The organism is Lacrimispora struthionigena (assembly GCF_048627165.1).
Lineage (GTDB): Bacteria > Bacillota > Clostridia > Lachnospirales > Lachnospiraceae > Lacrimispora.
Window position 1 is genome coordinate 57,672 of the sequence record NZ_JBMBWP010000002.1, and the last position, 115,343, is coordinate 173,014.

Genomic DNA, 115,343 nt, shown 5'->3' on the forward strand with positions numbered 1-115,343 from the left:
TGTGACTCCTCAAAGCAGTCCAGACGGCAGTCTTCATCATTCTTGATTCCGGATAAATCTATGGTGATGTGTTCATGCATCAGTGTATATCCTTTTTTCATAAACTCCTCCTCTCTTTACTGCTGAAAATACATATCGAAATTCATGAAATACCGTTGAATTAATGGGGAAGGCTGATTCTGATATGCCCTTGCCAGCTGGAACATGTAAGCGATATCCTCCGGCCTGCTTTCACAGATAAGAACTGTGCAGCGCCCAAGTCCTTTTGCCGGAACGGTCAGTGCTGATTTCCCGCTCATATTAACAACCCGCATCAGCCCTTTGCCAGACCGGCTCTGATGTTTCGCCGTTTCTTCATCAAAATGTCCATATATGCTGTCACCAGGAGCATTCACATCTACCGGACCTTCGGTGGATATAACAACGGTACGGGACTTCACCTCACTTTTTAAATATTCAATCAATGGTTCCCGGCTTCCATAAATGTCTGGCTGGTTATGGCTTTTTTCCGTCTCAATTATTGTGTAAGCATTTTCCTGCGGCTGAAATTTGGTTATGTCATATCCAGACAAAGGGTTTAACAGCTTCTCCATGGTATCAAGATCTCTGGTAATGGCGCCTATGGCAGGCTGAAACCCGATTCCATCTGTCGAAATCCTATGATAACGGATCATTTTCTCCTGCTCGATCATGGGAGAGATAAAACCGTAAAGATTGAGAGCGGCGGCTGGAGCAAGCACGCTGCCCCCGCCATCCGTTCCAATACCTGCATCATTGATTCCATAAAATACATTTAAGGCCGTACCGCTGCTGGATCCGGTCATCCAGTTCCCTGTGATGGGATTAATAAGCTGTAAGTCAATTGCTCTTCCTCCTAAAGCCATCTGATCCGTTGTATGAATCAGAAATCCCCTTTTCTCCAGCCGTTCTTTTAGTTCTGCCGGTATGGCGGCTGTATGTTTAAACCCCGTGTACCAGACCTCACCCTGGTTCTCCAAAAAAGAAGCCGCTTTGTCAATAATGCCTGGTTTTACAGTAATAACCGTATGATAGGGATCTTTCAGAGCAAGAAATGTCTTCTTTGCATAATGTACAATCTTTTCCATAAAATGACCTTATTTCGCAACAGGAACTGCGATAAGTCCAATCAGTAAAAGCAGATTCATCAGTATACCAAATACGATACACGCCACCGGGCCAACAGCAAGATCTACGATTGGTTTTTTTGCTTTCTTATTTAACAGAAATGCCCCTATTACAAACAGTGCTCCAATTCCTGTGTAGCCGGAGGCAGCCACAGACATTTTTTCAGCAGCTACGATTCCTCCTGCCAGCAGTGAGACCTCAAGCACCTTGTTCATGGAAGTTCTCACGTATTCACCCATGTCTTTCACGCCGGGGAAACGATCCATTCCCTTTGCGAATATATTAATGAGATAAATTTCAGCGACCATAACTGCAAAACCCAGAATAAATGCAACAATGGGATTGCCATGGAAAAACAATCCAATCACAAAAACAAATGTGCATCCTGCCACGCCATACACTCCAGTAACGATGGCAGTAGTAAATACAAGTGGGATAAAGCCAATGGCTCTTGCCAAAGCGGTTAAACCGGCGTTGCTATACTCTTGTTTTGCTAACAGTGCCAAGGAGGCCGGATCACCTGCTACGATGGAAAGACTGGTCCCAGCCGCAAGAAGTCCGCCCATAATTGCAAGAAGCAGCCATTTCTTACGAATCCGGAGAATATTACCTTCAAAGCCCTGGGTGAGTACCTCATTGGTATTTTCAGTTCCTTTGCGCTGCGCAGCAAAAACGATCATTAGTATCATTCCTGCTAACATTGCCATGCCTTCTGCATTTAAAGTGACCTTACCAGCTCCAAGTGTAAAAACTCCGAATTTTTTAATCAGATAATAAACCAGGATCGTTACCCCTCCGGCTATCATACCTTTCTTAAATCCATGCTGATAAGCAATACCAATTGCAGGGAATATGGCAAATGCTACTGTTATGTAGCCAGATACACTTCCTAAATCACTTGTAAAATTATAAGGAAGGTAGCCGAAAAATTTCACTATAAATTCCAGACCTGCCAGTATGGCAACACCATAAACCGCTCCGATTGCTGCTGAAAGAATCATACCGTTTCTGCTGTTATTGCAGAAGGAACCGATCATATCTGTGGTCAGCAGTAAACAGTGGATGAGAATAATACTTGCTGCTATGGATGTGGGAATACCAAATCCTATTACCAATCCGAAGCTGATGGCAAAGCTCATGGCGGCTAATTCTTTGCGGCTGATTTCTCCATTAAAATACTGACCTGCAATCGGTCGGAAACCATCATTAAATACTGCAATTCCCTGGTTTGAAAGAACAGAAGCCAACGCTCCGATTAATGTAATTACAATATATTTCATATAATTATACCCCCTCTTTTTCGCAGATTGCCTTTAACAGAACCGGAAGAACCTCATCTTTATGCTGGGCTGTAAAACCGAAGGCTTTTTTCCCTTTTTCTACCTCTTCCCGAATAAATGCTTCGCTTTTAATCTGGCCAGGCATGGAAATAGTAGAACAGGATTTAGAGCCTAACAGCGCCAGAGCCATTGCAAGGGCTCCGCCCCCTCCTGTATTGCAAGCTCCCACATAATAATCGTATTTCCCTTCCTTGATTCCCATGGCACCATCAAGGTCACCCTTAATTTCGATCTCAGCTTTTCCATTCATCAGCTGACTCACAATTTTAGCGATCTCTTCCTTGTCAATCTGGCCCCCAACCACAATTTTCATTTTGCTACCTCCTTTTTTCTCCTTTATATAAATGCGATTTCGCATTCACACCTTGTTATGTAAGCAGGTTACAAAGATGAACGGCTAAAAAATCCTTTTCTGATTGTGGAAACGGAATTTCGGTTTCCTGCAATAGTTCATCCCTAAGTTCCTGCGCCTGTTTGAAAACCGGCTCATCCATTACACTTTTTAAAACCTGACTGTCTAGCGGTATCTCATCCTCGCCACTTAAAATTCTCTGTACTGCCATAGCAAGATGGGTAATGAACATCACCGCTTTTGATTCTTCCAAATCCGGTATTTCAGCCAGAATACGCACTACTGCTACTTTTGAATAATTAGCTGCTTCCGTACAAATTACATGATTCTCCTCCAGAATGTTCAGACGTTCCATTAAAAGTTCATTTAGATTCATGATTTCCCCCAAGTCTAATGTACATTATTTTGTATATTGATAGAATAAAAACCCAATTAAAAAAAGGGTTCTCTTTTCTTTTCTCTTACATCACGTATAATAGCGGTAACCTGTGCTGCATGAATATATTTTAACAACATTGCTTTTAAGTACTCCTCTTCTTTTCCAATCACAAGAACCGCCGTGGAAAACAGATTATTGTAATCAGAGTCTGCAAGAAATGCCACTTTAACAGAATCATGCTTATTCTCCAGAATGTCATCATAATTCCAGACACCCGCATCTATGATTCCCTCTTTTAATGCAGTTAAAGTCTGCTGTGTTCTGATGGGAACCAGCGTCACATTCCTGCCATGAATGATATTTTTTGTAATACAGCTTTGATCCAGGGAATTGCTGTCATAAGCCACTCTCATTCCATCCTGAATACTGTCATATCCGGAATCAGCCAAAAGAAGTACATGCCGGGAAAGAAAGCTTCCAGGTCCAAAATTTATTGCGATTTCAATCTGTTTTCCATCTTTTATGGATTGTTCAGCAGCAAACTGGGAACATAGTGCAAAATGGTACGTTCCTGATTCCACCAGTTCTATACGTCCCACCGCTCCTCTTGCATAAGCCATGTTAAAGTTTAAAGAAGAGAATTGTTCATACATGGCAGTAGCCAGCCCCTCGTACGTTACGGAGTAAGGCAGAGGCATGATACCCATAACCCCTCTGGGCATACAATTCTCCTGCAGCTTCTTATGATCCAGTGATGCAATATAAGTTCCCTGATGGCCATGATTTTCTAAAACAACTGCATTGCTATCCTTTAAAAAGGCAAACGCATTCTGTATCGTTCCACGGGAAACTCCGAATTTTTCCTGATACTCTGATATGGGGAGAAGTCTGTCTCCCTCATTTCTGGACATTAAATCAAGAGCCAGCAGGCTTTTTGTTACTCCGGTTTTCTGATATAAACTCCCATACCCCAGGTTCTTTTCTTTCATCCAATCACTCTCTCATCAATTTACATTATTTTGTATATTCAAACATTATCACATTCATGGAAAAATGTCAACGGACATTTCCTCTGTTCAAAGAAATGTCCGCTTTCAAAATTAATTATTTACTGCCGTTAGTTTTTCCCTTACCTTTTACTTCAATATACTTCAGTATCATATCTACTGCGCCATCCACCCCAATGGGACTGCGATTAATACATAAATCGTAGCTTCTTACATCTCCCCACTTTTTATTGGAATAGTAGTTATAATAACTGGAACGCTTTTTGTCTGTCTTAACCATAACTTCTTTTGCCTTTGCATCATCAATCTGGTAAAGCTCTTTTAAGGACTGTATCTTATCTTTGTCATCTGCAGTGATAAATACAGAAACAAGATTTGGATCATCTGCCAAAGCATAGTCCGCACATCTTCCAACAATAACACAGGATTCTTCTTCTGCCAGCTTCTTAATCGTATCAAACTGCGCCAGAAAAATCTTGTGATTAATGGGCATATCCATATAACCGGAACTTGTTAATCCAACATTGTATGTATCCATAACCAGAGAATATAAAAAGCTATTAGTAGGCTTTTCATCATGGCTTTGAAATAATTCCTCACATAATCCACTGTTCTTGGCAGCCAGTGCCAGTAGCTCCTTATCATAGCATTTAATACCAAGGGCTGCCGCCACTTTCTCACCAATAACCTTACCAGAACTTCCGCACTGCCTTCCAATCGCAATCACTAAGTTTTCACTCATATCGATCACTCCTTCCAGTTATCTTATAATACTATTATACAACTAAATTTCTGAAAAATCCATATTTTATCTATATTTAACAGTTATTATCCAAATAAAAAACCACCTGGATCTTATGATCTAGGTGGCACGTAATTTTCTCAATAAATCTTCAAAATAATCTGGTAACGGGGCATGAAACTCCATATATTCCCCTGTGGTGGGGTGTACAATCCCCAATACTCCTGCATGCAGAGTCTGACCTGTTAATTTGTAGGGACTTTTTGAGGGACCATAAACCAAATCCCCTAAAAGCGGATGACCGATACTTGCCATATGAACACGGATCTGGTGGGTGCGCCCCGTTTCCAGCTGGCATTCCACATAGGTATACTGTTTAAAGCGTTCCAGAACACGAAAATGGGTAGTTGCTTCTCTTCCGTTTTTTTCATTCACGCTCATCTTTTTCCGGTCAACAGGATGGCGCCCGATAGGGGCAGAAACAGTGCCTTCCTCTTCCTTTAGCACACCATGTACAATGGCATAATACTTTCTTGTAATGGAGTGGTCTTTTAACTGCTGTGCAATGGAATTGTGAGAGTTGTCATTTTTGCACACAATTAAAACGCCTGTGGTATCCATATCAATGCGGTGAACGATACCCGGACGCATGACTCCATTAATTCCTGACAAATCATCACGGCAATGAGCCATCAGAGCATTTACCAGCGTACCGCTAAAATGTCCTGCAGCCGGATGAACCACCATGCCCTTGGGTTTATTTATAAGAATAATATCTTTATCTTCATAGAGAATGTCCAGATCCATTTCCTCTGCTTCAATCTCCGGCTCAACGGCATCCGGAATGGTTAGCTGAATTTTATCCCCGGCACTTACTTTATAATTACTTTTTACTGGTTTACCATCTACCAGAACTTTTTCGTCCTTTAAAAGCTTTTGTAAATAAGACCGGGATATGTCCTGGTTTCGCTCGCTTAAATACCGGTCAATGCGGAGTGCTGATTCGCCCGCTTCTACAAAATATTCCTGATTCAAGCCTGTTCCTCCTTTTTACGAAAAGACAGGCATTGTAAGTCTTCTTCTTTATAATAAAATAAAAATAAGAGCAGAAAAATGAACATGGAAACCGTAACATAACAGTCAGCCACATTAAAAATAGGAAAATCAATTAATTTAAAATACAAAAAGTCTACCACATAACCTCTGGTGAACCGGTCTATCATATTTCCCACTGCACCTGCTGATAAAAACATGGCGACCAGGTGTAACGGAATGTATTTTTTTGTGGCAGGCATCCGGCTGATGCTATAAACGGCACAGCCCAGCACCAATACTGCAATTAAAAGAAAAAAGAACTGTTTCCCCTGCAGCATGCCAAACGCAGCTCCACGGTTTTCAGAATAGTATAATTCAAACACACCGTTCCAAACAGAATAGGGTTTCTGGCCCATTAAATGTCTCACTGCAAGTAATTTCGTCCATTGATCCAATCCTATGGCGCAAAAAAAGCCAATGAACATTCCAATGATTAAATTTGTTTTTTGTTTCATGAGTTCTCCTTAGATTAAAATTTGGGACAGCCCTTCTGACATTTCCTCATCAGTAACGGTCTTATCAACATAGGCTTTGCCAATCTGCTCCAGTAAAATAAAGCGTATGGTTCCCGAATCCATTTTTTTATCACTCTTAGTAGTCTTTACTATTTCAGCCGGGGATAAACCAGAGACTGTAACCGGCATATGGTACAGTTTCATCACTTTTAACAGTGCTGGAATCTGATCTTCGTGTAGAAATCCTCGTTTTACAGAGACAGCCATAGCGGCGATACAACCAAGACCGACGCAGTGCCCATGCAAAAGGCTGAAATCAGAAAGTTTCTCAATTGCATGTCCCAATGTATGTCCCAGATTTAAAAGTGCCCGATCTCCCTGTTCAGTAGGATCTTTTTCAACCACATCCCGCTTGATCCGATTGCTGACAGTTACCATCTCACTTAAAATATCAAGACTGCGGTTTTGTATCTCATTACCATGTTCTGTCAGCCACTGGTAATAGGAAGCATCCTTGATCAGACCATGTTTAATAACCTCTCCCATTCCGGAAGAAAACTGCTCCTCTGATAATGATTTTAAGGAAGCTACGTTGGTATAAACCAGCTTTGGCATGTGAAATGCACCAACCATGTTTTTATAAGCATCGAAATCAACTCCGGTTTTTCCGCCAATACTGGAATCAACCTGAGAAAGCAGGGTGGTAGGTACCTGTATAAAGGAAATTCCTCTGAGATAAGTGGCAGCTGCAAAGCCACAAAGATCACCCACAACTCCGCCGCCTAATGCCAGCAGATAATCGTGTCTGTCAAACTGCTTCATGATAAGTGTTTCGTATAAATCCCTTACTGTATTGAGATTTTTATGTTCTTCTCCTGCAGGGAAAATAAAATGTTCAGTTTTGTGAAAGCAGCTGGATATAATGTGTTCAACTTCATTCAGATAAAGAGGAGCAACGTTGGTATCAGTAACAATACAAACTTTACGCTCCCCTAAGTTCATTTTACCAAGTTCTTCTTTCAGCCCATCAAACGAAGTTTCCATCACGATATCGTAAATAAAGGTACCATCCATATGTACCGGCATTCTGCTTCCCATGCTGCTTTTCCTCCATTGCATCTTTTCACTATAGGTAATAAGAAATACCCTTCGGGCACCCCTCTATGTCCAAAAATCGTGGACGGTAATAAGGAACACCCTTCGGGCACCCCTTTATGTCCAAAAAGCGTGGACGGTAATAAGGAAGAAAGCAAACAATTTTCCACTGTCAGCGAAAAGATAATGCTGATATGGAAAAATGCCTGCTTGTCCCATTAAGAGAAACCAATATTTCTTTTAAAAATCTGCTATAGGCGTAAATTCATACCGCCCATATCCAGACTTCCGCTGTTTAATAAATCCTGAAAATCACCGGAAAGCTCCACTGATTCCGGAGTTGCTATAAAAATATAATTGGATATTTTCTGTAAATTACCATTCATGGAATAAGTAGCACCGGATGTGAAATCTATGATTCTCTGAGCTACCTCAGTATGAATACCTTCCATATTCAGTACAACTGCCTTACCGGCGAGCATGTGATCACAAATCTCTTTGGCATCCTCAATCGAGGTAGGCTTAACCATGGAAACTTCCATTGTACGAGACTGCTTCATGGGAACTACCTTAGGAGAGCGTGATAAGAAACGTGGCTTTTGTTCATACTCCTCTTCCTCGTAGTACTCATCTTCTGTCTTTTTGGAAAAGAGGGGTTTCTTCGCATGTTTATCGCTATCATCTTCATAGTCGTCATCTAAATAGTAATCATCTTCATCATCTGTATCGTTCAAGCGCATGCTATCCATCAATTTGCCTAAAATGCTCATACTTCATTCTCTCCAATCTTATATCTTGTACCAAAAATTCCGGTACCGACTCTTACCAGAGTAGCTCCTTCCTCTATGGCAATTTCATAGTCTCCGGTCATACCCATTGAGAGCATATTCATATTAACATTATCAATGTTTTTCCTTTGCATGTCAACATAAAATTGATTTAATTCTTTAAAAACAGGACGATTTTGCTCAGAATTTTCTACAAAAGGTGCAATAGTCATGAGTCCTTTTATACTTATATGGGGAAAAACAGAAATATCACGGATTGCCTGTTCTGTCTCTTCCAGACGAAAGCCAAACTTGGATTCTTCGTCTGCAACGTTTACTTCTAAAAGGATGTCCACACAGATCCCTTTCTTTGCTGCTTCTTCCTCGATCTGTTCTGCCAGTCTGACCGAATCAACACTGTGTATCAGTACAGCTTTATCAATTACCTGTTTCACCTTATTGCGCTGCAGGTGACCGATCATATGCCAGCGTATATCTTCGGGAAGCTGTTCATATTTATCACAGATTTCCTGAACCTTATTCTCTCCAAAATCCCGGATTCCCGATTGGTAAGCCTCTCGAATCATTTCAGCAGGTTTTGTCTTGCTGACCGCGATTAAAGTAACCTCACTACGGTCCCGCCCACATCTTTTACAGGCTTCTTCTATCCTGTTTTCCACGATTAAAAGATTTTCTTTCACCAAGTTTATCACCTCTTATTGATAAATTAATTCTCCCTCATTAACAGTCTGTGCATTGAGGACAATATGGTCATATACAGCAAGTCCATAGGTCATATTCTTTTTCACAGTATAGTATTCATCATTGGAAACCAAAACATCAATCTGTTTAAATACGGCATAGCCCTTATTGATGTTATAAACTCCCTGCAGGGAATTGCTGGCTCCAATCTGATACCGCTCTGTAGAATTGGGCTTTACAATGTAATCCCCAGCTTTAAATCCGTCAGCCTGATCCATCTCTATGTAATAATTATTCCCCTCAGAATAGTAAATTTCCGTGGGAACAAATACCACGGAGGTCCCTGAGTCCGAATAAACTTCCTTGTTAAAACCAGTATCGGAGCTGTCACCGCCCTGAGTCATATAGTCCATGGGAACAAGGTAAAAGTCCTTCTTTGTTACAGCTGTCACAGGAATTTTAAGCCCGTCTACCCGGTCGGAAACAATTTCAAAATTCACATAACGATCCGAAACAAACTGTACCATATATTTGTCTAAATCAATCTTGCCAAAGCTTTTTCCATCGGTCCCCGTAATGACAGAAAAGCTTCCGGTTGCCTTTAAATCACGACCTGAAAATCCCACGGTCAGATTCTTTTTATCCCCATATGCCTTTATATCATCCTCTGACATGGGAAATACCACTGACCATTGATCAGAGGTAATGGTTTTATAGACTGGCGCTCCTTTTTCAATCAGCTTTCCTGATTGAGTCTTGTTTTTTACATAGTTGCTGCGGTCAAATGAGGTCTCGGAAATACCCGATGGCTGCAAACCTTCAAACGAATCCACACCATAGGATACAATTCCTGCCTGATCTGCTTTCACCTGTTCAAAACTGATCCCGGCCTCATCCATCATACTGCCCAGATTATCCAGTGCGTTAAGATTCATATATTCCATTACTTCAGATTCCAGAGCATATTTTGTATCATATACTGAGCGAAACTGATTATTGTCATAAGTAAGGCTGAATGCGGTCAGCTGTTTTTTTAGTTCAGTCAGATTTTCTGAAGTCAATGTTACATTGTCCTGTGAATGGTCTGCAAGAAACGAAGTAATGCTTCCGGTTTCATCGATGGAGTAAACCCTTGTCCCAGCCGCTGCCCGCTTTCCTTCCCGCACATAATAATTCACATAGCCGGAACGGTCTGCATTCTTTACTTCTTCCTGTCTCAGTATAATCCCTGTATAGTCCTTGCTGTTAACGATACTGCCTTCCTGTACTTCATAGAACTGCACTTTATCTCTTCTCGCGTAAGTGATTACACTAAAGACCATATAGATGAAAATCAGGGCAAAAATAATCATACCAACATTGATATTCAGAGGCCGCCGATAGCGGATGATCTTTTTGCTTTTTTTAGGATGTACAGCCTTCTTTGATGGCTGTGTTGCCTTTCGTTTAGCCAACCTGACGCCTCCTTTCCCTTTTAGCTATTATAAAAGGAAAATTTAAAAAATTCAAGCATAATATGGAAGCGGTGGTACAGCCTTCCATTTCTTTCTTACAAAATAATAAAGGGGACTGGCACCCAGTCCCCTATTCCTATCTATGATTATAATGAAACAACCACATTAGCCCTGGTGTTCCCCGGTATATTCTCCGCATCTACAGAAACACTGAGAACGAAGGTAATATGATACTTTTCACCAATCTTTTCCAAAGTCGCTATGGTTTCTGATATGTCTTCTCCTTCCAGACATGCCAGCTTTAAAAAGCTGTCAAAGAACATCATCTCCAAATCATGATCCTGAGATATGATACCACAGATAAAACCAATAAATCCTTCGCTTGAAGTAATCGGATACTCATTGACATTAATGAGGCGGATCTTGTTGCTTAACTCATACATGTGCTTCGAACTTTTGTCCAAATATACAATAGAACCTTTTGAGTCTTTTACAGCGGAATTAGCTCTGTCTAACAGATGCTTTGTTTTCCCCTTACCCTTTTTTCCTGCTATTATCTGCACCATAGCACTCTCCTCCTTGCGTTATATGATTTGTATAAAAAGTCTATTCGGATTAATATAATTATAGTACAAATTCATAAGAAAGGCAATCACTATTCTACAATTTTATTCAGGATATTTGACATGTTATCATATAGTCCGGCATGATCCCTGGCTTTTAAAACCACTGAAATATACTCATTTTTTGATGTATCAGAACTTCCCATAATCAGGCAGCTTCCTGCCGAAAGAGTGGTCCCGGTTTTACCTCCTAATACCGTTAGTCCGTCAGGAGTCTTGCGCTCTCCTGTCATATACCAGTTGGTACCTTTCCAGGTTGCGTTTACTGTCTTCCCGTCACCGCCCTGATAAGAGGTTTTATATTCAGCCGTACCGATGATTTTACGAAATTCCGGATACTTCAAAGCTTCATTAAAAATCAGATACAGATCGTAAGCCGTGGTATAGTGATCTTCATCACTGAGACCATGTGGATTTACAAAATGTGTCCCGGTCGCTCCCAGCTTTTTTGCCTCGTCATTCATCATTTGGGCAAACTGATCAACACTTCCCGCCATATTAACCGCAATGGCAACACCTGCATCATTACCAGATGGAATCATAAGACCATACAGAAGCTGTTCCATGGTCAGCTTATCTCCTGGTTTTATACCACATAAGCTGGCACCTGACTCCTTAATTACAGCATCCTTCGTCACTGTTACCTCATCGGTCAGATTTCCGTACTTAACTGCCAAAAGTGCAGTCATCGTCTTGGTAATGCTTGCGGGATATAATTTTTCAAAAGGATTCTTCGCAAAAATCACATTATTGTCAGATAAATCAAATACAGCGGCAGCTTCTGCTGTCACTGAACTATCCGAATCAGCAGTATCTTTCGATACCACGCAAAGATCATGAGCAAAGGTTTCCGATTTACCAGCCACAGAAGCGGACTGGTAAAGGGCGGTCCTCTCAGAAAATTCATAAGGATTGTCAAGTTTATGAAGACCAGCACAGCCCGTCAGGAATATTGCGCTTAAGATGATGCAGCCTGATGTCATAAAAACTTTTCTTTTCACTTATATCTACCTCTGCTATTTATACATTTCACGCCATTCCAGATCACCGCGTTCCAGAGATTTAATTAATAACTCTGCTGTGGCCAGATTGGTTGCAAGAGGGATATTATGCATATCGCAGGTTCTCATAATATTCACAATATCCGGTTCATGTGATTTCTGTGTCAGAGGATCCCGCAGGAAGATCACAAGGTCAATCTCATTGTGCTCGATCTGAGATCCCAACTGCTGTTCTCCTCCCAGATGACCTGCCAGATATTTATGAACATTTAAGTTTGTGACTTCTTCAATCAAACGTCCTGTTGTTCCTGTTGCATATAACATATGCTTACTTAAAATACCTCTGTACGCAATGCAGAAATTCTGCATCAGTTTTTTCTTTGAATCATGGGCAACTAATCCTATATTCATAACGATATACCTCCTTTTAATTACCGATTTTGCGTTGCAGTCCAACATTCAGTACCAGGCCCATTCCCATAAAAATACTGGTCAGAGAGCTCACTCCCGAGCTGACAAAGGGAAGCGGCAGACCTGTATTGGGAAAGATCTGTGTCGCTACCGCGATGTTAGAAAAAGCCTGGAACCCGATCAGGGCTGCCATACCGGTGCAAATCAGTCTGCCGGACATGTCTTTTGCTTTAGATGCAGTATAAAGACATTCAAATACAACCAGTCCAATAAGAGCAATGACAATCACACTGCCTCGAAATCCCATCTCTTCACCGATAATGGCGAAGATAAAATCCGTTTCACCGGCTGATAAAAAGTTTCCGTCTTTCACAGAAGCAATGGTTGTATTAAAAAGTCCCTTTCCCTGAAGCTGTCCGGAACTGATTGCCATAATTGAATTCTTTTGCTGGTATAAGTTTTCCGCATACTGTTCTGCATGAGGATAGATCCACGCAAGAATACGTCGCGCCTGATAATCGTGTATGAACGGAATTAAGCCCTTAGTCAGCAGATAGATAAACAGCATACCTGCCGGTATTGCAATAGCCAGAACGCCACCAATCCACCGGTAACTGATACCAGCTGAAAACACCATACACAGTATGATGACTGTAACGACCAGACTGGTAGATAAATTGGGTTCTGCAAAGATAAGACTTATGGGGAACGCCGCCAGCAAAGCAGCCAGTCCCACCATAACAGGCGTATTCATCTTTTCCTGGTATTTGTTCCAATACCAGGAAAAGAATACGATAAGCCCGATTTTTACAAATTCAGAAGGCTGAATCCGCCCTAACCCAGGGATGTAAATCCATCTGGTGGCTCCTCCTGCTGTATGTCCCATAACAAGAACTGCTCCCAGTAACAGGATGCAAAGTCCATAAACCAGAACATAAAGTTTTACTAATTTACGATAGTCTATGATGGAAAGACCGATTGCCAGTGCAAATCCCACCATTACGCCGATAATCTGTTTTGTTACAATCCCGGAATCCTGGTTGGAGGCACTTGCCACCACTAAAATTCCAATCACTGCCAGAGACAGCATGTACAAAACTAACCGGTAATTATAATATTTAAAATTGTAGTCAGAAAACATAGTCAGTATATCCCCTTATCAGGTACATCGCGAATAGGGATGTTTGCATAAAGCACCGGTGTAAAGCGTTCACAATCCGGTTGCTTTAATTTCTTCATCTGTATCTCTATTCTGTCGGAATCAATATCCATGTAACGTGAAACAACACGGATCATATCGTCTTTTATCATCTGCATGATCTCAGGAGAACAGTCAGCCTTGTCCGCAACCAGCAAAAGTTTCAGACGATTTCTTGCAATTTCTCCTGAATTCTTCTTACGGAATACAGGAAACAAGTTCATATCAGACCCTCCTATGCTCTCTTTAAGAGATGCGAGAGTCGAAAGAAAAGGCCTTCCCGTACTGCCGGATTCTGGATCGGGATATTCTCACCGATAATTCTCCTGCATACGTCCATATAGGCCTGTCCGGCTGGAGTCCCCATGCCTACAAGAGGCTCTCCCTGATTGCTGGAAATGACAATATCCTCGTCATCTGGAACAGCACCGATAATATCAATGGCCAGAATGTCCATGACGTCATCAAGAGACATCATATCTCCTCTTTTTACCATATCAGCCCGGATCCTGTTAACAATCAGTTCTATGCTGCCCATATCGGCAGCTTCCAAAAGACCAATAATCCGGTCTGCGTCCCGGATTGCAGACACCTCCGGAGTTGTTACAACAATGGCTCTGTCAGCACCTGCAATTGCGTTCTGAAAGCCCTGTTCAATTCCTGCCGGACAATCTAACAGAATGTAATCAAAATCATCTCTTAAATCATCCACCAGTTTTACCATCTGCCCGGGTGTAACTGCGGTCTTGTCCCGCGTCTGGGCTGATGGAAGTAAAAATAAGTTCGGGTATCTTTTGTCTTTAATCAGGGCCTGCTTCATACGGCAGTTTCCCTCTACCACGTCTACAAGATTGTAGACAATGCGGTTTTCCAGACCCATAACCACGTCTAAGTTCCGAAGTCCGATATCTGTATCTATCAGGACTACCTTCTTACCCAGAATCGCCAGTCCGGTACCAACATTGGCAGAAGTTGTCGTCTTACCTACCCCGCCTTTTCCAGAAGTGATTACGATGATCTCGCTCATACCATATCCTCCTGTTTTTTATACCTCATTCTATTTTACCTTAATTTTCGGAATATTTCCACACTTTTTTTCATTGGTTTTATAAGGACTTTATTATTCTCCAGATATGCCTTCATTGGCCCCCGCCCAAGACGGCGGCTTCTGCCGTCCAGTCCTGAAGTGCAGTCTGCAATCCGAAGCTGGGAAGGTGCCATTTCCAGGGCTGTAATTAATGCGCCTTTATTCCCTGCCACGCCCGCACATACGGTGCCGGACAATTTGCCAAGAACAATTACATTGCCCTTTGCCAGGACTTTTGCACCCTTTAATACATCTCCGATGATTACAATGCTCGCTTCTGATTCCAAAGTCTCTCCATTTTGTAAATTGCCTTTGAAAAACTGTCCCGTCTGACAGGATAGTTCCATCAGCTTCTCATTCAGTGCTTTTTCACATCGCTTCATGCGGTTTGCATCTGTATCCACCAGACAGATAATTTCCACATTGGAATTTTCCGTAATCTGGTTTATGATAGAGAATTCTTCCGCAGGAGTAACCTCTCTGCCTTCAATTGTCAGAGTCATTTGTGCGGATCCCCAGAATTTGGCATGATCTCCGAATTTCTTCCCAATGTCAGAAAGAAGCTGAGGGAATGGGATGTCCGGATCCAGGATAACAGTCATACCTGCTTTGTTGCTTTTTATTACTACGGTATCATGCATCATATCACCTCTTATCCTCGTTAATCGCGAATGTTGACCTTCGCTGCATCCAGGGCGCCTGCGTTTACAATGGATTCTAAGTCTATGTAGCCATAATAATACTTATAGACATTCTTCGCAATGTTAGCGGCGTTCGATGATGAATAGCCATACGGAATATTCACTGTTACACAGATTTCCGGATTGTCATATGGCGCATAAGAAATGAAGAACGCATGATTCGGCTTATTGCGGGCCTCCTGGGCTGTTCCGGTCTTGCCGGCAATTTCCACTTCCAGATCCGCAAATAATCTCTTAGTCGAACCGTTAGCAATCACTTCTCTCATTCCCTGTTGTACAGTATCCCACGTTGAGCCCGCCGCGTCAATATGAGAAGAAATCTCAGGGGTATAATCTTTAATCAGATTACCTTCAGAATCCGTTGTTTTATCAAGTAAACTGAGTTCAAAAACAGTTCCCCTGTTTGCTATGGCAGCAACATACCTTGACAACTGGACATTGGTATAAGCATGGCTTCCCTGTCCCATGGCGGAACGTTCCGGCGCTTCTTTGGAAATCTGTGGATCCAGCTCACCAATCTCCACACCGGATTTGTGATCCAGTCCAAATTTTGCTGCATAGCTTCGTAAAACCTCAAGTCCTAAATCCGGAGAATAAATTCCGTTTCCATCTGTAGAAAGACGGTGGCCTAAATCTGCAAAGAAATAGTTACAGGAATTTTCAATTCCCCCAACAATATTAAGCGGACCATGCTGGCCGGAGTAAATCCAGCACTTGATGGGAGGTTCCACATCAGTATAAATTCCGGAGCAGTTAATGGTTTCATCGGCGGTAATCGCATGCTCTTCAAGAGCCGCAACTGCTGTAATCGGTTTGAATGTGGACCCCGGTGCTTTTCGCGTCTGTGTTGCATTATTATAAAGGGGGAGGGATAAATCCGCCTGAAGCTGGCTGAAATAAGAGCCATCCCCGATCCTGTTATTATCGTACCCCGGATACGAAACCAGTGCAAGCACTTCTCCGGTTTTATCATTGGTCACTACCACCCCTGCATTACAGGGGGACAGGGCTAACTGAGCAGGAGTAATCTCCAGGGCAGACAGCTTTTTTAAAAGAAAGGTATATGCATCTCCAGTCGCTCTTAATTCGGCAATGTCCTGTTCATTCTCCTTTATTACGCCCTGATCGTATAAAGCCAGACATAATTCCTGTCCGGTTATGGTATCGTTATTGATTAAATACCGGTAGATCTTTTTGGTAAAGTTTCTGTCCTGTTCCAGCTTACCTGATACATAAGTTACCAACGCTTCAAAGGTATCATCTGCGCTGGAATACTTGACGTCTGTTTCCAGTTTCGTGGTATCAATCCAGCCGTTTGCAATTCCATAATAGAGATAATCCCTCAGGCTTATTTCATCTGATTTCCACGCCTGGAATTCTTCACTGTCTGCATCTATGGCCTCTGCTTTTACTATTCCCACAGTAGGTTCGGAGAGATAACTGTAAATATAAAACATATAGGCTTTCATATCTTCCGGAAGATTTTTCATAACTGTTGCATGAGGACTCATCAGTTCGCTGCGTAATTGGTCTAATATCTCTTTCCTTGAAGCTTCATACTTCCGGTATATGTTCTTTTCCGTATCAGACGCCTCCTCTGACTCAATTTCCTTTAGAGACAGGACATTATTATTGATCAGCTGAAAATAAGCATCTTTTACGGGAATCTTCATATTGGATCCGTCTGTCGTGCTGCTCGTCTGGTAATCTCCATTTACAATGGTTTTGATCAAAACCCCAGCGAGAGACTGTTCAATCAAATGGTAGATACCTTTTTGAAGATCTGCATCCAATGTTAAGTAAACGTCATTGCCGGCAAGAGAATCCGTCTCATCCTTGGTTTCCCGGATTCTTCCCACACTGTCTTTATAAATGGTCTTTTTTCCCTTGGTTCCCTGAAGCTCATGCTCCATGGTATACTCAATGCCTGTCCGCCCTACAATATCATTGATATCATAGTCATCTTTCCGGCTCTGTAAATTTTCCAGCTGTTCCTCCGGAACCTTACCCGTATACCCAATAACAGGGGCAAAAGCAATACTGTCGTTATAAGCCCGGATTGTGGTCTCTTCCACGGTAACCCCCTGTAAATCACCGATATGTTCCAGGATATCGGCTACCGTATCGTCCGATACTTCTGTAGCCACTGCAGTCGCTTCATACTTTCGGTACAGCATGAGACGAAGGGCATATTTAATATTAATAATATCCAGTGCCTCCTGGTCGGTCAGGGCAACGGGATTCCCGTCAGAATCTTTTAAACTCTTTAAACCGTTATCTTCACAGATCCGGTCAAACAGTTCTCTGGCACTTAAATTGGAAGGATAAAGACCTTTTGCATCATCTAAGTCCTCTACCTTCTTCAGTCCGTAATAATCCCTTAGAAAGCGTTTTCTTGCAGATTCAGAAGTAGAGGTATATACCATATCACCATTGGAATCAACGGCTATTTCAAATTTACCCTCTACGTTTTCTCCATGCTTTTTAAGAATCTGCACCAGTCTTAAATACATGTGGTTTTTATCATCTGTTTTTTTATAGGCACCGTTATCCTGTACCATAACCGTGTAAGCAAGTTTATTATAAGCCAGCACCTTACCGGTTCTGTCATAGATGTTTCCTCTTGTGCCTGCAGTGGTAATGGTCTGCTCTGTAAGCTGCAGGTAATCGCTTAAGGCTTTTTCACCATTAATAATCTGCATATTAAAAAGTGTGTGAACCAGTCCGGTATACATGGCCAAACAGATGATTCCAAGAATAAAAAGACGGCTTGAAGCAGCCTTCCTGAATACATCTCTTATGATCTCCATTAAATCCCTAAACAATCGTAGAATCACCTCTTTTTTCAATCTCTTCCAAATGGCGGTTCATAATCAGGAATACCCTGTAAAACAGAAGCGTGGTCACAACAGTAAAGATAATCTCAGGTAAAACCAGATTAATAAAGTAAAAACCGATCCGTAATTTTTGACGAATCAAAAAGCGGAACACATAGATATAAAAATTATAGGCCAGTTCATTCAGTACACTCATAATTAATGGCAGCGTTATATAATCTTCATAGTAATATCTGGTACAGATTCCGTTAACATAGCCCATAATAATAAAAATCAGGGTATAAAATCCAAAGGGGCCGCTGTAAAACAAATCCATAAGAAGACCTGCTAACAGACCATAGTACATTCCCGCTTCTTTCCCATGTATAAATCCAAAAGAAAAAGTGAGAATCAACAGCAGGTTGGGTGTAGCCGATAGAAACGGAAGCAGGGGAAATATACAGTTTTGGATGGTAAATGCCAGTATAATAAGCAGTACGTTGAATAAAATCCGTCTCATGTTACTCCTTTTCACTATTGGGAAGCGCTTTCGCTCTCTGCAGCCTGGGTTGACTGGGCTGTGGTTTCTGCAGTGTCTCCTCCTTCTGCAGCCGGAGCAGACTCCCCTTCCTTCATCATATCAGCTTTCAGCTGGGTTATCACAAGCACCTCCTGAAGGCTGCCAAACTCTGCGGCAGGAATTAAATAACCGGATTTAGTAACATTGTTGGTATCGTTGGTGATATCGGAAGCATATCCCACTAAAATTCCAGGTAAATACACAGAACTGATATTGGAGGTTACAATCTTATCTCCGTCTTTTAAATCGCTGTCTTTTAATACGTTGGTAATTCTTAGCCTGCCATCTTTAAACAGGGTTAAGTCGCCGGCAACGATGCAGCTGTCACCAGACTGCATGGCCATACCGCTGACCCGGCTGGAGTCATCGATAATGGACCGTACCGTAGCATAATTGGCACCTACATCGGTAACAATGCCCACAAGACCGCCGCCTGCCACCACATTCATATCTGTGGCAATTCCGTCCTTCGAACCTTTGTCAATTCGAAACACTTTAAACCAGTTGCTTGAATCGTTGGCAATGACTCTGGCGCCCACTTTTGTATACTGTCCATATTGCTGATCCAGACTGTAAAGTTCTCTTAATCGTTTTAACTCAAATTCCTCTGACTGCAGCCTGGTGTTTTCCTCAGTCAGCTGGTTGATAAGATCTTTCATATCTTTATTTTCAATCATTGCATTCCTGAGTTTGGAATAATCCCTGAACTCATCATAAATAGCCGACCCCACCGAATTAACTCCGGACTGTACGGGGATGAGAACATATCCCACGCCTGTACGCAGAGGAGTAAGCCACTCATCATGAACGGATGTCAGTCCGATGAGCAGGACACAAAAAACTGTTAATGCAATCAGAATATATTTACTGCGTTTTGGTTCCATCTATACGATTCCCCGTTCTTTTAAACTGATATAGGAATTATCTCCTATAATAATATGATCTAACAGTCTGATACCAATTAAATCTCCTGCTTCCTTCACCCTGCGGGTAATAGAAAGATCCTCTCTGCTGGGCGCCGGATCTCCGCTTGGATGATTATGAACCATAACCAGGCTGACTGCATGATACCTGACTGCTTCAATGAAAATCTCTCTGGGAGAGACAACGGAAGTGTTCACTGTTCCCTGAGAGATCATAATGTCCTTAATAAGGGCACCTTTTGTATTTAAGAGCATGACAAATACCAGCTCCTGTTCTCTGTGGCGCATATCCTCCACAAAATAATTTACAATATCCTGTGGACGATGGAAATCGGTTCCTTTTAAACTTGCCGTCCGCTTCCAGATACGTTTGGACAATTCTCCAATGCATAATAACTGGGCGCCTTTCACACGGCCGATTCCCTTAACCTGCATCAGTTCCTGCATGGAAAGATGCAAAAGCCCTAAAATACCCTCCCGCGGATAGTTTAAGGCCAGTATCTTTTGTGCCAGCGCAAGAGAGTTATCCTCTCTGGAACCTGTCCGGATAATAATGGACAAAAGTTCTGCATCACTTAAACCTTCCGGTCCTTCTCTCAGACACTTTTCACAGGGTCTTTCATCCTTTGGGATGTCTTTCATCGTTATACGTTCCATATGCCTCCTACGGTTACTCTCCAGGTACGCAACAGACATATGTAGAATCTTAAATCAATCGATATGTTACCAGAGCTGCAGCCATTCCAATAATGCCGCCCATAGTAATTTTAATGTTAATGCCGAAGGTTATGACCAGAACACCAAAATTAACAATTAACGGAGCATCAAACCCAAATGACTGACCAGCATTCAGCCAGGAAAGCCATGGGATTGTCTTAGTCAGATCTCCGACAAAGCCGCCAAGTACAACACCGGCAAGCATAAGAAGAAGCATTACCCAGTAGTTTTTACCTCTCATCTGTTATGATACTCCTTTTTGTTTCCTGGCAGGATTGCCCATACCTGTCAAAATATTTTAGCATAATTTTACAGCTGTGTACACCCCTTTTTACAATACAATCAAACCTGCATCAAGAAGCTTCTGGAGTGACATCAGTATTCCAAGCTTTGCGTGATACCAGGTAAGACCGCCCTGAAAATACACTGCATAAGGAGGTTTAATTGGAGCATCCGCACTTAATTCAATGGAAGATCCCTGTACAAAAGCACCGGCTGCCATGATGACAGGGGCATCGTATCCGGGCATATCCCATGGCTCCGGAGTAACGAAGCTGTCCACCGGTGCAGCTGCCTGGATTCCCTGGCAGAAAGCGATTACGCCTTCCGGATTTCCAAAGGTGACTGCCTGTATAATATCATGACGTGACTGGCTGCCGTCAGGTACAACCGGAAAGCCCAGGCTCTCATACACATTGGCTGCAAAAACAGCTCCCTTTAACGCGCCTGCCACTACAGTAGGAGAAAGGAACAGTCCCTGATAGAATGACTGATTCAGTCCCAGACTGGCTCCAACTTCCTTTCCAAGTCCGGGCGCAGTGAGACGGTAAGACGCACGGTCAATACAGTCGGTTCTTCCTGCAATATAACCACCGATAGGAGCAAGACCGCCTCCGGGATTTTTAATCAGGGATCCAACGATCATATCAGCTCCCACATCAGAAGGTTCTATGCGCTCTACAAACTCACCGTAGCAGTTATCTACCATACAGATGACTTCCGGCTTGATTTTTTTAACAAATGCAATCAGCTCGCCGATCTGTGAAACGGAAAATGTGGGACGGGTATCATATCCCTTGGAACGCTGGATGGTAACCAGACGTGTTTTTTCGTTAATTGCTTTTCCGATGGATTCATAATCAAAGGTTCCGTCGGGAAGAAGGTCTACCTGACGGTATACGACCCCGTATTCTTTCAGAGAACCAGTACTCTCCCTGATTCCAATCACTTCCTCCAGAGTATCATAGGGCTTTCCGGCAGGTGATAACAATTCGTCTCCAGGACGAAGGTTTCCGGATAATGCAATAGAAAGTGCATGAGTTCCGCTGATTAAATTCGGTCTTACCAGCGCACTTTCCGTATGAAAAACACTGGCGTAAACCGCTTCCAGCGTATCCCTGCCCAGATCATTGTAACCGTAACCAGTCGTTGCAGCAAAATGAATGTCACTGACCCGGTTTTCCTGCATGGCTTTAATGACCTTCATCTGATTAAATTCTGCATTTTTATCAATCTCTTCAAATCTGGCTTTTAATTTATCTTCAATTTTTGTTCCAAAATCCAACACATTCCGGCTGATCCCAAGCTCCTCATATATACTGTCAATTTCCATGATCTAATCGTTCTCCAATCCAATGATCTCATTTGTGTCCTGCACAATCTTTTTTAACACCTGTTCTAAGTCATAGTCAAATTCAGGAAGGTATAAATCCCTGACTTCCCGTTCCCGTTTAAACCAGGTGATCTGCCGTTTGGCAAAATGTCTGGTATCCCGTTTCAGAATATAAACTGCCTCCTCAAGGGTACAGTCTCCCTGAAGATAATCCAGTATTTCCTTATATCCCAACCCCTGCATGGACACCATATCTCTGGTACAGCCCATTTTCTTCAGCCTTTTTACTTCTTCGACCAGGCCCTGTTCCATCATTAAATCCACCCGCCGGTCAATTCTCTGATACAACGTCTCCCGGTCCATGTTTACAGTATAATAAAGGAAATCGTAGGGGGAAGCTTTTTCCCTCTCCCTGCGGTTATGTTCTGAAATCTTTTCTCCGGTCTGCCGGAAAAACTCAATAGCACGGATTACCCGCTTCCTGTTGTTGGGGTGAATTTCCCCTGCAGCATCGGGATCCAGCTTTTGAAGCAGTTCATGTAAGTATTCGCCGCCTTTTTCCTTGCCCAACAGTTCCAGTTCCTCCCGAATAGAGGAGTCTTCCCCGTTATCGGTAAAATCAATATCGTAAAGAAGTGCCTGAATATAAAAACCGGTACCGCCTGTCACAATAGGAATATTTCCATGAGAATAAATTGTATTCACTGCATCCTTGGCCATTTTCTGAAAAACTGCAACATTAAATTCCTCATCCGGATTTAAGACGTCAATTAAATAGTGGGGAACTCCTTTTTTCTCTTCTTCTGTGATCTTGGCAGATCCAATGTCCATATGGCGGTAAACCTGCATGGAGTCTGCACTGATAATCTCCCCTCCAATTGTCCGTGCAAGACGAACAGACAAGTCAGTCTTGCCTGCAGCGGTAGGACCGGTAATAATAATTAATGGTTTCATCATCAGACAATCCTCTTAAATTTCTTTTCTAGTTCATATTTGCTCATGGAAATGATGGTGGGTCTTCCATGGGGGCAGGCATAGGGATTTTCCAGTTTCAAAAGCTGGTCAATCAGTTCATTGGCTTCTGCTGCTGATAGAGAATTTCCTCCCTTTACTGCCGCTTTGCAGGACATGGAAGCCACCTTTTCATAAATTATACCCGGATTGTTAAATGACATATCATCGGACAAACCGTCAATCATTTCAATCAGAAGTTCTTTCTTTGCAATGGAAAACAGATTAGCCGGCACTCCTCTTACTGCAAATTCTCTCCCCCCAAAGGGTTCTATTTCAAAGCCCATATCCGTAAAAACGGATAAATGCCGGTTCAGGAGAAGTTCTTCATTCCGGTTTAAGGTCAGGATAATGGGAGGATTGATCACCTGGGAAGTATATTCCCTGGTTTTAAGTGTTGCCATGGTTTTCTCATATAAAACCTTTTCATGAGCTGCATGCTGATCAATAATATAAAGCTGGTCAGAAAATTCCACCAGCCAGTAAGTATCAAACACCTGACCGATTAATTTATGCTTTTTGCGGGACTCTGCTTCCAATAGCTTACCGTCAAATAAATCCAGCTGTTCTGCTTTTTGTTCCTGTTCTGAACTATGTATCATTTCACTTTGCTTTACAGGCTCCGGCTGGTTCACAGAACGGATTTCTTCTGACACGGAAGCCGGTGGCGTAAGCCAGTTTTCTTCCAGCGTATTTGCTTCTTTCACAGCTTCAGGCTGGGGAGGAATCAGTCGTTTTGGAAAAGGGATTCCGTCAGAAAGCTTTTTTTCCTGAGAAACAGCTGTCTGGTTTAATGCCATCAGCCTGTGATTTTCAAAAGGCTCTGGTGTTGGCTGAAACTTCTTTCCAGGCATTGCCTCTTTGGTTTCTTCCCCTTTTTTAGCCAGGCTGACCTCCGGAATCAATTCTTTATGGGCAAGAGCATTGGCCACCGCCTGATAAACCATATGGTAAATCAACTCTCCATCACGGAAACGAAGTTCCATTTTGGTTGGGTGAACATTCACATCAAGCAGTTCCGGTTCTATGGTAAAATGAAGCATGGTAAATGGATACTTGTGCTGCATCATAAACGGCCGGTAAGCTTCTTCAATGGCCCGTGAAATAATACTGCTTTTAATAAATCTTCCATTGATAAAATAGTTCTCATAATTACGGTTACCTCTGGCAATCACCGGTTTTCCGATAAAACCATGGACGGCAACCTCTCCCTTTTTTACGGCAACCTCTAAAAGGTTAGAGGCAATCTCTCTGCCAAATACCGTATATATAATATCCTTCAGATTATGATTGCCGGAGGTGTGAAGCTTGTTCTGATTGTTCTGTATGAAACGTATGGATACCTCCGGATGGGATAATGCCAGCTTTTCTACCAGATCAGCCACATGAGCACCTTCCGTAACCGGAGTCTTTAAAAACTTTTTTCTTGCCGGAGTATTAAAAAACAAGTTTCTGGCAATGAAGGTGGTTCCTTCAGGAGCCCCGATTTCTTCCATGGAGCGTTCAATACCGCCTTCAATCTGATATCTGGTACCGGTTAATCCAACACTGGTTTTCGTAATAATTTCCACCTGGGAAACAGATGCGATACTGGCAAGAGCCTCACCGCGAAAGCCTAAGGAGGATACAGTAAACAGATCCTCAACGGATTTAATCTTACTGGTGGAATGGCGCAGGAAAGCAAGGGAAACCTCTTCCTTTGGGATACCGCAGCCATTATCTGTCACACGGATAAATGTGGTTCCCCCTTCTTTGATTTCCACCGTAACAGCTGTTGCCTTTGCATCAATTGCATTTTCCAAAAGCTCCTTAACCACAGAAGCAGGGCGCTCAACCACTTCTCCTGCTGCTATTTTATTAATCGTATTTTGATCCAGTACGGTTATATTTGCCATGGCACCTGCTCCTTTTTTTCCTATTGCCAGCGATTTTTTAATTTGGTCTGCAGTCGATATAACGTATTCAGGGCATCTATGGGTGTCATATTCCCCAGCTCAAGCTCCCCTAATTCCCGGATAATATCGTCATCCTTTACCGTATCAAACAGTGACATCTGCTGTAAATCCACTTCATCCGGCTTTGGAACAGCCTTTCGCTGGGTTATGCCGCCATTTGCTTCCGCAATTTCTTTCGCTTTTGCTGTAATATCCGCATCGCTTAACTCTGCAAGCAGTTCCTTTGCTCTGATTATGACAGTATCGGGAACGCCAGCCAGCTTCGCAACCTGGATACCATAGCTTTTGTCGGCTCCGCCTTTAATAATTTTTCTTAGGAAAACAATGTCATCGCCCTGTTCTTTCACAGCGATGCAATAGTTATTGACCCCGCTCATGGTTCCTTCCAGTTCGGTAAGTTCATGATAGTGAGTGGCAAACAGTGTCTTTGCACCAAGAAGCTTTTGGTTACTGATATGCTCCACTACTGCCCATGCAATACTCAGACCGTCGAAGGTACTGGTTCCCCTTCCAATTTCATCAAGGACAATCAGACTGTTTTTAGTCGCATTCCTAAGAATATTGGCAACCTCTGTCATCTCCACCATAAAGGTACTCTGACCGGAGGCCAGATCATCAGACGCTCCCACCCTGGTAAAAATCCGGTCACAGATTCCTACGTTGGCTTCATCTGCAGGGACAAAACAGCCAATCTGAGCCATCAGCACAATCAAAGCCGTCTGCCTCATGTAAGTGGATTTTCCTGCCATGTTAGGTCCGGTTATAATGGACAGGCGGTTTTTGCCATTGTCCAGAAAAACATCATTGGAAACAAACATATCATCACGAAGCATCTTTTCCACAACTGGATGACGTCCGTTTTTAATGTCAATAATGCCTTTTTCATTGATCTGTGGCTTGACGTAATTGTTCTTCGTTGCAACCGAAGAAAAGGAAGCCAGCACATCAATTCCTGCAATTGCTCTGGCACTTTTTTGAATTCTCAGCACCTCTGATGCCACCGTGTCACGAACTTGACAAAAAAGCTCGTATTCCAGTGAAAACAGCTTATCCTCAGCACCCAGAATAATGTCTTCCAGTTCTTTTAATTCATTTGTGGTATAGCGTTCTGCATTAGCCAACGTCTGTTTCCGAATAAAATAATCAGGTACGAGATCCTTAAAGGAATTGGTTACTTCAAAATAATAGCCGAATACTTTATTGTACTTTACTTTCAGATTTTTGATGCCGGACTTTTCTTTTTCCTTTGTCTCTAATTCTGCCAGCCAGGTTTTCCCCTCCGTCTTCGCATGGCGAAGTTTATCTGCCTCCTCATGAAAGCCTTCTTTTATTATTCCTCCATCTCTAATGGAAACCGGAGGATCTTCAATGATTGCACTGTCTATGTACGCTTTTATATCTTCCAGCGGATCCAGATTATTGTATAAATCTGTTAAAAGTTCACTGGTAAACTCCTTAAGGAGCGTTTTAATAAATGGCAGCATCTCAAGCGAATTCTTAAATGTAATTAAGTCCCGTGGATTAGCAGTCCTATAACTAATTCTTCCCATCAGTCGTTCCAGATCATAGATTGGATTCAGATATTCACAGATCTCTTCTCTGGATATGTAATTCATATTGAGTTCTTCAACGGCATTCTGACGCTTCATAATATCTGCCTTGTGAATCAATGGCTGCTCTATAAAGGTACGCATTAATCTGGCACCCATCGCTGTTTTGGTCCTGTCAAGAACCCAGAGAAGGGTCCCTCTTTTTTGTTTCTCTCTCAATGTTTCTAGAAGTTCTAAGTTTCTCCTGGTGGATGTATCAATGATCATATACTGACCTGTAGAATAGGGTGTGATCGTTGTGATATGAGACAGGCTGTTTTTCTGGGTATCATACATGTACTGCATCACAGCGCCAGCCGCAATCACACCCATATCGTAATCATTAAGCCCAAGGCCTGCAAGAGAACCTACATGATAATGCTCTTTTAAAATTTTACGACAGGCTTCGTCGGAAAAATAGTGATGATCCAAAGATGAAACAGCCGTATGATATCGATTTTTTAATTCTTCTATATCCACTCCTGATACGTAAAATGCTTCATTGCAGATAATTTCAGAAGGCACAAATTTATTGATTTCATCATTAAGTTCCCGAACAGAGTCCACCTCTGTCACCATAAAATCACCGGTGCTGATATCTGTCACCGCTATTCCAAAAGCTTCTCCAATGTAAACAACGCCCATAAGATAATTGTTCTTTGTTTCATCAAGTGCCTGCGCGCTGGTTATGGTTCCGGGAGTGACCACACGAATTACTTCCCTCTTTACAAGGCCCTTTGCCTGTTTCGGGTCTTCCATTTGTTCAGCGATGGCAACTTTGTATCCTTTTTGTACCAGACGGTTTAAATAAGTCTCAATTGCATGATAAGGAACGCCGCACATAGGTGCCCGTTCCTCTAATCCGCATTCTTTTCCTGTTAAAGTTATTTCCAGCTCTCTGGATACCGTAATCGCATCTTCAAAAAACATTTCATAAAAGTCACCCAGTCTGTAAAATAAAAGACAGCCCGGGTATTCTTTTTTTGTTTCTAAATAATGAGCCATCATTGGCGATAATCCAGCCATTCTCTTTTGTATCCTCTTTTCTTATGTTTATGGTCTTAACGTTCCCATATAGTAAAATCCCTTTGATTCATCAAGATATACGTCCACTATTGTTCCGATCAGAGAAGGATCTCCCTTAAAATGGACTGTTGTGTTGCTGCTTAACCGTCCGGTTAAATAGCCTTCTTTATGGTCATTTACTTCCTCTGCCAGAACCTTCTGAACCGTATGAACTTCTCTGCCGCAAACTTCAGATGAAATCTGCTGGACTAAGGACAGCAATCTGTCAAACCGGTCCTTTACAACTTCATCCGGAATCTGGTCTTCCATTTTCGCTGCCGGTGTACCGGTACGTTTGGAATAGATAAAGGTAAACGCGCTGTCAAAACGTACTTTTCTCACGACGTCTAAGGTCTCTAAAAAGTCTTCCTCAGTTTCCCCTGGGAACCCTACAATTATATCGGTGGTAATTGAGATATCCGGCATGGCAGTACGAATTTTATCCACAAGTTCCAGATATCTTTCTTTTGTATATTTCCGGTTCATAAGCTTTAAGATCCGGCTGCTTCCAGACTGGAGAGGCAGATGAATGTGACGGCATACTTTTTTAGAATTTTTCATTGCCTCAATCAGTTCATCGGATAAATCCTTTGGATGGGACGTCATAAAACGGATGCGCTCCAAACCTTCCACCTCATCTGCCTGGGAAAGAAGCTTTGCAAAGCTGACAGGTTCTTCCAGAGTTTTTCCATAGGAATTAACATTCTGTCCCAGCAGCATGACTTCTACCACACCGTCATCTGCAAGTCCTTTGATCTCAGTAATAATGTCTTTGGGGCTGCGGCTGCGTTCTCTTCCTCGTACGTAAGGTACGATACAATAGCTGCAGAAATTATCACAGCCAAACATGATGTTAACACCGGACTTAAACGAATATTTTCTGTCTGCCGGAAGATCTTCCACCACCTGGTCTGTTCCCTTCCAGATGTCAACCACCATCTTTTTGGCTTCCAGACGCTGGTATAAAAGCTCTGCCAGCTTATAGATGTTATGAGTACCAAAAATAACGTCTACAAACCGGTAGCTCTTTTTAATCTTTTCTACCACATCTTCTTCCTGCATCATACATCCGCAAAGAGCGATTATCATATCAGGATTTTTCTTTTTCAGGCTGTTTAAAACTCCAAGTCTTCCGTAAACCTTTAGATTGGCATTCTCTCTTACCGTACAGGTGTTATAAAGGACAAAATCCGCCTCTTCGGTATCTGTCTGTACAAAGCCCACAGCTTCTAAAATTCCCTCAAGCTTTTCAGAATCTCTGGAATTCATCTGACAGCCAAATGTCTGGGTGCAAAAGGTCATAGGGCGTCCAAGTTCTTCACTCCGGCGTTTTACGTACCCGCTAACTTTTGCCATAAAATAATATTGTCTCTCAGGTTCTCTTACCGGTACTTCCCCTGTTAAATCTATCTGATCTATATCAATCTGCATCTGAAAAAATCCCTTTCATTCGTTCTGTTTTTAAACCCTTTATCAAAAGCATTTTACATGAAACACCATAAAATGTCAACTTTGCCAGACAGTTCTCCCGATTTTTTGAGACTGCAGCCAACAGCTTTTTTAGTAAGAAGACAAAACCGTAACAGGCTCTGCCCCCACATTCTGCGTAAAGAACTCATCATGCTCTACCAGTAACATGGCTGGCTGAAATTTCAGTATCAGGTTTTCAATCTGGATTCTGGAGTATACATCGATAAAGTTTAAGGGTTCATCCCATATATATAGATGAGCCTGCTCGCATAAACTGCGTGCAATTAAAACTTTTTTCTTTTGTCCTTCACTAAATGTTTCCATGGGTTTTTGAAATTGTTCCCTTGAAAAATCCAGTTTCCTTAAAAGTGCTTTAAACAGGGAATCCTCTACGCCGCACTGTTTTCCGAATTCTGTCAGACTTCCCTTTAAAAAGGAGGTATCCTGTGAAACATAGGAAATCTTAATTCCGCTTGCGGTTTCAATAGTCCCCTGGTAATCAACAGGATCACCCGCTGCCTGATTTCCCATAATCAGTTTTAGAATGGATGTTTTTCCGCAGCCGTTCTTTCCCTGAAGGGATACTCTCTGTCCCTGTTCAAGGCTTAAGCTGACCGGATCGCATACCGGCCCCTGGTAAAATGGGACAACCTCTTTTAATACAAGAAGTCTGCCGGAATGATGCTTTAATGGATACAGCTTTAAATCTTCTGCTTCCTCAATATTTTTTAACAAACCTTTTTTATCATCAATTGCCTGGTTCTGTCTGCGCTCCAGATTTTTTCTGCGCATCTGCATGCGCCTTGACTTTTCTCCCACATAGGCTCTTGTATCAATGGACTTTTCATGAATCATTGATTTTTTTCCTATTTTTGTGGATTCTACTTTATCCGCCCATTCTCCCGATTGTCTGGCTGCTGCTTCCAGATGCCGGATATCCTTTTTTAAGCGTTCATTTTCCGACTGTTCATATTGATCTTTTCTCTGACGGTTTTCGTACCACATGGAGAAGTTTCCTTTTTGAACCTCAATGTCAGCTCGGTTAATGGATAAAATATGGTCTACCGAATCATCTAAAAACTTACGGTCATGGGATACGAGAATAAACCCTTTCTTGCTGTTTAAATACTGGCTGACCAATTCCCTTCCTTCCCTGTCCAAATGATTGGTGGGCTCATCAATAAGGAGAAAATTGCCCTCGCGCAAAAACAACGCTGCCAGTAAAACCTTGGTCCGTTCTCCGTTTGACAGAGTATTGTAGGGCCGGTAAAGCACATCTTCTGAAACCTTAAGCTTTGTCAGCTCTCTTTTTATCTCCCAGTATGGACAGTCCCCCAGAATGGAATTGATGATATCAAGGGTCTGTGCTTCCTTGTCCTCTACTTCATAGGGAAAGTAATCAAATGTAACGCTTGATACAATACTTCCTGTATATTCCATCCGGTTCATAAGAAGATTTAAAAATGTAGTCTTCCCCCGCCCGTTTCTTCCTGTAAAACCAAGCTTCCAGTCTGTATCCAGCTGAAACGTAGCATGTTCAAATACTGGATCACTGCTTCCTTCGTAAGTAAATGAAAGATCTGTAACCTGAATCAATGACATAGACATCCCTCCAAATATAGCAGAAAATAAATTTCTGCATAAAAAACAGCTGCAAGAATCATATTTCTCACAGCCGGATTAGACAAAAAGAACAGGCAATGCCGTTCCCCTTGCAGATGGTGTCTATTTCTGGACACAAAAAAAGGCTTGAGAATGAAGTAATATTCTTGCAAAAACAGGCACAATAAAAAAAGATATAAAAATATCCTAATCATTATGCAGTTACTTTACAAGAATTATTTCTTCATCCTTTCACCCCTTCCATTTCTTATGACGGTAGTTTATCATACAATAATTAAATTGTCAAACAATCATACTATTTTATATTATGGCCGAATCTGTCCATTTCCATAAATAATATATTTGGTTGTAGTCAGTTCTTTTAATCCCATAGGACCTCTGGCATGAAGTTTCTGAGTGCTGATTCCAATCTCAGCCCCAAATCCAAACTCATATCCATCGGTAAACCGGGTCGAAGCATTCACATAAACAGCGGCTGCATCAATTTCATTTAAAAACTTCTGGGCGTTATTGTAATCATTTGTAATGATTGCTTCTGAGTGTTTGGTATTATAACGGTTAATATGAGAAATAGCTTCCTCTACGGAATCAACAAGCTTTAAGGAAACAATATAATCCAAATACTCCGTTCCCCAGTCTTCTTCCGTTGCAGGTACAAAGTCCTTCACAATCTTACATGCTTCCTGATCTGCCCTGACTTCCACTGATTTTGTTGAAAGGCGCTGGTTTAAAAGGGGCAGGAACCGTTCCGCAACCGCCCGGTGTACCAAAAGGGACTCACAGGCATTGCAAACACCGATTCTCTGGGTCTTGGCATTAAAGATAATATCCAGTGCCATGTCAAAGTCTGCCGATTCATCTACAAATATATGGCAGTTCCCTGTACCGGTCTCAATTACAGGTATGGTGCTGTTATCCACAACGCTCTTTATAAGCCCTGCACCACCTCTTGGAATCAGCACATCTACATATTCCCGAAGACGCATGAATTCTTTTGTCTTTTCTCTGTCCGTATCTGTTATGAGCTGAAGGATATTCTCTGGCAGTCCTGCACGGGACAACCCGGTTCTTAACCATTTTACAATGGCTTTATTGGACTCCAGCGCATCACTTCCGCCTTTTAAAATCACTGCATTGCCAGATTTAAAACAAAGTCCGAAGGCATCGGCCGTCACATTGGGTCTTGCCTCATATATAATTCCAACAACGCCAAGGGGAACTCTTTTCTGGCCAATGGTAAGACCGTTGGGGCGCATCTTCATGGAAATCACTTCTCCCACCGGATCTTCTAAAGCAGCCACTGCCAAAAGTCCCTCTGCCATATCTTCGATCCGCTTTGGGGTCAGCTCCAGACGGTCTATGAGACCCTGGCTCATTCCTGCTGCCGTTGCCTTGATCACATCATCCTGATTGGCAGACAGAATCTCCGCCTCTCCTTCCAGCAAAGCGGCTGCAGCTGCTTTCAGTCCTTCCTCTTTTTTCGCAGAGCCAATGATTCCTATAATTCCTGTCACTTCTTTCGCCTGTCTGCCAATCTCAGTTATAGTCATAAAGAACCTGCCTTTCTTTTAAGGAATAATAATCATATCTACTGTTTTATCATGAGGATCTGCAGGGATCCTGTCAAATATCTGAAAGTCATAAGCAATGGCGATTCTCTTATGATCCGGTTCCTTTTCAAAGAACCGGTCATAATATCCGCCTCCATACCCCAGCCGGTTTTTGTTTTTATCAAAAGCAATTCCCGGTACTACCATGGGAGCCTGGGTATCATTAATTTTTATACAGGTAGCCTTGGGTTCCATAATTCCCATAGTGCCTTCTTCCAGATCTGATTTTCCTGTAATAATATAAAAATCCAGATTTTTTCCTGATACTTTGGGAACCGCCACACATTTTCCCTGTTTTAATAAATGCTCCATGAATTTCCAGGTACCGGCTTCATGACGCATGGAGGCATAGCAGTAAATGCAGAAAGCTCTGTTAATCTCCTCCAGTTCCAGAAGTTTCAGACAGATCCCATCATCCCACCTGGCTTCCTGTGACACACTAAGACCACTACGCTGTTCCTTTACCCATTTACGAATCTCATTCTTCTCCGACATTACCATATTTTTTTCCCAGATCTGTGACAGTTCCGTCTGTTTCCTGAATAGAGATATTGTTTAAATTTCCTCGTAAGCTGCCTCGTATGGCTTCTATATATTCTCTTCTTAAAGCTGCCTGTTCTGCCTTTTCTTCTTCTGACAGTCCGGTTGCTTTTGATTTATGATAAAGTGTGTTAATCCGATCGATCTTATCCTGATTCATTCTGCTCTCCTTAATACTCGTAATTAATATAGGTCATTAAATCAAAATCATGATTGGGGTGGGCCAGAAACAAGGTTCCCTTTTCCTGCCCGTCTAAAATCTGGCTGATGATTTCCACATGATCTCCGTTGGCAATCACCATATCACAGCCGCTGTCAGTTGCAATCCGGGCTGCCGCCAGTTTGGCAGACATTCCTCCTGTACCAACATCGCTGCCTGATGATGATTTTCCCATATTCATCAGCTCGGGTGTGATTTCTCTTACAAGGCTGATGAATCTGGCATCTTGGTTCTGCCTGGGATCATCGGAATAAAGTCCGTCAATATCAGATAAGAGGATGAGAAGATCTGCCCCGATTAAGGCAGCTACCACTGCTGAGAGCCTGTCATTATCACCGAAATTATCCACAAGAGGTATCTCTGAGGTTGAAACAGTATCATTCTCATTCACAACCGGAATCGTTCCCAGTTTTAAAAGTTCATCAAATGTGTTCTGTGCATTAAAACGGCTGTTTTCACTGACCATGGTATTCTTGGTAAGAAGTACCTGCGCTGCTATCTGATTGTATTCTGCAAACAGCTTTTGATACACCATCATAAGCCTTGCCTGCCCTACTGCTGCAAACGCCTGCTTCTCTGATATGGTAACAGGCCTTGTGTGACGACCCAGAGCCTGCCGTCCTGCTGCAATTGCACCGGAAGAAACCAAAACCACTTCTTTCCCCTGTCCTTTTAAATCGCAAATTACCCGGATGAGCTTTTCAATCTTCATCAGATTCAAGTCTCCGGTATGAGTATGGGTTAAGGAAGAAGATCCGATTTTAATTACAATTCGATTTTTATCCTTCAGCTTAATACGTTCCTCAATATTCATCTTCTTCATCCGCTTTCTAAATTACTTTTTATCTGATATCTTACATCATTTTTTAAATTACGTCAATTTAGAAAGAAAAGCTTTTATACCGGCTGGCAATGGCTTCAGCCACTTTCAGCCCATCCATTGCAGCGGATGTGATTCCTCCTGCATAGCCAGCGCCTTCGCCGCATGGGTAAATTCCTCTGATCCTGCTTTCAAATGCCTCATCTCTGGTAATTCTGACCGGAGATGAAGTCCTGCTTTCCACACCTGCCAGTATGGCATCCTGTCTGCGAAAGCCCCGGATTTTTCCTTCAAAAGCCTCAACGCCTTCTATAATGGATTCCGATATATAGTCCGGAAGTATTTCTCTCATATTGGTGAATTCATACCCGCCCTTCAGCGCCGGTTTCACATCTCCAAAGGTGCCTGACTTGCAATTATTCTTAAAATCTCCGTAAAGCTGGATTGGTATATTGCCCTTGCCCAGCTGATAAGCCGCCTCTTCTAGTTTCCTCTGGTAGGCAATTCCTGCAAGAGGAGAGTCACCGTCAAAGTCATCGGGAGTTACGGTAACGATTAGCGCACTGTTTGCATTCTCGCCATCCCGCTTATGATAACTCATTCCATTGACTGCCAGCCGTCCTTCTTCTGAAGAAGCGTTCACCACATATCCCCCGGGACACATGCAGAATGTATAGATCCCTCTACCGCTTTTACACTGATGGGTAAGTTTATAATCCGCTGCCCCAAGAACCTCCGGAGCGTCCTTCCCATACTGGGAGCGGTTAATTTCTTCCTGTGGGTGCTGGATTCTAAGACCGACAGCAAATGCTTTGGCTTCCATGGGTACCCCTCTTCGTTCCAGCACATGAAACGTATCTCTGGCACTGTGTCCAATGGCAAGAATTAAAGTATCCACTGGAATTTCTTCCCTTTCATTTACCATTACACCAGAGATATTCCCGTCTTTCATCAGAATGTCAGTAACAAGACTGTTAAAACGGACCTCTCCGCCGAGACGAATAATTTCTTCTCTCATGTTTTTTACGATTTTGCTTAGGACATCCGTACCGATATGAGGCTTGTTCACATATAGAATAGATGGATCTGCTCCGAATTCCACAAACAGTTCTAAAACTTTACGGTTCCGCATCACAGGATCCTTAACCAGAGTATTTAATTTTCCGTCGGAAAAAGTTCCTGCTCCGCCTTCTCCAAACTGTACGTTGCTATTTGGATTTAATACTCCGCCATTCCAGAAACCATCCACGGATTGCTGTCTCTTATCAACATCTTCTCCCCGTTCCAGAATAAGGGGACGGTATCCGCTTCTTGCCAGCATAATTGCACAAAACAATCCTGCAGGACCTGACCCTACTATAACCGGACGGTTCGCCAAAGCTTCTGTTCCGCACTGCGGAAACTGATATTCCTTTTTCACTGCCAGTGTAACATTGGCATCTTTCACTCTATGTACAATTGATTCTTCGTCTTTTGTCTCAATGTCAATGGTATAGATAAAACGAATTGCATCTTTTTTACGGGCATCAACCGATTGTTTGATTATTTCGTAAGATGTCATCCCAGCTACAGGAATTCGAAGTAATTTTGAAACCTTTACCAGTAAATCTTCTTTCGTATGATTCACTCCAAGTTTTAATTGACTAATTCTTATCATATTTTATTTATCCTCTTCCTGCATGGATTCCAGCCGTAATTCCGCTGGACCAAGCCCACTGTAAATTATAACCGCCACAGATTCCGTCTACATCAAGAATTTCTCCTGAAAAATAGAGTCCTCTGATCAGTTTCGATTCCATTGTAACCGGATCTACCTCTCTTGTGTCCACACCCCCGCTGCATACCTGCGCCTGGTCAAACGTGTTGGTAGAAACGATGATTGTTTTTAACTCCTTGATACAGTGTACCAGATTTTTAATCTCTTTCTCCGTTATCTCTTTTACCCAGGTTTCTCTGCCAATACCAGCCTCTTTTAAAAGGACCTTTGCCAGTTTTGAATTTAAAACACCATGTAAAAACTCCTCCGCCGGTCTGTAACCAAATTGTCTGTGCCTGGTAAAAAGAAGCTTCTCTAAGTCAGTAAGGGAAAGCTGCGGAAGAAAATCCAGTTCTGCTGCAGCCTGTCTTCCTTCATTCAGGGCTTTTGCTGCATATCTGCTAATCTGGAAAACAGGAATTCCGGAGATTCCATAATCCGTGATCTGGAGTTCTCCTCTGTCTGAGGCCGCGTTTTTCCCATCTATCTTAAGAGTCACAAGGGCATCGGTTCGGACACCCGCCGCCTGTTTGTACCATTTCTCCTTACAGCGAAGCTGAACCAGGGCCGGCAGAGGCTCTATAATATGATGACCCAGCTTTCTGGCAAGGCTATAACCGCTGCCGTCAGATCCTGTTTTGGGAGCTGCCATGGAACCCGCTGCAAGAATAATCCTGTCACATCTTTGTTTTCCATGATCTGTAATCACAGTCAGATCCTTTTTGATTTCTTTTACAGGGCACTCTGCCACAATCCTGACACCCAGATGTTCCAGTTCAAAAAGCATTGCCTCCAGAACAGTGGAAGCCTGTCCTGAGTTTGGATATACATAACCGTTTCGCTCAGTAAGAACAATTCCCAGTTCTTTAAAAAAATCCATGGTCTGGCTTACCGTAACTTTATGAAGTGCCGGAAATACAAAATCCGGCTGATTTCCCCTGTAAGCATCTTTGGGAAACTGCAGATTGGTAATATTGCACTTCCCGTTGCCAGTTGATAGAAGTTTCTTTCCCGGCCTGGCTGTATGTTCCATAATCGTAACAGAAGCTCCCTCTCTGGCTGCTGTAATGCCCGCTGCCAGACCAGAAGCTCCAGCCCCTATAATTATGATCTGTTGTTTCATCCTGTCCTCCTTACATTCAGTCAGACCTATTGTATCTGCTTTATGGTAAAATATCAATCACATTTCATTTAACTGGTATAGGATTCCAGATAATTAAATACTTCAACCATGGAAGAAAACCAGATTCCATCCATCAGCTTTCCTCTTTCCTCTTCCGGAAAATCTGTCACCGGCATATGGGTATAAAGACAGATGGTTGTTTTATCCTGATAGAGGACGAGTAAATACCCATCCTCCGATACAAGATAATACTTATCCTTACTTTCAGCATTGGCAGGCTTTGCCTCTTCCTGATTTATTACAATCTGCGCTTCCGTCACAGTTTCGGTTTCTATGGTTGCCCCAGGAAGGGCCTCCTCCGGTCGTACACTGTCTTTGGTAATGGCAAAGCCAACCCCCAGACAGATCGCAGATGCCGCAACAAATAATAGAAAGCAGAACATATACTTCTTCATGAGTTAATACCTCCTTCACGTAAGTATAGTATCTGCTTTCTTCTTACATTTTAATCACAAAAGATGGTATTTTCTTGCAATACCTGCCAATTTTCTCCCTCCAGGAAAGCCATTTAACTCTGATTCATCAACACACTGGAATTTTAACAGTAAAACTCCGTATACAATCACTGCTACAGCAACAGCTGCTAAAACACCCAGTATATTATGTTTTGAGACAGCATGTACCAGAAAATAGACTCCATAACAGACAGCACCCATAATTCCCGCTGCCAGAGTGGGAAGAAAGAATGTCTTTTTAATCTCCTGTCTGTAATTTAAATATCTCCGGATCGAAAAGCCATTGAGCAGGCACATGGTCAGTGCAAACAATATATTGGAATATAAAACTCCATAGATCCCCATCTTAAGGGGATACAGCATCACCCAAAGGATTCCCACATGAAGAATCAGGGATATAATTGCATTCCTTAAAGGCGTCTTCATATGATTAATTCCCTGAAGGACTGCATTGGTAACCGTTGACAGGGAGAAAAACACAACAGCTGAGGAACCATAGATCATCATCTTAATCAGGGATATGTTATCACTTCTGCTAAACAACAGATTACAGATCGGTCCTGCAAGGACAGTCAGTCCCACTGTAGAAGGAATTGCTATAATCATGGAAAAGCGAATCACCATGGATATCTTTCTGATAATCTGAGGTCTGCTTCTTTCTGCCACCGCCTGTGACAGGGATGGGATTAAGGCAGAAGCCAGGGAATTGGCTATTGCCACCGGAATATTAAAAAGAAGCCGGTACTTACCGGAATAAATTCCCCAGTTAGCGGCAATCTCAGGTGCCCCCATCCCCATAGAAGCCATACTGATACCATAAATGCTGTTATCAACAACAATGCTGATATTATACGCTACACTGCTAAATACAATGGGAAGAACCGTCATAATCAGCACAGCAGACAAACCGCCATACGTCTCCAGATATCCGGATCGGTCTCTTCTTGACTGCCGTTTCATAACAGGCCGGTAGCTGAACAGGATAAATAACAGGAATAAAAGCCCGGCAAGTGCACCTGCACCAGTACCTATGGTTCCACCTGCCGCACCAAACGCATAGGAATACTGGGTAGATCCGTAGAGGGCATTGGAACGCAATCCCTCCTGAAAGAGCATAGCGGCTGCATAAATGCTGATGACTGCGTTGACAATCTGCTCAAGAATCTGGGATATGGCTGTTGGAAGCATGGTGCCAATTCCCTGGAAATACCCTCTGAAGACTCCGAGATAAGCAATAATTAAAATCGTGGGAGCAAGCGTTTTTAAGGCATAGCTGGTATAGGGCATCTTTAAAAAATCATTGGCAAATAAATCTGCCCCAAACCACAGAACTGCGGCTCCCAGCCCCCCTACTACTGTTCCATAAAACAAAGATACTTTCAGCACCTTTATGGAATTATTATATTCTTTTCTCGCCAGCCTTACAGCAACCATCTTGGAAACTGCAGTGGGAAGACTGTAGGAGGAGACAATCAATAAAATGGAGTAGATGGAGAAAGCCGAGCTATAATAGCCGTTTCCCTCATCTCCCAGAATATCTGCAAGGGGGATCCGGTAAAACATTCCGATTATCCGGACGATTATACCTGCAGCCGCAAGTATAATTCCCTGAACAAGAAAGTTGGAAGAACCCCTTTTATTTGTTTTTTTGCCTGTCTTACTGTTTTCCATAAATTTCTACTTTGGGAGAATCCTGTGCTGAAACAATGCAAACCCAGGTTTTCCCCTGGTTCAGGATGATCTCGTTATTCTCCATATCGTAATAATGTGTGGGCCCGAATTCTCCATCCTTAGACCATTTCACCGGAATAGCCCGGCCCCCGGTCACATACATTCCGAACGAATCATTGTGAACATTAATGTTAAGATATTCGGTTGTTGCATAATGAGCAGAGGGACAATACTGCAGTATGATATTCTTCACTTTGATCTGCCCTTCGTCTCCCTCATGAGCTTTTCCGTACTGATATCTGTAATAAAGCCCATCATCCTCATGATACTCAAACCATGGCTTATTATAAACATAGCCAGGATAAACCTTATAAGCATCCTTTACACTTCCTGCATCTTTTAAGGTAACCTCATGACCTGTTTTAGCAAACCGGTAGTGTCCCTTATAATCAGAATTATATTCCTTTTTAAAGCCCAGCTTTTCTATGGACTTGTTTAACCGGTCTCCACTGGTATAGGCATTATGAGGCGATTTTCGGTCAGAGGAGCGAAAATATGCCACAGAGCCAATGGCCTCAAGACCATTGATATGATCCAGGTTGGACAAATAAGGTTTTGCAAAGGTGCTCTGCCCGAAATGGGCATAAACAGCATCAAACTCACGTGCAAAGTATGTATAATATGTCCTGCAGCTTCTGACCGAACCGATTCGTTTAAGATTATCATAATCTTCTATAATAGCCATATACCGGTTCATTCCGCCTTCTACCGGAGCTTCATATACAATTCCTGCACGGTTGATTCCATATTGAGGCAAAGCCTCTTTATCATTGCTCATCATCACCGCTACCGGTCTCCGGTTTCCGATTGATGCATCCACCATCTCCCCGGTTAAGTAACTGCGTATTTTACCATCTTTTTCGATACGTTCTTCATTGGTATAGTATTCACCGGATTCTGTCTCTTCACCGGAGGATTGCTCTGTACTGCTGTTTATGCGGATTTCTTCTGTCGATTGTTCTTTCTGTGATTCTGACTGCAGATTTGTAACAGATACTTCCTCGTATTTTTTACTGCAGCCAGTTAACAAGGCAGCAGACAGCATTCCTATCGCAAAACCAAACCATACCCCTTTTCTCATCTTACGTATCCCCTCCGGCTTAAAATTTCTTCCTGCTTTTGTTCCATAACAAGGCGCTCTTCATCCTGCATATGGTCATAACCGAATAAATGCAGCATGCTGTGAGCAATTAAAAATGCCAGCTCCCGTTCTATGGAATGCCCGTATTTTTCCGCCTGCTCCTCAACCTTATCAACAGAAACCACAATATCTCCCAGAAGGAGCTCTCCTGTCTCCGGGTTAAATGAATCATAGGATTCCTCTTCCAGATGATCAAAATTAGATGGTGATTCATATTCAATCATGGGAAAGGAAAGTACATCTGTAGGACTGTCAATGTTTCTGTATTCCTGATTGATCTGTCGGATATCCTCGTTATCTGTAATTAAAACATTAATCTCTGCCTCATAAGGGCAGTTTTCATAATCCATGGATTCTTCTATCACATTGGTTATAATCTCTTCATAGGGAATTTTCAGCTTTTTCTCCGCTTCGTATTCTATATTAATCGTCATAATGTGCCTTTCTACCTGTGACTGGTTTTACTTTTCTGTCACTGGTCTTTTTCTTTGACTCAAATTCATCATAAGCCTGTACAATTTTTTGAACCAGCGGATGGCGCACTACGTCACTGCTGGTCAGCTGACAAAAGCTGATATCATCAATCTTCTTTAAGATTCTCATGGCCATATCAAGACCTGAAACGGCTCCTGCCGGAAGATCCTTCTGGGTCTGGTCACCGGTAACAATCACCTTGGAACCAAAACCGATTCTGGTTAAAAACATCTTCATCTGGGCTGGCGTGGTGTTCTGAGCCTCATCAAGGATGATAAATGCATTATCCAGGGTTCTGCCGCGCATATAAGCAAGAGGAGCCACCTCAATCAGCCCCTTTTCTGCATTATGGAGATAGCTTTCAGCACCCATGATCTGGTAGAGTGCATCGTAAAGCGGTCTTAAATAGGGGTCGATCTTACTTTGAAGATCACCGGGCAAAAATCCCAGCTTCTCCCCGGCTTCAATTGCAGGTCTGGTTAAAATAATTCTGTTTACCTCACCGTTTTTAAACGCCTGAATTGCCATCGCCATGGCCAGATAAGTCTTGCCGGTTCCTGCCGGACCAATTCCGAATACCACCATCTTTTTTCTGATCTGATCTACATACTGTTTCTGACCAAGTGTCTTTGGCTTAACCGGTTTACCGTTAATGGTTCTGCATATAATGTCCTTATCTATCTCAAGAATCTGATTGTCACTTTCTGTAAAGGAAAGGGAAAGGGCGTAATCCACATTCTGCTCTGCGATTACATTCCCCCGTTTGGAAAGCTCAATCAGATTGCTGAATACACTCTTAGCTCTTTGTACCATCTGTTCCGGACCGATAATCTTAAGTGCCCCATCCCTGGCAATCATGGTAACATGAAGGGTTCGTTCTATTTTTTTCAAGTAGCTGTCAAATTGTCCGCATACATTCTTCTCGTGTTCAATAGGGATATCTATGATAGTTTCAATTACGCTCATTTGAATTATTTGTCTCCTCCGGTTCCTCAGTTGTCTGCATCTTAAGTGCTTGCTGTTTTCCGAACGGTTCTTCCGTCACAAAATCCATGGTAAACCGGCACAAAGATTCATTATCTAGTATTTTAACATGATTTTCCAGAATTTGTACCCCCTTTTCCAATAATTTTTTCTGGAAGTTCTGATTCATCTGATCAGCCAGTTCTTTCTTCTCTTCATCAGTGTAAGGACGTTCATATGATATATATTCTTTCCCGGTTATCCTGCCCACATAGATGGGTAAATAAAAATTTTCAAATAAATGAAGCTGGGTTTCCTCCATGGTACGTTTCCACGAGGTTCCTTCCGGCCTGGGTCTCATTAAAAGAAATGAAAACTTAAATGCTTTTACATATCGTCCTCTTCTCACTTTTCCTGTCTCTACATCAATGGTTTTAAAAAGCGGAATATTCCTGTTATAATGATACTCCGTTCTTGCCGTAATATCCCCGTCAGAGTGTACATAATGGGTATTTATAACTTCTTCATTATCTCCGATGATAGGAAGTGTACCGCTGACCAGCACATCCCCGGCTTTCACCTGATCCCCGATTTTTACCTTGGGAACTCCGCTTCTGACAATCATGGAGGTGATCGTGCCGTCTTTTGGGGCAACAAGATCACAGGGAGTTTCATCTCTGACCGGAATATCAGAGAGCACCTCATTTTCTTTTATCTTAACCAAAAGTCTGGTGCCTGATACCCTTGCAGAAACCCAGGTGATCTCCGGAAAACGGGTTCTTAAAGATTCTTCCAGCACATCACAGTCAATTTTAGATTTTTTCATTCCATAACGGATCTCCTCTGATTCACAGAACTTCAAAAGAGTATCGTATGTATACATTTGATTGCCATCAAATTCGATATCCCAGATAAACAGGGACAGAGCATAAAGAATCACGACAAAGCCTAAAAATCCAGCTGCATAGAATTTCCTTCTTCGGTTTCGGTATAAAAAAAAAGGAAGTCCAAACTTTTTCAAAATTCTAAGTCTGACCTTCGATTTACGGACAAGAGGCTTGATTTTACGAAATCCCGGTACCGTGATAAAGAACCGATAGGTATGCCCGGTATGAACTACATCCCAAACCTCAATTTCATGTGCGCTGCACATATTAAAAAAGCGCTCCGGAGAAAAACCGGTCATCTCAACCAAAAGAAATCCAAAAAAACGATGATTCAACCATATAAGCACGTAATTACACCTCCATTATTCCCGGTTAATCAAATTCCAGGGACTTAATGTAACCGTTAATTTTCATTTCCTCATTGGTGTAATACTCGATCATCAGGCGGCTTCCACCGATGATAACCCGGCAGTTTTTTGCCTGAATCTTGATTAAACAGTCGGTATATAAAATAATACTTCTGTAATTTTCAATCACAACACTATGGCGGCCAAGAAACGACACAAGCACCTCTCCAAGAACCACATCCTTTGGAAGTCTTAAGGCGGAAGCTGCTTTTACCTTTGTTTCCTCCAGCATGACTTTTTCGCCTCTCTCTGATTTCTTCTTTTCTACTATATGCAATCGAGACAGGGAAAATTCTATCGCTCATAAAAAGACGAAAAAACCCCTGGTCACGAAAAGAGACCAGGGATTCATCTTTTAGAATTAGTTATATTTACGTTTTCTTGCAGCTTCAGACTTTTTCTTGCGTCTTACGCTTGGCTTTTCGTAATGCTCTCTCTTACGAATTTCCTGCTGGATACCTGCTTTTGCACAGTTTCTTTTGAATCTGCGTAAAGCGCTATCTAAGCTCTCGTTGTCTTTAACGATTACATTTGACATAGCTCACACCTAACCTCCCTCCAGTTGTGTACTTGTGCATAATACAACTGTTTGGGTATTTTATAGCACTGATATGATTATAGCATAATTCTGCCATACGTCAAGAAAAATTTTTTATATTTTTTCAATTAATCCTGCTATTAATTCAGTTGTTCAGCCACTACTTCAGCTACTTTGGATAAGCATGCATCTACTCCTGCCGGATTCTTTCCGCCAGCCTGAGCCATATTTGGACGTCCACCGCCGCCGCCGCCCACAAGGGAAGCTATGGCTTTAATTAAGTTACCTGCATGGGCTCCTTTTTTCTGAGCCTCATCTGTAACAGCAGCCATTAAATTAACTTTTCCATCCTGAACAGATGCGATGACGATTACGCCTTCTCCCAGTTTGTCTTTTAACTGGTCTCCCAAGTTTCTAAGGCCATTCATATCCACATCAAGAACTTTTACAGCCAGTACTTTCATACCCTTAACTTCTGTTACCTGATCCATAACATCACCCAGGGAATCATTGGCCAGCTTACTCTTTAACTTCTCGTTTTCAGAATGAAGAGCTTTGATCTCTTCCAGGAGAGATTCGATCTTTGCTGTCAGGGAAGCAGGTGTGGTCTTTGCAGTTTTTGCTGCTTCATGCAGGGTTAATTCTGTCTCTTTATAATAGTTCATTAAGCCGTCACCGGTTAATGCCTCGATTCTGCGGACACCAGCTGCAATACCAGTTTCTGACAGGATCTTAAAGGATCCGATCACTCCTGTATTGGAAATATGAGTACCGCCGCAAAGTTCTGTTGAGAAGTCACCCATTTTTACTACGCGGACACTGTCACCATATTTTTCACCGAATAATGCCATGGCGCCAGACTTTTTCGCCTCTTCAAGAGTCATAATCTCTGTCTGTACAGGGAGAGATTCTTTGATTTTTTCATTCACAAGAGTCTCAACCTTAAGGATCTCCTCTGGTGTTAACGCTGAAAAATGAGTAAAGTCAAAACGAAGTCTGTCTCCATCTACGAAAGATCCGGCCTGCTCTACATGGTTTCCAAGCACGGTTCTTAATGCCTTCTGAAGAAGATGGGTTGCGCTGTGGTTCATTCCTGTATTCTGACGATTCTTTTCGCATACCTTACAGGTAACTTTATCACCGGTCTGAAGCATACCTTTTATAACTCTTCCCACATGGCCGACTTTGCCGCCCTGAAGGTGAATGGTATCTTCTACTTTAAATTCTCCGGTTTCACAGACAATCACACCGGTATCACCCTGCTGACCGCCCATGGTTCCGTAGAAGGAAGTTTTTTCTGTAACAATTGTTCCGGCTTCTCCATCAGTCAAAGCTTCCACAAGATCGCTTTCACTGGTAAGTGCAGTGATTACCGTATCACAAACCAGACTGTCGTATCCTGTAAATTCTGTGGTAAGAGATGGATCAATGGACTGGTAAACGGTTACGTCTGCGCCCATATAATTGGTGGTCTTTCTTGCGTTTCTGGCAGTTTCCCGCTGCTTTTGCATCGCTGCCTTAAAGCCTGCTTCATCCACACCAAACTGTTTTTCTTCCAGAATCTCAAGAGTTAAATCAAGAGGGAAGCCATAGGTATCATAAAGCTTGAATGCATCCTCTCCAGAAAGAACTTTGATTCCTTTTTTTACCATATCCTCTTCCAGATCATTTAAAATGGCAAGACCCTGGTCAATGGTCTTATTAAACTTATCTTCTTCCTGAGTAAGAACCTTTAATATCATGGCCTTTTTCTCTTCCAGTTCCGGGTAGCCATCCTTTGAAAGTTCAATCACAGTAGTCGATAAATCGGCAAGGAATTTGCCTTCAATCCCAATCAGTCTTCCATGACGGGCAGCCCTTCTTAAAAGACGGCGCAGTACATATCCTCTTCCTTCATTAGACGGCATAATTCCATCGGAAATCATGAAGGTACAGGAACGAACATGATCGGTGATGAGACGGAGGGATACATCAACATCCCCGTCCTTTTTATACTCTGTTTTGGCAAGGGTTGCAACGCGGTTTAAAAGCGCTTTAATGGTATCTACATCGAAAATGGAATCCACATCCTGAACCACTACTGCAAGACGCTCCAGACCCATACCTGTATCTATATTCTTCTGCTTTAATTCTTCATAGTTTCCCTGACCGTCGCTCTCAAACTGGGTAAATACGTTATTCCATACTTCCATATAACGGTCACAGTCACAGCCTACGGTGCAGCCTGGCTTTTTACAGCCATACTTTTCGCCGCGGTCATAATAAATCTCAGAACAAGGACCACAAGGGCCAGCTCCGTGCTCCCAGAAGTTATCTTCCTTACCAAACCGGAAGATACGCTCTGGCGCAATACCGATCTCTTTGTTCCAGATCTCAAATGCTTCATCATCGTCTAAGTATACGGAAGGATACAGCCTGTCCGGATCCAGTCCGACTACCTCTGTTAAAAATTCCCATGACCAGTGAATTGCTTCATTCTTAAAGTAATCTCCAAATGAAAAATTGCCAAGCATCTCAAAAAAAGTGCCGTGGCGGGCAGTCTTGCCAACATTCTCAATGTCACCGGTTCTGATACACTTCTGGCAGGTTGTTACTCGTTTTCTTGGAGGAATCTCCTGACCTGTAAAATAAGGTTTTAAGGGTGCCATACCCGAGTTGATCAATAACAAGCTGTTATCATTATGTGGAACCAGGGAGAAGCTTTTCATCGCTAAATGTCCCTTACTCTCAAAGAATTCCAGGTACATTCTCCTCAGTTCATTCACACCGTAGTTATTCACGTTACTGTCCTCCGTTTGTTATTTAGTCTCATTCGCATCAGCTGCGGCACTGATGGCGTCTTTATGATCTCTGTATTTCTTTCCGCATACAATTCCTCCCCAGGAAATAAACAGGAAAAACAGGAATTTAATAGCGGTTCCCAGGAAACTTGCAAATATTTCTGTCATTATTTTTTCCTCCCGAAAGTTATTATAATATCGCTCATTTTATTATCCTATCACAAGGGATTTTATTTAGCAAGATATTCATTTGTTATTTTTTTTACACAGTAGAAAAAAGTACGGCAAAAACCGTACTTTTTATTCTTTCTATGGAGTAAGAAATTCCTCATACTCTGTGACCAGCTCATAAGCTCTCTCTCTGGTGGATTCCGCGAGAGAAGCAGTATATTCCAGTTCTTCCAGAGAACCGCCGCTGTACTTCTTCGCAGCTTCCTCTGCTTTCAAATCCCTGTCTTTAATCCAGGACTGCTGTGATGCTTCCAGCTTTCTTTTTGAGTCTTCGGGCAGGCTTTCAGAAATCGCCTCATATATTGTATTCTGCTCCCGATTCCAGAGCTTCAGTTCTTTGTCAGCCAGAGCTTTCATGGAATATGTGTTTGAGTCTGCAGAATCCTCCCTCATCTTTTTAATCTGGGCATCCAGCTCTTTGAAATGCTTTTTAAAATAATCGGCGCTTTCATCAGGAGCTGCCGCCTGAGCTGTCTTGGCCTTTGAATCCGGAGTGATCGGTGTAATGACTGGTTCCGGTCCAACTAACTGGGTTTCACTTTCTTCGGATAGTTCTGTATCTCCTGCAGCCGGCTCTGGCTCTGCCATAAGTGCACGCTTCATCATCGGACCCTGGGTATCCTGAAGCTGGGCATTTTCGCTATTCTCTTCAGAGGTGATTGATTCCGAAGATGGCTCCGTTTCAACGGCAGCTGATTTCTTCTGTACTTCTTTTTGCATCATGATATCCGGAGAGATCTGCCGGACAGTATCGCTTCCTGCTGCTTTTTCTTCTTTTGAAAGCGGGCTGTCCTCGGAATATCCTGAAACTACGGAAGAATTCGTTGTGCTGTCTTTACCATTTACAAAGCTGAAGGTAGCAAAGGTCACCAATATACCGATCACCAGTATACTTCCTATTACAATCCAAATCCCTCTGTTTCTATTCATGACTTTTCATCCTAACATGATTTAATAAAATTACCATATCACAAATAAAAAAGAAAGAAAATAGGAAACTGGATTTAGTAAGAGATTGTAAGAGATATGTAAGTTTTATCACAACTTTATCTCTTTAGGAAATGCCTTCATCCGTAAGCAGATCATGTCCGTCAGCTGCACTGGTCGCCAGAACATCACACCTTTCATTCATCGGATGACCAGCATGTCCTTTTACCCAGTGAAACGTTACCTGATGCATCTCTTTTGCCCTCAGCAGGCGCTCCCATAAATCAATATTCTTTACAGGACCGCTCTTGCCTCTTTTCCAGTCATTTTTCACCCAGTTATCAATCCAGTGCTGGTTAAATGCATCAGTTAAATATTTGGAATCTGAATACAGCTCCACCATACATGGGCGTGTTAATGCTTCCAGACCTGCTATGGCCGCCATCAGTTCCATTCGGTTATTCGTGGTTTTCACATATCCTGCAGACATGGACTTTTCATGGAGCTGCCCTGTGGAATCTGTAAACTGCAAAATCGCGCCGTAACCTCCCGGTCCGTCAGGATTTCCTCTTGCAGCTCCATCTGTAAATAATTGTACCTTTGTCAATTTCTCACGTTCTCCTTATTCTCATCTGTCCCATTTATCACACAATGAATTAATCTGATCCGCAAATTTAGCCAGATCTTTATTGGCTCCGCCTTCATTATGACGTATCACCTGCAGCAGACGCTCACCTGCAGCAAACAGCCGGCCGTAAACACCCACTGGTTTTTTAGCAGTTTCGGGCGCTTTGACCACTGCGATTCCTTCTGTTTCATCCACCCATCTGCCAAGAGACAGATCATAGATGGAACCAGAATAGGGTGCACTCACTTCATAAGCATACTCTTTTCTTAAAAGCTGTTCAAAGGAATTGCAGACCAGATCATCGCCATGAACCAAAAATACTTGTCGCGGTTTTTCTTCAAATGCATTCAACCAGGCAATCAATCCTTCCATATCTGCGTGGGAACTCATCCCACCCATCTGTTCAATATGGGCCTCCACCTGTATGGTTTCACCAAAAAGCCTTACATCGGTGCTTCCATCGATCAGGCTTCTGCCAAGCGTCCCTATGGACTGATAGCCCGTAAAGACAATGGTACACTCCGGGCGCCACAGATTATGTTTTAAATGGTGCCGGATACGTCCGGCATCGCACATTCCTGCAGCCGATATAATAACTTTGGGCTTTGAATTAAAATTGATGTTTCTGGAATCTTCACTGGTTACGGAAAGCTTCAGACCGGGAAATGATATGGGGTTAATCCCATTCATAACCAGATCCCTTGTTTCCTCATCATAACAATCTGTCAGATTGTCTTTAAAAATCTGCGTTGCCTCAACGGCAAGAGGGCTGTCAACGTATACCTCAAATCCATCGTGTCCTGTAATCCGTTTCTCGGTCTTAATCCGCCGGAACATATAAAGCAGCTCCTGGGTTCTTCCTACAGCAAAAGCAGGGATTACCACATTTCCGCCCCGGTCAAGGGTTTTTTGGACAATGCCTGCAAGAACACTCACATGATCCGGTATTTTGCCATGGAGACGATCGCCGTAGGTACATTCCATCACTACATAATCGGCATCCTTTATATATTGTGGATCGCGGATTAACGGCTTGTTCTTGTTGCCGATATCGCCGGAGAAAACGATTTTCCTGGAGCAGTTTTCTTCTCTGATCCAGGTTTCAATGGAAGCGGAACCAAGAAGATGACCCACGTCGGTAAACCGAATGGTGAAGCCATCTTCCAGTTCTACTTTTTCGTTATACTGATAGGACCGGAACAGTTCCAATACCCCCATGGCATCATTCATTCCGTAAAGGGGCTCTTCTTCCGGAAGACCTGCACGCCTTGCTTTCCGATTTTTCCATTCTGCCTCTGACTCCTGAATGTGGGCACTGTCCTTTAACATAATTGCGCAAAGATCAGCTGTGGCATCGGTAGAAATCACCTTCCCCCGAAAGCCTCTGGCATAAATAAAAGGAAGCAGCCCTGCATGGTCAATGTGAGCGTGTGTCAGCAGCACATAATCAATCTGGGCGTAGCTGACAGGCAGGCTGGCATTTTCAAATCGGTCAATCCCCTGCTCCATTCCGCAGTCCACAAGAACCCTTAACCCTGCCGCTTCCAGATAATGACAGCTTCCGGTTACCTCGTGGGCTGCGCCGATGAATGTCAATTTCATAAAAGCCCTCCTTTTGTATTTGTTTTTCCTATTATACCATTAATTTAGATAATAATGCAAATCATACCGCCATTACTATCGTTAATTATTTTTTGGAGGGTGTCCTGCAGCTTCATCTGACAATCTTCCGTAAGCTGGGAAACTTTTGTCTGAATTCCGTCTTCTACAATTTGCTCAATGGATTTTCCAAAGATATTGGTGTTCCAGATACCTTCTTCACTTTCTCTTGCATTTTCCTTAATATAGGCAATTAAATCCTCTGCCTGCTGCTCGCTGCCTACGATCGGGGCAATCTCAGTCTGAATATGGGCTTTGATTAAATTAATGGAAGGAGCTTCCGCACGCATTTTTACGCCGTACTTATTTCCATGTTTAATCACCTCTGGCTCATCAAGCATGATTTCCGAACGTTCCGGAGTCACAACTCCATAACCTTTCAGTCTGACCTGACTCATGGCCTGATTGACCTTTTCATACTCTTTTTTCATCTTTGCAAGCTCACTTAAGGTCTGCATCAGCTGATATTCCCCTTCAATGGGAATTCCCACGTAATCACTTAAAATCTGATAATAATAGCTGTCATCCACGTCCATGTCAACGGATACGCTTCCGTCTGCCATGTTCATGTTCTGGACTTTAATCCCCCGGATACTCTCTGTTTCTCCGTTAAATAACCCGGAAGATACATCCCTCATCTGTGCAACCTTTTTCACCATGTCTTTCGCTGCCTGAATTACCTGAGCCTTTAACCAGTGAGTGGCAGGTAGAATTTCAAGCCATTTTGGAATGTAAAAATCCATTTCCGTTACAGGGAATTCCTTTAATACCCGTTCCAGAATATTTCCTACATCTTCTTTCTTTAACTGCTCACAGTTAATGGGCATTACTGTTACACCATATTTCTGATTCATATCGTTTGCCAGGGCAACGGTTTCCTCTGAATATGGTTTTGCAGAATTCAGTAGTATGAGAAATGGTTTTCCAAGATTTTTAAGCTCTGTAACGGTACGTTCTTCTGCAGTTATGTAGTTGGGGCGCTTCAGTTCACCGATAGAACCGTCTGTGGTAACAACAACTCCAATGGTGGAATGATCATTGATAACTTTTCTGGTTCCGATTTCCGCCGCTTTCGTAAATGGAATCTCATAATCAAACCATGGTGTTTTTACCAGACGTTCTTCTTCGTTTTCAATATGCCCGGCTGCTCCGTCTACCATAAATCCCACGCAGTCGATCAGGCGGACCTTGGTTTCAATCTCATCTCCCAGGCGGATTGTTGCGGCCTCTTTGGGAATAAATTTAGGTTCCGTCGTCATAATGGTTTTGCCGGCTGCGCTTTGTGGCAGTTCGTCCCTTGTCTGAGTTTTCTGGTGTTCGTCTTCCATGCCCGGCAGTACCATCAATTCCATAAAACGCTTGATAAAGGTGGATTTTCCTGTTCTGACGGGGCCAACAACTCCAATGTAGATTTCTCCGTTGGTCCGGGCTTTGATATCATTGTATACGTTATAATTGTCCATAAAGATTCCCCCTTCTGTGCTGTTACATAATATGCGGGGGTGAAAAGATTATTCCCTTTTCTTTTCCAACCGATTAAGGATGGATTTACCGGTATTTATAATTTTTCCATACTCTTTTTTAGAAATGATTCCTTCATAGAGGGCTTCCTTCAACTCACCGCCATTCAGTGTCATCACCCGGCCATCTGCCGTGAGCGTGATTTCCAAATGCAGCAAGGTATAGGTTAGGGATTGATCCTTATGATACCGTAAGTTTCTGATGATATAATAATGTTCCCTCATCACTTCTTTGCAGCTGTTAAAAACTGTTTTCCGATACCAGTCCTCACCATCCGGGAAAAACAGATGGTATTCTTTTTCTGTTGTATTCCAGCGAACCGGTTCTGTTTCATCATCAATGGAAAAGAAATAGTTTATTTCCTCGCAGGGGATCTTGCAGCTAAATCCATGACTGCCTTTTTGTGTTTCCCTGTGAGCATGACTGACCTCGCCTTTGTAAAGACCGGAAGCATCATCGTAGAAAAGTCCAAAAACGGGAAATCCATAAGGACTGGTAAAATTCCGAAACAGTCGCTTATGAGCCTCTTCTATGGTAAGATTTAACTGATCAAACAGCTGTTTTGAAGTAATTCCCCTGGCATTAATATGAGTCACTCCGGCAAACATGGATAAGAAGATTTCATTTCCTTTAACTATAAAACTGGTGCCATTGGCCTTTAGGACCTGTAATGCTGCGTTCCTGGCAGCCGGATACCCTGCTCCTCCTAAATTCACTGCAAACTTATCGCCTGCCAGCCGGTAGAGGGTGCATTCTGTTTCCATTAATTCTTCAATTCGCCGCAGAGCATGTAAAGCAGCGGCCTCTCCAGCTTCTTTTCCATAGCAGGTTTTAATAAAACGGATACCTACTATGTCAAAACAAACAACAGTCGAGCATTCTCTTGCATTTAATTCTTCTGTCAGGCCGGTTAAATCAAACCGCCTGCGAAAAACACCGCATTCATCGCAAATAAACTCCTGTTTTGGATAAATTCCGTAAAAATGCCTTTTCTTTCTGTATACGCCCGGTGTCTCCTGCCATATCTTATAAAATGCTCTGGTGAAAACTTCCTGGGAGCCAAATCCGTAATAAAAGGCTACCGAACAGACCGATTCCTGTGTTTTTATCAGTCGGCATGCAGCTTCTGTAATCTTTCTTCTGTTTACATATTCCATCATCCCATACTGGAATACTTTATGAAATAAGTATTTTAAATTAGAAACGGAGTAATTGCAGACCTCTGCAATCTCTTCTGGTAATATTATCTCTTTGATATGATCTTCCACATATTGAATCGCAACATTTAATACATTATAACTGTCCACTTGTTTCTCCTGATTGAGAGGTATATATTTTTCGTACAATTTCATCAATCTCTGGTTTCTTAATTGTAATGTCTGTAACTTCAAACAGTTCCGAAATGCCGCTCAGCAGATCATTCATGGAAACAAGTCTGGGATTTATGCTATAAGTATGACAAAAAGGCTGCTCTTTCATAAGCTCTACACCGTCGAAGGACAAAGGTTTTTTAAAGTTTTGGAATGCAACCTCCACATAATACTGGTCTGCTCCCTGTGATTTAAACGAGGCAAGTGTCTGGTCCAGCATCAGCGTTCCATGATCAATCATAATAATCCGGTCACAGATTTCTTCTATATCAGCCATATCATGGGTTGTAAGAATTACCGTTGTCTTCTTCTCACGGTTTAACTCTCTTATAAACTTTCTTATTTTGTCCTTTACCACTACATCAAGTCCGATGGTTGGTTCGTCCAGATATAAAATATCAGGATCGTGCAAAAGAGCAATCGCCAGCTCTGCTCTCATTTTCTGCCCAAGGCTTAATTGCCGTACCGGTTTATTTAAAAAAGAATGCATCTCTAGAAGTTCTGTAAACATCTGCGTATTTTTCCGGAACTGTACTTTATCAGTACCATACATTCTTCGGTACAGCTCAAAGGTATCTTCCATGGGCAGGTCCCAGTTGAGCTGAGATCTCTGACCAAATACAACACCAATGTGTTTTGCATTTTCTTTTCTGTTTTCCCATGGGACCAATCCACCGGTTTTTATGGTTCCGCTGGTAGGCGTAATGATTCCTGTCAGCATTTTAATGGTTGTGGATTTCCCGGCTCCATTTGGTCCGATGTATCCCACCAGTTCTCCTTTTTCTATTGTAAAGGATAAATCATCCACTGCTTTTTTGACCTCATAGCTTCGGTTTAAAAGGGTAGAAAGAGCTTTTTTTAATCCCTCAGGACGTTTAAAGCTTTTAAATTCTCTGGTTACATGATCAACTGTAATATATGACATAGTTACCCTCCGCTTTTATTTTACGATCCCGTGCTCTGATATGCGTTAAGCCCCTTGTTCCAGAATCTGTAAGCAATAAAAAATACAAATGCTCCCACAAATGGTGTGAGGAACAAGAAAACCGGTGACGGCATCCCCTCCTGCCTGTTAATAAATAACTGGACAGGATAAAAATTAATAAATCCATATGGCAGCAAAAAGGTCAGTAAAAACCGAATACCACCATGGTAAATCGTAAGGGGATACTGAAGAAAGCTGGTGAGGTTCCTGTAAAAAAGGCGATACAGCCCGTCGCTTTTTAAAAACCAGAATGCAGGAACTGTTGTTACCATGAAACCAGCAGCCTGGATCAGCGAAGCACCGGCTATATCGAGAATCAGCCATATCATCTGATAAAAGGACAAAGAGACCCCCAGTTTGTGCAGACTGATTCCTATCATTGCTCCGGCTATTACATAATTACTGGTATACCCTGCGCTTATCTTTGTACAAATCAGATAAATAAGAGGATTCACCGGTTTGGTTAAAATTCCATCCAGCTCTCCGCTTTGAATCAATCGTGGCAGCTTACCGAAACCACCCATAAAAAACGTTCCTGCTATGGAATAAGAAAGAACATCAAAGGCATATAAAAGAAGAATCTCATATAACCCCCAGCCTGCCACAGGTCCCACTTTATTCAGTAAAATAACCAACAGAATAAAACCGGAAGACCACCCCAGCAATTTAGCAATCATACGCATAAAATACTGACCTCTGTATTCCAGCTGTGTCAGGAAAGCGACTTTAGCAAATGCACCATACAAACCAAACATAAACAATCAACCTCCCTGAATTTCTACACTGATTTGTATCTGTTTCCATATAAGCCGCTCTGCCATAAACAGAATGAGTACCCAGGAAAGCTGAATGAGCAATATTTTCTGCCACTGATCTGCTTCCTGCATACCAAGCCATATGGAAATAGGCTTAAATGCCACATAGGAGAAAGGGAGAAAATCGCATAACGCTCTCAGCCAGTCAGGATAAAACCAGAGAGGAATATCAATTCCTGAAAACAGAAGAAATAACCCATCTGCTATCATGCGCGTATAAGTGCCGTCTTTCATCCAAAAGACCAACAGCCCTATCGTATACTGGATAAAAAACATGATCAGCAGTCCCAAAAACAGGCTGACCAGAAAAATCAGAATAGTTCCTGTCACCGGAATGGGAAGTTTCCAAATTATAAATGACACTGTTGCAATGAAAATCCCTTCAAAGAGAACGTGATACAAATTCTCTCCTAATTGTCCAAAGAAATAATACCATTTTAAAGAAATTGGGCGGATAAAATCAATCGCAATCATCCCTGTCCGGAAACGGTCTGCCAGTTCCTCTGCTACCCTTGAATTTAACAGCCCACTGACCATGGCTGCTATAATTGAATAAGAAACTAATGTTTCGAAATTAATGTTCTTTATGTTGCCTGCATTTAAAATAGCCTGCCAGATACAGATTTTTATGTAAATACCAAGCCAGTCACCAGCCATCTGAAAAAGCAGATTCCATTTATACTGAAATTGTTGCCGAAAGCAGCATTTTATAAGTACCCAGTACATATCCTTCCCCCTTTGTTTATAGAATACCGAAACTTATCTTACCATAATTAACCGTCTCTTTCTTGATTTTTTGGATAAACTTTTTGCTCTTTCGCTACAAAACAAATGCCACAGCAAGGAAAAGCTTTGCTGCAGCATTTGTTTAACCTGTTTTATTCACTTAAATATGCCTTCTTAACAGAATCATCATTCATCAGTTCTTTGGCATCTCCGCTTAATACAATGGAGCCTGTTTCCAAAACGTAAGCACGGTTTGCTATGGATAATGCTTTCTTCGCATTCTGTTCCACCAAAAGTACGGTTGTTCCTGATTTATTGATTTCCTGTATGATATCAAAGATTTCATTCACATAAATTGGTGAAAGTCCCATAGACGGCTCATCCAAGACGATAACCTTGGGGTGGCTCATGAGAGCACGTCCCATGGCAAGCATCTGCTGTTCGCCGCCGCTTAATGTACCTGCAGGCTGGTTCTTTCTTTCTAACAGTCTGGGGAAACGCTTGTAGATCATCTGAAGAGTTTCTTCAATCTCATTCTTGTCTCTTCTTGTATAGGCACCCAGCTTCAGATTTTCATAGACGCTTAAAGCCGCGAAAACCCTTCTTCCTTCCGGAACGTGGGCCATGCCCATGCCTACGATTTTGTCCCCTCTGATTTTGGTTATATCATGACCATCAAACTGGATGTTGCCGGATGCTGCCTTAATCAGACCGGTTATTGTATGAAGAGTGGTTGTTTTACCAGCACCATTGGCACCGATCAATGCAACAATCTCTCCTTCTTTTACTTCAAAAGAAATATCTTTTAACGCCTTAATGACGCCATAATATACTTCCAGATTTTTTACTTCAAGTATTGCCATGTAGAAAGCCTCCTTATTCTCCCAGATATGCTTTGATGACTTCCGGATCATGAAGCACATCCGCTGTTTTACCCTGGGTAAGCACCTGACCGAAATTCAGCACCGTCAAACGCTCACAAATCCCGGAGACAAGCTTCATATCGTGTTCTATTAACAGAATGGTCATATCAAAATTATCCCGTACAAAACGTATGGTATCCATAAGTTCAGCCGTTTCATTGGGATTCATACCTGCAGCCGGCTCATCAAGAAGCAGAAGCTTTGGACCAGTGGCAAGCGCTCTGGCTATCTCAAGCTTTCTCTGCTTTCCATAAGGCAGATTGGACGCAAGGGTATCCTTCTCTTTATCCAGATCAAAGACCTTTAAAAGCTCTACTGCTTTCTCATCCATCTGCTTTTCAACTTTATAATAATTAGGAAGCCTTAAAATTCCGGCAACGGTGGAATAGGGATGACTGTTGTGAAGACCTGTTTTTACATTATCAAGAACCGTCAGATCCTTAAAAAGACGGATATTCTGAAATGTTCTCGCAATTCCGGCACGGTTAATATCTACCGTTTTCTTTCCGGTAATATTGTTGCCATCTAACAATATGGTTCCTGCGTTCGGTTTATAAACTCCGGTTAATAGGTTAAAAATCGTGGTTTTCCCCGCACCGTTTGGTCCGATCAGACCATACAGCTGTCCCTTTTCTATAGTAATGCTGAAATTATCCACGGCCCGAAGACCGCCAAATGAAATTCCAAGGTTATTAATTTCAAGTAAAGCCATGATTATACCCTCTCCTTCTTCGCCCTGTTCAAATGAAAATAACGTTTTCTGAAATCGATCAGCTTCGGACTCCAGTTAAAAATCATCATGACGATCAGGATGATGGCATAAATCAACATACGATAAGCATTTAATCCTCTTAACAGCTCAGGAAGCAGCGTCAGAATGACTGCCGCAATCATAGACCCGCGGATATTCCCGATTCCTCCAAGTACCACAAATACCAGGATCATAATGGACTGGTTATAGCCAAAATTCTTCTGAGTAGCTGTGAGGGAAGAAAGGTTATGGGAGTATAGTACACCTGCTACTCCTGCAAGAGAGGCAGAGATGGTAAATGCCATAAGTTTATACTTGGTTATATTAATTCCAATGGATTCTGCTGCAATTCTGTTATCGCGGACAGACATGATTGCACGTCCGGATCTGGAATTGATCAGGTTAAGAACAATGAAGAGGGTAATCAAGGTAAGAATTACACCTATGGCGAAGGTGGAATTCTTCGGTGTACCTGTAATTCCTTGTGCTCCATTTAATATGATTGTTCCGCTTTTTTCCATCTTAAGAGCCATGGCATTTTTCATGGAAAAATGAAATCCGTTTGAATCCTTTCCAAGATAAAGCACATTTACAACATTCTTAATAATTTCGCCAAAAGCCAGTGTTACAATTGCCAGATAGTCACCTCTGAGCCTTAAAACAGGGATTCCCACAACAATACCGGCAGCTGCAGCTGCTGCTGCGCCCACTAGAATTGCTAAGAAAAAACGAATACCTGCACTGGGTATAGAATCCATCATGGAGATGGAGAATATAGAGCTGGCAAACGCTCCCATACACATAAAACCTGCATGACCAAGGCTGAGCTCGCCCAGAATACCAACGGTCAGATTCAAAGAAATCGCCATAATGCTGTAAATACAAAGAGGCACTAAAAGACCCTTCATCAGACTGCTGACCTGTCCAGCAGAAATTAAAATCTGTACAATAATAAATGCCGCAATTACAATGCTGTAAGTAATTAGATTTGTCTTAAATGTTTTATCAATATGAAACTTTTTTGCTGTACTTTTTTCCATTTCGTCCACCTATACTTTCTCGTTGATCTTCTTGCCGAGAATACCGGTAGGCTTCACAAGAAGGACAACGATGAGAACTGCAAAAACGATGGCATCGGAAAGCTGGGATGAAATGTAAGCCTTGCTTAAGTTTTCAATCACACCCAGAAGCAGGCCTCCGATTAATGCACCGGGAATAGAACCGATTCCACCAAATACAGCAGCTACGAATGCCTTAATTCCAGGCATGGAACCGGTATATGGGGTAAGGGTCGGATAGGCGGAGCAAAGAAGTGCACCTGCAATGGCAGCCAGTGCAGAACCAATTGCAAAGGTAAGTGCAATGGTGCCGTCTACATTAATTCCCATCAGTTGGGCTGCGCCCTTGTCTTCGGATACTGCCAGCATGGCCTGTCCTGCTCTTGTCTTCTTAATGAATGTAGTCAGACCAATCATAATGACGACACAGCTGATAATTGTAACGATGGTCTCTCCGGAGATCGTAAGCTTTCCATCTGCCAGCTTTAAAGCCGGAACTGTTACAACAGAGGTAAAGGACTTTGGATTGGAACCAAAAACAAGCAGTGCGATGTTTTGAAGCAGGTAGCTCACACCGATTGCCGTAATCAGAACTGCCAGAGGACTTGCCATACGTAAAGGACGATAAGCGACGCCCTCAATGACCACGCCCAATACAGTACATAGAATAACCGCAAGGAGAATGCCCGCAACTGGACCCAAGCCCATCGTGCTGACAACTGTGAACACCACGTATCCTCCAATCATAATAACATCGCCATGAGCAAAGTTAAGCATCTTGGCAATGCCATATACCATGGTATAACCAAGAGCAATAATTGCATAAACACTGCCAAGGCTTAAACCATTAATAAAATAGGATATGAAACTCATCATACCAACGCACCTCATTCGTCTTTATTCAAGAAAATTATATCAAAGAAGAGGGTCGTCCCTTGGACGGCCCTCCAGCGGGTCATTTTACATTGCTGTATAAACGCCGTTTACAATTTTTACTGCTTTTGGAGCCTTATCCGGTTCTCCGTCTGCAGACCATTTCATATTCTCACCGGTCAGACCGTTGATAGAAATCTCAGTCATTGCAGTTTTTAACTTATCACAGATTGCGGAAGCGTCCATATCTGCAGTCACACCAGATTTTTCAGCTGCTGCTTTTACAGCGTAAACTGCATCATATGCATCTGCTGCAAACTGGTTTGGAGTCTCATTGTATTTCTCTTTAAAAGAAGTTACAAATTTCTGAGTAAGATCATCCTTTGCGTCAGCTGCAAAAGGTGTTAAAAGCATTACATTCTCAGCAAGTTTTGTATCAAAGTTCTCTACTGTAAGAAGTCCGTCAAGACCATCACAGCCAAAGAATGCAGGAGCATATCCCATCTGTTTTGCCTGGGCAAGGATTAAAGCTGCCTGGGAATAGTAAATAGGAAGGAAAACAAGTTCTGCACCGGAATCCTGTGCTTTCTGAAGCTGTACAGAGAAGTTTGTGTTGTTATCTGCTGTAAATGCTTCATCAGAAGCAATTTCAATCCCCTGATTTGCTGCTTCGGATATAAATTTGTCATGAATACCAGATGAGTAAACATCAGAGCTGTCATAAATAACTGCTACTTTAGTAGCCAGCTTGTTTTCACCGATGTACTGTGCTGAAGCGGCACCCTGGTTTGGATCTGAGAAACATACACGGAACTGATTTTCAAACTTGGTACAGTCTACTGCAGATCCGGATGGTGTTAACTGGAACATATTATCATTGCTTGATTCAGCTCCAACTGCAATACAGGGAGCAGAAGTAACTGTTCCTACCAGTAACTGCATACCCCAGTCTTTTAAGGTGTTGTAAGCATTCACTGATTTCTCTGTATCATTTTCGTCATCCTGGAAATTAAACTCAATCTTTGCTCCGTTAATACCGCCGTTTGCATTGATTTCATTCACTGCCAGTTCTGCGCCATTCTTTACAGCCTGTCCGTAAATTGCAGTACTTCCGCTGATTGGGCCGATCCCGCCGATCTTAATTGTGCCCTCTCCTGTTGCTGCGCCGCCCGCTGCGGTGGTCTGTGCTTCACCCTTGGTTTCTGTTCCAGCTGCGGTTGTGCCCTCAGAAGCTTTACCGCTTCCACAGGCAGTTAAAGATGCCGCCATGGCGATTGCCAAACCAAGACTCAGTAACTTTTTCATAGATTTTTTCACAATCCATTCCTCCTCATGAAACAATTTTATATACGACACATTAACGTTGTAACGTATACATAGTCTTTATAATAGAATGGCTTTTAAAAAATGTCAACTAATTTTGTTTTAAAATAATAAAATAAAGTCAACTTTTGGATTATTCCCACGGAATATCAGAACTTTCAATCGTTTTATCCCGGAGCATCAAATCCCGCACTGCCTCTGATGCAGACTTGCCCTCAAAAAGCACCGCGTTTACCTGTTCCACAATAGGCATGGACACCTCATATTTCTCTGAAAGGGCAAGAGCAGCCTTTGCGGAGTAAATACCTTCCACTACCATCTTTACTTCTTTTGTCGCCTCTTCCATGGTCTTTCCCTGTCCCATAAGAATTCCTGCTCTCCGGTTACGGCTGTGCATGCTGGCGCAGGTAACAATTAAATCTCCAATGCCGGATAAACCGCCAAACGTCTGAATCTTTCCTCCCATCGCCGTACCCAGTCTTGAAATTTCAGCGATGCCTCTTGTAATTAAAGCTGCCTTGGTATTATCTCCATATCCCAGTCCATCTGCGATACCGGCTGCCAGTGCAATTACATTCTTTAAAGATCCGCCAAGCTCAATCCCTAAAATATCAGGGCTTGTATAGACCCGGAATACCTCGCTCATAAAGAGACTCTGAATGTATTCGGCTGTCTTTCTCGTTGTTGCACCTGCCACACAGGTGGTAGGAAGGCTCTTGCTTACTTCCTCGGCATGACTTGGGCCGGATAACACAGCTACGTCAGCCATAGGAAGCTCTTCTTCCAGAATCTCAGATAATGTCATCAGACTGGATTCTTCAATTCCTTTTGCTACATTCACAACCACCTGCCCATAACGGCAGAACGGATTCATCCGCTTTGCGGTTGATCTCACATAAACAGAAGGAACTGCTGTGACAAGCAGATCTTTTCCTGTCATGGTTTCTTCCAGATCCTCTGTAAATACCATATGATCCGGAAGTACAAGGTCTGGAAGCGTATGATGCCGGTGAGTCTGCTGCATCTCCCTTATTTCCTCAGGCAAAGCAGACCACACAGTTACCTCATGTCCATTATTATATAGAAGTACGGACAATGCCATACCCCAGCTACCTGATCCGATGATTCCAATTTTAGCCATATGACTCACCTCATTTTGTTTTTCCGGATCCAAAAGATATTTTATTTTCTTTGCCATGAATCAGTCTGCCGATATTCGCCCGGTGGCGCCAGAACGCCTGACCGCTGATCAAAGCCGCAACTATGTAAAATTCCGGCAGAAGATTCTGACCAATTCCGTATGCGCCCATGGATCCAAACACACACATCCAGATAAGGAATATAGTTGCTACAACCAGTGAACCAAGAGACACGTATCTCGTAATTAACACAATTAATATAAAAGAAGTCAGGCACAGGAGCGTCATTCTTAAATCTGCCGCCATAATAAGACCTGCAGTAGCAGCAATTCCCTTTCCACCTTTAAACTGCAGATAGAAGGGATAATTATGACCCAGAATGACACCAAAACCGGTATACAGAATCAACAGATAAATCATCTCCGGCTGATTCTGAAACACCAGGCGGACTGCCAGGCAGGGAAGCAAGGACTTTAGAAAATCACCGAAAAAGACCACAGCTCCTGCTTTTGGTCCCATAACCCGCAGTGCATTGGTGGTACCGGAATTTCCGCTTCCGTATTTTCTGATATCAATCTTATGTGTTTTCCCGTAAAAATAACCGGATTGCAACAGTCCGCAAAGGTATCCTGCAATAAGGCAGATCATTCTTTCCATAATTATTGTTCCTTTCCGCTCCGCTCTCTATAAATAAATTTTAAGGAGGTTCCCTTAAATCCAAACGCATCCCTGATCTTGTTCTCAAGATATCTTGTGTAGGAGAAATGGGTGAGTTCTTTATCGTTTATAAAGATGACAAAGGTCGGCGGCTTAACGGCTACCTGGGTCATATAATAAAGTCTGAGACGCTTGCCTTTATCAGAAGGCGGCTGCTGAAGAGCAACTGCTTCCGTCATAATTTCGTTTAAAACTCCGGTCGCTACACGAAGAGTCTGATTCTCACGAACCATATCGATCAATTCAAACAATTTACTCATTCTCTGTCCGGTCTTAGCTGAGATAAATATAAATTCCGCATAAGGCATAAAAGAGAGAGTATCTTTAATCTTTTTGGTGTATTCGTAAATGGTCTTGTCATTCTTCTCAATGGCATCCCACTTGTTTACAGCCACAATAATTCCCTTGCCCCGTTCATGGGCAATTCCTGCGATCTTGGCATCCTGCTCGGTAACGCCCTCTTCTGCGTCAATTACAACTACCACCACATCGGCCCGCTCGACTGCTGTTACGGTACGGATAATGCTGTATCGTTCCAGTTCTTCTTTGATTTTACTCTTTCTTCTCAGTCCGGCTGTGTCAATAAATACGTATTCCGTACCATTATGGACGATCTCCGTATCTACGGCATCTCTGGTGGTTCCCGCAATATTGGATACGATAACCCGGTTTTCACCCAGAAGCTGATTAATTATAGAAGATTTACCAACATTTGGTTTTCCCACGATAGCAATTCTTGGTCGGTCATCATCTTCCTCTTCTGCCTGGAATGTACCGAAATGCTTGGCAACCTCATCAAGCAAATCACCTAATCCCAGTCTGGAAGCTGCTGATACCGGAATGGGATCTCCGATTCCCAGATTATAAAATTCATATACATCATTGCCGAACTTCTGGAAGCTGTCTACCTTATTCACTGCAAGGACAACCGGTTTTTTGGATTTACGAAGCATATCTGCTACCTTTGAATCCGCATCTACCAGACCCTGGCGTACATCCACAATAAATACGATAACATCTGCTGTGGCAATGGCGATTTCTGCCTGTTCCCTCATCTGGGAAAGAATGATATCGCTGCTGTCCGGTTCAATTCCGCCTGTATCAATCAGGGTAAAATTCATATTCAGCCAGGTACAGTCAGCATAAATACGGTCTCTGGTCACTCCCGGTGTATCCTTTACTATGGAAATGGTCTCACCGGCTAAAACATTAAACAGCGTAGACTTACCCACATTTGGGCGGCCTACGATGGCTACTACTGGTTTACTCATATATTATATCTCCTTTAATTCATATCCGTCATAAGAAGGTTTTTTATTATCTACGTATCCTAAAACAGCGTTAACGAAATCCTGACCGCTTGATTTTACAATATCTACCTGTACTTGTAAAGCATTTTGTACATCCTGACGGGTCAGATCATCAAGAAATACCTCTTCTCCGCTGCGAAACATACACTCAGGAAGGAGAAGTCTCTTCCCAAGAGGTTTTCCCTTCAGCTGGGCGATTAAATCCTGACCTGTGATTAAACCTGCAACGGTAATCTGCTCGCCAAAGAAATGATTGACGATTGGGTAGACATGAATGGTCCGTCCCGGGAACTTATCACTAACCATTCTTGCATGCTGTTCAATAAATGGGGCTGCAAGGGTTCCTGTGGCAATGGAAAGCTCCTCTGTGGCATCAACTGCCGCTTCATCTTTCAGGGCATCTTTCACCTCAGTTTCTAAAAGCCGCAGCATACCCACGCCGTTTTCCAGCTGAATATAGCCGTCGTATCTTGTTTCCTCCGGCATAGGTCTCCCAGCCAAAATGTAAAACTCATCACTGGCATGGATAAAATGGCTGCCATATTCTTTAAAAAGCTTTTTCTGCCATCGTTCCACGATCTCTAAAACGGATACGGCATCCTCTTTCTCAATGGGGCTTAATGGAAACAGGCCATCTCTGAATCTGGATACGCCTACGGGCACAATGGAGACACTTTCCATGTAGGGCAGATACTTTGATAAATCACTAATAGTTCGTTCCAGTTCTTCTTTGTCATTCACCCCTTTGCAGAGCACAATCTGCCCATTCATGGATATCCCTGCCTCATACAGCCGGTCAATCTTTGAAAGGGCTTCTCCTGCAAATCGGTTATGAAGCATCCTGCACCTTAACTCGGGGTTTGTGGTGTGTACCGATATATTAATCGGTGCCAGCTTAAACTCTATGATCCGCGCAATATCGTGTTCACTCATGTTGGTTAAAGTGACATAGTTTCCCTGTAAGAATGAAAGCCTGGAATCGTCGTCTTTGAAATAAAGAGTATCCCTCATTCCAGGAGGCATCTGGTCAATAAAGCAGAAAATGCAGTTATTCCTGCAGGTACGGTACTCACTCATCAGGCCATTCTCGAAGGTAAGTCCTAAATCTTCATACTGGTTCTCTATTTCTAATTCCCACTCTTCCCCGTTTTTCTTCCTTACGGTCATAAGAATGGATTCACTGTTTACGTAATACTCATAATCGAAGATGTCTTCCAGTTCATGTCCGTCGATGGAAAGAACCTCATCTCCTGGTTCCAGTTCCAGTTCTTCTGCAATAGAACCGGTGTCTACAGCTTTTATAACATGTCCTCTTTTGCTCATTTCTATATTTACCTTTCTGCAGCTATCTTTTATATCATAACAAGATTGTCACTCTTTGTAAAGGAAGCGTTTTTTGTTTTTTTCACTGAAATACTGGAAAGACTATTGACGCATTCTGTCATTCAATGGTATAAAAAGATGTAAGATTATAAAACAGGCAGTCTTACGACTGGCTGTTCATTTATTATGGAGGAATCTTTGTCATGGCAAATGATTATGTATTTAACGACCAGCTACCTGTTGCTCCCCTAAAGATCGCAGCGCTGGAAAGCTGCGGGGAACTGGCCAGGAAGGTAAATGACCATATTGTCGGTTTTCGCAGAAACGATATCGAGGAATTAAAGCGCCGTGAGGCAGATCTTCATTACCGCGGTTACGATATCGACTCATATCTTCTAAACTGCGAGTGTCCTCGCTTTGGAAGCGGCGAAGCGAAAGGAATCGTCAAGGAATCCGTCCGGGGTACTGATGTTTTCGCGATGGTGGATGTAACTAATTACAGCATATCCTATACAGTGAACGGATATACAAACCACATGTCTCCTGACGATCATTTTCAGGATTTAAAGCGTATTCTCGGTGCATGTAGTGCAACAGCCCACAGGGTAAGCGTAATTATGCCATTTCTATATGAAAGCCGCCAGCACAAGAGAACCAAACGGGAATCCCTTGACTGCGCAATGGCATTAGAAGAACTGGTGAATATGGGAGTAAGCAATATTATTACATTTGATGCCCATGATCCCAGAGTGCAGAACGCCATCCCATTAAACGGCTTTGACAATTTCATGCCGACATACCAGTTTATTAAAGCAGTATTAAGACAATACCCTGATTTAAAGATTGACAAAGAACACATGATGGTTATCAGCCCTGATGAAGGTGCCATGGACCGTGCTGTATACCTTGCCAACAACTTAAGCGTGGATATGGGTATGTTCTACAAGCGAAGAGATTATTCCAAAATTGTAGGCGGACGCAACCCCATCGTAGCCCATGAATTCCTTGGTGCTTCTGTAGAGGGAAAAACAGTGCTGATCGTAGATGATATGATTTCATCGGGAGAAAGCATGTTAGATACCGCCAGAGAATTAAAAGAGCGTAAAGCAGACAAGGTTATTGTTTGCTGCACCTTCGGTTTGTTTACCAATGGTCTTGAAAAGTTTGATGATTTTTACAGCAAAGGATACATCGACAGAGTTGTTACCACAAACTTAAATTACCGTCCCAATGAGCTGTTTAACAGAGAGTGGTATGTAGAAGCCGACATCAGCAAGTATATCGCCGCAATTGTAAATTCCTTAAACCACGATGTATCTATTAGTACAGCATTATCCTCAACGGATAAGATTCAGCAGCTGCTGAAAAAATACAAAGCATAAGCCTGTTGTTTTATGGAATGGAAATCCGGAAGAATCCAAATGTTCTTCCGGATTTTTATATCTCTATTCTTTTAAACTCAGGAATGCAGCCAGATTGCCTCTTTCATTACCACAGGTACGGTGGGAAAACAGATAATCTGAATTGCAGTGGGTGCAGATATCGGTTGTCTGTATGTTTTCCGGTTTCACTCCGGCCTCTTTTAACAAAATCTCATTGGCCTTCCACAAATCCAGCATGAACTTTCCATTGTCTTTTTCTCGAAGAATCTGATTCCAGTTGTCTTTCGCAAATGCCTTTTTAAATTCCAGGGCAACTTCTTCCCCCACCTCATAACAGTCCCCGCAGATACTGGGTCCAATACAGACAAGTAAATCTTCTGCTTTGGTTCCATAAGCATCCTTCATTTTATCAATGGTCACTGCCCCCATACGGCTTACAGTACCTCTCCAGCCCGAATGACTGAGCCCGATGGCTTTGTGTACAGGATCAAGGAAATATAACGGAACACAGTCTGCAAAAAAAGTGACCAGAGTAATGCCCGGGACATTGGTAATAAGTCCGTCTATGTCTTTATAATCTCTTTCCTTACCGATTCCCTTGCCAGCATCCGCCTCCGTAACAAGACGGACATTGGTGGTATGGGTCTGATAAGACAAAACCATCCGATTTTCATCCACCCCAAGTACAGCAGCCATTCTCCTGTAATTCTCCATTACGTGATCTGGATTGTCTCCCCTTGTAAATGTAAAATTTAGGGTTGCAAATTTGCCCTGACTGACTCCCCCAAGCTTTGTAGAAAATCCCTGGATCACCATTCCTGTCTTTTCCAGCATAGGAAAGGATAAATAAGGCACCGGATCTGACTCCATATAATTCATTCCCGGTTCTATATTTTTACGTGTCCATATAACACTCATTCCAGCACCTCCCTTTAAAATGCATCCGAAATCAATCGGATTTCCTGACCTAAGATGGCCACTACATCAAATCTGCAAGGGACAGATTCCCCTAACCGGTTCCTGTATAAATACCGTCTCGCTGTGTTTCTGATTTTCAGCTGCTTTCTGGCATCCACCGCTTCGGCAGGGTCTCCCATGTTTGCATTTTCCCGGTATTTCACCTCTATAAAAACATAATAGCTTCCATCTTTCGCTATTATGTCGATTTCTCCTGACCGATCCCGGTAATTCCGTTCCAGAATCTCATAGCCGGCATGCTGTAAATAATCCGCAGCGATCTCTTCAAACCTGGATCCGGTCTCTCTCTTATTCACTCTTCTCCCCAGACACGAAGTTTTTAATAAAACTCCGTCTGTGTATGGGGCAGGGGCCAAACTCCTTCAGTGCCGCGATATGGGCTCCTGTTCCATATCCCTTATGCTTCGCAAAACCATACTGGGGGAATAGTTTATCATACTCTTCCATCATATGATCTCTGGTTACTTTTGCCATAATACTGGCAGCTGCGATTGACACGCTTTTTCCATCGCCTTTTACAATGGGAATCTGGGGAATGTTAAGACCTGGAATGGTCACCGCATCATTTAACAAAACCTCTGGAAGCATTCCCAGTCTGGATACTGCTGTTCTCATCGCTTCATACGTTGCCTGCAAAATATTAATCTCATCAATCCGATCCGGGCCTGCCACACCAATCCCGATTGCCAGTGCTTTTTCCTGTATTTCTTCAAACAAAGCCTCCCTGCGTTTTTCAGACAGCTTTTTTGAATCGTTTAAAAAAAGGATTTCACAATCTCTGGGCAATATAACCGCTCCTGCAACCACAGGTCCGGCTAAAGGTCCCCTTCCGGCTTCGTCAATTCCACATACCAGTACATGAGCCTCATATTCCCGTTCAAATTCCTTCATTACTTCCAATCGTTTCAGCTCTTCTAACCGTTTCTCTTCCGTCAATTTTCTCATCTTATTCTCTCCAGTAAGTTCATTAAAAACATGGACCTGCTCTAAAAAAAATGAGCCGGCCCATTGATGTATTCTTATGATTGCTGCGGAGTCTCAAGTGTGAGACGTCCTAATTTACCACTTCTGAAATCCTCAATCAGCAAATTGGAGGCCCGGTTTAAATCCAGTTCTCCTCCTCTTGCAAGACAAGCTCTGGCTTTGGCGATCTGCATCAGGCCCTCCAGGGGATCTTCTGCAGACAGGTCATAACGCTCCGACAATACCTGAGGATAGGAGTTCTTTAAAAAACGGATCAGTTCCATAGCAAGTTCTTCTTTATTCAAGATCTCATCATTGATGGAACCAATGAGAGCGAGACGGATTCCCACCTGCTGATCTTCAAATCTCGGCCACAGGATTCCGGGTGTATCAAGAAGTTCCAGGCTTTTGTTCAGGCGGATCCATTGATTCCCCTTTGTGACACCTGGTTTATTGCCGGTCTTTGCGCAAGCCTTGCCAGCAAAGGAGTTAATAAATGTGGATTTTCCCACATTGGGGATTCCCACTACCATGGCACGTACCGGTCGGTTTAAAATTCCCCTTCTCCGGTCACGTTCAATCTTTTCCTTACAGGCTTCCAAAACAACACCATTGATTGATTTTAAGCCTGCACCGCTTTTTGAATTCACTTTTACAACATGGCAGCCTTTTTCTTCAAAGTAAGACGCCCATGCATTATTACACCGTTCATCTGCAAGATCCGATTTATTCAGCAGTACCAGACGGGCTTTTCCCTCACCCAGATCATCAATATCCGGATTCCGGCTGCTTAAAGGCACTCTTGCATCTACCAGTTCGATAATCAAATCAATTAATTTGATATCTTCTTTCATTGCCCTTTTGGCTTTGGTCATATGACCTGGATACCATTGTATATTCATAACATTCCTCTATTTCGAACGAATTAATTCCAACTTTACAAGGGGCAGCATACGTAACCATATTTTCCCTTTGATCTGACTGCCGCTTACATTCCCGATATTGGAAAAACGGCTGTCTTCACTGCTGTCCCGGTTATCTCCTAATAAAAAATATTCCTCTTCACCCAGCTTCATTGGCTTTTCAGCCAGTCCCGCCAGGGATATCCGGCCAAGTCCTGCCGGTTCTTCTAACTTTTCGCCATTGATATAGATCTCATCGTTTTTAATCTGCACCGTTTCTCCAGGCAGTCCAACGATACGCTTTACATTCATCTTCTGGTCTTCTCTTTGAAACACAACTACATCAAACCGGTCCGGCTTCCCGAAATCATAGGACAGGCGATCCATTAAAACAACATCACCGGACGCAAAAAGGGGGAGCATGGAATGTCCCGCAACAACGATCTGAGTTCCATAAGCATAGACCAGAAACAATGCAAATGCAATCACTACAACGATGTCAACAATCCAGTTGACAAAATGGCGGAGTTTGTTATTATCTTCACTATGATAAAAATCCATTATGATACCCCACCTACTAAAGAAAGGGACAATTTACATTGTCCCTCTCAAATGTTCCGGAATTATTTAACCAGTTCTTTGACCTTAGCAGCCTTACCAACTCTGTCTCTTAAGTAATTCAGTTTTGCTCTTCTTACTTTACCCTTTCTTACAACTTCAACGTTGTCTACGGAAGGGGAATGTAATGGCCAGGTTTTCTCTACGCCGATACCGTTAGAATTCTTTCTTACAGTAAAGGTTTCTCTAGCTCCGCCGTTCTGTCTCTTGATAACGGTTCCTTCGAAAATCTGGATTCTTTCGCGGGTTCCCTCTTTGATCTTGTTGTATACTTTTACAGTATCACCAACGTGGAAAACCGGTACGGTCTGCTTTAACTGAGCTGCTTCAATATTCTTAATAATTTCGTTCATTGTGTGAACCTCCTTGATTTTTATTTGATGTTCTTAATACTTCATACTGGAATCCGTAACAGAGGACCATCGCCTTTTCATCACAACATTTTGTATTTTAACATAAAGGATTGTCGAATGCAACCTTTTTATTGATTATTATTCCCTTAAGTTTATGAGATTAAACATACCAGGCGGTTACAGCTTCAGCTGTTTAAAATAATAAAAACAGGTTGGGAATAATCATGGCAATGGCTGCAGCATAGATAGCATCTAACCATACAACGGAGCCAATTGCTCCCACATAGATCAGTCCAATTACAGGTGCTACAATCAGTTTGATCAGCACGTTAACATTTTTATTTTTCAGTATATTATTTACCAATACCTTAGCGTCACCAGTACTGGGAAATGCATGCATAAGAGCGGAAAATCCGATCCAGCCTAATATTAGATTTAATGGATTTGAGTAATCTTTAAAAACAATTAAATCTATGGAAGCCGGTGATAAAATGATCATACCAATCAGTGTATTGATCAGAAACGGTCCTGTAGAAATTAAAAATGTTTTGAGAGGATCCTGTGTTGCTTCATGCAACACATATCCACAAGGATTAGAAAACTGAAAATATTTCACCTCATATACCGGAACCCTCATCAGGCGGCAAAAAATCTGGTGTGCAAGTTCATGAATGATCACACCTGGAAATGTGACAACTGATACAACGATACCTGGAACAAAAAACATAGCAAGACCTCCTCCTTATTCGTCTATATAATACTCATGGAGAGATAAGTTCCCATCCAGATAACTCTTAAAATCTGCATCTAATTCATTTCCCTTAGAAACATACTCTTTAACAAGTGCGTCTGCATCCGTGTTCTTTGCGTTTTCTTTCAGCGCAATCAAATAAGTTTCCCACATATAATCCCCTTCCGGATTTTGCTCATATGCATTTGATGCCAGATCCAGACCTTCTTCTTTCTTTCCTTCCAAAAGTCTGATAATTGCAAGTCCACGGGAAGCTGAGCTGTAGGTTTTGTCCGCAAGCAGCACCTCGTTATAGCGGTTTTCAGCATATTGTAAATCTCCCTGCCGCCGCGACAGAGTGGCTAACTGAACCTTTGCGTCTAACATGTTATCATCTTCCTGAATGGAGTTTTCAAGACAGCTCCTGGCTTCGCCGGCATCCCCGGCAAACATGGACATGTAATAATAAACCAACGCCTTATCCTGTTCCGGATCACTCAGAAGCTGATTTAAATAATTATAGCCTGTTACTAATACTTCTTCCTTAGACTTGGCCTCTTCCAGCTTAGACTGCATATTCTGAACAGTATCATAAGTATTGAAGAATCTGTCTAATTTATCTATGTACCGGTTCAATCTGGCAACGGTATCTGCCTCAATTTTTTTACCGGATAAATTGTTGGAAATTACATACGACGCATCATCATAAAATCCACCGTCCATGGCTATATCGGTCAACCGGACTGCAACAGGAACGGAATCTGGATATTGCTCCACAACAGTATGTAAGCCCTGGATCGCTTCAACGATATCCCCATTGGCAGCCTTGGCTTCTGCTTTTACATATATTTTATAGGATTTAATAACTTTGGGAAATCGGATGAAAGCCAATCCCAACAAAACAACAATAACAGCTGAAAAAACAATAAAAAGCTTTGGAACCGGGTAGCGGATGAATCGTTCCCGGCAGGCACTGCATAATACGGAATCTGCATTTTCAGAACGGTCTATCAGCCCATGCCCACATGCTCCGCACCGATTTTCAGTTTCCCATTGCTCCTCTTGTCCGTAATTTATTTCTGGTACATTTGGTTCTTCCTGCATTTTCTAAACTCCTTTATTTATTGGATAAAGCCTCCTTTTAAGTTATCGGTCACACATATTGTTATATTAAGCAAAAATGGTGAAGTGCTGTAATCATTACCTGATTTTTCCATAAAAAATGCGGAGTTGCTGATAATAGCAGCATTCTCCGCATTAGAACCGTTGATTTATTCCCCGTTTTCCAGTTCTTTCAAAAGCTTATTTAAATATTCCACTTCTTTTTTTGACAGTACCGCTTCTTTTAAAAGGTCCGGTCTTCTCTCCAGAGTCCGCTTAATGGATTGCTCCCGTCTCCAGATGTCAATATTTTTATGGTGTCCGGACAACAAAACCTCCGGAACCTTTAATCCCCTGTATTCCTCTGGTCTGGTATACTGGGGATGCTCAAGCAGATTGTCATGAAAGGATTCAAATTCGGCAGATGTCTCATTCTTTAATACGCCTGGTATTAAACGGGAGATGCAGTCAATCATCACCATGGCAGGAAGTTCCCCGCCAGTCAGCACATAATCACCGATGGAAAGAAAGTCCGTTGCAACAAGATTCAATGCCCTCTCATCAATCCCCTCATAGTGACCGCACAGAAAAACCAGATCCTCTTCTCTGGCCAGTTCCCCTGCGATGGTCTGATTAAATACAGTTCCCTGGGGGGTCATGTAAATCACACGGGGCTTTTTGCCAATCTTATTACACAGATCGTCGTAAGCTTCGCATATGGGCATGGGCTGCATTACCATTCCAGCGCCGCCTCCATAGGGATAATCATCCACACTGTGGTGCTTATCTGCGGAATAGTCTCTGATGTCAATTGCTTCTATAGATAACAGACCTTTTTCTACAGCTCTGCCGATAATGCTGGTATTCAGACCGTTTAAGACCATATCAGGAAAAAGCGTCAATATATGATAATTCATTCTTTATTTCTACCCCTATCCTTAGTCCAGAAGCCCGTCCATCATATGAACCGTTACAACTTTTTTCTCCAGATCCACATTCAGAACGCATTCTTTAATTGCAGGCAGAAGCACCTCTCTGCCATCCGTCATCTTGACCTCATAGACATCATTGGCCCCTGTCTTAATTACATCGGTCAATGTACCCAGCTCTTCCCCATCGTCTTTTACTACCAAAAGGCCGATCAGGTCAAAAATAAAGTTTTCATCAGGGCCCAGTTTTACTGCCAGATCTCTTGTGATTAAAAGATCTTTACCCTTGTATTTTTCAATTTCATCAATGGAATCATATCCCTTAAATTTCAGGATGACCATATTTTTAAAGAATTTTACTCCCTCAATTTCCAAATCCATCTGTTCCCGGCCTGTGTCGAGAATCACTTTCTTTAACTGTTTAAAACGGGCGGAATCATCCGTCGTTGGAAACACCTTTACTTCTCCCTTTACCCCATGGGTGGAAGAAATTACTCCGACTCTTAGTAAATTATCCATTTGTCTCTCCATATCATATAAAAGAAACCGGATATTACTATCCGGCTTAATTCTGGACGCTGCTTTCATAAACCAAAGGTTTATGAAAGCAAAAGAAGACCGTCTTCCCGACAGGTCGGCGGTCTTTTAAAAGCTACTGTATCTCAACAGTAACTTTTTTATCTTCTTTGGAAGCTGCTGCTTTTACAACAGAGCGGATGGCTTTCGCTATTCTGCCCTGTTTGCCAATTACCTTACCCATATCGGAAGGTTCTACCGTAAGTTCAAGGACGATTTCATCGTCTTTTACAGTCTCCGTAACAGCAACATGATCTGGATTATCAACCAGTGCTCTTGCAATTACTTCTACTAATTCCTTCATATGCTTCACCTCTCACTACTGGATACCGGCGATCTTTAAAAGCTTGCTTACAACTTCTGTTGGCTGAGCACCTGTTGCTAACCACTTTTTAGCGTTCTCTTCGTTAAACTTGATTACGCTTGGTTCTGTGGTAGGATCATAGTATCCAATTTCTTCGATGAATCTGCCATCTCTGGGAGATCTGGAATCTGCAACTACAATTCTATAGAAAGGAGCCTTTTTCTGACCCATTCTTTTTAATCTCATTTTTACTGCCATGTTCTAATTCACCTCCTTAAATCTTAAATTGTGAAACTTATATATAGCGACGCAGGAATCTGCCTTGCTAACATCAAAGTAATATTAAAACGGTAATTTCAGTTTTCCAAGGAGTCCTGCGCCACCGCGGCGTTTTCCTCCGCCAAGCATTCCAGGCAGCTGTTTCATCATCTTCTTCATCTGATCAAACTGCTTTACAATCCGGTTCACTTCACTGATATCAACCCCTGCACCCTTTGCTACCCGCTGTTTTCTCGATGCGTTCTTCATTAAGTCGGGATTGGTCCGTTCTTTGTTCGTCATGGAAAGGATAATCGCTTCCACCCGGTCCATGGCCTTTTCATCAATATCCATATCCTTCATCTGTCCCATGCCAGGCATCATACTCATAATGCTTGCCATACCGCCCATGTTTTTCACCTGGGTCATCTGCTCCAAAAAGTCATTGTAATCAAATTCTGCTTTTTTAAGCTTTTGGGAAAGTTCTCTGGCTTTTTCTTCATCTACCTGGGTTTCTGCCTTTTCAATCAGAGAAAGGATATCTCCCATGCCTAAAATTCGGGAAGCCATACGGTCCGGATAAAACTGCTCCAAATCGGAAAGCTTTTCACCCATACCAACATAAAGAACCGGCTTACCTGTAACAGCACGGATGGATAATGCGGAACCGCCTCTTGTATCGCCATCTAACTTTGTTATGATGACGCCGTCAATTCCAATCTTATCATGGAACATACTGGCTACATTCACGGCATCCTGTCCTGTCATGGCATCAACAACCAGAATTGTCTGATGAACTTCAACGCTTTCTTTTATTTCAATCAGCTCATTCATCATGTCTTCATCAATATGAAGACGGCCTGCTGTATCAAGAATCACAACATTCTGGCCATTCTTTGCTGCATAAGCCATCGCAGCTTTGGCAATATCAGCCGGCTTCTGGTTTTCTCCCATGGAAAATACGGGAACGCCCTGTTTTTCACCGTTGATCTGCAGCTGCTTAATCGCTGCGGGACGATAAATGTCGCAGGCAACCAAAAGGGGATTTCTTCCTTTTGCCTTTAACTTACCGGCAATCTTGGCTGTGGTGGTGGTCTTACCTGCACCCTGCAGACCAGCCATCAAAATGACTGTAATCTCACTTGCGGGCTTCAGTTCTATTTCTGTTGTTTCAGAACCCATGAGTTTCACAAGTTCTTCATTAACAATCTTTATTACCATCTGGCCGGGAGTAAGGCTGTTCTGGACATCCTGTCCAATGGCTCTCTCCTGCACAGCATTGATAAACTGTTTTACCACCTTAAAGTTAACATCTGCTTCCAAAAGAGCCATCTTAACTTCTTTTAAGGCTGTCTTTACATCTGCTTCGGACAAACGTCCTTTGCCTCTTAAATTCTTAAATACATTCTGTAACTTATCGGATAAGCTCTCAAAAGCCATCTAACGCCCTCCTAATGAGCTTCCAGCTCGATGATTTCGCCCGATATCTCTTCGATGCGATGGATCAGACTCATATCCTTTGTATCGGCAAACTGTGCCGTCAAATTCCGGATTTCTCTTGCCAGTCCCTTGGTTTTTTCAAATTTTTCTACCAGATGAAGCTTTTCTTCATAGCCCTCTAATATCTTATCACATCGCTTTACAAGATCATGAACGCCCTGACGGCTGATTCCCTGTTCCTGTGCAATCTCACTGAGGGATAAATCGTATAATACCACATCTTCATAGATGTTTCTTTGATGCTCTGTCAGCAGAGCTCCGTAGAAATCATACAAAAGTCCCTGTCTTGCTATCTTCTCCATATCATCACCTGTGATATCATACAATACTTTTTTTGAGGTGTCAAGTATTTTTTCTTTACACCCTTCAAAAAAAATCAGGTTTCCCCTTACTACCGGTTCATGATAAATTTTTTCATACAAAAATAAAGCTTCCTGCTATGGATTACATAACTTCCATGGGTTTCCCCGGGCAGAATCCTTAAAAAACTGGTTTTAATCTTTGATGCCAGATACTCTGTATGAGATGGAAGTACCATATCTCTTTCACCCGCCAGTATGAGAGTTGGAATGGAAATCTGTTCCAGTTCCTTACCGGAGAGCTGTGGTTCGTTTAACATCATAAAAACCTTGGGATCACGAAACAGAAACCCAAGAAGTCCAAACAGAATCAGCCACCTGCGTTTCATCCCTTCCGGATAGGCGTTGGCACCGCAAATCACCATTCTGGAGAAGAGCCGGGGATACGTTACAGCCGCCACAAGCCCGATGATTCCACCGTCGCTGAATCCACAGTAAATGGGACGGTCCAGTTCTAAGAGCCGGATGAACTCTGCCACATCCTTTGCCATTTTATCATAACTGATATTCTCTTTTCCGGAGCTTTTTCCATGTCCTCTGGAATCCAGGGCATATACTGTATAATCCTTAACCAGCAGATCTGCGGTCTCTTTAAAGATCCTGTGGTCTTCCCCGTTTCCATGGACCAGAATCACAGCCGGTCCTCTGCCCGATACTTCATAATGAAGCCGGATCCCGTTTACTGTTATAAACACCTGATTTCTCCTTATTTAGCAGGAACTATTTCCAGCCAGTATCCGTCCGGATCACTGATAAAATAAATTCCCATTCCTGGATTCTCAAAGCAGATTACACCCATCTCTTTGTGTTTTTTATAGCACGCTTCATATTCATCGGTATGAAAGGCAAGATGAAATTCACATTCGCCCAGATTATAGGGTTCCCTGCGGTCTGTTAAATAAGTCAGTTCCAGCGTAAAATCTGTTTTTCCATCTCCTAAATAAACCAGGCGGAAAGACCCATCCGCTGCCGTCTTTTCCCGTACCGGAACAAGACCAAGTGCTTCTTTATAAAATTTCAGACTTTTTTCCAGATCAAGTACATTAAAATTAAAGTGATTGAAGGTAATCATGAAGGTTCTCTCCTTTTCAAAAAGAGTCCGACCTTATAAAAAGCCGGACTTAAACATTATTACTTCTTTGGCACAAGTGCTTTCATACCGCCCATATATGGCTGTAATGCATCAGGAATCTTCACAGTTCCATCTGCCTGTAAATTGTTCTCCAGGAAAGCAATAAGCATTCTTGGTGGAGCCACAACCGTATTATTCAGTGTGTGGGCAAAATATTTCTGACCATCTTCACCAGATACACGGATCTTTAATCTTCTTGCCTGTGCATCACCTAAATTGGAACAGCTTCCAACTTCAAAATATTTTTTCTGTCTTGGAGACCATGCTTCTACGTCCACAGATTTTACCTTTAAATCTGCAAGATCGCCGGAACAGCACTCTAAGGTTCTTACCGGAATATCCAGAGTTCTGAATAAATCAACGGTGTTCTGCCACAGTTTTTCATACCAGTCCATGCTCTCTTCCGGTTTGCAGACAACAATCATCTCCTGCTTCTCAAACTGATGAATACGGTAAACACCGCGCTCTTCCAGTCCATGGGCTCCCTTTTCTTTTCTAAAGCATGGAGAATAGCTGGTAAGCGTCTGAGGAAGCTTTGATTCAGGAAGGATGGTATCAATGAATTTTCCAATCATGGAGTGCTCACTGGTACCGATTAAATAAAGATCCTCTCCTTCTATTTTATACATCATGGCATCCATTTCAGCAAAACTCATAACTCCGGTCACTACTTCACTGCGGATCATAAAAGGAGGGATGCAGTAAGTAAATCCACGGTCAATCATAAAATCTCTTGCATAGGAAATAACAGAGGAGTGAAGTCTTGCAATATCACCCATCAGATAATAGAAACCATTGCCTGCAACCTTTCTTGCACTGTCAAGATCGATTCCGTCAAAGCTTTCCATTATTTCTGCATGGTATGGGATATCAAACTCCGGCACTACAGGCTCACCGTAACGCTGCACCTCTACGTTCTCGCTGTCATCCTTACCAATTGGAACACTGGGATCTATAATGTTTGGAATGGTCATCATGATCTTTTTAATCTTTTCATCCAGTTCGCTTTCCTTCTGCTCCAGTTCAGCCAGATGGTCAGAAGCATCGGTTACCTGCCGCTTCAGCTCTTCTGCTTCTTCTTTCTTACCCTGTCCCATCAAGGCACCGATCTGTTTGGAAAGTTTGTTGCGTTCCGCTCTTAAAGCATCTCCTTCCTGCTTTGCTGCGCGGTTTTGCTCGTCCAGTTCGATGACTTCATCTACCAGCACAAGCTTGCTGTCCTGAAATTTATTTTTGATGTTCTGTTTTACAATTTCAGGATTTTCTCTTACAAACTTTAAATCTAACATGGTATTCCTCCTGGTTTTTCCTCAATATTTTCTGCGAATCCAATCCGCATAATAATCTGCCGTTGATTATACTACAAAAAAAGGGCAAAGAAAAGCCCTTTTCCTAAAATTCCCCATCTCTCTTTCGATTTTACTGACGAATTAGCAAAGACAGGATCTCTTCAAAACAAACACCATTCTCTATGGGTACGTTCAGCTCATCCGAAACAAGAATACTCTTTTTAACAAAATGGGCTGCTTTTTTTACATTTTCCTGCAAAGGCACGCCTTTCACAGCCTGGGCTGCTATGATACTGGCAAATACATCTCCGGTACCAGGTCTGTCGTTACCAGCTTTTAAAGACTTAAGATACTTTACCTCTAAGCCCTTTTCCGCCACCACATTGGTAACAAAAGCTCCTTCCCTCACACCTGTTATAACTGCCGAGCCAGGACCCATGCTTATTATTTCCTGTGCCATATCAGCCAGTTCTTTTCTGGTCCAGCCAGTCTGACGATACTGCCTTCCGGTTAGAATACAGGCTTCCGTCAGGTTTGGAGTTACAATATCACCGGATTCCACCAGGGTTCTCATGCGGCTGCACATCTCTTTCGTATAGGTCTGGTAGGCCTTCCCGTTATCTCCCATAATGGGATCAATGATAACCTTGGTTTTTTCTGTTTTAAAATTCCGGATCATATCAGTAACGATATCGATCTGAGCCTCGGAACCTAAAAACCCGGTAAAAATACCGTCAAAATCCAGATTCAGTTTTTTCCACTGCTCCAGATACAAAGGCATCTTATCGGTATAATCATCGAAAAAGCAGGTTGGAAAACCGGTGTGATTGGATAAGATGGAAGTTGGAACCGGACAGCACTGCACCTTTAATGCAGATATCACTGGAATGGCCACTGTTAAGGAGCAGCGGCCATAGCCTGAAAGGTCATGAATTGCAGCTATTTTTTTCTGTTTACTTTCTTTTGTCATACGAATGCTCCTAAGATATTCTGGAAAATAATCCTGACCGCACCAACGCATTTCTAAGGGGCATATAAACCAGAACAGATACAATCCCCGAAGTTACCGCATTGATGGAAGTGGAAGCAACGTTGTAAACCAGAGCAAGGTCTGCTGCCGGTTTTCCAAGAATAAGAAGCTTGTAAAAATATCCCACCACAGGGTCAAAAATCACATTAAATAAAAGTCCGGCGGCGGCCGCCAGTATGGTCCACTTTAAGATATGCCTGCTGTTACCTGATTCATTGATCTTCCCAATCCTATGGGCAACCAATCCTGTAATCAGTCCGATACACAATTTCAAAACAAATGTCTTTGGAGCATAAATAATATAAACCGGATCGAATAAATCACCGATTGTCATCCCGATGGCACCGCCAAGACCGCCATATAATCCGCCAAGAAGCAGTGCACCAAGTACACAGACTGCATTGCCTAAGTGAATAGAAGTGGCATCTCCTCCCGGAAGTGTTATTTTAAACTGAAGAAATGTGAAAACCACATAAGACATGGCTGCAAAAAGCCCGGTCAGTGAAACTTTGTGAATGGTCTTATTTGTCTGATTCATGGATAATTCCTCCCTTGCTGCTTTTATTGCACTTAATCTTAGCACGCAAGTGGAATGATATAAATATCCAGTTTTGACTTATTAAACCATACCAGTCTAATCGTGGGATTCCACGCAGATCAATACACCGGAATCAAATTCAATGGAACCGGACTCTCCTGTCAATTCATTGCTGATACAAAGGCTAGTCCCTATGGAAATATCTTTTTTCGTAAGCGGGTATTTGAATCCCGTAAGAGTAATTCCTTTTACTTCCATGCTCAGCGGAAGAAAGGAAATATAAGTTCCCCACATCTTTTCCGCTTCAAATACTCTTCCTTTATCTAAAATGGTAATGTGGTTTTTGGGATCTACAATGGAAGCTTCTACTCCCTGGTTTAAACAGAAATAAAGCAGATGAAGATTGCCCATAAAGTGATCAAGACGGCCTCCGGTTGCTCCCAGAAGCACAAGCTTCCTGCACCCTAAATTCATGGCGGTAGAAATAGCCAGCTCTGTATCTGTCTCATCCTTTTCCGGCTTGTGTATATCCCATGTGATTTCTCCTGAAAAGCTCCGGTATTGGGAAAGAACCGATTCTTCCACAGTATCAAAATCACCCACTACCGCATCCGGCTTTAAATCAAGCTGTGACAGGGCTGTAAGACCTCCATCAACTGCAATGATTTTATCAAAGGTCTGATCTGCCAGAAAAGTCCTGGCAAAATCAAAATCTATGGTTCCTCCCGTAACGATTAATCCAGTCCGTTCTTTCACCTTTCATATTCCTCAAAAATATCCAAAAATTTTCTGGTATTGGCTGCTGCGTCACCTTTAAATACAGCAGACCCTGCTACAAAAACATTGGCACCTGCTTCAATGAGATCTCTTACATTATCGCAGGTGACACCACCATCGACCTGTATATCCGTTTCCAGTCCCCGCTGTTTTATCATCGAGCGCAGATTCCTTACCTTTTCCAATGTGTACGGTATAAATTTCTGTCCGCCGAATCCCGGATTCACCGTCATAATCAGCACCATATCCAGTTCTGGCAAAATACAGTCAAGGACAGACAGTGGGGTGGCAGGGTTTAACGCAACCCCGGCCTTTAGCCCGGCTTCCTTAATCTGGTTAACTGTCCTGTCTAAATGCCTGCATGCCTCCGCGTGAACGCAGATTAAATCTGCACCAGCCGCTTTGATATCTGAAATATATCGCCCCGGCTCCTCCACCATCATATGAACATCAAATATACGGTCTGTGCAGCTTCTAAGGCTGGCAATCACCGGCATTCCAAATGAAATGCTGGGTACAAACGCTCCATCCATTACATCGAGATGAATATACCGGGCTCCCGCATTTGCAGTATCGGTTACCTGTTGTCCAAGATTTTTAAAGTCTGCCGCTAAGATTGAGGGGGCAAGTATAAGCATGTTAGTATCTCCTTTTTTCTTTCAGTTCCTCATACAGAAGCCGGTAATTATCATAACGGCTCTGACTGATTTTTCCTTCTGTGACGGCATCTTTTACGCCGCAGACTTTCTCGCCAATGTGCACACAACCCAAAAATCGGCAGTCTGGCTCATAGGGTTCAAATTCAGGAAAATATTCCTTTAGCCGGCCGCACTCCATGTCCTCTAAATACATGGAGCTAAAGCCGGGTGTATCCATCATGTAGGTCTGGTTGCCAATTCCAAATAACTCCGAGTGTCTGGTGGTATGTTTCCCCCTCTGGATCTTTTCACTGATCCGTGCAGTTTCCATCTCTGCTTCCGGATAAAGCAGATTGGTCAGGGACGACTTACCAACACCGGAGGGTCCTGCCAGAACCGTAGTTTTTCCTGCAAGAATATCTCTCACAGTACCAATTCCTTTATTCTCATAAATACTTGTAAAATAAACGGGATAACCGGCCGCTTCATACATCTTACGCAGATCTGCCATTTTTTCATGTTCTGACAGATCAATTTTGTTAAAGCAGATATGAACGGGCACATCCTGAGATTCCATCATTACCAGAAAACGATCCAACAGATTGAAATTAGGTTCCGGGTGAGTAATGGAAAACACAACCAGTGCCTGATCCACATTGGCAACCGCAGGGCGCACCAGGGCGTTTTTTCTGGGCAGAATCTCTTCAATGTTTCCTTTTTGCTCTGCTTCATCAAGAACGGTAATCTCCACATCATCTCCTACAAGAGGTTTCACATTTCTGTTCCGGAATATTCCCTTGGCCTTACATTCGTAAAGATTCCCATCCTTACTGTGGACATAATAAAATCCAGCAATCCCTTTTAATATTTTTCCTGTCATATACGCTTCCTTAGGATTGTGGAACAGCTACAAAGGTGATTGCGTAAGAATTAACCACCTCACCTGTTTCCACATTTACAATTTCTACTGACCCGCTTGTTACATTATAGGCACCCTCTATATTTTTAAACGAAACCGGAAGCATCTGATCCCCTTTTAATGTGGTGGGTCCCATGAGTTCCCGAACGGTATCCTGTCCATTTACTGACTGTCTCAGCTGGATTTTTAATGTCAGCTGGGTACTTCCTGATCCCGGACCAATAATGTTCTGGAGGGAGAAGGACTTATCAATGGAAGCCAGATATTTATACTTGGATTCCTGTCCGTTTCCTGTACTGATTACAAAATTCACAGCACTTCCTGATTCCACCTGAGTTCCGGCCGGAACAGACTGATTAATGACATTGCCTCTTGCCACTGTCTCAGAAGAAGCTTCGGTTACGGTACCCTGAACCAGTCCAGCGTCAGCAAGCATCTCTACTGCAACCTCCTGTGTCTGTCCTGCCAGATTTGGTACGACAACCGGATTGACCAGTGCCGGGCCGCTGCTGGAAAAAAGGGTAATGGTTCCGCCCTCTTTTGCTTCACCCGGGCTATAGCTGATTACCTTGCCTGCCGCTACGGTATCGCTGTTTTTCTGTTCCACATTGACAACCAGTCCCTTGCCTTCCAGCAGAGACTTGGCAGATGCGGTATCCATAGATTCAAGTTCCAGTTTTTTCAAGTCAATGGAGGCCTTCTCTGGTCCATTGCTGATTACCACATAGACAGCAGAGTATTTATCCACAATGGTATCCGCCTTTGGATCCTGGGAAATCACATCCCCCTTAATGATCGTATCCGAATACTCATATTCACTGATCTTCATATACAGACCGCCGTTGTCCTTTAACTTCTTTTCTGCTGTTTCAGAATCAAGCCCTTTCACGTCAGGCATTTTCACCTGCTTTTCGCTGAGAGTTTCTTCCGTAGGGGCAACTGTAGTTACATCCGGTTCTTTTCCAGATCCGGAACGGAATAGTCCACCCACTTTGGAAAATACGATTGCCAGAATTACAACAATAATAATGGCAGTCACCACTCCTGCCGCAGTTAAAAGCTTTTCAATCTTGGGATTGATGTCCTCGTCATTGTTATTTCTTCTTTTTCTGCCAGATCCAGGCTGTCCGTCGTAATTAGATGAGGACTGGTATTTCTGATCGTACTCCTGCCCTTTTGGGGTACGTCTGACCGGCTGCTCCGTCTGGGGTTTGCGGCCGGAACGGATCTGTTCCAGTTCCGGTTTTCCAATAATAACGGTCTGTGAATCATCCACAGGCGGATGGTTCTGTACAAAATCCCCATTTGGATTAACCAGAGCCTTACGCAGGTCTGAAATCACTTCATACATATTAGAATATCGGTATTCCGGCTTTTTCTCTGTGCTCTTTAATATGATATTTTCTAATGCCACCGGAATCATCTCATTAAAATAACTGGGCGGCGTAATCACAGATTCCAGGTGTGCCAGGGCTACTGTGACAGTATTATCTCCCTGAAAGGGCACTCTGCCGGCAACCATCTCATATAATGTGATACCAAGTGAATAGATATCACTTCTCACATCGCTGTAACCTCCACGCGCCTGTTCCGGCGATATGTAGTGTACTGAACCCACAGCTGTTGCGCTCATAGTCTGGGAAGACGCCGCTCTGGCAATTCCGAAATCGGCCACCTTGACTTTCCCATCTCGTGCAATAATAATATTCTGGGGCTTGATATCACGGTGAATAATCCCCTGCTCATGAGCTGCCGCAATTCCCTGTGCAACCTGCATGGCAATGCCGATGGCTTCCTTAATATCAAGGCAGCCTTTTTTCACAATATAATTTTTTAATGTAATTCCTTCAATTAATTCCATTACAATAAAATGAAAGTCACCCTCATCCACAACATCATAAATATTAACAATGTTCGGATGGGAAAGTCTGGCCGCTGACTGGGCCTCCATTTTAAACTTACCGACAAAATTACTGTCAGAACTGAATTCTTCCTTTAATACTTTAATGGCAACCAGGCGGTTTAATTTATGGCACAGGGCCTTATACACATCTGACATACCTCCGGAACCGATTTGTTCCAGTATTTCATATCTGTCCTGTAAAAATGTCCCCGGTCTCAAAATCATAAGCTTCCCTCCCTGCCAAGCTGAGGTTCCATTAAAACAACAGCAATATTGTCTTTCCCCCCATTATCATTGGCTACTGTAATTAATTTCTCTGCCTTCTCCGGCAGCTCCAGTTCCGAGCATATGATTTCCTCTATTTCAGCATCTTCCAGCATATTGCTAAGCCCGTCAGAACATAAAAGTATATAATCTCCCGGCTCCAGGCTGACTTCAAAAAAATCAATCTCCAGCTTATCTTCCGTCCCAACAGCTCTGGTTATAATATTCTTCTTTTCCCGATAATCTTTGCTTCCCCGTTCCAGCTGACCTAATGATACCAGTTCTTCCACATAAGAATGGTCTCTTGTAATCTGCTTCAGCTGATTACGGATTAAGTAAAGGCGGCTGTCTCCCACATTAGCCACATACATGGTTGAATCCTCAACTACAGCGGCAACCAGAGTGGTACCCATACCGTTTAATTCCGGCTTTTTCTTAGATTCCTGATACAGTAACTTGTTTACTTTTTCAATTCCATCTTTCAGTATCCCAACTGTTCCGGTGTCTTTTGACATCTTAAAATGAGCCACCAGATTTTCGGTAATAAACCTGGAAGCATAATCTCCAGCCTGATGTCCTCCCATGCCGTCTGCTACAAGAAACAGATTAGGCAGCACACCCACAGGCTCAATTGAGGAAAAAACATAGTCCTGATTTGCCGAACGGACTCTTCCAGTATCCGTCATAGCACAAGCCTTCATCGTAATATTCTCACTTCCTTTTACTCCTGATTTAAAAAACTTTTTCTAAGCTGTCCGCAGGCACCATTAATATCCCTGCCCATTTCTCTTCTAATAGTAACATTAATTCCGTTTTTTTCAAGGAGATTTTTAAATGCCTCAATTGCCTTCCTGTCGGACTGCACATAATCCCGTTCCTTAATGGGATTGACCGGAATCAGATTGATATGTCCATGCTGGGCTTTTAAAAGAGCTGCCAGTGCAGAAGCCTCTTTTAAGTTGTCATTTACGCCGCTAACCAGGCTGTATTCAAATGTAATTCTTCTTCCTGTTTTTTCAAAATAAGTATGACACGCCATAAGTACATCAGCAAGAGGATACCGGTTGGCTACCGGCATCAGGCTTTTTCGTACCTCATCATTTGGTGCATGAAGGGAAAGAGCCAGAGTAATCTGAAACTTCTCCTCAGCCAGCTTTAAAATTCCAGGCACAATTCCGCAGGTGGAAACCGTCAGATTTCTCTGACTGATGTTTAAGCCATTTTCATCGGTGAGAAGGCGGATAAACTGCACCAGATTTTCATAATTGTCAAGTGGTTCTCCTGAACCCATGACTACGACGTTGGATACCCGTTCACCAGTAATCTTCTGAATCCGGTAAATCTGATCCAGCATCTCAGCCGGGCTTAAATTTCGTTCAAGTCCGTCAAGTGTGGATGCACAAAAGCGGCAGCCCATGCGGCATCCAACCTGGGAGGAGATGCACACGGAATTGCCGTGCTTGTATTTCATCAGTACGCTTTCAATCACATTGCCGTCGGAAAGACCGAATAAGTATTTTCTCGTTCCGTCTATCTGCGAGATCTTTTCTTCTACAACAGTAAGAGAAGGAAGTTCTGCCATCTCAGACAGTTTTTCCTTCATGGTTTTTGAAAGGTTGGTCATTTCATCGTAGCTGGCCGCCAGTTTCTGATGAATCCATTCGTACAGCTGTTTTGCACGAAAGGGCTTTTCTCCGGCAGACACCAGGAAAGCCGTCAGTTCTTCCAGATTAAGAGATTTAATATCTGTTCTTTCCATCTTATTCTACCTTTTTTTGTAATACACCGATAAAAAATCCGTCACATGGATGAATTCCCGGCAAAAGCTGCATGTATCCATGTTTCAAGGTATCTATCTGAAACTGGTCTTTGAACTTCTCCTCCAGATCAACCGCCTGAAATGGAAAGTTCTCTAAAAACCATGCAAAATTTTCTTCATTTTCTTTTTTATCTATGGTACAGGTACTAAATATAAGCTTTCCGCCTGGCCTTACATATGCCTGTACAACCGAGAGGATTTCCCTTTGCAGAGAAGCCAGTTCGTCTAAATTCTCAGGCTTGACCCTGTACTTAATATCAGGTTTTCTTCCCAGAATACCAAGACCGGAGCAGGGTAGATCAGCAAGCACGATATCTGCTTTCCCCACGGAATCAGAATCAGGAACCAAAGCATCCCATACCTTTGCCCTGATATTATCAAAACCACAGCGGTCTATATTCTCCTGTATCAGACTCACCTTATATTCTGTTAAATCCCTTACCTCAACCATACCGGTTCCATTCAGCTTATCTGCCAGATGGATGCTCTTTCCTCCTGGTGCACCGCAGACGTCAATGCAAAAATCTCCTTCTTTGGGGTCAGCCGCTTCTCCCACAAGAGCAGAGCTGATATCCTGGACCTGAATGTATCCTTTTTGAAAGGCTTCCAGACCTTCCATATAATCAAATTTTTCTAAAATAACCATATCTTCTGAAATCCCAGACTCTGCCACCTGTACGTTTTGTTTCCTCAGACTGGAAAGAATCTCATCTTTCCCCGCTTTTGAACTGTTTAAGCGTACTATTGTTTTACTGTTTTCTAAAAAAGAAGTCATAACAGTGTTTGCGGTTTCCTTACCATAATCCTGATTCCACATGGAGACAATCCAGGCAGGAACAGAATAACGAACGCTGTCATCCGGCCACACCAGAGTTTCTTTATTTCTTGAAATGTTTCTCAAAACACCATTTACAAATCCTTTTAGACCAACGAATTTCCGTTTGGCAGCCAGCTTTACTGCCTCATTGCATACGGCGGAATCCGGAACCCGGTCCATATATAAAATCTGATAAACCGACATCCGCAGAATGCTGCGGATGACCGGCTTCATCTTTTTTACCTTTGTTGAAGAGAAAAAGTCAATGACGTAATCAATTTGTATTAAGTATTCCACTGTTCCTTCAACAGTCCTGGTTATAAAGGAACGTTCTGCTTTATCCAGATACTGGTATTTATTTAAGGCCTGACGCAGGATTAAATGGCTGTATGCAGAATGTTCTAATATTTCCATGAGAACATCCAGTACAATCTCCCTGCTGTCTGTGTCTTTAGTCATTATCTCTTCTTCCTCCAAATAATATAACAAGTCTCAGCAGCTGAAGTACCGTTGCCGCAAGTGCTGCAACATAGGTAAGAGCCGCTGCTCCAAGCACTTTTCTTGTGTGAGACAGTTCTTCATCTCCTAGAATCCCCACCTGTCCCAGTAAAACCACTGCTCTCCTTGAGGCATTAAACTCAACAGGGAGTGTAACCAGCTGAAATAAAACAGCCAGTGAAAACAGGATCAAACCAATATTTACTAAAGGTGAGCCTGCACCGCTGATAAAAAATCCCAGTAAAATAACGGGCAGCGCAGCCTGAGAACCGATATTAGCGGCAGGAACAATGGCACCTCGTAACTTTAAAGGCACATATCCCGTATTATCCTGCATGGCATGTCCGCATTCATGAGCCGCAACACCGATTGCTGCAACTGATGTTGAATCATAGACTGAATCGGATAAATTAACGGTTTTCGTTCTGGGATCATAATGATCAGAAAGTCTTCCACTGACAGGTCTTACCTGTACATCATAAATACCCTGGGAATTTAAAAGGCGCTTTGCTGCCTCTGCCCCTGTCATTCCAGACATACTTCTTACTTTGGAATACTTGTTAAAAGTACTGGTCACCCTGGCAGATGCAGCCATGGATAACAACGCACCAATGATTACAAAAATCCAGGTGGGGTCCATATAATACCCCATCATTCCACCATAATACATAATCAGATTCTCCTTTCCCGAAAATACTGTCTGTATTCCTTACATATGTTTAAAAACAGTTCCATTCTCGATCTGGTAACCCCGTAAAAAAGCGCCGATCTCCATCCGCTTCTTTCCCTGCAGCTGAAGTTCTTTAATGGATAGTCCGCCTTTGCCGGTTTTTACCACCAGATGATCCTTTCCGGTTTCTACTACCTGGCCGCAGACGCCTTCATATTCCTGATCCACCACATCTGCATCCCAGAGTTTTATTACTTTTCCATCCCAGTCTGTGTAAGCACTGGGCCAGGGGTTTAATCCACGGATCAGCCGTTCAATGGAGACGGCATCCATAGACCAGTCGATATCACCCATGTTTTTCTTAATCATTCCCACATAACACATTTGAGACTCATCCTGTTTTTTTAAAACTGCAGTTCCGTCTTCTATATCTTTCAGAGTTTTAATGAGAAGCTTTCCACCCACATGGCTCAGCTTCTCATGAAGGCTTCCACCAGTCTCTTTTTTGTCTAAAACAACAACTTCCTGATCAAGCATATCTCCAGTATCCAGAGCTTCTGCCATCATCATGGTCGTGATACCACTTACCTCTTCCCCGTTTATAACCACATATTGAATCGGGGATGCACCACGGTATTTCGGAAGGAGGGATGCATGGATATTAATACAGCCAAATTTTGGAATATCTAAAATGCTTTTTGGGAGAAGCTGTCCAAAAGCGGCTACCACCATCACATCCGGGTTTAAATCTTTCAGAATTTTTACAAATTCAGGATCTCTTGCCTTCACCGGCTGATAAACGGGAATTCCATATTCCAGCGCCTTTTCCTTTACCGGCGTCGTCGAAACTTCCTTCCCTCTTCCCTTCGGCTTATCCGGCTGGGTCACTACCGCAAGAACTTCATGTCCTGCCTCTACCAGTGCACAAAGAGCAGGAACCGAAAAATCAGGAGTTCCCATAAATATGACTTTCATCAATATTCCTCAACCTCCTCTTCCTCTTCTTCCAGAGTCACGTCTTCAATTTCTCCTTCTACCTTATCCACAAACAGCTCACCGCTTAAATGATCGCATTCGTGGCAGATAGCACGGGCAAGGAGTTCTTCTCCTTCCAGCACAAATGGCTGCATATCAGCGTCAAATGCCTTGACTTTCACATAATTTGGTCTGGTAACAGTTCCGGATTTTCCAGGCACACTTAAGCAGCCCTCTGGTCCGGTCTGTTCTCCGTCTGTCTCAATAATCTCCGGATTAATGAGAACGTACTGATTGCCATCCTCCACGTCAATGACGACTATCTGCTTTAATATTCCAACCTGGGGAGCTGCAAGACCTACACCATTAGCCTCATACATGGTTTCAAACATGTCTTTGATTAAATCGGTAATTCTTGGGGTGATCTCCTTCACAGGTTTACATTTTTTTCTTAAAATTTCATCTCCAATGGTTCTAATTTTTCTAATCGCCATTTTATTTGTCCTCTCATTTACGAAAAATCATATTGGATCAAGACTTGTTCAAACAATTCAGGATGATTTTCTGAAAAACCATCAATTTGATCCCTGATTTTAATTAGTATATCATAGTTTTCTTGTTTCAAGTATAAAATTTTTCTATATATATCATTAATTTTGTATACAGATGCCTCTACCGGCCCGATCAGCTGAATCTGTTCCGGTTCTCCTATTGCAGTTGCAAAGGCCCCTGCAGCGGCAGCTGTTTCCGTGAGAACGGACTCATTGCGTGATGAGAACTGAATGGTTAAAAGACCGCTTGCCGGGGGATATTTCATCAGGCGGCGAAACGCCATCTCCTGCTTATAAAACGCCTGGTAATCCTGGCTGGCGGCAGTAACAATGCTGTAATGATCCGGGCTATAGGTCTGAATGATCACATCTCCCGCCTTGGCATCCCTGCCAGCTCTGCCGGCCGCCTGGGTAAGAAGCTGAAACGTCCGCTCTCCAGACCGGTAATCCGGCGTGTTTAAGGATAAGTCAGCTGCCAGTACCCCCACCAGGGTCACGTCAGGAAAATCATGACCTTTTACAATCATCTGGGTACCAATGAGTATATCTCCCTCATGTTCGGCAAAGGCTGACAGTATGGCTTCATGTCCGCCCTTTTCTTTGGTGGTATCCAAATCCATACGCAGAATTCTGGCCTGGGGAAACATCTTCTTTGTCATCTGCTCGATCTTTTGTGTTCCCACTCCAAAGTTTGCAATATAGGGGGAACTGCAGGAGGGACATTTAGACGGCATGGAAATGGTATGTCCGCAGTAATGGCAGACAAGCCGGCTGTTGTTATGCAGTGTCAGCGTTACATCACAATGAGGGCATCGTATGGCTTCCCCGCAGGAACGGCAGGAAACAAAATTAGCATAGCCTCTGCGGTTTATAAACAACATGATCTGCTCTTTTTTCCTTAGCCGTTCTTCCATCAGCATCTGCAATTTTCTGCTGAATATGGACTTGTTTCCATCCTTTAACTCCTGCCTCAAATCCACAACTGATACTTCAGCCAGGCTGCTGTCCCTCTTTGCCCGTTCCGTGAGACGAAATAACTGGTATTCCCCTCTCAGGGCCCTTGTGTAAGCTTCCAGAGAAGGGGTTGCAGAGCCCAGCACCAAAGATGCATCCTCCATCTTCGCCCGCTTTGCAGCAACCTCTCTGGCGTGATATCTTGGTACTGTTTCACTTTTATAGGCACCTTCATGCTCTTCATCAATAAGAATCAGCCCCAACCTGGAAAACGGAGTAAATAAAGCGGATCTTGGACCGATCATAATATCAATATCGCCATTTTTCGCACGTTCAAACTGATCGAAGCGCTCTCCTGCTGACAAACGGGAATTAATAATGGAAACCCGGTTTCCAAATCTGCCGTAGAATCGCATCACGGTCTGATAGGTCAGCGCGATTTCAGGAATCAGAACGATAACCTGTCTGTCATCTTCAATAACGCGCTGAATCAATTCCATATAAACTTCTGTTTTGCCGCTGCCGGTTATTCCATGGATCAGATACGTATCCCGTTTGCCTTGTGTATAGTCCCGGTTAAAACTGTCCACAATAATCTGCTGCCCAGGATTCAGCCGTAGTCTTTTTTCTTCCTGACTTTCAATCTGAATGGGATTGCGGTAAATTTCTTCCGATTCAAGACAAATATCACCTTTTTCAATCAGAGGCTTTATAGCCGATGCAGAAAGGTTCATCTGGTTTACTGCGATCTCGTAAGGAATCACAGGATTATCAAGCAGTGCCAAAAAAAGCCGGACTCTTGCCTTGTAACTCTTTTTTTCCGCTTCCTTTAATGCACTGCTTAACTGTTCCCGGTTTAAAAGACTTCTTATGATTTTCTTTTCTTTTGGCTTTACCTTCTGTTTGACCGGAAGCACGGTTTTCAGTGCCTGATTCATGGTAGAGCCATACTGTTCTTTTAACCACCACGCAAGAGTGATCAGCTTTGATTCCGCCGATACTCCATCCGTGACTATTCCCCCGATTTCTTTTATCTTATCCGGATCATAACTGGCCTTGGCCGTAATTCCCACCACATATCCCTTACGCATGGTATTCCCCTTGCCAAAAGGAATCAGAACCCTGGTTCCTACTGTAATCTCCTGACGCAAATGCTCCGGAATCCGGTAATCGAAGGTTCTGTCTACTTTTTCGTGAGAAATATCAATGATGATCCTGGCATATGTTTCTGACATTCATTTCCTCCAGAGGCGGACTGGTTAATGAAACTGTTCTGCTACCTGCCCCAGTTTCATGCTGTTAGATCCTTTAAACAGCACACAGTCACCTGTCTTTAATTCTTCCTTTAAATACGCTGTTAGCGGTTCCTGTTCCATAAATTCTTTTACTGTAATTTCTGGTGCATTCTCTCTTACTGCCCTGGCGATTTCTCCTGCCAGTTCTCCCAGTGTTACCACACAGTCAACTGGATGTTCTGCAATATATGTACCAATTTCGTAATGATATTCCGGTGAACGGTCTCCCAGTTCCTTCATATCAGCCAGTACGGCAATCTTTCTTTTTGCTTTGGTAATAGAACCTAACACTTCAAGCCCTGCTTTCATGGAAACCGGACTGGCGTTATAAGTATCATCAATAACGGTAAATGTACCAGTATCATAAATCTGCTGGCGGTTTTTATATCCATGAAAGCTCATCAGGGACTTTGCCGCTTCTTCCATGGGAATCCCGTTTTCTGCCGCAACTGCCAAAGATACCATTGCATTTAAGATATTATGACTTCCCATTACAGACAGCCGTACAGGGACTTTCTGCTGGTTATGCACTGCCGTGAACACAGGGAATCCATCTTCCAAATGGATATCAACCGCTCTGTAATCACAATTTTCTCCAGTTCCATAAAAAACCGTTCGACAACCTTCCTTTGCTTTTGTATCTTTTAGCATATCGTCGTCTCCGTTTAAGAAGAGTATTCCATTTTCACAAAGGCCATCCTGGATCGTCAGTTTTTCTCTGTATATGTTTTCCCTGGATCCCAGCTGTTCGATATGTGCCACCCCGATGTTGGTTATAACAGCCATATGGATTCTTGCAATTCTGGCAATCACGGTGAGTTCTCCCGGTTCACTCATTCCCAGTTCGATCACGCCGATCTCATCTTCCGGTGTGATTTCGCAAAGGGTGATGGGAAGCCCAACCTGGCTGTTGCTGTTACCTGGAGTTTTATAAACCTGATAACGGGAAGAAAGCGCACACGCTACCATCTCTCTGGTAGTTGTCTTACCCACGCTTCCTGTAATACCAATAAGGGGAAGAGATAAACGATCTCTGTAAAAACTCCCCACTGCCTGAAGCGCCTTTTTCGTATCGTCAACCCGTATCCATGGCTTTTCTGATTCCATAGCATCATGCTCGCTGGTTAAAACAGCTGCTGCGCCATGTTCAAAAGCCTGGTCTATAAAACGATGGGCATCCACCTTTTCCCCGATAATTGGTACAAATAAATCATTTCCCTTCATGGTTCTGGAATCGATACTGATGTGTTCTAAAACCGTATCCTCCCTCCCGCAAAGAAGTGTTCCGCCTGTAGCTGCAAGTATTTCCTTTACTGTCATATTTACCATGATTCCTCCGTTCCATGTCCGCTTCCTGCGCACATTCCTGCCATCTTCCGTGGAAAAGCCGAAAGCCACATTTCCTCAACGGCCTCCGGCATTCTTTTTCTTATGGCATTTTCTATTTACTCAGTCTGTCAAGAAATTCAGTACTCTGCACAACGTTTAAGATTTCTTCCCTGTCAGAGAAATGATGGCGTTCCCCATTCACTTCCTGATAGTCTTCATGGCCTTTGCCAATCACAGCAATCATATCGCCAGGCATTGCATGTAAAATGCTGTAACGAATGGCCTCTCTTCTGTCGGGGATCTCAATAAAAGTTCCCTCCGTTTTTGAAATACTGCTTCTGATATCTGCAATGATGTCTTCTGTTTTCTCAAAACGGGAGTTATCCGCTGTCAGAATGGTGAAATCTGCAAGACGGCCCGCACTGTCGCCCATGGAATAGCGGCGGTCTTTGGAGCGGTTTCCTCCGCAGCCAAAAACACAGACCAGACGTTTTGGATTATAATCCCTCAGCGTCTTTAAAAGACTTTCCATGCTGACTGCGTTATGGGCATAATCTACAATTACGGTACATCTTTCAGAGGAATAAACGATTTCCATTCTTCCGTTTACACTTAAATGTTCCAGTCCATGACAGATCTTTTCCTTGGGCAGATTCAGAAAACTTAAAACGCTGACTGCAGCAAGAGCGTTGGCAACATTGAATCTGCCGGGAATGTTGACACGGACAGCCAGTTCATAAATTCCCTTTACATCAAATTCAAGTCCTACAAAATCAGACTGGGCTACATAGCGGATATTCTCGGCTTTAAAGCTGGTTCCTTCCTGGTCAAGGGAAAAGGAATAAAGCTTGCAGGACGCACCCTTAACAGCCTCCTTAAAATGTTCGTCATCCCCATTCATAATGCCCACTTTGGAACGCTGAAAAATCAATGACTTATAATATAGATATTCGTCGAAATTCTCGTGTTCATCCGGTCCGATGTGATCGGGGGAAATATTGGTAAATAAGCCGTAGTCAAATGTCAGCCCATCCACCCGGTGCATCTTAAACGCCTGGGAGGACACTTCCATAACCATATACTCACAGCCTTCTTCTGCCATTTGATAAAACGCCTGGTGAAGCTGGTAAGATTCCGGTGTGGTATTAGCCGTAGGAGTCACCTTCTCTCCGATGACAATCCCTGTGGTTCCAATCATACCCACTTTCTTTCCGCACGCCTCTAAAATGGCCTTTATCATATGGGTGGTAGTCGTTTTTCCCTTTGTGCCGGTTACTCCAATGGTTACCATGCGTTTGGCTGGATAATCAAATCTGGCGGCAGACAACACAGCCAGTGCTTCTCTGGCACTATGTACGAATATGGCAGTCACTCCTTCCGGTACGCTCACTCTGCGTTCCAGAACAAGAACAGTCACTCCTTTTTCCACCACTTCCGCTATAAAATCATGGGAATCGACTCTGGTGCCTACGGTGCAGACAAATACTGCACCGCTTCTGGCCTTTCTGGAGTCATAGACCACATCTTCCACTTCCACATCAGGATTCCCCTGCAATAATTCATAATCCAGATCCTTAAGCCACTGACTAAACTTCATAAAAACCTCCAAATCAGAATAATCCTGTGATTACTCCCTCATTATTTACATCAATACTATCAGCTGCCGGTTTCTTCGGCAGACCAGGCATCGTCATAATGGCGCCTGTTAAAACAACAACAAATCCAGCACCGGCGCTGACGTAAGCATCCCGTACATTAATCTCAAATCCCTGGGGGCGGCCCAGCTTTGTCTGATCATCAGATAAAGAGTACTGTGTTTTAGCCATGCACACCGGCAGGCTGCCAAATCCCATCTCTTCAAACTTTCTGATGGATTTTAAAGCGGATGGCGCATAGGTAACTCCGTCTGCCCCGTAAATTTCTCTGGCAACTGTACTGATCTTATCTTCAAGACTCATATCGTCAGGATAGATGGGTGCGAAATGGCTGGTCTTGTTTTCCAGAGTATCAAGAACCTTTTCTGCCAGTGCTATTCCGCCTTCCCCGCCTTTTTCCCAAACCTGGGACAAAGCAAATTCGCAGCCCTTTTCCTCACAGAAATTCTTAACAAACTGATATTCGTTTTCTGTATCTGTCACAAAGGAATTCAGAGTTACGACAACGGGAACGCCGTACTTTTGCATATTTTCAATGTGCTTTTCAAGGTTTACGATTCCTTTTTTAAGAGCTTCTAAATTCTCGTCTTTCAGCTGGTCTTTTGGTACGCCGCCGTTGTATTTTAACGCTCTTACAGTGGCTACCAGAACAATGGCATCCGGTTTTAAGGAAGCTTTTCTACATTTGATATCCAGGAACTTTTCTGCACCTAAATCTGCACCGAAACCAGCCTCAGTCACAACTACATCAGCTAATTTTAAAGCAGTCTTAGTGGCACGCACGCTGTTGCAGCCGTGGGCGATATTGGCAAATGGGCCGCCGTGTACGATTGCACCGGTATGCTCCAGAGTCTGAATCAGATTAGGTTTCAGTGCATCCTTAAGCAGGGCCGCCATGGCACCTACTGCATTTAACTGAGCTGCAGTCACCGGCTCTCCGGAATAATTATATGCAACAATAATTCGTCCCAACCGTTCTTTTAAATCATTCATATCATCTGCAAGGCAGAGAATTGCCATAATTTCAGAAGCAACCGTAATAACGAAATGATCCTCTCTTACAAATCCCTCCGCTTTTGAGCCAAGCCCTACCACTATATTTCTTAATGCCCGGTCATTCATATCCAGACATCTCTTCCAGAGAATCTGCCTTGTATCGATTCCAAGAGCATTGCCCTGGTGAATGTGGTTGTCAAGAAGAGCCGAAAGTAAATTGTTTGCTGAGGTAATCGCATGAAAATCTCCGGTAAAATGAAGATTTAAATCTTCCATGGGAACAACCTGGGCATATCCGCCGCCGGCAGCTCCTCCCTTGATTCCAAAACAGGGTCCTAAGGATGGCTCTCTTAAGGCGATAATCGCCTTTTTGCCGATCTTTCCAAATGCCTGTCCAAGCCCTACCGTAGTGGTGGTTTTCCCCTCTCCGGCCGGTGTGGGATTGATTGCTGTAACAAGAACCAGTTTTCCATCCGGACGATCCTTTACCTGCTCCCATAATTCATCGGAAAGCTTTGCTTTGTATTTGCCGTAAAGTTCTAAATCGTCCTCTGCAATCCCATAGGATGCTGCCACTTCCTTAATTGGTATCATCGTTGCTTCCTGTGCGATCTCAATATCTGTTTTCATACGTATCATCCTCCTTATATGTAAGCAATGGTTTTTTTACTCTCCCGTCTTGTTAAAACGCCTCTTCAAATTCTTCCATGGTCATAAGCACCTTACGGGGCTTGGTCCCTTCTTCTTCTCCAACCACGCCAGCTTCCGCAAGCTGATCCATAATTCTTGCAGCCCTGTTAAATCCGATTTTATACATCCTCTGCAGCATGCCGATGGAAGCTTTGTCTTTTTCAATGATGAATCTGCCCGCCTGGATAAAATATTCATCCCGGTCACTTCCGCCGCCTTTGGAATCTGCAGCTGTTGGCGCAGAGGCAATCATGTTCTCCACTTCCGGATTGTAATCCGGTGTCATTCCCTGTTCCGTTAAAAAGTCCACAACCTTGGAAACTTCCGAATCGGATACAAATGCACCCTGCACACGCATGGGTTTTGGATAACCAGCAGGATAAAACAGCATATCACCCTTTCCAAGAAGCTTCTCTGCACCATTCATGTCAATGATGGTCCTGGAATCTACACCGGAAGAAACGGCAAACGCCACTCTTGACGGCACATTCGCTTTAATCAGACCGGTAATAACGTTAACAGACGGACGCTGTGTGGCAATTACCAGATGGATTCCTGCTGCTCTGGCAAGCTGGGCAAGACGGCAGATGGAATCCTCGACTTCCCCTGGAGCTACCATCATTAAATCGGCAAGCTCGTCGATTATGATTACGATCTGTGGCATCTTCTGGGGTTTGTTTTCATCCTCAATGTCCTTTAAGCTTTCCACTTTTGCGTTGTAGCCTTTAATTTCCCTGACATTATACTGGGCAAATTTATTATAACGGTCTGTCATCTCTGCAACCGCCCAGTTTAAGGCTCCCGATGCTTTCTTCGGATCAGTCACAACCGGAAGGAGCAGGTGGGGAATTCCGTTATAAACACTTAATTCCACCACTTTTGGGTCCACCATGATCAGCTTCACATCGTCAGGATCCGCTTTAAAAATAATACTCATAATCAGGGTATTAATACAGACAGACTTACCGGAGCCTGTAGCACCTGCAATCAGTAAGTGGGGCATCTTGGCAATATCAGTTACCACAACCTGCCCGCCGATGTCCTTTCCCACTGCAAAGGCAATATTGGAGGAATGCTTCTGAAAGCCGTCCGCTTCCAGAATATCTCTTAAATACACCATATTATTTTCTTTATTGGGTACTTCAATTCCCACTGCCGATTTTCCAGGAATAGGCGCTTCAATTCGTATATCTGCCGCTGCAAGACTCAGCTTAATATCATCAGCAAGACTTACGATTTTGCTTACCTTTACACCCTGCTCCGGGTGGAGTTCATATCTGGTTACGGAAGGGCCGCAGCTGATATTGGTGACAGTTACTCCCACACCGAAATTCTGCAGTGTTTTCTGCAGCTTAATGGCTGTCTCTTTGTATTCCCGGTCAGAAAAAACCGCTGCTTTGCCTTTTTTAAGCAACGAAAGAGGTGGAAACTTATATTCCAATTTCACAATTTCCTTTTTTTGTATCATCTGTTTACTTACACTGAAGTCGTCTTCTTTTTGCGATTCTTCCCGTTTCTTCTCCAGCTTTTTCTGAAGAGCCTCTGTGTCGGTCTCAATGATCTTGCCGGAAGCAGTTACCACCTGTTTGGGCTCCTCGGGTATGGAGAATGTCTCTCTGATTGCTGGTTCTTGTGGCTCTGGCTCTTCCATCTCCGGCTCTTCTGGATAGAAATCATCCTCTACAAGTTCCATTTCCTTAAGAGTCCTGACATCCTTCTTCATATAGAAGGAAGCTTCATCGGAACTTCGTTTGTACGGAGCCACAATATCATCCGGTTCAAAGGGAACAGAATCATCGTCATCCTCATCCGGTTCCGGTGATATGCTTCCTCTGAATACATCAGCCGGATTTGGTTCTTCTGTCTCAACCGCTGTCACTGCTGTCAGCTTATTGGTCTGTGAATCGATCTCATCAGCAATATCACCGATACCAGTAAGTTCCTCTTCTTCATAGAGATCCCGCTCAAAATCTGGTTTGTCCGGAATTTTCTCTTCCTGGACAGCAGAAAGCCTGGTGGCATCTAAATTGACCCCACGGAGTTTCTGCTCTTCTCTCAGTTGTTTTCTAAGTTCCTGGCGCTGTGCATGAATCTCCATATGCATGTCCATGTTCTCTTTCGCATGGTGATACGCCTTTCCGCTTCCTGTCTTTACAATATTCACAAAGGATTTTTCTGTAATGCAGACCAGTGAAATGATGATTAGAACCAGAGTAACCAGATAAGCTCCCACCACTCCGATTATGGAAACAAGCCCCTCTGCTAGTAAACCGCCGATCAGGCCTCCTCCTTTTCCGCTGACAGAAGCTTCCAGATAAATATTCAAAAGTCCCGTTTTCTCTCCTGTATTCACACCAAAAAGCAGCTGCAGAAATCCACACAAAGAAACCAGCGCCAAAACACATGAGACCAGTTTAAATACTGCTCTTGGGTTTCCCTGGTTTGAAATATAGAATGCGATTCCTGCAAACATCAGTACCGGTGCAATGTATCCAATTCCGCCAAATATACCAAGCTGCACGCTGCGGAAAAAATCACCTACCATTCCGCATAAATGAAAATTACTTAAAAACAAAATGGCCGCAGCGGCAAATGACATAATAATCACGACTTCTGAGTGGATAAATTCCGGTTCCGGCAAAACCACATTCTTCCTTGATCTGGTGTTTCCTGCTCTCCCGTTTTTTGTTTTTGTCCCTTTTTTAGCTGTTGTCTTCTTCTTTGTTGTCTCAGGCACAATACTTCCCCCTTCTATCCATTGGTATCAGTATACAAAAAAAACGGGAGAATTGCAACGTCTAAGAGGAAGCAGTTTCCATCAGTTCATATAATTTTTTTAACGCATCTTTAATTCCGCCTACTTCATCAATAAGGCCTTCCTTAACTGTTTCCTCTCCCACCAGTACCGTACCCAAGTCCCTGGTAAGCATTTCCGTATTAAGCATAAGCCTTTTTAACTGATCATAAGCAATCTTTGCATGATTGGAGACAAAGCTTAAAATCCGGTCCTGTATCATTTCAAAATACTCATAGGTCTGGGAAGCTCCGATTACCATACCGGTCATTCTCACCGGGTGAATCATCATGGTTCCAGTGGGAACGATAAAGGAATAATTGGTGCTTACTGCCAGAGGAACTCCGATGGAATGGCTGCCTCCAAGAACCAGTGAGACTGTGGGAATACTTAAGGATGCAATCATCTCCGCAATGGCTAATCCCGCATCTACATCACCTCCTGAAGTATTTAATAGAACCAATAATCCTTCCACTGAGTCATCATCTTCTATTTCTGCAAGCTTTGGGAGGACATGATCGTATTTGGTGGCTTTACTGTTGCTGGAGAGATTCTCATGTCCTTCAATCTCACCAATAATGGTCAGCAGATGAATTTTACGTTTCCCCTCGTTATCATCAAGAGTCATCTGACCATATTCTTCCAGCTTCTGATCTTCCTTTTGTTCAATATCCTTCTCTGTTTTTTTCTCTTCCAGATTTTCTTTTCTTGTTCCTTCTGCATTTTTTACTTCTGCACTTGCTGCTTCATTCTCTTCCTGACGGTTATTTCTATCTTCAGATTCTTTCACGTAAGAAAACCTCCTGTTTGCTGATAATATTGAATCGCTTTCATATGATGTGAAAAAAACAGTAAAAATATGCCTTATTTTGTAAACCAAACGTACAACTGTGATTTTTCTGTTTTCCCCCGTCAGTAACAATATTTTTATTGTGATCGCAACAAGGTATTGACTTTGATGCTTTTACATGATAAACTACGAAACAATAAAAAACCACATTCCATTGCCAACGAAGGCAGCGCCGGAGAGATCCCTATGCGCTGCTTTTGTCTAAACGAATCCCTGTGGTTAAATCTGAAAAAAAGGAGAACTTATCTCATGAACAACTTTTTCATTGCACAGACGTTTGGTAAATCCTCTAACTACACGGACATTCCGAACAACTTATTCAAAGAACACAACGTAAAAAAGGGACTCCGCAATGAAGACGGTACCGGAGTCCGAGTAGGACTTACCCGCGTTTCCGACGTAGTTGGCTATGAAATTGAGGATGGAAAAAAGGTAAATGTTCCAGGAAAGCTTTATTATCGCGGTATTGAAATCAGCGATCTGGTAAACGGAAAAAATAATTCCCGTTTCGGCTTTGAGGAAACATCATTTTTACTTCTTTTTGGTTATCTCCCATCGAAAAAGGAATTGCGTGAATTTACTACCCTGCTTGGTGAACACTACAACCTTCCTGATGAATTTCTCGAAAAAAACATGCTGCGTACTCCTTCCCGCAATCTAATGAACAGCCTGCAAAAAAGCATCCTTGCTCTTTACGATTATGATGAAGACCCGGATAACACTGACCCATATCAGACTCTGTTAAAGGGAATTAATATACTGGCAAAGCTTCCGTCTCTTGCTGTCTATGCCTATCAGTGTAAAATTCATCACTATGACCGGGAGAGTCTTGTGATCCATTATCCAAAGCCGGAATACTCCATGGCGGAGAACATTCTTTATATGTTAAGGAAAGACGGATCCTTTACCCAGCAGGAAGCCGATCTTTTAGATATTATGCTGATGATTCATGCAGATCACGGCGGCGGAAACAACTCCACATTTACAAATGTTGTTATTTCCTCTACCGGTACTGATATTTACTCCTCCAGTTCCGCTTCCATCGGATCTTTAAAGGGTCCCAAGCATGGCGGCGCCAACATTCGCTGCAGCGAGATGATTACTGCAATTGAAAAAGAAATTGGGTTAAAAGCAACAGAAGCACAGATGAAATCGGTCATCCAAAAGATTCTGGCAAAGGATTTTTATGATAATTCCGGTCTGGTATATGGTCTTGGCCATGCGGTTTATACCGTGTCAGATCCCCGTGCAGATCTATTAAAAATCTGCTGCGAAAATCTTGCAAAACAGAAAAACAGAGAAGACGAATATGAATTCCTGACAAAATTTGAAAAGGTTGCCAAATCTTGTCTCGCCGGAAATGGCAAGTCTTTGTCAAACAATGTGGACTTCTATAGCGGCTTCGCTTATAATATGTTACAGATACCCGAAGACATGTACACCCCATTATTTGTGTGCTCACGTATGGCCGGCTGGCTGGCACATAACATTGAGAATAAGATGTACGACGGAAGAATCATGCGTCCGGCTACAAAATACGTGGGGGAAACCATTCCCTATAAAAAGAGAGAGGAACGATAACTTATGGTAAAGTTGTATGACGGAGGAGCATATCTTGTAAACGGTACTCAGCTGATTCCCGAAGAGGAACTGTCCAAAGTAAACGCCCAGAGAAGTACTCCCATTACAAGAGAAGAGGCGAAAAAGGGTACCATTGCATACTCCATATTAGAAAAACATAATACATCTGGAAACATGGAGCATTTAAAGCTGCGTTTTGACTCCATGGCATCCCATGACATAACATTTGTAGGAATTATTCAGACAGCCCGTGCATCAGGCCTTACAGAATTTCCTATTCCATACGTAATGACCAACTGCCACAACTCCCTGTGTGCCGTTGGCGGAACGATTAATGAAGATGACCATGTATTTGGTCTTTCTGCAGCAAAGAAGTACGGAGGAATCTTCGTTCCTCCCCACATCGCAGTCATTCATCAGTATATGAGAGAAATGATGGCAGGATGCGGACGCATGATCCTGGGTTCTGACAGCCATACCCGCTACGGTGCCCTGGGTACCATGGCAATCGGGGAAGGCGGCGGAGAACTGGTAAAGCAGCTGTTAAAAGATACTTATGATGTTGCCTATCCTGGAGTCGTAGCTATTTATTTAACCGGTGCTCCTGCTTCCCACGTAGGTCCTCATGATGTGGCGTTAGCCATTATCGGTGCTGTATTTAAAAATGGCTATGTAAAAAATAAGATTATGGAATTTGTGGGTCCCGGAGTTTCATCCATGGATACAGATTACAGAAATGGTGTGGATGTCATGACTACGGAAACAACCTGCCTTTCTTCTGTCTGGATTACAGATGAGGATACAAGGGAGTATTTAAAACTTCATGGCAGAGAATCTGACTATGCGCAGTTAAATCCCGCAGAAGTAGCTTATTATGATGGCGTTGTTCATGTGGATTTAAGCACCATTAAGCCTATGATTGCTCTTCCCTTCCATCCAAGCAACACCTATGAGATCGATGAACTGAATGATAATCTGGGTGATATTTTAAGAACTGTGGAAAAAGAAGCGGCTAACATTCTGGGAACTGCAAAAGCAAGCCTTTCCCTTACGGATAAAATCGTAGATGGAAAGCTGATGGTTCAGCAGGGTGTCATCGCCGGCTGTGCCGGAGGTAATTATTCCAACGTCATGATGGCGGCTCATATGCTTTCTGGAAAGGATTGCGGCAACGATATTTTTAACCTTTCCGTATACCCGTCTTCCCAGCCGGTTTATATGGATCTGGTGAAAAAAGGTGCCATATCCCAGCTGATGGCGGCCGGAGCCACGGTACGTACCGCTTTCTGCGGTCCCTGTTTCGGTGCGGGAGATACGCCGTCAAACAATGCCTTAAGCATCCGCCATACCACCAGAAACTTCCCCAACCGGGAAGGTTCCAAGCCTGGTAACGGCCAGATATCCTGTGTGGCATTAATGGATGCCCGCTCTATCGCAGCCACTGCTGCAAACGGTGGTTATCTTACATCAGCCGAAAACTTTGCAGATGATTATGTGGTTCCAGCTTATGAATTTGACTCTTCTTCCTATGACAGACGTGTTTATCAGGGATACAAACAGGCAAAGGAAGACGAATCCTTAATTTTAGGACCGAATATCAAAGACTGGCCTTCCATGAGCGCACTCACTGACAATATTTTATTACGGGTATGTTCCAAGATCATGGATCCTGTTACAACCACCGATGAGTTGATTCCTTCCGGTGAGACTTCTTCCTATCGTTCCAATCCTCTGGGACTTGCGGAATTTACCCTGTCCCGCCGTGATCCGGAGTACGTAGGACGTTCCAAGGAAGTAAATGAGCTTGAAAAGGTAAGAAAATCCGGTGCCTGCCCGCTTAAGGCAGATCACGAACTGGAAAGTGCCTTCCATGCTCTGAAGGAATATTTAAAGCAGCCGGATTTAAAAGCCAGTGAAACAGAAATCGGCAGTATGATTTACGCAGTGAAGCCGGGAGACGGTTCTGCCAGAGAGCAGGCTGCAAGCTGCCAGAGAGTTCTTGGCGGTCTTGCCAACATTGCAAACGAGTATGCTACCAAGCGTTACCGTTCCAATGTAATGAACTGGGGTATGCTGCCATTTTTACTGGATGAAGATCCTTCCTTTGATATCGGTGACTTTATTTATGTCCCAGATATCCGTACTGCTCTTGACGGTGCTATGGATCGCATACCAGCTTACGTAGTAAAGAATGAAGAAGGAAATCCAATCCATGAAATCCAGCTTTATATTGCAGATATGACACCAGAAGAACGGGAAATCGTAAAAGCCGGTTGTCTCATTAATTACAACAGAAACAAAAGCAGCCAGTTATAATTTACAGGGCCGAAGTTTGCAGGATTGGGTTTTCCTGCAAGCAGCGGCCTTGTGTTATTATAGCTATTGACAGTATGAAGTTATTATGTTATATTTTATCTACCAACCGTTAGTTTAGTTACTTAGAAGGGAATGTGAACCATGGGTCAGGGAGCAGACACAAAAGAACGGATTATGCAGGCGGCATTAGAAGAGTTTTCTCTTCATGGCTTTGAAGGCGCCCGTATGGAAAAAATCGCATCCAAAGTAGGAATCAATAAGGCTTCTCTCTATTTTTATTTTAAAAGTAAGGAACAGCTGTTTCGGGAACTTTTTGATATCATTGTAAAAAAACATTATGCTTATTTAACCAGCATTTTTCGCAAATATCAGGATCTGCCTTCCAGACAGCTGCTGTCCTCTCTTTATAAAGACTATCTGGAATATCACTGGGGTAATACAGAGATGGATTTCTGGAACATGATTTACTACTACCCACCGGAACAGATGAAAGAGGAAATTATTCATTTTACACAGGACAGTTTTGATGTTTTTACTACTGAGTTGACTTCTGTTATGGAAAAAGGCATTAAAAACGGAGAACTTCAGCCTCTGAATCCGGCTGATATGGCAAGCACTTTTTACTATCTGGTCACCTGTATCACATTGTCCACTGGTTTAATGAATTTAGAGCAGGGGCTTAGCCAGATGGATTTATGCTTTCATGTATTTTGGAATGGAATAAAAGGGTGAATAACCCCTTTATTTTTATCATATAACCTACCAACCATTTGGTATATTATTAAGGAGGTAATTCAATGGAACGCAGATTTTTAGGAAGATCAGGTATTGAGGTAAGTCCCATGGGAATTGGCAGCTGGGCAATCGGAGGTCAGTTTTACATGGATGAAAAAATTGACGGCTATGGACAGACAGACGACGAAACATCCATAAAGGCCATTCAGACTGCACTGGATCTTGGTATCAATTTTATTGATACATCGGATGCATATGGGATTGGTCACAGTGAAACAGTAATTGGAAAAGCATTGGGAGAAAGAAGAAATCAGGTGGTTCTTGCCACAAAATTTGGCTATATGGGAAATGAAGCCACCCGAACGCTGAAAGGTTATAATGTGGCTCCCGGATATATCGAAAGAGCCTGTGAAGCCTCCATGAGGCGTTTAAAAACAGATATCATTGATTTGTATCAGCTTCATGTCTGGGAAATCGGATTGTCAGAGATGGACTGTGTCGCAGAGACCCTGGAGCGTATGGTAGAGAAAGGAAAAATCAGAACGTACGGCTGGAGTACAGATTTAGTAAATGGAGCAAGGCTTTTTTCAGAAAACTTAAATTGTACTGCCATTCAGCATCAGTTAAATATCCTTCAGGATGCTCCTGAAATGCTTCGGCTTTGTGAAGAAAGAAATCTTGCAAGTATCAACCGCAGTCCTCTTGCCATGGGCTTTTTAAGTGGAAAATTTAATGATAATTCTGTCCTCACCTCTGATGATGTAAGAGGTGCAGGCCATTCCTGGACTGAAGATATCTTTAAAAACGGAAGGCCTGCACCAGAAGTTTTAGAGAAACTAAGTGCAGTACGGGAAATTCTTACCAGCAACGGAAGAACCCTGGTACAGGGGTCTCTCGCATGGATCTGGGCAAAGAGTAATGCGACCATTCCTATCCCTGGTTTTAAAACACCAAAACAGATAATGGAAAATGCCAAAGCCATGGAATTTGGTGCACTCACCCAGGAACAAATGATAGAAATTGACCAGCTTTTAAATTAATTTCCTGCTTTTACAATATCCTCTGCCTGGGCATCGGTAAGCTGTACATGATAAAAAAGATCATAGAATCCTTTTATGTCAGCCTTTATATCTCCCTGATACTGCTCCGGATAAACCAGATTGCCCAGCCAGAGAATACCGATCATTCGGTTGACGGAAGGAGGATTACTCATGAAGCTGTAAGGTGCTGAGGGAATGAGATAAACATGGCCTTCCTTCACAGCATTTAATTCTGACCAGACAGAATCCGTTGTGATCGTCTGATAGAGAGCGTTTGAATCTGCCAGAATGAGATCCGGCTGCCAGAGGAGAAGCTGTTCCATGGACACTTCACTTCCGCCTCCGCTTGACGCTTTCTCTACCTTAGCTGCATTCTCAGCTCCGATCTGTTCTATTACACGGGCATGTATGGATCCTTCCGCATTGGTGTGCAGTCCATTGTCTCCGCTTGCAAAATAAACAGATTTCTTTTGATCTGCTCCCAAGGAAGCCTTGGCTTCTTCCGATTTTTTCATAGTCTTGTCACAGTAATCAGCTAGTTTTGCGGCCTGTGCCGTCTCACCTGTGATTTCTCCCAGCATCTGATAGGCTGAGCTCATGGAATTTAAGTCTGCCTCGATAAATACCACGGGTATTCCAAGCTGTTTTGACAATGCATCCATATCTTCCTTTACAGTCTTTTTTGCCTCTCCGATGTCAATGATTACATCTGGTTTTGCGGCTATTAAAGCTTCCATATTCAAATTGGCATTCTTCCCATAAAATTGCCCGAACTTGGGTAGCCCCCAGTATTTTTCATCAATATACTTTTTGGCACCATCGGAAAAGTCTGATGCCAGACCTGCCAGCTTGTCAGGAGCAACAGTGTAAAGGACGATCTGAGCCAGCGGACCTGATGGCGCAATTTTCTGAATTTCTTCCGGCAGTGTTACCTTACGTCCTGCAGAATCGGTAAATACCCGAGTCTTTTCTCCTGTGATCTCTGATGTTGGTACTGTGGCAGTCATTTCAGTCTGCGCAGCTGTAGTCTCCTTGATTTCTGTCTTTTGACAGCCATAAATCAGGAACGTGGCACAAAGTGCCGCTGTCAGAACCAGACCCCTTCTATACTTTCTCATAAATCCTCCATTCTGCCTTTGAGGCAATGTTTATTTTTCAGTGATACGAACCGGAGCACCGGCGCGGACCACTGCTTTTCGCTCTTTGTTTTTTACCAGTTCTTCCAGCTTTTCTCTGTCCCGTATCAAAGTTCCGGCAAGCTCGCTGACACCAAAATCAAAAAGCCTGGGTGCCAGGGGTATACTTGGTCCTACTAAAATTATTTTGGAATTCCGTGCTAATTGAAGTAATCTTGGTAATGTTTTATTTACCAGTGTAAATCCGGTAATAAATACGTATTCCATTTCTTCAAGCAGAAACTCGCAGGCAGTATCGGGATAATCATTCTCTCCCGGCTCCCGTTCAAGGACAATGCAGTTACCGGCTTCCTTTAAATATTCCTCGGCATAACGAAAATGCCCGATGGTTGCAACCTTTTTATCCCTGAAATCTGTTTTATGTGCCAAAAAAGTATCTTCACCGGACAGCATGGTAATCTTACCTGCATTTTCAAGATGTTTGAGTGACTCCTGCTGATTATAATAAGCATTGATAGCCGCTGCACCAATACTGGCCTCTGTGAAATTCCAGGATTTAATTAAGCCCGCCGCTTCTTTCCAGGACATCTCTCTCACATCGTTCCCTATACTTTTAATGGTACACAAAGGATTGGTGGCAGCTGCTCCCATACTCCCTCCTGCTGTTACCAGTGTGCAGTAAGTTCCAGAGAGATAACTGCTCACCTTTACATCGTCCGGAATGGGATCTATGAGACAGTCGTACAATTCCCACATATCTGGTTCTCCTTTCCAGGCATACATATCTTTCTGCCGCTGCTTTCATCCTTATAAATATCAATCGGCACCTGATAAAGGCTCTCAAGAAGTTCTTTTGTCAATACGTTAGAAGGCTCTCCCATTGCTTTCACTTTTCCATCCATCATGACCATTGCCTGATGGGCAAAATAAAAGGCGTGCTCCGGATTATGAGTGGACATTACCACCAGATAACCTTTTTCAGATAAATTCTTTAATTCCTTCATAACTCTGATCTGATTTCCATAATCCAGACTGGCACAGGGCTCGTCCAGCAAAAGAATTCTGGCTTCCTGGGCAATTGCCCTTGCTATCAGCACAAGCTGCTGTTCACCGCCGCTTAGCTGGCTGTAAATCCGGTCCTTTAACCCTTCAACCCCTATCATGTTTAGTGCCTCTAAGGCTTTTTTTCTTTCCCTTTTTCCAGGAGAGCCAAACAGGGGCAGAGAGGCTGCGGTTCCCATCATGACCATGTCAATCACTGGGTAAGAAAATACAAAATTATGATTCTGTGGAATATATGCAATCTTTTTTGCAAGCTCCCGTTCTGAATAATCCTTCTGCCTTATATCATCAATGAGAATTGTCCCTTGATATCCCTTTAAAAAACCCAGAATACATCGAAACAAGGTACTCTTACCTGCCCCGTTTTTTCCAAGAACACAGATTAACTGTCCCCCTTTTAGTGTAAAAGAGGTTCTTTTTAAAACCGGATGCTTTTGATAGGAAAATTCCAGATCCTTAATCATCAGTTCCATAATGTCCTCCCTTTAAAGCCTGTTCCCTACCTTTAAAATCAGATACAGGAAAAATGGTGCGCCTACAAACGCGGTCAGAATTCCAATGGGTATCTCACTGGTTGTAATCAGTCTTGCAACGTTATCAACAATCAGAAGGAAGCTTCCTCCCATTAAAAGTGAGGCAGGTAAAAGTCGCCTGTAATCGCTTCCAACCAGCATACGGGCCAGATGAGGGACTACCAGTCCCACCCAGCCGATTAAACCACTTACCGATACGGATGCAGATGTAATGAGGGTAGCCCCAAGAATCACCGCCAGCCTGAGCCGCCCCGTATGAATTCCCATACTTCTTGCCTCTTCATCCCCCAGGCTTAATATATTGATTCTCCATCTGAGAAGATAGATCGGGATAATGCCAAATATAATCCAGGGAGCTGCAAAGAAAACATCCTTTTGGCGAATGGAGGCAAGGCTCCCCATAAGCCAGTAAGTAATCACTGGAAGTGTATTGGTCGGATCCGCAACAAGCTTGATAAAGGAGACCGCCGCATTGGCAAGAGAACTAACCATAATGCCGGAAAGTACCAGTCCCAGCACCTGATTATAAGGAACACGGCTGCTTACAACGCACACAATCCCCACAGCAGATAAGCCGAAGATAAATGCGCATAAGGAAACGCCTCCATATCCCAGAGAAAAAAATAATCCCAAAGCTGCGCCAAATCCAGCGCCTGATGATGCCCCAGGACATCAGGCGAAACCATGGGATTCTTAAAAATACCCTGATAAGCAGCTCCGGCAAAGGAAAGTCCTGCACCAATCAGTGCCGCCATCAAAACCCTTGGCAGCCGGACATTAAAAATAACAGTTTCAACCTGTGACGGCCAGGTTACTTCAATGGGAAAAACCCTTGACAGCAGGACTTTCACCAGCGTTGCCGGGTAAACAGGATAACGCCCCAGTAGGAACGAACCAAAAAAGCAAACTGCAAAAACCCCACCGATTATAAAAAGCCGATTATTATAACGCTTCTCCCTGTTTTCCACTTTTTAGATCCCTTCTCTTAAATATTTTAAGATTTTCTCCCTGACTGCCTCCTTATCCTTACGGTGATAGGTCAACAGCTGATTGTGAAGACTCATTTTTACAGATTCTTCCAGCTCATCACGCAGATGGGACGCATAAGGGTTTCCTCCATTGCGGGCCATCATCATTGCAAAATTATTCCGGCTCTTAATGACACCAATACAGGGCTTTGGGCCCTTTACGCAGGCGTAAACCGCTTCCATAAACTCAGGAATCAAAAGCTCCACTCCGCCAATCTCATCCATTAGAATCAGCTTATGATCTCCATGGCTGGTAAGAAGTTGTCTGCCTTCCTTTTGGAATACTTCCGGGTATGATACCATTCCTTCTATTGTACGCTTAAGGAAGATATTGGTAAGTCCATCCTCATAGCAGACTTTGGGCTCCCACTCCTCTTTTGCTGATGCCAGCCGGAAACCAACGGTATCCCCACTTTCATTCACCAGCCGTTGGGAAAAGAATCCACCTGTAACAACCTGATATGGCTTCAGACACTGAAAAAGGAGTGTGGTCTTACCCTCTCCCGAATCTCCTGTTAAAAAAAAACTTTTTCCCTGTTTCATCACAAGCCCTCCTTAAAGTATTTTAGAAACAGTTCTTCTGCCTTTTCTTTTAACTCTTTTTCCAATGCCATATAGTTTTCCATCAAGGCCAGTGCCTTGGGCGTAAGCTCTGAAAATCCCCCCTCTGATCCGCCTGACTGTGTAATTAAAAGCGGATATCCCAGCTGGTTTTCCGCATTTTTTAACAGTTTAAAACCCTTGCTGTAGGACATATTCATCTGACGGCATGCGGTCTGCATTGACCCTGCATGGTCAATCAGCCTGAGAAACTGCGCCATGTCGGGACCAAAAAATGCTTCATCTAATTCCAGAGACAGACTGACAGCAGGATGGACTACCGTTTGTCCCACAGCCGTATATCTGACAGTATCGTGATCTGTTTCAACCGCTTCGATAATGCCTTTGTCGGCCACCGGTATTTCCTGCATCAGCCCATTTACTTCTTCCTGTCTCAGAGCCCCTCCCAGTCCTCTTTCTCCCCGGTATGAGAGCAGGGCCGGAATCAGCTCTCTATGAATCATAACGGGATGTCCCCTTCTTCCATCATATACCGGACAGGAGGCTTTCCCATTGCATTCCATAATAGTTTTAATTGTTTCAGGAAGAAGCAATGGAAATTTAGGCGGAAGAATTAAAATTCTGTCACACAGATCCTCTATGTAGCGAAGCCCCATTAAAACGCTGTCAAACATCTGGGAGTTTTTGTACTCCTCATTTCTTAAGCATATCACCCTCAATTTGGAGATGTGCTTTTCTACTTCCTTTGCATCCTGGCCAGTAATCACCACAATGGGATCAACACCGCACTGCTTTAATGTCACTATGATCTTTCTGATCACTGTAGTATGACCAATTGGCAGCAACGGACTAAATCCATTGGCAGAGTGATTATTGCCTGCCGCGGTAATAACAGCACCTGTCTTCAAATCAATTCCTCCTACCGTTATATTTTTAAAAACATTACGCTATCCTGATTATAATTGATTGGAAAATATTTGTAAACCCGAAAAAGGCGTAAAAAAACCCGGAACGAACTTAACTTCGTTCCGGGATACTATTAATCTCCCACCATATTTCTTATCTTCACAGGAGTACGGTAATTCCATGTGGAAATCTTTATTCCGCTTCTCCTGCTGGCAGCATGAACAATCTGCCCGTTACCGATATACATGGCAACATGATTGATCTTTCCGCCGCTGCTGGCATAAAAGAGCAGATCGCCAGGCTTCATCTCTCCTGATTTAACCGCTTTTCCCATACCTGCCTGGGATCCGGAATAATGAGGAAGACCTACGCCAAATTTTGAATAGATGGACATGGTAAATCCAGAGCAGTCCGCGCCTTTGGTCAGGCTTGTTCCTCCCCATACATAGGGATTGCCTAAAAACTGAAGAGCATAATTAACGATCTGGGTTCGTAAGGAAGACTGGGCATTGGCTTTCTCTTCCAGAGGAGAAAATTTGATTGCCTCCGGCAGCGCATATCGTACATCAACGTAATCGGTAGATACAAAAGCACTGCTGTTTTCTTCCAGCTCAATTTCAATCCAGCCATCGATCTGCTTTAATACAGGATATTTCTCGTTGTTGGAAATCTGTGTCCAGATCTTGGCATCGGTAGATGGTTCTGTTCTGGCATTGAGCATGTCAGTATTCACCACTGCCATCAGTTCAGCCACCTGCATGGCCTCATCTTTTGCTGCCTGACCGGTGAGAATAAAATCCGACTTCACATAACCGGTTACTTTTCCGGACTGGATCTTATACCAGCCATCACTGGTTGTCTCCAGAATATTGCCGGCTGCTTTACTGGGCATCTTGGCAATAATCTTTCCGTTCTCACTGGGCTCTTCCCTGACGTTTAAGTAATTATCAACATCGGAGATACCGATATTTTTATAAAAGTTAAAGACCATGGCCTTTAAATCCAGCTTCCTGGCTTCATTCATGGAGTATTCCAGTTTTACGTAATCGGAAGACAGATATCCAGTGGGAATCTGCACCCAGCCATCGGTCTGACCCACTACTTCATACCGTTCATCAGTCAGTGCCTGTCCTACCACATCTGAGTCCTTTGACGGGTCTTTTCTGATATTTAAGTTGTCAGTCTGCACCACCGCTCTTAATTTCACCAGATCCTGTGCCTTCTTCTTAGCTTCTTCTCCGGTAATTACAAACTCAGAAGTAATATAACCTTCAATTCCTCCGGAAGAAATCCGGTACCAGCCCTGCTTGGTATCCTCTAAAATATCACAGGCACTGTCTCCCTGCAGCTTTCCAATTACATCTGCGTCTGTCCCTGGCTCTTTTCTGACGTTTAGATATCCGCTTACCTGGACAATCCCAAGATTCTTATAAGAATTAATAACATCTTCCTTCTCTTTGGCTTCCTGAGCGCTTTGTTGTGATTCCTTTTCAGCTGTATCATCAGCAGCCTTTGTTTCAACTGCAAGTGCTTCAGAGCCTGTGGCTGCTGCCGGCTTTGCACCCTTTTGCCTGCTTGCAGTAATTCCTGCTGCACCTGCAACAGACACCAGAAGAATTGCGGAACCTGCGAGTATTAAAATCTTTTTATAATCATTCTTATTACGGTTTTTTTTGGTTTTATCCAAACGGATTATGTAGTCTTTTTTCTCGTTGTTATTTTCCATTCTGTATTCTCTCTCCATCCTCATATATTCATCGTTTACCGATTCAGATTATGAGCTTATCTGCTACAGTATATCACAATTTATTACATTTTGCGACAACAGAGTTTCAAAAAATTATTAAGATTGTGTTACAAACCAATTAAAAAACAGGACCAGGGGATTTCATTCCTCTAAGTCCTGTTATTCATTTTATTTTGCCAGAATCATACGATCATTGGAGAATTCTTCTCCGCTGGCTTCTTCAAATTTTTTCAGCAGATCTTCCACTTCCAGTTTTTTCTTTTCCTCTCCGGAAACGTCATAGATGATACGGCCTTCATGCATCATAATCAGCCGGTTGCCGATGGAAATAGCATCCTTCATATTATGGGTAATCATGAGTGTAGTAAGATTCTGTTCCTTTACAATCTCCTGGGTAATATCAAGAACTTTTCTTGCTGTTTTGGGATCCAGTGCAGCCGTATGCTCATCTAACAGCAGCAGCTTTGGTTTTTGGAGGGTCGCCATTAAAAGAGTAAGCGCCTGTCTCTGACCTCCCGATAGAAGTCCCACCTTATTGGTCATACGGTCCTGAAGTCCAAGCCCAAGCTTTTGAATCGCTTCATAATAAAATGCCTTTTCCTCAGATTTGATTCCCCATGATAAGCCTCTTGCTTTCCCTCTTCTGTAAGCAAGTGCCATATTCTCCTGTATCTCCATGCCGGCAGCTGTCCCCATCATTGGGTCCTGAAAGACTCTGCCGATGTACTGTGCTCTTTTATATTCCGGATATCTGGAAATGTTAATTCCGTCAATTTCAATTTTTCCGGAGTCAATGGGATATACGCCGGCAACCATGTTTAACATGGTGGACTTTCCAGCTCCATTACCGCCGATGACTGTAACAAAATCCCCCTCATTCAGATGAAGGTTAATGCCATTCAGCGCTTTTTTTTCATTGATTGTATTCTTATTAAAAGTCTTTCTTACATTCTTAATATCAAGCATGATTATTCTCCTCCTTCTGTGTAAGATTTCTTCAAACGAAGCTTTCTCACCACAACAGGCACGCAAAGAGCCACTGCAACAATTGCTGCTGACAGCAGTTTCATATCGTTGGCATTCATACCCATTCTTAATACCACGGCACGGATTACAAAATAAATTACTGAACCTACCACGGCAGAGGTAAGCTTGCTTCCAAAGGAACGAAGTCTTCCCATCAGTACTTCACCGATAACAATGGCAGCAAGGCCGATAACAATGGCTCCGGTACCCATACCGATATCTGCATATTTCTGACTCTGACAGACCAGTCCGCCTGAAATTCCCACCAGACCATTGCTGATAACAAGAGCCAGAAGCTTGGTCCAGTTGGTATTAACGCCCTGGGCACGGATCATGGATTCGTTGTTTCCGGTGGCACGCATGGCGCTGCCGATTTCCGTTCCAAAAAACCAGTAAAGAAGGGCAATCATGATCACTGCGATTCCAATGCCGATCACAAGAGAAGCGATCTGTTTATTCAGTCCGGTAAAATCAATAAATCTGGACATAATTGTATCTGTTTTTAAAAGGGGAACATTACTCTTCCCTCCCATGATCCGAAGATTAATGGACCATAATCCGATCTGGGTTAATATTCCGGCCAAAATAGCGGGAATTTCAAAGATTGTATGTAACAATCCTGTTACTGCACCAGCTGCCATTCCTGCAATCGCCGCCACTGCCAGGGCAATCCAGGGATCTACATGAAAGTTAAGAATCATTACGGCGCAGACGCAGCCGCCTAATGCAAAGCTTCCGTCTACCGTCAGATCTGCAATGTCAAGCAACTTATAAGTAATATAAACTCCTAATACCATAATCCCCCATAAAACTCCCTGAACTACCGCGTCCTGAAGGGATACCAGTAAACCACTCATCTATCATTCCTCCGTATGTTTTCTTATCACAGGCATAAATGCCTTACATAAAAAATGTCTGATTCATCTTTTATGTAAAGCATCTATGGATTACAGGCGGTCGTTTTCCAGGCCGCCTGCTCAATTCTTCCATTTATTATTATTCTTATTTCAGACCCGATAAATCAATTCCCAGTGTCTTTGCAGTTTCTTCGTTTACAGACAGTTTGCACTTCTCAAGTGGAAGATATTCAATGGGCATTTTAGAAACATCTGCACCCTCGGTTAAGATTTTCACTGCCTGCTTGCCGGTTAAATAACCAAGCTCATAGTAATCAATACCATATGTTGCAAGTCCGCCTGCTTTTACCATTCCTTCTTCTCCGCAGATTGTAGGAATTTTATTTTCATTGGCAATCATCGCTACTGTTGTCATACCAGCTGCAATGGTGTTATCTGTGGGTGCATAAATGGCATTTACTTTTCCAACCATGGAGGTAACAACGGTCTGAATCTCATTGGAACTTGAAACGGTATAGTCAACCGCGGTCATTCCAGCCGCTTCAATTGCTTCTCTTGCCATCTTTGCCTGAATTTCAGAATTAGATTCTGCAGTACAGTAAAGGATGCCCACTGTCTTGGCATCTGGAAGAATCTTCTTTAATAGTGCAATCTGTTCTTTTACAGGAGTCAGATCTGAGGTACCGGTAATATTGCCTCCTGGCGCTTCATTGCTTGTAACCAGGTCAGATGCAGCCGGGTCAGTTACAGCGGTAATAAGTACCGGGATCTCACTGGTT

The 115,343-nt window shown here is 43.0% G+C and carries 113 protein-coding genes and 1 pseudogene (2 of these 114 cut by a window edge); 5 read left to right on the forward strand and 109 right to left on the reverse strand.

The features are described from left to right. From ACOAOT_RS09115 to ACOAOT_RS09430, 64 genes are all read right to left on the reverse strand, one after another. Positions 1-101: the beginning of a phosphotriesterase family protein gene (locus ACOAOT_RS09115; RefSeq protein WP_420216728.1), read on the reverse strand. 778 nt of this gene lie to the left of the window's left edge; 101 of the gene's 879 nt are visible here — the first part of the coding sequence; the start codon lies at positions 99-101; its stop codon lies off the left edge, out of view. 15 nt (positions 102-116) lie between these two features. Then, entirely contained in the window at positions 117-1,106 is a 990-nt protein-coding gene (locus tag ACOAOT_RS09120) for an amidase family protein (protein WP_420216729.1), read from the reverse strand. A 9-nt stretch (positions 1,107-1,115) separates the two neighbouring features. Continuing rightward, a complete protein-coding gene (locus ACOAOT_RS09125) occupies positions 1,116-2,426 on the reverse strand; it encodes a YhfT family protein (RefSeq protein WP_420216730.1) in 1,311 nt (436 codons plus the stop codon). Between the two features lie 4 nt (positions 2,427-2,430). Beyond that, positions 2,431-2,799, reverse strand: a complete 369-nt coding sequence (locus ACOAOT_RS09130; RefSeq protein ID WP_349674133.1) for a DUF2620 domain-containing protein — start codon at positions 2,797-2,799, stop codon at positions 2,431-2,433. 55 nt (positions 2,800-2,854) lie between these two features. Next, positions 2,855-3,214, reverse strand: a complete 360-nt coding sequence (locus ACOAOT_RS09135) for a PRD domain-containing protein (RefSeq protein WP_420216731.1) — start codon at positions 3,212-3,214, stop codon at positions 2,855-2,857. Between the two features lie 56 nt (positions 3,215-3,270). Then, on the reverse strand, positions 3,271-4,206 hold the full coding sequence (gene yhfZ / locus ACOAOT_RS09140; protein ID WP_420216732.1) for a GntR family transcriptional regulator YhfZ: 936 nt from the start codon (positions 4,204-4,206) through the stop codon (positions 3,271-3,273). A gap of 115 nt (positions 4,207-4,321) precedes the next feature. Next, positions 4,322-4,966, reverse strand: a complete 645-nt coding sequence (locus tag ACOAOT_RS09145) for a cytidylate kinase-like family protein (RefSeq protein ID WP_420216733.1) — start codon at positions 4,964-4,966, stop codon at positions 4,322-4,324. Between the two features lie 120 nt (positions 4,967-5,086). Further along, positions 5,087-6,001 (reverse strand): RluA family pseudouridine synthase, encoded by a 915-nt coding sequence (locus ACOAOT_RS09150; RefSeq protein WP_420216734.1) that lies wholly within the window; start codon positions 5,999-6,001, stop codon positions 5,087-5,089. Next, complete coding sequence (lspA, locus tag ACOAOT_RS09155; RefSeq protein WP_104437440.1) at positions 5,998-6,516, reverse strand: signal peptidase II; 519 nt, start codon at positions 6,514-6,516, stop codon at positions 5,998-6,000. Before lspA ends, ACOAOT_RS09150 begins: the two co-directional genes overlap by 4 nt. 9 nt (positions 6,517-6,525) lie before the next feature. Continuing rightward, positions 6,526-7,614, reverse strand: coding sequence for a 3-dehydroquinate synthase (aroB, locus tag ACOAOT_RS09160; protein WP_420216735.1), 1,089 nt, complete (start codon positions 7,612-7,614; stop codon positions 6,526-6,528). A 248-nt stretch (positions 7,615-7,862) separates the two neighbouring features. Then, positions 7,863-8,381: a cell division protein SepF gene (locus ACOAOT_RS09165; protein WP_170820423.1), complete on the reverse strand. Its 519-nt coding sequence runs from the start codon at positions 8,379-8,381 to the stop codon at positions 7,863-7,865. Further along, complete coding sequence (locus tag ACOAOT_RS09170) at positions 8,378-9,082, reverse strand: YggS family pyridoxal phosphate-dependent enzyme (protein WP_420216736.1); 705 nt, start codon at positions 9,080-9,082, stop codon at positions 8,378-8,380. Before ACOAOT_RS09170 ends, ACOAOT_RS09165 begins: the two co-directional genes overlap by 4 nt. A 12-nt stretch (positions 9,083-9,094) precedes the next feature. Beyond that, a complete protein-coding gene (locus tag ACOAOT_RS09175; RefSeq protein WP_491711671.1) occupies positions 9,095-10,432 on the reverse strand; it encodes a biotin/lipoyl attachment domain-containing protein in 1,338 nt (445 codons plus the stop codon). Positions 10,433-10,680: 248 nt separating this feature from the next. After that, positions 10,681-11,100, reverse strand: coding sequence for a twitching motility protein PilT (locus tag ACOAOT_RS09180; RefSeq protein WP_104437445.1), 420 nt, complete (start codon positions 11,098-11,100; stop codon positions 10,681-10,683). An 89-nt stretch (positions 11,101-11,189) separates the two neighbouring features. Continuing rightward, positions 11,190-12,140 carry a D-alanyl-D-alanine carboxypeptidase family protein gene (locus tag ACOAOT_RS09185; RefSeq protein WP_420219402.1) on the reverse strand — a complete coding sequence of 317 codons (951 nt, stop codon included), beginning with the start codon at positions 12,138-12,140 and terminating at the stop codon, positions 11,190-11,192. Positions 12,141-12,173: 33 nt separating this feature from the next. After that, positions 12,174-12,569, reverse strand: coding sequence for a methylglyoxal synthase (gene mgsA / locus ACOAOT_RS09190; RefSeq protein WP_097004165.1), 396 nt, complete (start codon positions 12,567-12,569; stop codon positions 12,174-12,176). Between the two features lie 16 nt (positions 12,570-12,585). Then, entirely contained in the window at positions 12,586-13,710 is a 1,125-nt protein-coding gene (locus tag ACOAOT_RS09195) for an FtsW/RodA/SpoVE family cell cycle protein (protein WP_170820419.1), read from the reverse strand. 2 nt (positions 13,711-13,712) lie between these two features. Beyond that, positions 13,713-13,991, reverse strand: a complete 279-nt coding sequence (gene minE / locus ACOAOT_RS09200) for a cell division topological specificity factor MinE (protein WP_104437448.1) — start codon at positions 13,989-13,991, stop codon at positions 13,713-13,715. Positions 13,992-14,002: 11 nt separating this feature from the next. Continuing rightward, positions 14,003-14,794 (reverse strand): septum site-determining protein MinD, encoded by a 792-nt coding sequence (minD, locus tag ACOAOT_RS09205; protein WP_104437449.1) that lies wholly within the window; start codon positions 14,792-14,794, stop codon positions 14,003-14,005. A 35-nt stretch (positions 14,795-14,829) separates the two neighbouring features. After that, on the reverse strand, positions 14,830-15,495 hold the full coding sequence (locus tag ACOAOT_RS09210; RefSeq protein ID WP_277409757.1) for a septum site-determining protein MinC: 666 nt from the start codon (positions 15,493-15,495) through the stop codon (positions 14,830-14,832). A 20-nt stretch (positions 15,496-15,515) separates the two neighbouring features. Then, positions 15,516-18,380, reverse strand: a complete 2,865-nt coding sequence (locus ACOAOT_RS09215; RefSeq protein ID WP_420216738.1) for a penicillin-binding transpeptidase domain-containing protein — start codon at positions 18,378-18,380, stop codon at positions 15,516-15,518. After that, complete coding sequence (gene mreD / locus ACOAOT_RS09220) at positions 18,373-18,891, reverse strand: rod shape-determining protein MreD (RefSeq protein ID WP_104437452.1); 519 nt, start codon at positions 18,889-18,891, stop codon at positions 18,373-18,375. The genes ACOAOT_RS09215 and mreD overlap by 8 nt, the downstream gene beginning before the upstream one ends. A 14-nt stretch (positions 18,892-18,905) precedes the next feature. Further along, entirely contained in the window at positions 18,906-19,835 is a 930-nt protein-coding gene (mreC, locus tag ACOAOT_RS09225; protein ID WP_104437453.1) for a rod shape-determining protein MreC, read from the reverse strand. After that, positions 19,836-20,531, reverse strand: a complete 696-nt coding sequence (gene radC, locus ACOAOT_RS09230) for a RadC family protein (protein ID WP_420216739.1) — start codon at positions 20,529-20,531, stop codon at positions 19,836-19,838. A 49-nt stretch (positions 20,532-20,580) separates the two neighbouring features. Next, positions 20,581-20,832 (reverse strand): DUF4321 domain-containing protein, encoded by a 252-nt coding sequence (locus tag ACOAOT_RS09235; RefSeq protein ID WP_104437455.1) that lies wholly within the window; start codon positions 20,830-20,832, stop codon positions 20,581-20,583. Between the two features lie 90 nt (positions 20,833-20,922). Beyond that, positions 20,923-22,203 (reverse strand): methionine gamma-lyase family protein, encoded by a 1,281-nt coding sequence (locus tag ACOAOT_RS09240; RefSeq protein WP_420216740.1) that lies wholly within the window; start codon positions 22,201-22,203, stop codon positions 20,923-20,925. Between the two features lie 3 nt (positions 22,204-22,206). After that, a complete protein-coding gene (miaA, locus tag ACOAOT_RS09245; RefSeq protein ID WP_420216741.1) occupies positions 22,207-23,160 on the reverse strand; it encodes a tRNA (adenosine(37)-N6)-dimethylallyltransferase MiaA in 954 nt (317 codons plus the stop codon). Next, the gene (gene mutL, locus ACOAOT_RS09250) at positions 23,160-25,109 is read right to left on the reverse strand and encodes a DNA mismatch repair endonuclease MutL (protein ID WP_420216742.1); all 1,950 of its coding nucleotides are present in this window, start codon (positions 25,107-25,109) and stop codon (positions 23,160-23,162) included. The genes miaA and mutL overlap by 1 nt, the downstream gene beginning before the upstream one ends. A 20-nt stretch (positions 25,110-25,129) precedes the next feature. After that, positions 25,130-27,784, reverse strand: a complete 2,655-nt coding sequence (gene mutS / locus ACOAOT_RS09255; RefSeq protein WP_420216743.1) for a DNA mismatch repair protein MutS — start codon at positions 27,782-27,784, stop codon at positions 25,130-25,132. A 27-nt stretch (positions 27,785-27,811) separates the two neighbouring features. Further along, the gene (gene miaB / locus ACOAOT_RS09260; protein WP_420216744.1) at positions 27,812-29,254 is read right to left on the reverse strand and encodes a tRNA (N6-isopentenyl adenosine(37)-C2)-methylthiotransferase MiaB; all 1,443 of its coding nucleotides are present in this window, start codon (positions 29,252-29,254) and stop codon (positions 27,812-27,814) included. Between the two features lie 129 nt (positions 29,255-29,383). Continuing rightward, on the reverse strand, positions 29,384-30,895 hold the full coding sequence (abc-f, locus tag ACOAOT_RS09265; RefSeq protein ID WP_420216745.1) for a ribosomal protection-like ABC-F family protein: 1,512 nt from the start codon (positions 30,893-30,895) through the stop codon (positions 29,384-29,386). Between the two features lie 326 nt (positions 30,896-31,221). Next, a complete protein-coding gene (locus ACOAOT_RS09270; RefSeq protein WP_420216746.1) occupies positions 31,222-32,466 on the reverse strand; it encodes a glutamate-5-semialdehyde dehydrogenase in 1,245 nt (414 codons plus the stop codon). 18 nt (positions 32,467-32,484) lie between these two features. Beyond that, positions 32,485-33,021, reverse strand: coding sequence for a 5-formyltetrahydrofolate cyclo-ligase (locus ACOAOT_RS09275; RefSeq protein WP_420216747.1), 537 nt, complete (start codon positions 33,019-33,021; stop codon positions 32,485-32,487). After that, positions 33,005-33,226 carry a DUF896 domain-containing protein gene (locus tag ACOAOT_RS09280; protein ID WP_349669106.1) on the reverse strand — a complete coding sequence of 74 codons (222 nt, stop codon included), beginning with the start codon at positions 33,224-33,226 and terminating at the stop codon, positions 33,005-33,007. Before ACOAOT_RS09280 ends, ACOAOT_RS09275 begins: the two co-directional genes overlap by 17 nt. A 10-nt stretch (positions 33,227-33,236) precedes the next feature. Then, positions 33,237-34,100 carry a glutamate 5-kinase gene (proB, locus tag ACOAOT_RS09285; protein WP_420216748.1) on the reverse strand — a complete coding sequence of 288 codons (864 nt, stop codon included), beginning with the start codon at positions 34,098-34,100 and terminating at the stop codon, positions 33,237-33,239. A gap of 67 nt (positions 34,101-34,167) precedes the next feature. Then, on the reverse strand, positions 34,168-35,763 hold the full coding sequence (locus ACOAOT_RS09290) for an NAD(P)/FAD-dependent oxidoreductase (protein ID WP_420216749.1): 1,596 nt from the start codon (positions 35,761-35,763) through the stop codon (positions 34,168-34,170). A 7-nt stretch (positions 35,764-35,770) separates the two neighbouring features. Continuing rightward, a complete protein-coding gene (locus ACOAOT_RS09295; protein ID WP_420216750.1) occupies positions 35,771-36,985 on the reverse strand; it encodes a BaiN/RdsA family NAD(P)/FAD-dependent oxidoreductase in 1,215 nt (404 codons plus the stop codon). A 68-nt stretch (positions 36,986-37,053) separates the two neighbouring features. Next, positions 37,054-37,440: a hypothetical protein gene (locus ACOAOT_RS09300; protein ID WP_104437470.1), complete on the reverse strand. Its 387-nt coding sequence runs from the start codon at positions 37,438-37,440 to the stop codon at positions 37,054-37,056. A 54-nt stretch (positions 37,441-37,494) separates the two neighbouring features. Further along, the gene (locus tag ACOAOT_RS09305; protein ID WP_420216751.1) at positions 37,495-39,171 is read right to left on the reverse strand and encodes a putative polysaccharide biosynthesis protein; all 1,677 of its coding nucleotides are present in this window, start codon (positions 39,169-39,171) and stop codon (positions 37,495-37,497) included. Continuing rightward, positions 39,158-40,312 carry a DUF3048 domain-containing protein gene (locus tag ACOAOT_RS09310; RefSeq protein ID WP_420216752.1) on the reverse strand — a complete coding sequence of 385 codons (1,155 nt, stop codon included), beginning with the start codon at positions 40,310-40,312 and terminating at the stop codon, positions 39,158-39,160. Before ACOAOT_RS09310 ends, ACOAOT_RS09305 begins: the two co-directional genes overlap by 14 nt. Further along, positions 40,309-40,806, reverse strand: a complete 498-nt coding sequence (ybeY, locus tag ACOAOT_RS09315; RefSeq protein ID WP_420216753.1) for an rRNA maturation RNase YbeY — start codon at positions 40,804-40,806, stop codon at positions 40,309-40,311. The genes ACOAOT_RS09310 and ybeY overlap by 4 nt, the downstream gene beginning before the upstream one ends. Next, positions 40,796-41,812 (reverse strand): PhoH family protein, encoded by a 1,017-nt coding sequence (locus tag ACOAOT_RS09320; RefSeq protein ID WP_420216754.1) that lies wholly within the window; start codon positions 41,810-41,812, stop codon positions 40,796-40,798. The genes ybeY and ACOAOT_RS09320 overlap by 11 nt, the downstream gene beginning before the upstream one ends. Next, positions 41,799-43,043 (reverse strand): sporulation protein YqfD, encoded by a 1,245-nt coding sequence (gene yqfD, locus ACOAOT_RS09325; protein ID WP_420216755.1) that lies wholly within the window; start codon positions 43,041-43,043, stop codon positions 41,799-41,801. Before yqfD ends, ACOAOT_RS09320 begins: the two co-directional genes overlap by 14 nt. Before the next feature lie 25 nt (positions 43,044-43,068). Then, positions 43,069-43,335 carry a YabP/YqfC family sporulation protein gene (locus tag ACOAOT_RS09330; RefSeq protein ID WP_104437476.1) on the reverse strand — a complete coding sequence of 89 codons (267 nt, stop codon included), beginning with the start codon at positions 43,333-43,335 and terminating at the stop codon, positions 43,069-43,071. 129 nt (positions 43,336-43,464) lie between these two features. Next, the gene (gene rpsU, locus ACOAOT_RS09335) at positions 43,465-43,641 is read right to left on the reverse strand and encodes a 30S ribosomal protein S21 (RefSeq protein ID WP_003504099.1); all 177 of its coding nucleotides are present in this window, start codon (positions 43,639-43,641) and stop codon (positions 43,465-43,467) included. 140 nt (positions 43,642-43,781) lie between these two features. Next, a complete protein-coding gene (gene alaS, locus ACOAOT_RS09340; RefSeq protein ID WP_420219403.1) occupies positions 43,782-46,388 on the reverse strand; it encodes an alanine--tRNA ligase in 2,607 nt (868 codons plus the stop codon). 51 nt (positions 46,389-46,439) lie between these two features. After that, positions 46,440-46,589 carry a hypothetical protein gene (locus tag ACOAOT_RS09345; RefSeq protein ID WP_349673359.1) on the reverse strand — a complete coding sequence of 50 codons (150 nt, stop codon included), beginning with the start codon at positions 46,587-46,589 and terminating at the stop codon, positions 46,440-46,442. 141 nt (positions 46,590-46,730) lie between these two features. Continuing rightward, a complete protein-coding gene (locus tag ACOAOT_RS09350) occupies positions 46,731-47,582 on the reverse strand; it encodes a lysozyme inhibitor LprI family protein (protein ID WP_420216756.1) in 852 nt (283 codons plus the stop codon). Between the two features lie 124 nt (positions 47,583-47,706). Then, entirely contained in the window at positions 47,707-48,186 is a 480-nt protein-coding gene (gene rnhA, locus ACOAOT_RS09355) for a ribonuclease HI (RefSeq protein ID WP_420216757.1), read from the reverse strand. 21 nt (positions 48,187-48,207) lie between these two features. Continuing rightward, on the reverse strand, positions 48,208-49,809 hold the full coding sequence (locus tag ACOAOT_RS09360) for an MBL fold metallo-hydrolase RNA specificity domain-containing protein (RefSeq protein WP_420216758.1): 1,602 nt from the start codon (positions 49,807-49,809) through the stop codon (positions 48,208-48,210). 44 nt (positions 49,810-49,853) lie between these two features. Continuing rightward, positions 49,854-51,329 carry a stage IV sporulation protein A gene (gene spoIVA / locus ACOAOT_RS09365; RefSeq protein WP_420216759.1) on the reverse strand — a complete coding sequence of 492 codons (1,476 nt, stop codon included), beginning with the start codon at positions 51,327-51,329 and terminating at the stop codon, positions 49,854-49,856. Positions 51,330-51,377: 48 nt separating this feature from the next. Beyond that, entirely contained in the window at positions 51,378-52,694 is a 1,317-nt protein-coding gene (locus tag ACOAOT_RS09370; protein WP_420216760.1) for a helix-turn-helix domain-containing protein, read from the reverse strand. Next, a complete protein-coding gene (locus tag ACOAOT_RS09375; protein WP_420216761.1) occupies positions 52,681-53,682 on the reverse strand; it encodes an ABC transporter ATP-binding protein in 1,002 nt (333 codons plus the stop codon). Before ACOAOT_RS09375 ends, ACOAOT_RS09370 begins: the two co-directional genes overlap by 14 nt. 20 nt (positions 53,683-53,702) lie before the next feature. Then, on the reverse strand, positions 53,703-54,497 hold the full coding sequence (locus tag ACOAOT_RS09380; protein WP_420216762.1) for an ABC transporter permease: 795 nt from the start codon (positions 54,495-54,497) through the stop codon (positions 53,703-53,705). Positions 54,498-54,503: 6 nt separating this feature from the next. Beyond that, entirely contained in the window at positions 54,504-55,283 is a 780-nt protein-coding gene (locus ACOAOT_RS09385) for an ABC transporter permease (protein ID WP_420216763.1), read from the reverse strand. A 152-nt stretch (positions 55,284-55,435) separates the two neighbouring features. Further along, the gene (locus tag ACOAOT_RS09390; protein ID WP_104437486.1) at positions 55,436-56,146 is read right to left on the reverse strand and encodes an ABC transporter ATP-binding protein; all 711 of its coding nucleotides are present in this window, start codon (positions 56,144-56,146) and stop codon (positions 55,436-55,438) included. Between the two features lie 13 nt (positions 56,147-56,159). Next, positions 56,160-56,918 (reverse strand): ABC transporter ATP-binding protein, encoded by a 759-nt coding sequence (locus ACOAOT_RS09395; RefSeq protein WP_104437487.1) that lies wholly within the window; start codon positions 56,916-56,918, stop codon positions 56,160-56,162. 2 nt (positions 56,919-56,920) lie between these two features. Beyond that, the gene (locus tag ACOAOT_RS09400) at positions 56,921-57,997 is read right to left on the reverse strand and encodes a branched-chain amino acid ABC transporter permease (RefSeq protein WP_420216764.1); all 1,077 of its coding nucleotides are present in this window, start codon (positions 57,995-57,997) and stop codon (positions 56,921-56,923) included. A 9-nt stretch (positions 57,998-58,006) separates the two neighbouring features. After that, positions 58,007-58,888 carry a branched-chain amino acid ABC transporter permease gene (locus ACOAOT_RS09405; RefSeq protein ID WP_104437661.1) on the reverse strand — a complete coding sequence of 294 codons (882 nt, stop codon included), beginning with the start codon at positions 58,886-58,888 and terminating at the stop codon, positions 58,007-58,009. Between the two features lie 87 nt (positions 58,889-58,975). Continuing rightward, the gene (locus ACOAOT_RS09410; protein WP_420219404.1) at positions 58,976-60,193 is read right to left on the reverse strand and encodes an ABC transporter substrate-binding protein; all 1,218 of its coding nucleotides are present in this window, start codon (positions 60,191-60,193) and stop codon (positions 58,976-58,978) included. A 151-nt stretch (positions 60,194-60,344) separates the two neighbouring features. Beyond that, positions 60,345-61,352 carry an NAD(P)H-dependent glycerol-3-phosphate dehydrogenase gene (locus tag ACOAOT_RS09415; RefSeq protein WP_170820388.1) on the reverse strand — a complete coding sequence of 336 codons (1,008 nt, stop codon included), beginning with the start codon at positions 61,350-61,352 and terminating at the stop codon, positions 60,345-60,347. Positions 61,353-61,362: 10 nt separating this feature from the next. Then, positions 61,363-62,007, reverse strand: coding sequence for a glycerol-3-phosphate 1-O-acyltransferase PlsY (plsY, locus tag ACOAOT_RS09420; protein ID WP_104437489.1), 645 nt, complete (start codon positions 62,005-62,007; stop codon positions 61,363-61,365). A gap of 2 nt (positions 62,008-62,009) precedes the next feature. Beyond that, entirely contained in the window at positions 62,010-63,338 is a 1,329-nt protein-coding gene (der, locus tag ACOAOT_RS09425) for a ribosome biogenesis GTPase Der (RefSeq protein WP_420216765.1), read from the reverse strand. 3 nt (positions 63,339-63,341) lie between these two features. Further along, positions 63,342-64,700: a DUF512 domain-containing protein gene (locus tag ACOAOT_RS09430; RefSeq protein ID WP_420216766.1), complete on the reverse strand. Its 1,359-nt coding sequence runs from the start codon at positions 64,698-64,700 to the stop codon at positions 63,342-63,344. 203 nt (positions 64,701-64,903) lie between these two features. Between ACOAOT_RS09430 and ACOAOT_RS09435 the strand changes: the two genes are divergently transcribed. Continuing rightward, positions 64,904-66,082 carry a ribose-phosphate pyrophosphokinase gene (locus tag ACOAOT_RS09435; protein WP_420216767.1) on the forward strand — a complete coding sequence of 393 codons (1,179 nt, stop codon included), beginning with the start codon at positions 64,904-64,906 and terminating at the stop codon, positions 66,080-66,082. 63 nt (positions 66,083-66,145) lie between these two features. Here ACOAOT_RS09435 and pgeF read toward each other — a convergent pair whose 3' ends face one another. From pgeF to ACOAOT_RS09610, 35 genes are all read right to left on the reverse strand, one after another. Next, positions 66,146-67,000, reverse strand: a complete 855-nt coding sequence (pgeF, locus tag ACOAOT_RS09440; RefSeq protein ID WP_420216768.1) for a peptidoglycan editing factor PgeF — start codon at positions 66,998-67,000, stop codon at positions 66,146-66,148. 14 nt (positions 67,001-67,014) lie between these two features. Beyond that, the gene (locus tag ACOAOT_RS09445; RefSeq protein WP_420216769.1) at positions 67,015-67,356 is read right to left on the reverse strand and encodes a YraN family protein; all 342 of its coding nucleotides are present in this window, start codon (positions 67,354-67,356) and stop codon (positions 67,015-67,017) included. Continuing rightward, a complete protein-coding gene (rnhB, locus tag ACOAOT_RS09450) occupies positions 67,349-68,005 on the reverse strand; it encodes a ribonuclease HII (RefSeq protein WP_420216770.1) in 657 nt (218 codons plus the stop codon). The genes ACOAOT_RS09445 and rnhB overlap by 8 nt, the downstream gene beginning before the upstream one ends. Positions 68,006-68,079: 74 nt before the next feature. Next, positions 68,080-68,925, reverse strand: coding sequence for a ribosome biogenesis GTPase YlqF (ylqF, locus tag ACOAOT_RS09455; RefSeq protein ID WP_420216771.1), 846 nt, complete (start codon positions 68,923-68,925; stop codon positions 68,080-68,082). 9 nt (positions 68,926-68,934) lie between these two features. Then, positions 68,935-69,486: a signal peptidase I gene (gene lepB, locus ACOAOT_RS09460; protein ID WP_420216772.1), complete on the reverse strand. Its 552-nt coding sequence runs from the start codon at positions 69,484-69,486 to the stop codon at positions 68,935-68,937. A gap of 62 nt (positions 69,487-69,548) precedes the next feature. Continuing rightward, a complete protein-coding gene (gene rplS / locus ACOAOT_RS09465; RefSeq protein ID WP_097004120.1) occupies positions 69,549-69,896 on the reverse strand; it encodes a 50S ribosomal protein L19 in 348 nt (115 codons plus the stop codon). A 193-nt stretch (positions 69,897-70,089) separates the two neighbouring features. Then, positions 70,090-70,623 (reverse strand): DUF3267 domain-containing protein, encoded by a 534-nt coding sequence (locus tag ACOAOT_RS09470; RefSeq protein ID WP_420216773.1) that lies wholly within the window; start codon positions 70,621-70,623, stop codon positions 70,090-70,092. Between the two features lie 15 nt (positions 70,624-70,638). Beyond that, a complete protein-coding gene (locus ACOAOT_RS09475) occupies positions 70,639-71,730 on the reverse strand; it encodes a tetratricopeptide repeat protein (RefSeq protein WP_420216774.1) in 1,092 nt (363 codons plus the stop codon). 167 nt (positions 71,731-71,897) lie between these two features. Continuing rightward, positions 71,898-72,644, reverse strand: a complete 747-nt coding sequence (gene trmD, locus ACOAOT_RS09480; RefSeq protein ID WP_420216775.1) for a tRNA (guanosine(37)-N1)-methyltransferase TrmD — start codon at positions 72,642-72,644, stop codon at positions 71,898-71,900. A gap of 21 nt (positions 72,645-72,665) precedes the next feature. After that, positions 72,666-73,175: a ribosome maturation factor RimM gene (gene rimM / locus ACOAOT_RS09485; RefSeq protein WP_420216776.1), complete on the reverse strand. Its 510-nt coding sequence runs from the start codon at positions 73,173-73,175 to the stop codon at positions 72,666-72,668. A gap of 133 nt (positions 73,176-73,308) precedes the next feature. Beyond that, the gene (locus ACOAOT_RS09490) at positions 73,309-73,536 is read right to left on the reverse strand and encodes a KH domain-containing protein (protein WP_104437503.1); all 228 of its coding nucleotides are present in this window, start codon (positions 73,534-73,536) and stop codon (positions 73,309-73,311) included. A 15-nt stretch (positions 73,537-73,551) separates the two neighbouring features. Next, entirely contained in the window at positions 73,552-73,794 is a 243-nt protein-coding gene (rpsP, locus tag ACOAOT_RS09495) for a 30S ribosomal protein S16 (protein ID WP_097004116.1), read from the reverse strand. 84 nt (positions 73,795-73,878) lie between these two features. Continuing rightward, entirely contained in the window at positions 73,879-75,234 is a 1,356-nt protein-coding gene (gene ffh, locus ACOAOT_RS09500) for a signal recognition particle protein (RefSeq protein WP_420216777.1), read from the reverse strand. A gap of 11 nt (positions 75,235-75,245) precedes the next feature. After that, a complete protein-coding gene (gene ylxM, locus ACOAOT_RS09505; protein WP_170820373.1) occupies positions 75,246-75,596 on the reverse strand; it encodes a YlxM family DNA-binding protein in 351 nt (116 codons plus the stop codon). 89 nt (positions 75,597-75,685) lie between these two features. Then, positions 75,686-76,348 (reverse strand): alpha/beta fold hydrolase, encoded by a 663-nt coding sequence (locus ACOAOT_RS09510; RefSeq protein WP_420216778.1) that lies wholly within the window; start codon positions 76,346-76,348, stop codon positions 75,686-75,688. An 11-nt stretch (positions 76,349-76,359) separates the two neighbouring features. Further along, the gene (locus tag ACOAOT_RS09515; protein ID WP_420216779.1) at positions 76,360-76,725 is read right to left on the reverse strand and encodes a VOC family protein; all 366 of its coding nucleotides are present in this window, start codon (positions 76,723-76,725) and stop codon (positions 76,360-76,362) included. Positions 76,726-76,784: 59 nt separating this feature from the next. Then, complete coding sequence (gene serS / locus ACOAOT_RS09520; protein WP_420216780.1) at positions 76,785-78,074, reverse strand: serine--tRNA ligase; 1,290 nt, start codon at positions 78,072-78,074, stop codon at positions 76,785-76,787. 130 nt (positions 78,075-78,204) lie between these two features. Next, positions 78,205-79,044: a pyridoxamine kinase gene (locus ACOAOT_RS09525; protein ID WP_420216781.1), complete on the reverse strand. Its 840-nt coding sequence runs from the start codon at positions 79,042-79,044 to the stop codon at positions 78,205-78,207. A gap of 10 nt (positions 79,045-79,054) precedes the next feature. Beyond that, entirely contained in the window at positions 79,055-79,642 is a 588-nt protein-coding gene (locus ACOAOT_RS09530) for an ECF transporter S component (protein ID WP_420216782.1), read from the reverse strand. A 96-nt stretch (positions 79,643-79,738) separates the two neighbouring features. Further along, the gene (locus tag ACOAOT_RS09535) at positions 79,739-80,398 is read right to left on the reverse strand and encodes a thiamine diphosphokinase (RefSeq protein ID WP_420216783.1); all 660 of its coding nucleotides are present in this window, start codon (positions 80,396-80,398) and stop codon (positions 79,739-79,741) included. Continuing rightward, positions 80,395-81,057 carry a ribulose-phosphate 3-epimerase gene (rpe, locus tag ACOAOT_RS09540; protein WP_104437512.1) on the reverse strand — a complete coding sequence of 221 codons (663 nt, stop codon included), beginning with the start codon at positions 81,055-81,057 and terminating at the stop codon, positions 80,395-80,397. The genes ACOAOT_RS09535 and rpe overlap by 4 nt, the downstream gene beginning before the upstream one ends. A 1-nt stretch (position 81,058) precedes the next feature. Then, a complete protein-coding gene (gene rsgA / locus ACOAOT_RS09545; protein WP_104437513.1) occupies positions 81,059-81,937 on the reverse strand; it encodes a ribosome small subunit-dependent GTPase A in 879 nt (292 codons plus the stop codon). A gap of 10 nt (positions 81,938-81,947) precedes the next feature. Further along, a complete protein-coding gene (gene pknB / locus ACOAOT_RS09550) occupies positions 81,948-84,104 on the reverse strand; it encodes a Stk1 family PASTA domain-containing Ser/Thr kinase (protein WP_420216784.1) in 2,157 nt (718 codons plus the stop codon). Further along, complete coding sequence (locus tag ACOAOT_RS09555; RefSeq protein ID WP_420216785.1) at positions 84,101-84,844, reverse strand: Stp1/IreP family PP2C-type Ser/Thr phosphatase; 744 nt, start codon at positions 84,842-84,844, stop codon at positions 84,101-84,103. Before ACOAOT_RS09555 ends, pknB begins: the two co-directional genes overlap by 4 nt. A 20-nt stretch (positions 84,845-84,864) precedes the next feature. Continuing rightward, positions 84,865-85,902: a dual-specificity RNA methyltransferase RlmN gene (gene rlmN / locus ACOAOT_RS09560; RefSeq protein ID WP_420216786.1), complete on the reverse strand. Its 1,038-nt coding sequence runs from the start codon at positions 85,900-85,902 to the stop codon at positions 84,865-84,867. Position 85,903: 1 nt separating this feature from the next. Beyond that, positions 85,904-87,238, reverse strand: a complete 1,335-nt coding sequence (gene rsmB / locus ACOAOT_RS09565; protein ID WP_420216787.1) for a 16S rRNA (cytosine(967)-C(5))-methyltransferase RsmB — start codon at positions 87,236-87,238, stop codon at positions 85,904-85,906. Beyond that, on the reverse strand, positions 87,231-87,947 hold the full coding sequence (locus tag ACOAOT_RS09570) for a zinc metallopeptidase (RefSeq protein WP_170820360.1): 717 nt from the start codon (positions 87,945-87,947) through the stop codon (positions 87,231-87,233). The genes rsmB and ACOAOT_RS09570 overlap by 8 nt, the downstream gene beginning before the upstream one ends. A gap of 39 nt (positions 87,948-87,986) precedes the next feature. Further along, positions 87,987-88,922: a methionyl-tRNA formyltransferase gene (gene fmt / locus ACOAOT_RS09575; protein WP_420219405.1), complete on the reverse strand. Its 936-nt coding sequence runs from the start codon at positions 88,920-88,922 to the stop codon at positions 87,987-87,989. Next, positions 88,922-89,416 (reverse strand): peptide deformylase, encoded by a 495-nt coding sequence (def, locus tag ACOAOT_RS09580; protein ID WP_104437520.1) that lies wholly within the window; start codon positions 89,414-89,416, stop codon positions 88,922-88,924. Before def ends, fmt begins: the two co-directional genes overlap by 1 nt. Before the next feature lie 17 nt (positions 89,417-89,433). After that, a complete protein-coding gene (priA, locus tag ACOAOT_RS09585) occupies positions 89,434-91,662 on the reverse strand; it encodes a replication restart helicase PriA (RefSeq protein ID WP_420216788.1) in 2,229 nt (742 codons plus the stop codon). Positions 91,663-91,686: 24 nt separating this feature from the next. After that, the gene (locus ACOAOT_RS09590; protein WP_420219406.1) at positions 91,687-93,051 is read right to left on the reverse strand and encodes a UDP-N-acetylmuramoyl-tripeptide--D-alanyl-D-alanine ligase; all 1,365 of its coding nucleotides are present in this window, start codon (positions 93,049-93,051) and stop codon (positions 91,687-91,689) included. 112 nt (positions 93,052-93,163) lie between these two features. After that, the gene (locus ACOAOT_RS09595; RefSeq protein ID WP_420216789.1) at positions 93,164-94,648 is read right to left on the reverse strand and encodes a UDP-N-acetylmuramoyl-L-alanyl-D-glutamate--2,6-diaminopimelate ligase; all 1,485 of its coding nucleotides are present in this window, start codon (positions 94,646-94,648) and stop codon (positions 93,164-93,166) included. A gap of 13 nt (positions 94,649-94,661) precedes the next feature. Continuing rightward, positions 94,662-96,332: a formate--tetrahydrofolate ligase gene (locus tag ACOAOT_RS09600; protein WP_420216790.1), complete on the reverse strand. Its 1,671-nt coding sequence runs from the start codon at positions 96,330-96,332 to the stop codon at positions 94,662-94,664. A 52-nt stretch (positions 96,333-96,384) separates the two neighbouring features. Beyond that, a complete protein-coding gene (locus tag ACOAOT_RS09605; protein ID WP_420216791.1) occupies positions 96,385-99,129 on the reverse strand; it encodes an FtsK/SpoIIIE family DNA translocase in 2,745 nt (914 codons plus the stop codon). 61 nt (positions 99,130-99,190) lie between these two features. Then, complete coding sequence (locus ACOAOT_RS09610; RefSeq protein ID WP_207715626.1) at positions 99,191-99,883, reverse strand: ClpP family protease; 693 nt, start codon at positions 99,881-99,883, stop codon at positions 99,191-99,193. Between the two features lie 402 nt (positions 99,884-100,285). On the opposite strand from ACOAOT_RS09610, the gene ACOAOT_RS09615 reads away from it, so the two are divergent. From ACOAOT_RS09615 to ACOAOT_RS09630, 4 genes are all read left to right on the forward strand, one after another. After that, entirely contained in the window at positions 100,286-101,617 is a 1,332-nt protein-coding gene (locus ACOAOT_RS09615) for a citrate synthase (RefSeq protein WP_420216792.1), read from the forward strand. A gap of 3 nt (positions 101,618-101,620) precedes the next feature. Further along, positions 101,621-103,933, forward strand: a complete 2,313-nt coding sequence (locus tag ACOAOT_RS09620; protein ID WP_420216793.1) for a hydratase — start codon at positions 101,621-101,623, stop codon at positions 103,931-103,933. A 141-nt stretch (positions 103,934-104,074) separates the two neighbouring features. Further along, a complete protein-coding gene (locus tag ACOAOT_RS09625) occupies positions 104,075-104,665 on the forward strand; it encodes a TetR/AcrR family transcriptional regulator (protein WP_420216794.1) in 591 nt (196 codons plus the stop codon). A 65-nt stretch (positions 104,666-104,730) separates the two neighbouring features. Beyond that, the gene (locus tag ACOAOT_RS09630; protein WP_420216795.1) at positions 104,731-105,708 is read left to right on the forward strand and encodes an aldo/keto reductase; all 978 of its coding nucleotides are present in this window, start codon (positions 104,731-104,733) and stop codon (positions 105,706-105,708) included. On the opposite strand, the gene ACOAOT_RS09635 is transcribed toward ACOAOT_RS09630, so the two are convergent. The 10 genes and pseudogenes from ACOAOT_RS09635 to ACOAOT_RS09680 all read right to left on the reverse strand — a co-directional run. Continuing rightward, positions 105,705-106,826 (reverse strand): ABC transporter substrate-binding protein, encoded by a 1,122-nt coding sequence (locus ACOAOT_RS09635; RefSeq protein ID WP_420216796.1) that lies wholly within the window; start codon positions 106,824-106,826, stop codon positions 105,705-105,707. The two genes, ACOAOT_RS09630 and ACOAOT_RS09635, sit on opposite strands and share 4 nt — an antisense overlap. Positions 106,827-106,856: 30 nt before the next feature. After that, the gene (locus ACOAOT_RS09640; protein WP_420216797.1) at positions 106,857-107,600 is read right to left on the reverse strand and encodes a Rossmann-like domain-containing protein; all 744 of its coding nucleotides are present in this window, start codon (positions 107,598-107,600) and stop codon (positions 106,857-106,859) included. After that, positions 107,573-108,379 (reverse strand): ABC transporter ATP-binding protein, encoded by an 807-nt coding sequence (locus ACOAOT_RS09645; protein WP_420216798.1) that lies wholly within the window; start codon positions 108,377-108,379, stop codon positions 107,573-107,575. Before ACOAOT_RS09645 ends, ACOAOT_RS09640 begins: the two co-directional genes overlap by 28 nt. 12 nt (positions 108,380-108,391) lie before the next feature. Further along, positions 108,392-109,407, reverse strand: a pseudogene (locus tag ACOAOT_RS09650) (FecCD family ABC transporter permease). A gap of 3 nt (positions 109,408-109,410) precedes the next feature. Continuing rightward, complete coding sequence (locus ACOAOT_RS09655) at positions 109,411-110,010, reverse strand: nucleoside-triphosphatase (RefSeq protein WP_420216799.1); 600 nt, start codon at positions 110,008-110,010, stop codon at positions 109,411-109,413. After that, positions 110,010-110,936 carry an NTP transferase domain-containing protein gene (locus tag ACOAOT_RS09660; RefSeq protein ID WP_420216800.1) on the reverse strand — a complete coding sequence of 309 codons (927 nt, stop codon included), beginning with the start codon at positions 110,934-110,936 and terminating at the stop codon, positions 110,010-110,012. The genes ACOAOT_RS09655 and ACOAOT_RS09660 overlap by 1 nt, the downstream gene beginning before the upstream one ends. A gap of 131 nt (positions 110,937-111,067) precedes the next feature. Beyond that, the gene (locus ACOAOT_RS09665) at positions 111,068-112,660 is read right to left on the reverse strand and encodes a C40 family peptidase (RefSeq protein WP_420216801.1); all 1,593 of its coding nucleotides are present in this window, start codon (positions 112,658-112,660) and stop codon (positions 111,068-111,070) included. Positions 112,661-112,849: 189 nt separating this feature from the next. Then, complete coding sequence (locus ACOAOT_RS09670; RefSeq protein WP_420216802.1) at positions 112,850-113,647, reverse strand: ABC transporter ATP-binding protein; 798 nt, start codon at positions 113,645-113,647, stop codon at positions 112,850-112,852. Between the two features lie 2 nt (positions 113,648-113,649). Further along, on the reverse strand, positions 113,650-114,564 hold the full coding sequence (locus tag ACOAOT_RS09675; RefSeq protein WP_104437537.1) for an ABC transporter permease: 915 nt from the start codon (positions 114,562-114,564) through the stop codon (positions 113,650-113,652). Between the two features lie 145 nt (positions 114,565-114,709). Beyond that, on the reverse strand, positions 114,710-115,343 hold the 3' portion of the coding sequence (locus tag ACOAOT_RS09680; RefSeq protein WP_420216803.1) for an ABC transporter substrate-binding protein. The gene runs 410 nt beyond the window's last position; the window shows 634 of its 1,044 coding nt (coding positions 411-1,044); its start codon lies off the right edge, out of view — the gene reads right to left on this strand; its stop codon occupies positions 114,710-114,712.

Bases quoted from the DNA above. Each gene is read 5' to 3' on its own strand.
- ACOAOT_RS09120 (WP_420216729.1), bottom strand. From the start codon at position 1,106: ATGGAAAAGATTGTACATTATGCAAAGAAGACATTTCTTGCTCTGAAA.
- ACOAOT_RS09125 (WP_420216730.1), bottom strand. From the start codon at position 2,426: ATGAAATATATTGTAATTACATTAATCGGAGCGTTGGCTTCTGTTCTT.
- ACOAOT_RS09130 (WP_349674133.1), bottom strand. From the start codon at position 2,799: ATGAAAATTGTGGTTGGGGGCCAGATTGACAAGGAAGAGATCGCTAAA.
- ACOAOT_RS09135 (WP_420216731.1), bottom strand. From the start codon at position 3,214: ATGAATCTAAATGAACTTTTAATGGAACGTCTGAACATTCTGGAGGAG.
- yhfZ (WP_420216732.1), bottom strand. From the start codon at position 4,206: ATGAAAGAAAAGAACCTGGGGTATGGGAGTTTATATCAGAAAACCGGA.
- ACOAOT_RS09145 (WP_420216733.1), bottom strand. From the start codon at position 4,966: ATGAGTGAAAACTTAGTGATTGCGATTGGAAGGCAGTGCGGAAGTTCT.
- lspA (WP_104437440.1), bottom strand. From the start codon at position 6,516: ATGAAACAAAAAACAAATTTAATCATTGGAATGTTCATTGGCTTTTTT.
- aroB (WP_420216735.1), bottom strand. From the start codon at position 7,614: ATGGGAAGCAGAATGCCGGTACATATGGATGGTACCTTTATTTACGAT.
- ACOAOT_RS09165 (WP_170820423.1), bottom strand. From the start codon at position 8,381: ATGAGCATTTTAGGCAAATTGATGGATAGCATGCGCTTGAACGATACA.
- ACOAOT_RS09175 (WP_491711671.1), bottom strand. From the start codon at position 10,432: ATGATTATTTTTGCCCTGATTTTCATCTATATGGTCTTTAGTGTAATC.
- ACOAOT_RS09180 (WP_104437445.1), bottom strand. From the start codon at position 11,100: ATGGTGCAGATAATAGCAGGAAAAAAGGGTAAGGGGAAAACAAAGCAT.
- ACOAOT_RS09185 (WP_420219402.1), bottom strand. From the start codon at position 12,140: ATGACATCAGGCTGCATCATCTTAAGCGCAATATTCCTGACGGGCTGT.
- mgsA (WP_097004165.1), bottom strand. From the start codon at position 12,569: ATGAATATAGGATTAGTTGCCCATGATTCAAAGAAAAAACTGATGCAG.
- ACOAOT_RS09195 (WP_170820419.1), bottom strand. From the start codon at position 13,710: ATGTTTTCTGACTACAATTTTAAATATTATAATTACCGGTTAGTTTTG.
- minE (WP_104437448.1), bottom strand. From the start codon at position 13,991: ATGAACTTGTTTCCTGTATTCCGTAAGAAGAATTCAGGAGAAATTGCA.
- minD (WP_104437449.1), bottom strand. From the start codon at position 14,794: ATGAGCGAGATCATCGTAATCACTTCTGGAAAAGGCGGGGTAGGTAAG.
- ACOAOT_RS09210 (WP_277409757.1), bottom strand. From the start codon at position 15,495: ATGCATGATACCGTAGTAATAAAAAGCAACAAAGCAGGTATGACTGTT.
- mreD (WP_104437452.1), bottom strand. From the start codon at position 18,891: ATGAGACGGATTTTATTCAACGTACTGCTTATTATACTGGCATTTACC.
- mreC (WP_104437453.1), bottom strand. From the start codon at position 19,835: ATGGAACCAAAACGCAGTAAATATATTCTGATTGCATTAACAGTTTTT.
- radC (WP_420216739.1), bottom strand. From the start codon at position 20,531: ATGGAACGTATAACGATGAAAGACATCCCAAAGGATGAAAGACCCTGT.
- ACOAOT_RS09235 (WP_104437455.1), bottom strand. From the start codon at position 20,832: ATGAGAGGTAAAAACTACTGGGTAATGCTTCTTCTTATGCTTGCCGGT.
- ACOAOT_RS09240 (WP_420216740.1), bottom strand. From the start codon at position 22,203: ATGGAAATTGACAGTATATATGAGGAGCTTGGGATCAGCCGGAATGTG.
- miaA (WP_420216741.1), bottom strand. From the start codon at position 23,160: ATGATGAAACCATTAATTATTATTACCGGTCCTACCGCTGCAGGCAAG.
- mutL (WP_420216742.1), bottom strand. From the start codon at position 25,109: ATGGCAAATATAACCGTACTGGATCAAAATACGATTAATAAAATAGCA.
- mutS (WP_420216743.1), bottom strand. From the start codon at position 27,784: ATGGCTGGATTATCGCCAATGATGGCTCATTATTTAGAAACAAAAAAA.
- miaB (WP_420216744.1), bottom strand. From the start codon at position 29,254: ATGCAGATTGATATAGATCAGATAGATTTAACAGGGGAAGTACCGGTA.
- abc-f (WP_420216745.1), bottom strand. From the start codon at position 30,895: ATGTCATTGATTCAGGTTACAGATCTTTCATTTACTTACGAAGGAAGC.
- ACOAOT_RS09270 (WP_420216746.1), bottom strand. From the start codon at position 32,466: ATGACTATAACTGAGATTGGCAGACAGGCGAAAGAAGTGACAGGAATT.
- ACOAOT_RS09275 (WP_420216747.1), bottom strand. From the start codon at position 33,021: ATGTCGGAGAAGAATGAGATTCGTAAATGGGTAAAGGAACAGCGTAGT.
- ACOAOT_RS09280 (WP_349669106.1), bottom strand. From the start codon at position 33,226: ATGAATCAGGATAAGATCGATCGGATTAACACACTTTATCATAAATCA.
- proB (WP_420216748.1), bottom strand. From the start codon at position 34,100: ATGAATATTGAGGAACGTATTAAGCTGAAGGATAAAAATCGAATTGTA.
- ACOAOT_RS09290 (WP_420216749.1), bottom strand. From the start codon at position 35,763: ATGATAAGAATTAGTCAATTAAAACTTGGAGTGAATCATACGAAAGAA.
- ACOAOT_RS09295 (WP_420216750.1), bottom strand. From the start codon at position 36,985: ATGAAACAACAGATCATAATTATAGGGGCTGGAGCTTCTGGTCTGGCA.
- ACOAOT_RS09300 (WP_104437470.1), bottom strand. From the start codon at position 37,440: ATGAAGAAGTATATGTTCTGCTTTCTATTATTTGTTGCGGCATCTGCG.
- ACOAOT_RS09305 (WP_420216751.1), bottom strand. From the start codon at position 39,171: ATGGAAAACAGTAAGACAGGCAAAAAAACAAATAAAAGGGGTTCTTCC.
- ACOAOT_RS09310 (WP_420216752.1), bottom strand. From the start codon at position 40,312: ATGAGAAAAGGGGTATGGTTTGGTTTTGCGATAGGAATGCTGTCTGCT.
- ybeY (WP_420216753.1), bottom strand. From the start codon at position 40,806: ATGACGATTAATATAGAATACGAAGCGGAGAAAAAGCTGAAAATTCCC.
- ACOAOT_RS09320 (WP_420216754.1), bottom strand. From the start codon at position 41,812: ATGAGCGTAATTGAAACTATCATAGATATCCCTATTGAACACGAGAAG.
- ACOAOT_RS09330 (WP_104437476.1), bottom strand. From the start codon at position 43,335: ATGCTGGAGGAAACAAAGGTAAAAGCAGCTTCCGCCTTAAGACTTCCA.
- rpsU (WP_003504099.1), bottom strand. From the start codon at position 43,641: ATGTCAAATGTAATCGTTAAAGACAACGAGAGCTTAGATAGCGCTTTA.
- alaS (WP_420219403.1), bottom strand. From the start codon at position 46,388: ATGTACCTGGAATTCTTTGAGAGTAAGGGACATTTAGCGATGAAAAGC.
- ACOAOT_RS09345 (WP_349673359.1), bottom strand. From the start codon at position 46,589: ATGACAGAAATATTTGCAAGTTTCCTGGGAACCGCTATTAAATTCCTG.
- ACOAOT_RS09350 (WP_420216756.1), bottom strand. From the start codon at position 47,582: ATGAATAGAAACAGAGGGATTTGGATTGTAATAGGAAGTATACTGGTG.
- ACOAOT_RS09360 (WP_420216758.1), bottom strand. From the start codon at position 49,809: ATGAAATTGACATTCATCGGCGCAGCCCACGAGGTAACCGGAAGCTGT.
- spoIVA (WP_420216759.1), bottom strand. From the start codon at position 51,329: ATGGACAATTATAACGTATACAATGATATCAAAGCCCGGACCAACGGA.
- ACOAOT_RS09375 (WP_420216761.1), bottom strand. From the start codon at position 53,682: ATGTCATATATTACAGTTGATCATGTAACCAGAGAATTTAAAAGCTTT.
- ACOAOT_RS09380 (WP_420216762.1), bottom strand. From the start codon at position 54,497: ATGTTTGGTTTGTATGGTGCATTTGCTAAAGTCGCTTTCCTGACACAG.
- ACOAOT_RS09385 (WP_420216763.1), bottom strand. From the start codon at position 55,283: ATGTACTGGGTACTTATAAAATGCTGCTTTCGGCAACAATTTCAGTAT.
- ACOAOT_RS09390 (WP_104437486.1), bottom strand. From the start codon at position 56,146: ATGGCAATACTTGAAGTAAAAAATCTGGAAGTATATTATGGCGTCATT.
- ACOAOT_RS09395 (WP_104437487.1), bottom strand. From the start codon at position 56,918: ATGGCTTTACTTGAAATTAATAACCTTGGAATTTCATTTGGCGGTCTT.
- ACOAOT_RS09400 (WP_420216764.1), bottom strand. From the start codon at position 57,997: ATGGAAAAAAGTACAGCAAAAAAGTTTCATATTGATAAAACATTTAAG.
- ACOAOT_RS09405 (WP_104437661.1), bottom strand. From the start codon at position 58,888: ATGAGTTTCATATCCTATTTTATTAATGGTTTAAGCCTTGGCAGTGTT.
- ACOAOT_RS09410 (WP_420219404.1), bottom strand. From the start codon at position 60,193: ATGAAAAAGTTACTGAGTCTTGGTTTGGCAATCGCCATGGCGGCATCT.
- ACOAOT_RS09415 (WP_170820388.1), bottom strand. From the start codon at position 61,352: ATGGCTAAAATTGGAATCATCGGATCAGGTAGCTGGGGTATGGCATTG.
- plsY (WP_104437489.1), bottom strand. From the start codon at position 62,007: ATGGAAAGAATGATCTGCCTTATTGCAGGATACCTTTGCGGACTGTTG.
- der (WP_420216765.1), bottom strand. From the start codon at position 63,338: ATGAGTAAACCAGTAGTAGCCATCGTAGGCCGCCCAAATGTGGGTAAG.
- ACOAOT_RS09430 (WP_420216766.1), bottom strand. From the start codon at position 64,700: ATGAGCAAAAGAGGACATGTTATAAAAGCTGTAGACACCGGTTCTATT.
- ACOAOT_RS09435 (WP_420216767.1), top strand. From the start codon at position 64,904: ATGGCAAATGATTATGTATTTAACGACCAGCTACCTGTTGCTCCCCTA.
- pgeF (WP_420216768.1), bottom strand. From the start codon at position 67,000: ATGAGTGTTATATGGACACGTAAAAATATAGAACCGGGAATGAATTAT.
- rnhB (WP_420216770.1), bottom strand. From the start codon at position 68,005: ATGAGAAAATTGACGGAAGAGAAACGGTTAGAAGAGCTGAAACGATTG.
- ylqF (WP_420216771.1), bottom strand. From the start codon at position 68,925: ATGAATATACAATGGTATCCAGGTCATATGACCAAAGCCAAAAGGGCA.
- lepB (WP_420216772.1), bottom strand. From the start codon at position 69,486: ATGGATTTTTATCATAGTGAAGATAATAACAAACTCCGCCATTTTGTC.
- rplS (WP_097004120.1), bottom strand. From the start codon at position 69,896: ATGAACGAAATTATTAAGAATATTGAAGCAGCTCAGTTAAAGCAGACC.
- ACOAOT_RS09470 (WP_420216773.1), bottom strand. From the start codon at position 70,623: ATGTTTTTTGTTCCAGGTATCGTTGTATCAGTTGTCACATTTCCAGGT.
- ACOAOT_RS09475 (WP_420216774.1), bottom strand. From the start codon at position 71,730: ATGCAGGAAGAACCAAATGTACCAGAAATAAATTACGGACAAGAGGAG.
- trmD (WP_420216775.1), bottom strand. From the start codon at position 72,644: ATGAATTATCATATATTGACGCTTTTTCCTGATATGGTCTTAAACGGT.
- rimM (WP_420216776.1), bottom strand. From the start codon at position 73,175: ATGGATAATTTACTAAGAGTCGGAGTAATTTCTTCCACCCATGGGGTA.
- ACOAOT_RS09490 (WP_104437503.1), bottom strand. From the start codon at position 73,536: ATGAAGGAATTAGTAGAAGTAATTGCAAGAGCACTGGTTGATAATCCA.
- rpsP (WP_097004116.1), bottom strand. From the start codon at position 73,794: ATGGCAGTAAAAATGAGATTAAAAAGAATGGGTCAGAAAAAGGCTCCT.
- ffh (WP_420216777.1), bottom strand. From the start codon at position 75,234: ATGGCTTTTGAGAGCTTATCCGATAAGTTACAGAATGTATTTAAGAAT.
- ylxM (WP_170820373.1), bottom strand. From the start codon at position 75,596: ATGGAGAAGATAGCAAGACAGGGACTTTTGTATGATTTCTACGGAGCT.
- ACOAOT_RS09515 (WP_420216779.1), bottom strand. From the start codon at position 76,725: ATGATTACCTTCAATCACTTTAATTTTAATGTACTTGATCTGGAAAAA.
- serS (WP_420216780.1), bottom strand. From the start codon at position 78,074: ATGTTAGATTTAAAGTTTGTAAGAGAAAATCCTGAAATTGTAAAACAG.
- ACOAOT_RS09525 (WP_420216781.1), bottom strand. From the start codon at position 79,044: ATGACAAAAGAAAGTAAACAGAAAAAAATAGCTGCAATTCATGACCTT.
- ACOAOT_RS09530 (WP_420216782.1), bottom strand. From the start codon at position 79,642: ATGAATCAGACAAATAAGACCATTCACAAAGTTTCACTGACCGGGCTT.
- rpe (WP_104437512.1), bottom strand. From the start codon at position 81,057: ATGCTTATACTTGCCCCCTCAATCTTAGCGGCAGACTTTAAAAATCTT.
- rsgA (WP_104437513.1), bottom strand. From the start codon at position 81,937: ATGACAGGAAAAATATTAAAAGGGATTGCTGGATTTTATTATGTCCAC.
- pknB (WP_420216784.1), bottom strand. From the start codon at position 84,104: ATGATTTTGAGACCGGGGACATTTTTACAGGACAGATATGAAATACTG.
- ACOAOT_RS09555 (WP_420216785.1), bottom strand. From the start codon at position 84,844: ATGAAGGCTTGTGCTATGACGGATACTGGAAGAGTCCGTTCGGCAAAT.
- rlmN (WP_420216786.1), bottom strand. From the start codon at position 85,902: ATGGAAAGAACAGATATTAAATCTCTTAATCTGGAAGAACTGACGGCT.
- rsmB (WP_420216787.1), bottom strand. From the start codon at position 87,238: ATGACTAAAGACACAGACAGCAGGGAGATTGTACTGGATGTTCTCATG.
- ACOAOT_RS09570 (WP_170820360.1), bottom strand. From the start codon at position 87,947: ATGTATTATGGTGGAATGATGGGGTATTATATGGACCCCACCTGGATT.
- fmt (WP_420219405.1), bottom strand. From the start codon at position 88,922: ATGAAAGTCATATTTATGGGAACTCCTGATTTTTCGGTTCCTGCTCTT.
- def (WP_104437520.1), bottom strand. From the start codon at position 89,416: ATGGCGATTAGAAAAATTAGAACCATTGGAGATGAAATTTTAAGAAAA.
- priA (WP_420216788.1), bottom strand. From the start codon at position 91,662: ATGTCAGAAACATATGCCAGGATCATCATTGATATTTCTCACGAAAAA.
- ACOAOT_RS09590 (WP_420219406.1), bottom strand. From the start codon at position 93,051: ATGGTAAATATGACAGTAAAGGAAATACTTGCAGCTACAGGCGGAACA.
- ACOAOT_RS09595 (WP_420216789.1), bottom strand. From the start codon at position 94,648: ATGAAGTTTAGTCAGTGGCTTAAGGATCTGGATTATGAATTATTGCAG.
- ACOAOT_RS09600 (WP_420216790.1), bottom strand. From the start codon at position 96,332: ATGAAAACAGATATTGAGATCGCACAGGAAGCAACGATGATACCAATT.
- ACOAOT_RS09615 (WP_420216792.1), top strand. From the start codon at position 100,286: ATGAACAACTTTTTCATTGCACAGACGTTTGGTAAATCCTCTAACTAC.
- ACOAOT_RS09620 (WP_420216793.1), top strand. From the start codon at position 101,621: ATGGTAAAGTTGTATGACGGAGGAGCATATCTTGTAAACGGTACTCAG.
- ACOAOT_RS09625 (WP_420216794.1), top strand. From the start codon at position 104,075: ATGGGTCAGGGAGCAGACACAAAAGAACGGATTATGCAGGCGGCATTA.
- ACOAOT_RS09630 (WP_420216795.1), top strand. From the start codon at position 104,731: ATGGAACGCAGATTTTTAGGAAGATCAGGTATTGAGGTAAGTCCCATG.
- ACOAOT_RS09635 (WP_420216796.1), bottom strand. From the start codon at position 106,826: ATGAGAAAGTATAGAAGGGGTCTGGTTCTGACAGCGGCACTTTGTGCC.
- ACOAOT_RS09640 (WP_420216797.1), bottom strand. From the start codon at position 107,600: ATGTGGGAATTGTACGACTGTCTCATAGATCCCATTCCGGACGATGTA.
- ACOAOT_RS09645 (WP_420216798.1), bottom strand. From the start codon at position 108,379: ATGGAACTGATGATTAAGGATCTGGAATTTTCCTATCAAAAGCATCCG.
- ACOAOT_RS09655 (WP_420216799.1), bottom strand. From the start codon at position 110,010: ATGAAACAGGGAAAAAGTTTTTTTTTAACAGGAGATTCGGGAGAGGGT.
- ACOAOT_RS09665 (WP_420216801.1), bottom strand. From the start codon at position 112,660: ATGGAAAATAACAACGAGAAAAAAGACTACATAATCCGTTTGGATAAA.
- ACOAOT_RS09670 (WP_420216802.1), bottom strand. From the start codon at position 113,647: ATGCTTGATATTAAGAATGTAAGAAAGACTTTTAATAAGAATACAATC.
- ACOAOT_RS09675 (WP_104437537.1), bottom strand. From the start codon at position 114,564: ATGAGTGGTTTACTGGTATCCCTTCAGGACGCGGTAGTTCAGGGAGTT.